Origin of the sequence: Litoribacter populi, from assembly GCF_007483685.1 — a bacterium.
In the GTDB taxonomy this organism is placed as follows: Bacteria; Bacteroidota; Bacteroidia; order Cytophagales; family Cyclobacteriaceae; genus Litoribacter; species Litoribacter populi.
Window position 1 is genome coordinate 41,924 of sequence record NZ_VMKN01000002.1, and the last position, 103,928, is coordinate 145,851.

The window sequence follows — 103,928 nt, forward strand, 5'->3', positions numbered from 1 at the left end:
GGGTTTTTTCCGGACAAACATGGGTGAAAATAAGGAAAAAGAAGGCTGGGACACCCATTGTCAACCACTAAAAATTATGATTTAATTGAAAATCAATTATTTAATCAAAAATGGGACTGACGACTGTCGAAAACAGGAAAAAGAGGCCCCCACTTATTACTAAATGGAAGCCTCGGGCCTGGTCATTTTAATTGATCATTTTTTCCTCGCCATTATTGTAATTACAGCGGAAATGATTGCAGCTGTAGTACCTATTTTGATGGCTAATCTTTCAGGTTTAAGTCGCCACTCTGCTTTCCACCCCTTTTCTGCAAAAATATTTGGGATATATCCATTTTTTAAATCATCAACAATTCCCTCATACTCATTAACTCTATCGGCAAAAATCAAAGTAAGCCAGTGGGTATAAGTATTTTCGCTAAATTGGAAAGCAAATCTTCGGAGCTTGCCGCTTAAACCGGTAGGAGGCATGGATGTCCCAAATACTGCCGAAATATTCGGCCTTTCTATAGACCTTAACACTTCCATATTTACAAGTTGCTGTTTAGGCCGCTCCCAATTATAGCCTTTGTGTTCTTCATTGGTGCGATTCTTCAAGGGGTAAGTGGGGTCATTTTTTGGGTCTGCATCAATCCCCCAACCTTTTATATGCGAATAATCTTTTGGTGTATTTTCCATAACATTTATCTTTATCTATTTGCAGATGGTGGAATAAGTACCGGTTTGATACAATTATCTAGCTTCTCGGAGAAAATATGGTATGCATCCGAAATCTCCTCCAATGGAACCCTATGGGTGATCAAACCTTTTGGATCCAAAACGCCATTTTGAACATGTTCAATCATTTTGGGCAAAAGCCTTTTTACGGAGGCCTGGTTGGCGCGGATAGTTATTCCTTTATTGACCACATCGCCAATCGGTATCAAATTATCGGTAGGCCCATATACACCCACTATAGAGACGATCCCTCCTTTCTTCACACTATTGATGGCCCAATGGAGAGCAGTAGCAGAACCTGCTTGCAATATTAGCTTTCTCCCTGTGATAGTCTGCATCACATCGCCCGCTGCTTCGGCTCCTACTGCATCGATGCATACATCAGCACCCATCCAGTCGGTTTCCTTTTTGATGAAAAGAACTGGGTCGTCCATTGACTTGAAATTATAGGCCTCACATTGGGCATAATTTCGAGCAAATTCCAACCGGTATTCAATATGGTCAATCACAATCACACGCCCAGCTCCAAAAAGCCAAGAACATTTAGCAGCCATGATACCAATGGGTCCAGCTCCAAAGATCACTACGGTATCTCCTTTTTGTATGCCCCCCATTTCGGCCGCTTGGTAGCCCGTAGGCACCACATCAGTCAGCAATACCGCATCATCCGGGTCCATTCCTTCCGGTATCACGGTTGGGCCGACATTCGCATATGGCACACGGACATATTCGGCTTGCCCTCCATCGTATCCACCAGCTGTATGGGAATATCCAAATATCCCCCCAACAGCCGTAGCCTGGGAATTGGCCTCGTGGCAATTTCCAAAAAGCCCCTGCTTACAGAAAGCACATTTGCCGCAGGCTATATTGAACGGAACTAATACTTTGTCCCCGACTTTGACATTGGTGACTTCACTTCCTATTTCTTCCACCACGCCTACAAACTCGTGGCCGAAAGTGGAACCTACCCTGGTATCGGGCACCAGCCCATTATAAAGGTGCAGATCGGAACCACAGATACAGGATCTCGTCACCCGTACAATGGCATCTTCGGGGTGCAATATGGTCGGTTCCGGTTTTTGGTCTATACGGACCCGTTTAGGGCCTCGGTAGTTCATTGCTAACATAGCGGTTGGTTTTGTGGTTGTGAAAAATTGCACGCCTTATACGGCAAACATCAGCCGTCAAGACCACTTGATGTAAAGCAAAACCATGCCACCTCAATTCATAAAAATGTTCAAATCATATTTTCAAACTGGTTTAAATCCAACAAATTCAACTCGCAACCTCCACATAATCAGATAATAGGTGACTAGCATGTAAAAGCAATTTTAGACCCTACCAAATTATCTTTTTCCTACTCCATTATTGTGCTCTTAAAAAATAACTTTAGCTTAGCATACTTAATTTAATTACCGCCCTTATGATGTATTCGTTTATTTATAAGTCAGCCACCGAGTTGGCTACTCTCATTCGTGAGCAAAAAGCCAGTAGTGAGGAAATTGTCAAAGAACACCTAGACTATATAAAATCTACCAATAATAAATTTAACGCCCTGATAAGTATTTTTGAGGAAGAGGCTTTGGAAACGGCCAAAACCCGTGACATTGAGGCGAAAAATGGACAGTTTTTAGGACCACTCCACGGTGTGCCCGTCACTATTAAGGAACAGTTTTGGATCAAGGGAAAAAGCAGTACGGCCAATTTCAAAATGCTCAAGGATTTTATTGGGCCCGAGGATGCTGTTGTGGTCCAAAGGATTAAAGCGAGCGGGGCGGTCATTCTTGGACAGACCAATGTACCTCAAAACCTGTTGGATTTTCAAGTTTGGGGTGATCTTTATCCTGAAGGAAAAAATCCGTACAATTCAGACCACACTCCGGGCGGAAGCACAGGAGGTGGGGCAGCAGCCTTGGCGGCAGGCTTTACCCCATTGGAGCTGGGAACGGACTTTGGCGGATCAGTAAGGATTCCGGCTAGTTTCTGTGGCCTTTATGGCTTAAAGCCAACGGATAAAACTGTACCCCTACACGGAAACCTACCGCTTCCAAAAGGCGCAAATACATTTTTAATCCACATGGCTCAGGCAGGCCCGCTAGGGCGAAATCTGGAGGACGTGGAAACCCTCTGGAAGGTCATCAAAGGGCCACATGAAAGTGACCGGAACATCCCACAAATAGATTGGAAAGAACCTGTGGACAAACCGCTGTCCGAATTTAAAATCGCTTGGACGGACGCATGGCCTGGTTATGAAGCCAGCAACGAAGTTTCTTCAAAGCTCAAAGAGCTTATAGACAAGCTTGACGCCGAAGGCACCAAAACCCATAAGCAAACCCCATCGGACAACCTGCATGAGGATAGCTTAAAGCTTTTTATGAGCCTTTTTCCCTACGTGATAAGCAACGGCACACCATGGTTTGTTAGAGCGATTATCAAGTTCCAATTGAAGAAAGGGTTGCTCAAAGGAAGCCCGCGATACTGGGAAGTGCTGAACAAAGCTTTCAAACTTCATATCAACCATTATGCGGAGGTCATGCTCACCAAAAGCCAGATCACTCAGAAATGGGAAGAGTATTTCAGAGAATATGATTTCCTGATCTGTCCGGTATCATTTGGTCCAGCTTACAAAAGGTGCAAATTGGGAAGCAAACTCACTTACGAAGGAAAAGAGCTAAAATACTTAGACTATGTATTTCCTTACTTAGCCTGCTTCAATGCCTCGGGCAATCCAGCGGTGACCATTCCGCTAGGATTGAGCAAGGAAGGGCTACCGGTCGGTGTGCAAATTGTAGGCCCCCATTGGAGTGAGCCCCAACTCTTGGCATTTGCCAAAAAAGTAGCGGCGCTGACCCCTGGTTTTGTCCGACCTGAGGGACTTTTGTAATGAGAAACAATTGGCTAGCAATCCCGTGTTAAGGGATTGACTAACCTTGAATAAGCTACATGCAATCCATAGATATAAAGGCCACTGACGGCTTTCTGATCAAAGCCAACTGGTTTGCCCCCACCACCCCAAATGAGCGGGTGGTGGTCATTTCTGCAGCTACGGGGGTTAGGCAGGAATTTTACGGCCCTTTCGCAGCACATCTGGCCAGTCTGGGCTACACGGTTTACACTTACGATTACAGAGGGATCGGAAAGAGTAGCCCGCCAAAGCTCAGAGGTTTTAAGGCAACCATGAGGGATTGGGCAACAAAAGATTTCAAAGGTGTCACCGATTACATACAAACCCGACACCCATCCTTCAGCAAATTCATGGTTGGCCATAGCGTAGGTGGGATTTTCATGGGCTTAAGTGATGCTCATCAGGCCTATGACGGCCTCATTACCGTGGCGGCCCAACATGGATATTGGAAACATTTCCATCTTCATTACAAGCCCCTAGTCCTTTCGCTTTTCCATGTAATACTGCCCACCTTCAATAATCTTTATGGCTACTTCCCATCCCATTATGTTAACCTTGGGGAGCCGCTACCTTATGGTGTAGCCAAGGATTGGCGCACCCTGATCACCCACCCTAATTCCATCATGAAACTGGCAGCCATGTCCGAAAATCATTACGCTGATATAAGCCAGCCCGTTCTTTCCATCAGCATTGACGACGACCTTATGGCTCCCAAAAAGGCCGTTGACCGCTTTGCCCAATCCATCCTAATTAATGCCCCTGTGAAAAGGGTTCATATCCTACCTGCGGATCATGATGTGAAATCCATTGGGCATATCAATTTCTTTAGGAAAAAATTCAGTGAGAGTTTATGGAAAATCCCGCTGGAATGGCTGGAAGATTTCCCAAAGTGATTAGTGTCACCAAGAGTCCACAATATTTCCCCTAATTTTGAAGATTAATATATTTACGTATAAATGGATTGGAAGAAAGAGTTTAAAAGCTGGGGAATAATACTGGCGGTCTTTGCCTTATTATATTTTACGGGCTTGATCACTCCAATTGTGGGCGGACTTCAATCCGTGATGCTTTCCACAGGATTGCTAAAACCAAACGTACTGCTTGAAAACAAAGAGCACCAAAACTTTGATTACAGGGGCCGACTCACTGATATGGAAGGGAACGTGGTGGATCTGAAGGATTTTAAAGGTAAAACTTTATTTATCAACCTTTGGGCGACATGGTGCCCTCCTTGTCGAGCAGAAATGCCGCATATCGCAGAATTATACAAAAAAGTCAATCATAAAGAGGACATAGCATTTTTGATGATTGCGCTGGATGATGACTTTCAAAAGAGTAAAAACTTTCTTGCCAAGAAAACATGGAAGTTTCCCGTATACCACGCCAGTCATGGTTTAAACGGCTCCCTACAAAGCCAATCCATCCCCACCACCCTCGTAGTTAACCCTGCCGGAGAAATTGTTTTCTATCATGAAGGCATGAGTAATTTTAATACGAAAGACTTTGAGGAATTTTTATTAAATCAGTCAAATCTTTAAAAGACTTGCCTTTTTTCCCCAAAAAAAATTGACTCATAACTAAATATAATTTAATTTTAAAAAACCATTAGTTATGAATAAAGTTCTATACATTCCCATTTTGTTCCTTCTGCTAGCTTGTGGCTCAAAAGTAGAAAAAAACTCTTCTAACCCCACCTCCTATGTTCTTGAGAAAGTGGATTCCTTTCTGGTGGACCACCTGACCCATGTTCGTATCATGGACTATAGCCCTGAAGAGGACATATTCTTGGCTTTTTCTGAAGGGGACGACAATTTTATGGAGTTGGATCTCAGCGGAAAAATTCTTAAAACCGTCAACAGAAAAGGAGAAGGACCCGATACTTATGGCGCACGCAACCCTGTAGCTCTAAGCTTTGGTCCGTATGGAGACCGGATGGTCCAAACCTCTTTTCAATTAATCAGCTATGACAAGGATTACCGCCAAACCCATAAAAGCGGTATCCGAAATATGTTGCCAGTAAGAGCCAATGTACCTCTGGGGAAAAATCAATATTTTAAACTGGATGGAGAGTATCATTACCTTGTCGGCCCAACTACCTATCTATCAAGTCACGCTCTCATCCATAATGAAGAAGGAAGGGATACGCTTCAGAATTTTTTGGTTCTAAATTTTGAAACTGGGGCATTAAAAAGCGCCGTACCTTATGGCCCTGAAGGTGTGTATAAAGAAACGGACCAAATTTTTTATAACCTTATGGGAAAATCATATTTTATCCAAGGTGATGAATTGTTTGTAGCCCAGAATTTAGGCAGTTCAATCCAGGTTTATGATCTCCAAAACGACTTTGAGCTTTCCCGCCAAATACCAATTTCGCATAAAACCTGGAAAAAGGCCTCTCCACTGCCTCTTGGCAGCAATACTGATAATGAAAAGGTAAATGCCATCTTTCACACTTCAGGTCGAAATAAATCTTTATACCCCATCAATGAAAACACCTTCTTATTGAGCTATTATACGGGTATATCTCAAAGTAAATATGAAACCTTCCAATCGGAAGGCACTTCTTTTATGCCCAAGAATCTATTGGAAGAAAACAAACTGCTAGTTTTTCACGACGGAAAACAACTTGAGGGTGAAATCGACCTCCCTCCTGGCACCATTTTATTCCCCCTTCCTGATGACCGACTATTGGTCCTTGATGAGGTCAGCGAAGAAGTGGAAGAAGAGTTTACAAAGTATAGTATATACCAGTTGAAACAAAGTAATTGAGGATTTTAAAAAAGGCTTAATACTAAGCCTTTTTTTTACCCCCGCTGTTATCATATCGCTTTCCCTCATCCTTTCAATAATTTGTTTAATTTTGCAACCTATCTCAAAACCGTAAACAATTCGCTGATAATGGCTGAATATAATTTTCAAGAAGTAGAAAAAAAATGGCAGGCATACTGGGAGCAAAACCAGATTTTCAATGCCCAACCGGACACTTCCAAACCTAAGTTTTATTCCCTGGATATGTTTCCCTACCCCTCCGGCGCAGGGCTACATGTTGGCCATCCACTGGGTTATATTGCATCCGACATTGTGACCAGATTCAAAAGGTCAAAAGGTTTCAATGTGCTCCACCCAATGGGTTACGATTCTTTCGGCCTCCCGGCAGAGCAATATGCCATCCAAACCGGTCAACACCCCGCTCTTACCACTGAGGAAAATATTGCCCGCTACACCCAGCAGTTAAAGAACATCGGTTTTGCATTTGATTGGTCCAAAGAGGTGAGAACTTCGGACCCAAGCTACTACAAGTGGACCCAGTGGATCTTCATGCAGATTTTTAATTCCTATTATGACAATAAGGAAAGAAAGGCCAAAAGCATAGCATCACTGATTCAAATTTTCAACGAAGAAGGAAACCTGAACGTTGACGCCGCTTGCGATGAGGATACACCATTCTTTACCGCTCATGAATGGAATGACTTTACTGAAAAGCAGCAGCAGGAAATGTTGCTTAAATACCGCTTGACTTTTTTAGCGGAAACCACGGTGAACTGGTGTTCTGCTCTGGGAACCGTCCTTTCCAACGATGAAGTGAAGGATGGCTATTCCGAAAGAGGGGGACATCCAGTGGAAAGAAAGAAAATGATGCAATGGAGCATGCGAATCACCGCTTATGCCGAAAGATTGCTGCAAGATCTTGAAACTGTAGAATGGGCCGAGCCGATCAAAGAAATGCAACGCAACTGGATAGGAAAATCCATAGGTGCGGAAATGACCTTTAGGGTAATCGGAAAAGCTGAAAAAATTAAAGTTTTCACCACCCGCATTGACACTATATACGGAGTGACTTATTTGGCTTTGGCTCCGGAAAGCGAACTTGTGGACAGTCTTGTGACGCCTGAGCAAGCTGAAGAGGTAAAAGCCTACGTGGAAGTGGCCAAAAACCGCTCCGAAAGAGACCGAATGACTGATGTGAAACACATCACAGGGGTCTTCACCGGTTCTTATGGAGTAAATCCTTTTAATGGAGAAAAGTTGCCTATCTGGGTGGCGGATTATGTACTTGCCGGATATGGAACTGGAGCAGTGATGGCCGTTCCGGCTCATGATGATAGAGATTATGCTTTTGCAAAGCACTTTGGACTAGACATTCGCCAAGTGGTGGAAGGTAGTATGGAGGACGGCGCTTTTTCCGCCAAGGAGGGCAAAATCATCAACTCTGACTTCCTCGACGGGCTCACCGTACAGGAAGCCTTGAAAAAAGGCATTGAACACCTAGAGGACAAAAAACTAGGCAAGGCTAAAATTCAATACAGAATGCGTGACGCTATTTTCACGCGTCAGCGATATTGGGGGGAGCCACTTCCTGTGTATTTCAAGGATGGCTTGCCTTATTTGATCGAAGAAAAAGATCTGCCACTGGTGTTGCCTGAAGTCGATAAATACTTACCAACTGAGGATGGAGAGCCGCCATTGGGAAGAGCCACGGATTGGACTTACAAAACTTCTGAAGGGGAGTTTCCTTTAGAAAAAAGCACCATGCCTGGATGGGCTGGGTCAAGCTGGTATTTCTTCCGCTACATGGATCCCAAAAATGATGATGTTTTTGCTGCTAAGGACAAACTTGATTATTGGGGAAATGTGGATTTATATATCGGCGGGGCGGAGCATGCTACAGGGCACTTGCTTTACAGCCGTTTCTGGACCAAATTCCTTTATGATTTAGGGTTGGTAAAGGTAAAAGAGCCTTTCCAGAAGATGATCAATCAAGGTATGATCCAAGGGAGATCTAATTTTGTCTATAGAATTAAAGGCACCAACACATTTGTCAGCTATGGTTTGAAAGACCAACATGACACTTCTGCCATGCATGTGGATGTCAACATTGTTTATAATGATCAACTGAATTTAGAGAAATTCAAGACTTGGAGACCGGACTTGAAGGATGCTGAATTTATTTTGGAGGACGGCAAATACATCTGCGGTTCAGAAGTGGAAAAAATGTCCAAATCCAAATACAACGTGGTGAATCCTGATGATATCATCGCCAGGTATGGAGCAGACACATTAAGGTTATATGAAATGTTCCTTGGCCCATTAGAACAGTTTAAGCCATGGAACACCAACGGAATTGATGGGGTTTTCAAGTTTTTAAGAAAGCTCTGGAACCTATATCATGACAACAATGGGAATCTGGCCATTTCGGAAGAAAAGGCAAGCCCCGAAGAATTGAAGTCACTTCATAAAACTATCAAGAAGGCTGAGGATGACATGAAGAATTATTCTTTCAACACTTCTGTATCGAGTTTTATGATCTGCGTCAATGAGCTGACGGCCTTGAAGTGTAACAAGAGAGAAATTTTGGAGCCTTTGGCAATAGTAGTTGCGCCATATGCCCCGCATATTGCAGAAGAGCTTTATTCAAGACTTGGACACACAACTTCTGTGGTAGAAGCCAGCTATCCTGAGTTTAAGGAAGAGCATTTGGTGGAAAACAGCCATGAATATCCGGTTTCCATCAATGGCAAAATGAGAACAAAGCTTGCGTTACCCTTGAGCCTCACCAAGGCTGAAATTGAGGAAGCTGCCATGCAGAATGAGGTGGTGCAAAAATGGCTTGACGGCAATCAGCCGAAGAAGGTCATCGTGGTGCCAGGGAAAATCATTAATGTAGTGGTGTAATTTAAAAAGGCCAGGCAGGATTTTTAAAACCTGCCTGGCCTTTTTTTAAAAGAATTCAAAGAAAGGTCCCTGATCGTTGATCTTGTCGGTAGTCCTTTCACTTCTTTTGATTCTCCCTTCCTTCATCCAAGTACTGAAGTCGGTATTCACTTCCTGTTCAGATCTTTTGGACCGTATGGAATAATCCTTGGCGGAAAATACTTCGCCTTTTTTGTAATATTTATCCAAGTCGTAAGGCATAACTATTTGGTTGTTTAGGGTTTAAAATAAATCACATAGGCATCTTTTTCTAAGTAAAGCCTTTAATTATTTTAACAGTCAAAGAAATGAATTGTTATGTCGAACGAATGGTGTTAGTCTGAGGTTATTCTATATACACTTGACTACAAACCTTAATGTATCTTGAGGACAACTATAGTTCTCCCTTAAAACCAATCTTTATGAAAATCACAGAAAAAACCATCGTGGGCCTAACTTATGAACTCAAAGTCACTAAAGAGGGAGAGGAATCCGCTCCATTTAGCGTGGAAGTTAGAGATCAAGAAGACCCATTCTACTTTGTCTTCGGATTGAGTGGGCTGCCAGAAAAATTCGAAACCCTGTTAGAAAATAAACAACAAGGTGATACTTTCCAGTTTACCTTAAAGTCTGAGGAGGCATATGGACAAGCTGATGATGAGATGATCATGTCCATACCTAAGGAACAATTTACCACCCAAAACGGCTTTACCCCTGAAATGCTAGAGGAAGGAAACTTCCTTCCATTAGCTGATGAGGATGGGAATACCATGCAGGCTAAAGTGGTGAAAGATCTTGGCGAAGAAGTTTTACTTGACTTCAACCATCCTTTGGTAGGATTCGACCTTCATTTCGATGGAGAAGTGCAGGAAGTAAGAGAAGCATCTGAAGAGGAAATTGCCCATGGGCATGTGCATGGTGAGCACGGACACCAGCATTGATAAGTACGAAGTACGAAGAAGAGGAAGAAGAATACATTAAGCCAAGGCTGCGCATGCGTCTTGGCTTTTTTTATTGATATTCAAATGGATATGTAGTAAATTCAGTTTATGAAGGAAGAGGAAACCAAAGACCAGACCCAAGAACCATTCACCGAATATGGTCGCTATACCTATGCCGATTATCTGACTTGGCAGATGGATGAGATGGTGGAGTTGATAAAAGGAAGGGTTTTCCGGAATGCTGCTGCTCCAAGGAGGATCCATCAGGAAATTTCTGGCAAAATTTACACAAAAATCTTCACTTTTCTTGAAAGCCACCCTTGCAAAGTTTATAATGCTCCATTCGATGTACGTCTTCCTGTTAAGTCCAATAGGAATGAAGAAATTGACACCGTAGTCCAGCCAGACATTTGCGTAGTCTGTGACAAAAGTAAATTGGATGAAATGGGTTGCATTGGGGCTCCTGATCTGATTATCGAAATCCTTTCACCTGGAAGTAACAAAAAAGAGCTTAAGCCCAAATACGAGGTGTACGAGGAGTCCGGTGTGCAGGAATATTGGGTCATTCACCCAAGCGAGCAGACCGCTCTTGCCTACACTCTTGTAAATGGCCAATACCAACCATCCAAACTTTTTACTTCAGGCGATTTTCTTGAATCCAAAAGTATTCCTGGATTTAAACTTGACTTGGAGTATGTCTTCAGAGACTTGGAATAGCACAGTTTAAGGCCTAAAACCCTCATTCGTGGCATTTAAGCCAATACATTTTCCCCAGACTTTTCGAAGGAAATAATATTATCCTCCAAAAAAGAAAGCTGAATCACATCCCCTTTTTTGTAAAGCCTTTCTTGATCCTCTATTTTCCAAACAACCCCCGATTCTTCTAACCGGACGGTAAGCTGTGTGTAATGTATTAGGTATTGGGCTGTAATGATTTCAGCTTTCAAAAGCCCGCTTTCTTCAATTTTCACATCTGACGGTCGAAGGTATGCCCCCTCGTTTTGAGGCAGTGGATTTAGATGGCTAAAAAGCTGTGCTGTATACAGGTTTTTGGGATTTCTGAAAATCTCTTTCGGGGAACCATGCTGGACCAGTTCTCCACTTTTAAGAATAAATAATTTCTTACTCATCAAAAGCGCATCATCCAGATCATGTGTAACAAAAACGACGGTCATCTCTGAATCCACAAAAATATGTCGTAATTCCTCTATCAAAACTCTTTTTTGGATAGTATCTAAGCTACTGAATGGCTCATCCAACAATAGCACCTCAGGCTCTATACTTAATGCACGTCCGATTGCCACTTTCTGTTGTTGCCCGCCAGAAAGTTGCTTAGGGTATTTGTGTCGAAAATCTGAAAGATTAAGCATCTCCAAAATTTCCTCCACCCTTTCCTTGCGGTACTCTTTATCGTAAAGCAAAAGTGGTCTACCGATATTTTCTTCAACTGTAGAATTGAGGTAAAGCTTATACTGCTGGTGAATCAACTTTATCTCATCATAACCGGCAACAAGTTTCTCTGAAGGGTTTAATATTTTCTCATCTGCCAAAAACACCCTGCCTTCATCCTGAGTCTCCAGCCCTGCGATAATCTTCAACAAGGTGCTTTTCCCAGAACCACTTTCCCCCAGCACAGAGACTACCTCCCCTTTCCCAAGCGAAAAGCCCACTTGTTTTAAGGCAATATTCTTTTCATCATACTGCTTGGATAAATTCTCTATATTGAGGTAACTCATTTGATTATTTCAGCTTGTGTCTTTTTGGGAAGGCTTTTGAGAACTAGGTCATAAGAATGATCCGTGAGCTCTAGTATTAGCTTTTGAGATATGGATCCATCGCAGGATACCGTATTCCAGTGTTTTTTGTTCATATGATACCCAGGAAGTATTCCTGTGTACAACTCCCTTAACTCCACAGCCTTTTCCGGATTGCATTTAAGGTTAATGCTCTCAAAAGATGTAATATCGGTAATGGCAAAAATCTTACCCCCAACCCTAAAACATAGGGTGTCTTCATCAAAAGGTGTATCCTCTGTTACCCCGGGGAGTCCAAGGCAATAGTCCCTAAAAATCTCGATATCCATTTCTACTTAAAACATTAACGCAGAGATAAACTATACCTCTGCGCTTTAAATATCAACAATTACATTAACCTCCGGATGATCCAAAATATAACCGCAAACAGAAACACTAGAATGGAAATCTTATTGATTCCGTGCATCATTCTTAGGTTAAAATTGCTTTTTTGGTTGGGGTCAGGTTTCCTGAAAACTCTGAAGAAGTAATTCCCAACTTCACCTAGCTGGAAAAACTCCTGAAATCTATTTTTTGCCATAATACCTTCCAATTTACCTATTAACCCAACTGCTCGATTTCGGGTTCAATCCACTGCCCATCTTTTCGGATAATGTTAATCAGCTCATCCACGGCTTTTTCTGAAGGCACAGACCGCTTCATCACCTCTTTTCCTTTGTATAGGGTAATTTTTCCTTTTCCCGAACCTACATACCCGTAATCCGCATCAGCCATTTCTCCTGGCCCATTTACAATACAGCCCATGATGCCTATCTTCACGCCTTTCAGATGGTCAGTACGCTTGCGAATCATAGCCGTGGTCTCTTGCAGATCAAACAAAGTTCGGCCGCAGGAAGGGCAACTAATGTACTCAGTTTTGGACATTCTGGTTCGAGCAGCCTGCAACACACCAAAGCTAACCGAGTTGTGAAGCTTCACTTGAGCGAAAGCCTCCTCACGGTCATTCAATTCGCTACCGGCCAAGCCCATCATCACTCCATCACCCAGGCCATCAATTAGCAAACCGCCAACATCCGTAGCTGCATAGAGCATAGTTTGATCATTGTCCAGGCCTTTGTAATCAGTTTTGATTATCACCGGAGCCTTTATCTTTTGATCCATAATATTCACCATAGCCCTTCTTAACGCGGGCAGCTGGTGGCTATTTCTGGAGAAAAGAATCAGCACGACATTGGTCTTTTCAGCAATATCACTTGGTAGATTATCGGCCTCCTTATCTTCTAAAAGCACAAAGTTCAATGCCGTATGCAGATTTTCGGCAGCTTCGAATTCCTCCAAAGAGAAAACAGGAAACTTGTTGGCAACATCGCTACTTTTTTCCCAAATGCTAAAGTCTTGAATTTCTTTCAACCCATTGGGCAGCATAAAGGGAATAGAGTTTTTGTAGGTAAACACAAAATCAGCCCCTTGGTCATTCATTTTCCATTTATCTAACTCGGGAAGATAAAAATGGCCTATATTTTTCAGCTCCTTAGGAGTGATTTCCGAAAAAGATGAAAGGTCCGCCAAAACCCGCGGGACATTGCTTCCTCCCAAATTGAAAACCTCCTGAGTCGCTCTTCGACTGTATTCGAATGGATTCAAAGGATAGTCCTTAATATCCTGGATGGGTTCATGACCAATTCTTTTTTTATATCTATCGATCAAGGCCTGAGCTACCGGAGCTTCAAATTCCGGATCTTCGGTCAGGGAAACCCTCACTGTATCGCCCAGCCCATCTTCCAATAATGTACCAATGCCGACCGCCGATTTCACACGACCATCCTCGCCATCCCCGGCCTCAGTGACACCAAGGTGCAATGGATACGGTTTGAATTCACCTTCCTCCAGTTTCTGCACCAATAGTCTGTAAGCCTGCACCATGACTTGGGTATTGGAGGACTTCATGGAAATGACAATATTATAGAATTGCTCATCTTCACAGATGCGCAAAAACTCCAAAGCTGACTCCACCATTCCAAGTGGCGTATCCCCATAACGACTCATAATCCTGTCGGACAATGACCCGTGATTGGTTCCAATTCGCATGGCAGTGCCGTGCTCCTTGCAGATTTTCACCAACGGCAAAAAACGCTCTCTGATCCTATCAAGCTCTTCTTGATAGCTCTCATCTGTGTATTCAAGAACCTCAAATTTCTTCTTATCAGCGTAATTTCCAGGGTTGATTCGGACTTTCTCTACAATTTTGGCTGCTATTTCAGCTGCATTTGGGGTAAAGTGAATGTCCGCCACCAATGGCACTTGATAACCTCTCTGGGCAAGACCATCCTTGATGTTTTGAAGATTTTCCGCCTCCTTCATACTTGGTGCAGTGATTCTGATCAGCTCACAGCCGCTTTGAATCATCCGGATGCATTGCTCGATAGACCCCTCGGTATCCATGGTATCCACGGTGGTCATGGATTGCACCACAATTGGATTGTCCCCTCCAATTATCACATCTCCTACTCTTACAGGGATAGTCTTTCTTCTAGAGTACGAGGTAAGACTATTACAATATTTGACCTTATCGATTATATTCTTAGTATCCATTTTATCTTAGATATCACCCAACTGGGGTCTGATCACAATTTCTTCCACTACTGATTGGGGCGACATGCTATAGGCTGACCATACCGCCTCGGCCACATCGCTAGCCTTCATAAATCTCTCTTCAGGTATACCAGCACCTTCCCAACTTGCGGTAAAGGTCGCCCCCGGCATGATAGAAGTCACTTTGACATTATGCTCCAGCATCTCTTGTCTCAAACACTTGGTAAAGCCCAATAGTGCCCATTTGGAAATGGCATAAGTTCCACCATTGCCATATGCTGTCATGCCGGCAATAGATCCCATGCTAAAAATATGACCACTTTTTCTTTCGACCATAGCCTGCGTAAAAGCTCTAGTCAGGTAGTAGACGGAAAAAAGATTAGTGTGCATCATCAACTCAAAATTACCTTCAGGCTCCTCATGAATTGACCCAGGTAGAAAAACCCCTGCATTGTTGATCAAAACATCAGGCACGGTGTGTCCCTTCACCCATTGGGCAAAAGCCTCCACTTCTTCTTTCTTGCTCAAATCTGCAGTTTTGGCAAAATAGCCAATACCTGGGTATTCAACTTTCAATTCTTCTCCTAAGGAATCCAAATCCTGTTGAGTTCTGGAGCAGGTGTAAATATCAAAGCCGGCAGCGGCAAACTTAAAAATGATGGCTCTGCCAATCCCTTTGGTACCACCGGTAACCAGTATGCTTTTGGACATTTTGTTGTTGTTTTAACTGTTAGTACACTAACTATCTGCAGCTGGCAAAGTTATCATTTTTGAGGGAATTGTCAGAGAGCAAACGGTTTTTTATTGAGGCAAACGGGAATCATGCCCTCGAAAACAAACTCCGTGAAACTCAAATTATAACTCGGTGAAATACTGAGGCCTTTTGCTTCTAGCCTCTAAAACAACGCCGACACCTGCATCCTCCCCACATGAATAATTCGCCCCAAGCCTTCAGAATTTCTGCCTTCATAAACCATGTTCAGCTGTAATCCCTCTCCAATTTTCTGAAGCCAATTCAAATTCCAGATGAAATTGTTGCCCGGGGTCAAGGCCTGCAGCATTTCATAACCCACGGGAGAATTGGTCTCTCCGTTATAGTTAATGTACGTGTAGTTAAAGTTGGCGTTCAAAGTTGTTTTGATTGCCCGTGCAAAACGAACATCAAACGACATTTGATGAAGGGAGGCTATTTCCTCAAACTCCACATTCTCCAAGTTCCTTTTTCCGGTAAAAGTGTAATTGGCGGTGGTACGGAAAACCGAGGAAGGTTGGAAGGCCAATTCAGGTCCATAACCATGCTGAGCGATGGTATAATTGCGGTTGTCCAAAAAATCAGAAGCCGCAGCCCGCTGCCCACGATTGGCCATCACCCTTAAGTTGACTAGTGAATTCACCTGATAGCGGGAATTTAGCCTCAAATCATGTTGAGCCACATCTTCAAATCCTCCGGAAAGCAACTGCTTGAACTGGCTATTAAATAAAGAGAGGTCAAAACCATACTTAGTAACGGCCCTATTGAAAAACATAGAAGACCTGATGGATTGTCTAATACTGACAAGATCCTCATCGGCGATACCATTCGCAAGTGGAAGTACCCTACTTCTAAAGTCATTGGCGGTTACTTTTTTGTCCACGTTCCAGCTATTATTGTTGGAAAAACGCGAAAGAAACTTTCTTATGCCCGCTGATTTTCGCCAAGCATCGGGAAACTTTGCATTTAGCCTATAATTGAAAATGGTGTTGTAAGCCTGAATGTATTCATCCGTGGGCACAAAGATTTTTACATAGTTTTTTTCCTCCGGATTGATGGCTATATAAAATTCATTGAGCTGCTGAATGCCATCCCCATTGTCGTCCCGCCAAGTGTGAGTCCCTTCCCCCGGAGGCACCGGAACGAACACAAATTCCCGCCTCAATTCCCTTCCGTTTCCAATTGCATAACTTAATTCATTGCGCAGATTGTGGGCAAAAGCACTTCCCAAGTAGTCCAACCGACCCATTATAGTTGTCTCCATAGGCAGGTCCCGACTCACATATTCCATCTGTCTATAGGTAAAAGTACCTTTCAGGTCATGTACACCAAATTTCCGTTGCAAACCGTATTGGGTGGTAAAAGCCTTGGTATCCGGCAACATTTCTCCCTGAATAGGGAAGTAATCCTCACGCCAAGATGCATCCGCAAAAAATGAATACGGAAGGGTATCATTGCTTTTGATGAAAAACTTATGCTCCTCAAAGTTCATGGCGGTACTCACTACACTATCGCTCTCAATTGCCGAAACGGCATTTCTATCCACATGAAAACTATAGCCGGGAACGAACACTTTACTCCTATAGGAAATATCCCCCCTATATCGAATCCAATCGGATTGAAATTGCTGAATCTGACTGTTTAGGTTGAAAAATTCGTTTCGTAGAAATACCCTCTCTCCTATCTGCTGATTGAATTGAGCCAAATGTTGGTAACCATTCAACACTTCCCCTCTATTTCGAAGATTTAATCTATAGGATAGCAAGTTGTCGGCATCCTTCACTGCTTCTGCTTGGGCTGAAAACAGCTTTTCCGATGCGGCAAATATCAAATCCTCCTGCTGCAAACTCCAGTCTCGATCAAATTCAATGTACCTCACTCGGTCGATGAAGGAGAAATTGACAGAATTGTATTCCACTTCTGCCTGCCCTTTGAAGGCATAATCTGGAAGCCATCCTATTTTCCTGTTTTGAGAACGAACTCCGGACTTGAATGCGTAGCCTTTATTTTCATTGTTATCTATTTCAGAAAATAGATTCTGGTCATTGGTGGAAAGCGCCACTTCGGAATATAGCTGCTCGTAAAGCCCAAGTTTGATCACAGTCCCAGCCGTCACCATTTCCTTTTTGCTTGGGGCAGGCAATGGTGCCTGAATAGAATAGTCGCCTTGCCTGACTCCATTTATGGGCTCCACAAATTCATACACCACTCCATTGGCAAGTTGCTGGCGTCTCACATAATCCCCGTTGCCTCGTCCTACCTGCAGAAAACTCGGGATGAACCTTGCCTCTTCAGCCTCGGTGCTGTAAACGTAGAACGATTCTCCACTCTCCCTAAATTGCCGCATATACATCACCCTGTTAGCATCAAATGCCGCGCTGTCCACACGAGGAATGACAGCTTGGTCGATATTATTGCCGACTGATGACAGCAATTGTTTATCCTGGTCCGAAAATTCAAAAAACAAAGGCCTGTTTCGGTTATCCTCCTCTTTGTAGTAATTCAAATAAAACTTCACATGTTTGTTTTCCTGAATATGGTTGGCCGACAAAATAGAACGTTGAAAATTCCTTTCCGCATATTCAAAATCAATTCTTACCCTTGAATATTGGGTGATCAGCACGTTGGTGGTAAAGGTTATTTCCCCTTGGTTGTAATCAATGACATAATCATAATTGAAGCCCCGCTTCAATTGCCTGCCATCCAAAAACACCTTTTCAGAATTAGCCATGATGATGACAAAGCGTTCGTTTTGGGGACCACGAATGCGGTAAGGCCCCAACACACCCTCAAGAATGGGGATCTCACTGGATGCAAATTTCCCTTTGGCAAAGGATGCCGCCACTTGCGTGGAAGCCTTCCAGTTTTCGCCCATTTCGTAACCGGTGGTGAATTGTAACCCTTGTACGTTCTTGTAATACCTCAAAAACTCGGATGTCCTGTTTTGCAAGACCACATCCCCGGCCGCCAGACTCATTTTGTCATTGTAAAGCTCTATCAATACGTTATCAAAATCCTGTAACTGCTGAGTGTTGCCTTCAGGCTGAAATGGTACATTTTGATCGGTAATGCTGGCACGCACGTACAAGTTATCGGCCAGTTGCCCATCCATCTGCAAATTCAAGGCGCTGTTTACAAACACGTTTTGAGTATTCCCGAATGATATTCCCCGGGTTAGGTTTCCGGATTTTTGCAAGTTGGATGTAGGAAATATTTCTTCACGAAAATCAAAAACCTCGGAGGCCTTCACCCGATTATCTTTAAAAAGTGCAGCTGAGTCATAATGCTCGGCAAGCGTCCTATGGGCAAATTTTTTCCCCAAGTCAAAAGGAAGGGTCTGAAAGCAAACCTCCAAGGAGTCAAAGGTCAAAGGACCTTCTAACTTCAAAATGCCAGTATTGATATTAAATGAATGGACAAAATCAGCGGTATCAGGGCTTTGAAAGACTATGCTTTCGGGCACCACTGTCAGGGAGTCCAGTCGCACTCCTTTCAAGAGGTCATCTTTTCCCAACCACCTACAAGAGATATCCTGGGCTGCCGCCGAAAAAACCACCAATAGCAGAAGCACACTACTTTTTAAAAAATGCCTTGCCCAGATCATATCACAACACTAACTTCCGCTAATGTAGTAATTTCATGGATATTTTAGGGAATGATAAGTAAAAAGAAGTTCCTACGCCCATTTCTGTTTCAAACCAAATTTTGCCACCGGCCGTATCCACACCCCTTCGGGCAATAGCCAAACCTAGCCCTGAGCCTTCTGATTTGGTACTGAAGTTAGGAACAAATATTTTATCCTTCAACTCTTCAGGAATACCCTTACCATTATCCCTGATTTCAAGTCTGACATAACTGTTTTTAGAAGAAAGATGAACACAGATCTCTGGTACCCTATCATCAGGCACAGCTTGAATACCGTTAATGATCAAGTTGGAAATGATCCTGCTGAACAGCTTCTCATCTCCAATGATGGAAATGATTTTCTCCGTGGTGTCATCTTGGAAGGTAACCTTACCCTTTTCATTGTTTTTGAAAAGCTCCACGGCCTCATGCACCACAAACTTGAAGTCTATCGGCTCACTTTGCGGTAAAGGCATTTTAGCGAAAGTACTGAAGGAGGTTGCAATATCGCTCAAGGTGTCCACCTGAAGGATCAAAGATTCTACTGGTTTCACGATCTGGGTAGGGTCCTCTATTTTTCCAGCAGCCTGAAGCCTTAGCATATGCTGCAAAGTTAACTTCATGGGAGTAAGCGGATTTTTGATCTCATGAGCCACCTGCTTAGCCATTTCCCTCCATGCAGATTCCTTCTCTGTACTCGCCAGCACTTTTTTACTGGACTCTAACTTGTAAAGCATGTTATTGTACTCATTTACCAATAGTCCAATCTCATCTTTACCTGGCCAGTACATTGGTTCGTTACTTTCCAAGTTGGTTGTCTTCAGCTTTTCGGTCAAGAGGCGGAATGGGAAGATCAACTGTTTGGAAACGAAGAAGGATACCACCAAGAATATCACAAATATGACTACGAAAATATTGAGGATGTTGCTGAACACATCAGCAATCACCATGTTGAGTTCACTTTCTGACTCGAAGAATGGAATAGAAATGATTCCCAAAATCCTTTGTCGCTCATTGTCCCTTAAAGCCAGATAGACGGTCTTGTAATTTAGATTCCCTACCTGTTCATCCAGAATCAGACGGTTATTCTGAGTTTCCAATATTTCACCCACGGCCAAAGGATGTAGGTAATCCGTAAGTACTTTTTTCTCAAAAATACTCGGTTGATTGGTAGCCATCAGTCGGCCATTAGGCATATATACATTGATATCTGTCCCTGTGGTGCCCGCAAGTCGGTGGACTTCCTCTAGAAATTGCTCCCTGTCCATGGCCCCTTTGGTCTGCTCTTCTAAGTAAGATGCGAGGTTGTTCCGGATGATGGTAGCCTTGTTGAAATATTGACGGTGAAGGTCATCGGTATAGCTATTTGTCAATAGACCAATAGAAATGATACTGATGATCAACATCGGGAAGAAAAAGGCAAAGTTGATGTAGAACTGGAGCTGTGTAGTGTAGTTGAATTGCAATCGGCCAAATCCTTGGAATAGCGAATACCCAAGAATACACACTAAGGTGAAAAGTAAATAAGCCACAAAGAACAAGGACACATCTGCAAGCACATAATTGGACGGGTAGATCGGTGATGTCACTATTATGGTTTTGGTCGGACCTTTTACACCAAAATGGTGGTGATTGTTCTTATAAACCCCTGTGGTGTATAAAGTTGGGTTATCAATCAGGTTTTCATTCTCTGGATTTCTATAATTATAGATACCCAAACTCATTTTGAATATTCCATCCTCATACACCGCATAGTCATACTTCTCAGAATAAAGGTTATTGGCATATTCCTGATCTAACAGCAATTTTGGAAATACACTGGAAGGCTGCACGCTTCTCTGCACCAGTTCCAACATGATCGTGCCCAAGAACTGGTCATCATTGTATAGACTGACGAAAGAGTAAAACTTATTCCCACCCGTTTCGGCTGTATTTCGGATAAAATAGAGATTACGAAATGGCGTTGCATAATCGCTCTTCATATGCTGGAAGCGATAATCTTCGAGTGTCTCCTCGGTTTCGCGCTGTGAGATCAGTTCACCCCGAGGGTTAAAGATTTTGACACTAAGATCATACTGATCAAAGTAATTGCTCATGAACACTCGACGGATCTTTTGCTCTATAGGGTCTTTAGACTGCAGAGGGTCGCTCATTCGGGATTTGATGAAGTAATCCTCCTCTATATTTTTCATGGCCTCAGACAGCAGGAATTCGGCCATGACGTCATTTTCAACCATCAGCTGGTTGGCGTATTTTATCTTGGACTGAATTTCCTTTTTGCGGTTATCCTGATATGCACCCGCACCGGTGATAATAGCCCCAATTAGGCATCCATAGAAAAAGGTCAGAAAAGTATTGAAGTCAAGTTTGAAAACATTCTTGTGTAGTTCAAAAGTGATAATGGACACCAACAAGATTAGATGAGCTAGATAAACTACAAGCAGTGTAAGATTATCATACCCTAAATACGCCACAATCGGTACCGAAAAAATCATCAAATGGGTCAAGACCGTTCTTCTACTGGTCTTATTCTTATACAACACCATCGTAATAGCTATCAATGTAAATAGCAAATAGGCTGCACCTCCTAAGAAAATTATGAATAGACTTATCCCCTGGAAATACGTGAAGGTGGGTACTGTCAAAATGTTAAGTTCCCATTGAGAGTTGTTAACTATATTGGTAAACAACCTGAAGAACAACATCAGCAGGATGGTGGAAAGCAGAAAGCTAAGATAATGGAAGAACCACTCTTTGTATTGTCTCTTGAATTTAAAGAATAGCACTAAGTATACCTTTCTGCTAAGCATAGCTATCAGTAAGAAAAGCAGAATGGCCGCTGTCAAAACATTTAAAAGCAAATCCCCCAAGCTCGGATTGATCAGCGAAGAGGCGTACTTGGAAGGATTGAAAAGTTGTGTATCAAAGTATTCTTGGGGGAAATGAAAGAAAATCATAATTGCCCTGATACTTATAAGAATCACTGTAGTATAACTGATGGCTAAACTTTTCTTACCTTTCTTCCATAATGTTCTTACAAAATCACTCCCCAATATTATCACCAACCCCATGATGGAAAAGAAAAACACCAAAAGCACGGTGCCGCTTTGATAACCTACTTGCTGGTAACCCGTCCTAAAAAGTACCGAGAAATAATATTCCCCATTATCCTTGAAGAGGTCCTGGAACCCTTCTTTGGGAGAAGATGAAAGAATAAACCTATCATTTCCAAATATGTCAGGGTTTTCCCCCTTATCAAGATACTCGTTATTAATGTCGATTTTATCATACAGGGTATAAACCTGGACCATCCAGAACAGCTGCCCCAATCGATTGATTTTTCGAAGCTTAATAAAATAAATACCCTTTTGATTTTCCAGCAATTGGTATTTCCGGGTGGTATCTAGATCCTCAAACTCAGGAATCATAGTGATGGATGACCAATAAAGCAATCCACCATTCACCGTAAAGAGATAAAAAGGGTGCTTGGTGTCTATATTCAGCGTTCTAAAGGAAACCTGCTTATCTGGCCGGTTATTCATCAACAATGTGATGTAGTCATCGTCAAATTCATCAACCACCCGGTCCATTTGGTCATTGACAAATTCAGCCTGTTCTTCATCAGTCCGGATGGTTGTTGTAAAAAAATTTACTCCCAGTAAAACAGCCAGGGAGGCGATGGCTATAAATAAGATTAAACGTCTTTTCTTTAGCATAATTTCGCTAAAAGTAAAAAAGCAAAGTTGATTTTCAAACTTTGCTTTTCAATTTTATCTAGGAATTTTGAAATTTCGATGTTTGCAGCTTCCTCTTTTTAGAATTTTTATACCAAAAGTACCCAACTATCATCGCCAAAACATATGGTGCGGCAAATAGGTACATAATCCCATAATTGAGGCCTGCACCCACTGAGGTCTCTCCTGAACTCACATTGTTTTCGACTGTGGCCCTACACATTGCACATTGGGCAAGGGCAACATTTGCCTTACCCATCATGAGGATTAGGAACCCGGACAATATCGATATTTTTTTATTGAGTTTAGCTAACATGGAATCTTTTGGTAAGACATTAGTAAAACGCCAGATTTTTGAATTTAGTTTACCCGCCGTAATATGGGCTAATCATTAGGTACACAATTACACCACTGATGGTCACATATAGCCAAATAGGATAAGCATACTTTACCACTTTTCTATGTCGCACATAATTACCAACCAATCCAAAGTAGTATGCTAGCAAAATCGGGAAAAGTGCAATCGCAGCAAATAGAATATGAGTGATCAGGATGACATAGTAAATGGTTTTGATTAATCCTTCTCCACCAAAAGTAGTGCTTGGCGCACTAGCATGATAGATCACATAAGAAACAAGGAATACAGCACCTAAACCAAAGGCTGTGGTCATGGATGCTTTATGTGCTCCAATATTTTTCTGCTTGATAAAATATAAGCCCACCAGCAAGGCTACTGTTGAAGCACTATTTAACACTGCATTCAAATGTGGTAGAAAATAAACCCAATCTTGCGCCAAATTAAGCTTTGCAGGCATAAACAATAAAATGGCCACTACAATAGGAATGGCGATAGAGATGGCCACAATCCAACCATACACTTTTTTTTCTCCCACAGGAGAAGTAACATTATTTGCTTCCATTTAACAAAATCTTTGTTTCTAAAATCAATTCATCCACTTGCTCACGGGTAGTACCGCTATAATAGCCGCGTATTCTCCCCTGACCATCTATCAGTACAAATTTATCGCTATGGACAAAATCATCAGGCTCACCCATTCCGTCAATGGTCGGCAAAATAAATCCGCATTTGGCAAGCTCATATACCTCATCTTTTTCGCCATGGAGAAAATGCCATTTACCCGGGCGGGCTTCATGCCTTTCAGCATATTCGGCCAAAACTTCAGGTTGATCATACTCGGGATCAATACTTATAGAATAGATCTGAACTCCCTCCTCATCTCTGAAGGCATCCTGCACCCTAGTCATCTCATCGCTCATTGCTGGGCAAATACTCGGGCAACTTGTAAAGAAGAAATCCACAATGGTGATCTTATCATCCATTTCTGTTCTACCTACAGCCTCCCCCAGGTGGGATGTGAAAGTAAATTCGGGAATGTAATGTTGCTGATCAGAGACAGGGCACTCCGCATAGGCATTGTCCACGCCATCTTCGAAGTATATTGGAATCTCGTAAGTATTGCTGCCAAAAGCCCTGAGAAAAACGATGATCAACACCGGTATCATAAGGATACACAACAACACCATAAATTGTATTACTCGTAACGGTTTCATTTCAATCCTGTACTTCAGTTTGTTTAATCCTTTAACAAAAAAGAAGGTTGAAGATTCCCCTCCAACCTAACTTTCGTAAATCTCTATAGAAAACGGTAGTCTACCATCTCATCAAGAAGATGTCTGTACCTTCTCTCAGCAATGCGATGATCAACCAAACCAAAAATATCAATGGCAACATGATAGACCAAACCAAAACCTTAGCTTCATCTTTAAGGTGCATGAATTCCATCATGATATATCCAGCTTTAACCAATGTAAGCCCGATAAATATCGAATAAAGCAATACGCCTCTTTCCATATTAAAGGCAAATACGTATTCTATCAAAGTTACGATCAATAGAATGGCCGCAATCTTCCAGATTTTTTTGATCTTCTCCGCGTTACGTGGAGCTACTTCCAAAGTGCTTTTGTTATCTTGAATATCCATAGTCTTCTAATATTTTAAAGTTAGATAAGGTAAAAGAAGGTAAATACGAATACCCATACCAAATCAACAAAGTGCCAGTACAATCCAATTTTTTCTACCATTTCATAGTGGCCTCTTCTTTCATACACACCTACAGCAGCCTGATAAAAAGCAAGGAATAACAAGAAAACACCAATAGTAACGTGAAATCCGTGGAATCCTGTGATGAAGAAAAACAGTTGTGCAAATGCCGCAGGACCGTATTCATTCACGCTCAAGTTGGCGCCAAAGACGGTTTCAGAAACCATATTGCCAAAATTGCCGATGAAAGTAATGGTAGCACCACCGTCAGTTCCATGAATAAAGTGTCCCCACTCCCATGCCTGACAGCCTAAGAAAGTAAGACCACCTACAAGCGTCCAAAGCAACCATTTAGTTACATCTTTTCTGTCATTTCTATGTCCAGCTTCTACAGCCAATACCATAGTCACGGAGCTCATGATGAGGATAAAGGTCATAAGACCTACGAATACAAGCGGGGCATGGATACCGTGTACGAATGGAATGGCGTCAAACACCATCTCAGGCACCGGCCAGTATTCATTTGATCCTACGAAAGAATCAGCCGGTCCACCGTATGGAGGATAACTTACCCTAATCGCGCCATAAGCCACCAAAAATGCAGCAAAGGTAAAAATATCAGAAAGCAGGAAAAACCACATCATCAGTTTCCCGTAACTTGCATTAAGTGGTTCGTTTCCACCACCCCAAATTCCTCTCTTGGAACTCAAATTAATCGATGTTGTCGCTGTAGACATAAATTTTAAAATTAACTAAAATTATATTTTAATGATTCAATAACAAGAACATGAACAAGTAAACCCACAAACCTCCAAGAAAATGCCAATATGTGGCACACATCTCCATTCGGGTCATACTTTTGGAGTGGATTTTATAATTAAAGGACGAAATTAACACAATAATCAGAAAAATCACACCACTAATCAAGTGTAATGCATGCAGACCTGTAAAAACATACAGAAATGAGCCGGCAGGATTTCCTACAAAGTACACATCTCTATCCACTAAAGCCACCCAGCTATACCACTGACCAATCAAGAAGGCTACTCCGAGAATAGATGTAAGCACCATTCCAAGCTTTAGACTTTTCATATCGTCACGTTGCGCGGCAGAGTAAGCCCAGTGCATAGTACCACTGCTCAATACGATGATCGCTGAAGTCCAATAGAAAACCGATGGCAAGTTGAATTCCAACCAGTTCCCTTCAGCCTGACGTACAATATAAGCACTCGTCAAAGCAGCAAACACCATCACAGTACTCACGATGAACAACCACAATGCAAACTTTTTAGGATGCATAGATATGGGTTGTTCCGCCCCCTCAATATATTCTAATCTCTCTTCCATTATGGTATTTTATCTAGCATGTATGCAATCTGAACTATCGGCAAATAAAGGAATGAGCCAAACATGATCTTCAAAGCTGACTTTCTAGAACAGTCCTTCATCAATGAAAAGGTCTGAGCAAGAAATAAAGCCCCGCAGACGGTGGCAACAATACCTGAATTCAACCCTGTCAAGCCAAAGTAAGTAGGCAATAAGCCCAATGGCAACAAAAACAGGGTATAAATCATAATCTGAATTGCTGTATTAAGGTCTTTTTTTCCACCGCTTGGAAGCAATTTGAACCCAGCCTTCTTGTAATCCTCATCACTTACCCAGGCAATGGCCCAGAAATGCGGGAATTGCCAGATAAACTGTATACCAAAAAGGATCATGGCCTCATAACCGATGGTCCCAGTTGCAGCAGTCCATCCTAACAATGGAGGCATAGCCCCAGGAAGAGCACCAACAAAAACCGCAATTGGTCCTACTCTTTTCAAAGGAGTATAAACCAACACATATAGTATCATGCTGAGAATTCCCAAACCAGTGGTAAGTGGGTTGGTGTACATCCAAAGGATCCACACCCCTAGTATGGCGATTATGCTAGAAAACCAAATGGCTTCCTTAAGGGATATACTGTTTAGAGGGAGAGGTCGGTTCTGAGTTCTCTTCATCAGTTTATCGTAATCCCTTTCGAGGATTTCGTTGAAGGCACCGGAGGCACCGCTGATAAGGAACCCTCCTAGCACCAACGCGAAGAAGGCAGACCAGGAAAAGATAGAACCCTTGTCACCTAGGAAGAACCCAAAGCCGGCAGAAAAGGTGACCACTGCCGAGAGTCTGAATTTGATTAGATCGTAATAAGCCTTGCTTCTAGAAGTAATTAAATCTAAAAGCAGGTTTTCACTAAGATTTACTGTTCTCATGAATTAGCGCTTTCTACTATTTTCTTTTGGTCATTCAATAAGAGTAAGATCACAAACTGTAGCCCCACAATCAACGAACCGAGCAACAAATGGAATGGCTGCAAGAAAGCAGGTATTCCAAAATATGCTAAACCCACACCTGTGATTATCACAAATAAAATGAGCAAAATTAAAATTTGGGACCATTTAAAGATGCTCGCAGACCTTACGGAATATTTGTAAATCTTATAAATGAACACCAAATGAATTCCCAACAACACCAGAGAAAAGGACCGATGTATTAGGAAATTAATACCTAGGTGATCAACCCACTCAGATCTGAACAGGTTCCCAAACCTAAAGGCAATTGCATCTATTTCCTCCCTCACTTGAGTCCCCAACACAATTTGGATGATCATCAGGGTAAACCCCACTCCAAGCAGGTAAAACAGCCTGTTAGGTTTCTCTGTCTTAAACACTATTGGGTAAGCCAATCGGTAGGCCCGGTAGTGTATGTAAAGAAGCAGACAAACGATAACCAATGCCAGTACCATGTGAAGGGATATCATCCACTCCAAAAGGTTTGTTGAAACCACAATGGAACCGATCCAGCCTTGGAAGATAACCAAGAGCAGGTTGGCGAAGGATAAAATAGGCAATGTTATATCAGTGCTCCATAGAGGGATAGAATAAAGGAAAGTGGCAATTACCAACAATCCAATTACCGCCCCAATGAGCCTGTTCACATATTCGATCCAGGTCTTGGTGGCGTTAAACTCCTCCTCGATTAGGATTGATTTGTCATTTTTAATCTCTTCGGCTTTTCTATCAAAACCTAGTGAGGAAAGCATCCCTACAAACTTCTTGTTTTTAACAAGACGCTTTTCAAGATAAATGTCCTGATAATTTTTTGGGAGCTGATCCACACTTGTGGGTGGAACCCAGCTCCCAAAACATTTTGGCCAATCAGGGCAGCCCATACCGGAACCGGTACTTCTGACAACCCCTCCTACCAATATTAGGAAATAAACAGCTATCACGGATATCAAGGATATCTTGCGAAAGCTGCTTATCTGTTTATTTCTTTGATTCATTTGCTACCAAAACTTGCCCTTCTTCCGCCATGATTTGCTTTTCCAATTTCACCAACTCCTCTTCATGAGGAAGATTGGATTCCGGAGTAGCAGACAATGGAACAGTTTGAGGGATAAAGTCCTCCGCAGAACCTGGCTTAGAATAATCATATGGCCATCTATATACGGAAGGAATCTCACCTGGCCAGTTACCGTGACCTGGGTTGATAGGCGTAGTCCACTCAAGGGTATTAGATCTCCAAGGGTTGTGAGGAGCCTTTCTTCCTTTGTACATGCTATAGAAGAAATTGAACAAGAAGATAAACTGTGATACGAAAGTTACGATAGCAGCAATCGATACAAACATGTTCAAATCAGTGTACATGTTGGCAAAATCGAAGTTTGTCCAGCTGTAGTATCTTCTTGGGAAGCCTGCAATACCAATGTAGTGCATCGGGAAGAACACCATGTAAACCCCTATGAAAGTTAACCAGAAGTGGATATAACCAAGCTTACTGTCCATCATTCTACCAAACATCTTAGGGAACCAGTGGTAAACACCAGCCATAAGTCCAAAGAATGAAGCTGAACCCATTACCAAGTGGAAGTGAGCCACAACGAAGTACGTATCGTGAAGTTGAATATCAATAGCAGAGTTACCAAGGAAGATACCTGTCAAACCACCAGAGATAAAGAACGATACTAGGCCTATTGAGAAAAGCATCGCTGGAGTAAATATCAAGTTACCTCTCCAAAGCGTAGTCAAGTAGTTGAATACTTTCACCGCAGATGGAACCGCAATGATCAAGGTCAAGAACATGAACACTGATCCCAAGAATGGATTCATTCCCGAAACGAACATGTGGTGAGCCCATACTACGAAAGATAGGATGGTGATACCCAACATGGAAATGATCATGGCCTTGTAACCAAAGATTGGCTTTCTGGAATTTGTAGCGATTACCTCAGAAGTGATACCCAATGCTGGAAGCAATACGATATAAACTTCAGGGTGACCTAGGAACCAGAACAAATGCTGATAAAGAACCGGGCTACCACCTGTGTGAGGAAGTGCCTCCCCACCGATATAAATATCGGCTAGGTAGAAAGATGTACCAAAACTTCTGTCAAATACCAACAATAACGCAGCAGCAAACAATACTGGGAATGAAAGCAAACCGATTACGGCAGTAAGGAAGAATGACCAAATAGTCAAAGGAAGCCTGGCAAAAGTCATCCCCTTAGTTCTAAGGTTGATGATAGTTGTGATATAGTTAATACCTCCCAAAAGTGTTGAAGCAATGAAAAACACCATGGCGATCAACCAAAGGGTCATACCCATACCGGATCCAGGTATAGCTTGTTCCAATGCTGACAATGGAGGATAAACTACCCAACCACCCCCGGCAGGACCTTTTTCCAAGAAAAGGGAAGCAAACATGATCAAACCGGAAACAAAGAAGAACCAGTAAGAAAGCATGTTCATAAATCCGGAAGCCATATCACGAGCACCAATCTGCAACGGAATAAGGAAGTTGGAGAAGGTACCACTCAAGCCTGCTGTCAACACAAAGAATACCATGATGGTACCATGCATTGTCACCAAGGCCAGGAAGAAGTTTCTATCTAATTCACCGGATTCATCAATCCAACCACCAAGAATAGGTTTTAGGAAAGACATATCCATATCAGGGAAACCAAGCTGAAGCCTAAATAAAATAGAAAGAAAACCTCCTATTAGTGCCCAAAAGATACCGGTAACCAAAAATTGCTTACCGATCATTTTATGGTCTGTGGTGAAGATATACTTCGTAATGAAGCTATCGTGATGCTCATCATGAACTTCATGAGCATGAGAGTCACCCGTTGCTGTATTAACTACTGCCATAATCTGTATATTATCTTAATTACTTATTTTCTTCAATCATGATTTCAGCAACCTTTTTCAAATCTGCAGGAAGGTTAGCCACTAAATCAGGATTCTGAACAATAAAAGGCTTCTGCTCAGCTAGCCATTTTTGGTACTCCTCAGGAGTAACTACTTCAATTACCTTTCTCATGGAAAAGTGACCGCTACCGCAAACCTCTGTACAGGCAATTTCATATTCAAACTCAGGATTACCCGTCTCCTCTCTCATCTCAGCAGTGGTCTTGGTGGGTGTAAACCAGAATCTGGTTGGCATACCTGGAACCGCATCCATTTTAAGTCTCATATGAGGGGCAAACACCGAGTGTAATACATCTCGGGCACGGATTCTGAATAGAACCGGCTCGCCTTTAGGAATTACCACTATATTAGATTCAAAATCATCAAGTGCCTTTTCGTCAGTGAAGTCAACACCTCTAGAGTTGGTAGCATTGGTCAATCTGAAATCATGTCTTCCAAGCTGGTTGTCCTGTCCGGCATATCGGATATCCCAGGCAAACTGGTAACCCAATAGTTCAATAACGTGGGCATTTTCAGGAGCAGGGGAAGTGATATCCTTCCATGCTTGCCATCCAGAGATTACCAACACGGTAAGAACCAAAGCAGGAACCAACGTCCAGATGATTTCCAATTTATTGTTGTCAGGATAGTAAGCAGCTCTCTTGTCCTCTTCGTATTGATATCTATAAGAGAACCAAAACAACAAGATATGTGTAAGGATAAAGATGAAACCGGTAACAGCCATAGTAATCCAGAAAAGATTATCTGTGATCTGTCCGTGTTCAGAGGCAATCGGCAACTGGTAATTGTCAAATTCCTTGACCGAATACCAAGCCATTAGAACAAAAGTACCTACCAGGAAGACCATGAACATAGCAGCGTTCACCTTATTGCTTCCTGAAGCTCTTTTCTTGTCGGAACCTTTCATCACAGACACTAAAGTCTGCACTCTGTACACCATCCAAATGATGGAGACTAATAATAAAAGGCCAAGTGCTATAAGAAATCCGTACATAATTTTACTTTTTTCGGATAAATTTTAAATATGATGATGATAACTCTCTTCCAACATTGGGTTGTTTTTGGCTACCAGATTATGCTTAGCTAGGCCAGTAAAGACTACAAATGTAACGGCTGCACCAAAAACCAAGAACATGCCTATTTCCATGAATCCAACACCACCATTATGTCCCAGAGTTCCAGGCTGAACCATCAGAAAGTGGTCAATCCAATGACCTACAATAATTAGAGTACAAACGACTTTCAAGAAGATAGAATGACGCTTAGAATCTCTAGTCATCAATACAAAGAACGGAAGCACAAAGTTAAAGATCAAGTTGGCAAACAACCATGGGCTGTAGATATCGCTTTCAAGTCTTTCAACAAAGTAAACCGCTTCTTCAGGAATGTTAGCGTAATAGATCAACAAGAACTGAGAGAACCAAAGGTACGTCCAGAAGATCGAGAACGCAAATACGAATTTACCCATGTCATGAATATGGTTTTCATTAACCATAGTCAAGTAACCTCTTTCTCTTAAGAAAATAGCGATCAAAGTCATTGCAGAAAGTCCGGCAACAAACCAGGATGAGAACACATACCATCCAAATAGAGTAGAGAACCAGTGGGTGTCAATTGACATAATCCAATCCCAAGCACTAATTGAAGATGATACTGCGAAAACTACCAAGAAGATAGCAGACCATTTTCTGATAGCAAACCAGTTGTGAGTTCCATCTCTAAGGTCTTCATCATAACTCAACGTTCTAAGTTTGTTGAAGAAGAAGATCCAAAGACCTAGGAAGGCAACCATTCTGACGATAAAGAAAATCGGGAATGAGCCTTTTTCCATTGGCCAGAAGAAAAATGAGCCTTTTCCATCGATGATTCGGTCGTAATGAGGATCATTTACATCGAATAGATAAGAGTGAGTCCAGTGGAAGATGTCGTGATTTACAACAAAGAAAGAAACGATCATCAATACAGCACCGATTGGCAACCAGTAGCCGAACGAAATCATAATCCTAAGCAAACCTGCTGACCATCCTGCCTGAGCGGCATATTGGATGGCAAAGAAGAACACTCCAATAACGGCAATACCAATGAAGTAAACATTGTTAATCCATAGGTTTGCAAACAGCCTCTGCGTCCAGTGGAATGCATGACCGGCGTCATCGCCATGGCCATGGTCTCCGCCCATAGCGGCGAAGATGATACCCAAGATTAAAAGTACAGCGCCGATTCCACCCACGATGAAGATTGCCTTCTTGGTGGCGGCTGTAAAATCAAATCTCTGATCTAGATTATAGTTAGTTTGATGCGCCATTATTATTAGTTCTGAATTTCTTGTTTAACATAGTGAACAATCTTCCATCTTCTGTCGATAGAAATCTGAGAACCGTGAGGAAGCATTCTTCCTTTACCATGAGTAATCACATGGAAAATATGTCCTTCAGACAGCTCCAGGTATGCACCACCTTTTAGGTTGGCAACACCACCGACCACTTCGCCGGCAAGCCCGTCACCTTCACCACCCGGTCCATGACAAGTAGAGCAATACTGGGTGTAAAGCTGTCTACCTTCAGCGATCACTTGATCAGTTGGTTCAAGAGGATTGGTGATTTCATTGGATGCCTCGATATCGTCGACACCTAATCTGTATGGCAAAAATCCGTCTTTGTTTCTCGGAACGGTATTAGGAGCTGGCTCCCTCATGTTCATTCCGTGTGGGTTATTAGGGTTACTGTTGTGGAATTCCCCTATTTCATCTTCTCTGTTTGACAACCAGTTGCCCTGATCAGTATCCCTGATCTGAGTCAATGGCTCATAGGCTACCGAGTGATACATCTGAGGGGCATATTCAGTCCCTGGATTGTCACCTGAGGCACTACATGAGGCCAACCCGTAGGATACCCCCATTACAGCTAATAAATATATTGATTTAGTAAATTTCATATCTACAAGGATTACCTATTCAAAACTTTTGTTATTCACCTCTGTAGCACCAGAAGCTTTCAATACTTCCACGATTCTTTCACGCTCAAGGTGGGAATTGTTTACCAGGTCGATAGCCATGACATGCTTATCATCGGTGCTTCTGATATCAAATATCCTAGGTTGGCCCCATGGTTTAAGATTGCTGCTCACCATGAACACTCCTACCATACCGAAAGCCGCAAGTAGTACGGTCAATTCGAAAGTAACCGGAATAAAGGCAGGGAAGGATGCGTGGTCCTTACCACCGATGATCATTGGCCAGTCAAATTTCATCATGTAAAACTGCATGGTCAAAGCCAAGGTAGTACCCAATAATCCGAAAAGAAAAGCGGCAATAGGCAATCTACTTCTTCTGTAACCAAGGTTGTGCTCCAATCCGTGTACCGGGTAAGGAGAGAAAACCTCGTGGATTTTCACACCACTCTGTCTAATCTGGGTTACTGCGTTCAACAACACATCCTCATCATCATAAATACCGAGGACAAAATTCTTATCTCTTTCCATTTTATCTTTTTACTTTTTCAGATGAAGACTTTAATACAGATTTCACCTCTGCCATGTTGATTACCGGGAAGAATTTGGCAAACAAAAGGAAACAAGTGAAGAACAATCCAAAGGTGAACAAGTAAACCCCAACATCAGAAAGCGTAGGATAAAACATCACCCATGAAGAAGGAAGGAAATCTCTGTGTAGAGAAGTCACAATAATTACAAATCGCTCAAACCACATCCCGATGTTCACTACAATTGAAAGAATGAAAGTAGCTACAATTGAAGTCCTGATTTTCTTGAACCAGAATAGTTGTGGGGAGATCACGTTACAAGTCATCATTGACCAATATGCCCACCAGTAAGGTCCAAACATACGGTTGACGAAAGCGTACTGCTCAGCTTCTACTCCTGAGTACCAAGCGATGAAGAACTCAGTGATATAAGCTATACCTACGATAGAACCTGTGATGATAATTACAATGTTCATCAATTCAATGTGAACGATGGTGATGTAATCTTCAAGCTTGAACACCTTTCTGGTGATAATCATCAAGGTCAAAACCATGGCGAAACCGGAGAAGATCGCACCTGCCACAAAGTATGGAGGGAAAATCGTGGTATGCCATCCTGGTATTACAGAGGTTGCAAAGTCAAAAGATACAATAGTGTGTACAGAAAGTACGAGTGGAGTAGCTAGACCGGCAAGGATCAAAGATACTGCTTCGTATCTCATCCAAGTCTTTGCAGCGCCATCCCATCCAAAGCTCAAGGCTCCGTAGATTGTCTTTCTAATGCCTGTAGCTCTATCTCTAATAGTGGCAAAATCTGGGATCAAACCGATGTACCAGAATACTAAGGATACAGAGAAGTAAGTAGAAATCGCAAACACATCCCAAAGTAGCGGTGAGTTAAAGTTCACCCAAAGAGAACCAAATGTGTTGGGTAAGGGAAGAGCCCAATAAGCACCCAACCAAGGTCTACCCATGTGTATAACCGGGAACATGGCCGCACAGATTACTGCGAAAATGGTCATCGCTTCTGCTGCTCGGTTAATGGAGGTTCTCCATTTCTGCCTGAAAAGCAGCAATACCGCTGAAATCAATGTACCAGCGTGACCGATACCTACCCACCATACGAAGTTGGTGATATCCCAGGCCCAGCCTACGGTTTTATTTAACCCCCACATACCGATACCTTCCCAAAGGGTCGCTACCAGTGCAATGCTTCCTAATAAAAGTGCTCCAAGTGAAACGGCCATTCCAAGTAGCCAGCCAACGGTCGGCTTGCCTTCCACTTGGCGGGACACGTCACTGGTGACGTCTTTGTAAGTTTTACCGCCCGTAACTAACGGTTCTCGCACGGATGAAGTAACCTGCATATCTTATAAAATTATTTATTTACGCTTCGTTTTTGTCCTTATTTCTGATCTTGGTGAAGTACCATACGTTAGGGCTCACGTTGATTTCCTCCAACACGTGGTAGGCTCTCTCTTCGTTTACCTCTTTTACCGCTTCGATAGATTCTTCTATCTTGAGTACTTGAGACACCTTGCTATTCGGATCGTTCATGTCTCCAAATACTAGCGCATCTGTAGGACAAGCCACGGCACATGCCACGTTGATCTCTCCGTCTTCGATTTTTCTGTTTTCACGCTTGGCAGAAAGTTTACCGGCCTGGATTCTTTGCACACACATAGTACATTTCTCCATTACACCTCTAGATCTTACCGTCACGTCTGGGTTAAGTACCATCTTACCAAGGTCAGAGTTTTGCGCTACGTTCACAGCTGCAAAGTCCTTGTTGTCATGGTATTTGAACCAGTTAAACCTTCTCACTTTATATGGACAGTTGTTAGCACAATATCTAGTACCAATACATCTGTTATAAGTCATTTGGTTAAGACCTTCTGAAGAGTGCGTTGTTGCCACCACAGGACATACTGTCTCACATGGAGCATTGTTACAATGCTGACACATCATCGGCTGGAATACAACCTCAGGGTTGGCAGCAGCACGCTCAAGATCTTGGTAGGAATCCGCTCCAGCCTCAGAGCTGTAGTAACGGTCGATCCGGATCCAAGCCATTTCTCTTCTGTTCAACACCTCTTGCTTACCTACAACAGCCACATTGTTCTCTACCTGACAGGCAACCGTACAGGCACCACAACCGATACAAGAGTTCATATCGATGGCAAGACCCCAGTGGTGTTGGCTGTATTTGTGACCTTTCCATAAAGAAATCTTGGAAGGCTTCACAAATTCACCCTCAGCATATACCTGTGGCTTGTATCTACCAGCTGAAGCGTCTTCTCTATATTCTCCTAAAGTTGCTTCCTGCACTACAAATTGACGGCCCATATAGGTGTTGGCTGTCTGAGTTTGAGGCAACTTATAGTTGTCATTTACAAGTTCAAGAGTTACACCCTCGGTGATTTCAAAGTTGTTGTATCCTCTAGATAAGTCAACCAATTCATAGGCATTAATACCAATTCCGTCAGCTACTCTTCCAGCTTTGGTTCTACCATATCCAACAGCCAAACCTACAGTTCCAACTGCTTGACCTGGCTGAACCACTACGGGAAGGGTATAGGTCTTGTTACCAACCGTGATGCGACCCATTTTGGTGTTGCCTTCGCTCATCTTAAAGTTGTTTTCGGCAGCCCAGTTTTGGGAAACAGTCAGGTAGTTGTCCCAAGTCACTTTGGTGATCGGATCAGGCATTTCCTGCAACCAAGGGTTGTTGGAGTGATAACCGTTCCCGATACCTACTTTTTGGTAGATTACTAATTCAACATTTGCGTTGTCAGCAGAATAAGTTCTTCCGATTTCAGAAGCGGCACCACTTACATTGCCAGTTCCGCTTACTGATGCAGAACCTGCGTTTTCCGAAGTGAACACACCGTTGTACAAAGCTCTGTCCCAGAACTCCTGGAAATTGCCGATCTCATTTTGACCTGAGAAAAGACCATTTGACCAGCTAGTCTGAAGGTAATCGTAATATGATGTATTGTTTCCAGACCAAGCAAGGAAAGACTCCTGTGCCTGTCTAGTATTGAATAGCGGAGTGATGGTAGGCTGTGACAAGCTATACTCGCCAGCCTTAGGATTGAAGTCATTCCAAGACTCCAAGTAGTGATGATCTGGAGCTACAATCTGCACCAAAGAAGCAGTCTCGTTCAACGTTTCGTTGGTAGAGATGGAAACTCCGGCCTTTTCGATTCCTTCAGCGATTTCAGCTCCTCTTGCGTGATCGTATACTGGGTTACAGTTGAAGAAGACAACTCCTCCTACTCTCCCAGCATTAAGATCAGTCACAAACTGGTTCATTTGCTCATCATTGCCTTTTCTGAAATATGCAGGCTTAGAGAAATCAACAGTTTCGCCACTGTTACCTAAAAGATCGTTGATTGCATTGATTACCACCTGAACATTTGGATCATTTGATCCAGCTACCACGATAGAGCGGCCTCTGTTTGCCCAAAGTTCTTCGGCAGCTTTCTCAAGATGAGGAATCTCTACAGCGGCAGCATTCACCGCAGCAGCTCCGCCTCTTCTTGCCAAAAGGTTGTATAACGCCAACACAGCTAGCCCATTTTGGGAAGCCTTGATTGGTGTTCTGTAGTCAGCGTTAGCGCCAGTAAGAGACATGTTAGACTCAAAGTGGAAGTGACGCGACATGTTAGGGTTTTCCTTGGAGATCTTTCTGCCTTTGCTGTATTGCTTGGCAAATTCGATAGGGGAAATCCAGGTACCCAAGAAATCCGCTCCGAAGCTGACAATCACATCAGCTTTGTCAAATCTATAGCTTGGCAAAGCACCGCCTGCCTTGATGATACCATAGTTAGAAACCGGATCGTATGTAACCACTTCAGCACCGAATGAACCTGCAAATTCCTGCAAGGCGCTCTCAGTGGAAGGAGAAATCAAAGTATTGGTCACAACGCGAACGTTTCCGGCATTTCTCAAACGAAAAACCACCTCAGAGTCAACTGTTGGCCAGTCAGACTGTTGTCCGTCCACCATTGGACCGGTCAAACGTTGCTTGTCATATAATGAAAGGACTGAAGCTTCCACGACGGCACTTACCCCACCTTGAGTGATGGCAGAAAGCTTATTGCCTTCGATTTTGATCGGTCTACCTTCTCTAGTTTTTACAACTATTGAAGCGTAGTCACCACCAGAAGCAAAAGTAGATGCATAGTAATTAGGCACAGATGGGTTGATGTCCACCGGCTTGTTTACATAAGGGATTGCTTTTCTGACAGGAGCCTCACAAGCTGCCAAAGAAGCTGCCGCCAAGCTGAATCCCATCACTTTAAGGAAATCTCTTCTGGAAGAGCCGCCTTCAGAAGCTCCGTTTGTTGGAAGCTCCTCTGGGAATTCTCTTTCCGCTTTTTTTACAAACTCAGGATCGTTGGTCAATTGCTCGAATCCGTTCCAGTATGTTTTATTATTTTCTTTCATGAGAATATTATCTACTTTTCATTTTTCCCAAAGCCCGATCTGATTGCTGATCAGACTCTTGCAAAGAAAAGATGTCTGTTCTTAAAGATTAAATTAATAGTGACACTTAGCACATTCCAACCCTCCGATATCCTTCACTCTTAAGGACTCTTTTGTGTCTGAATGCAATTGAACCAACTTGTCATAGTACTCATTGCCGGCAGTGACGATCTCGGTCTGTCTGTGACAGTCGATACACCATCCCATAGTCAAAGAGCTGTGCTGCGAAACAACTTCCATCTCTTCAATCGGGCCATGACAAGTTTGACACTCAATGCCACCAACTTTTACGTGCTGGGAGTGATCAAAATAAGCCAGATCCGGAAGGTTGTGAACCCTTACCCATTCGATAGGCTGATCATTTTCGATAGCTGCATAGATTTTTGCAATCTCTGGAGACATGCCATCCTGCCCATCCACATTTTGGATGTGCGTGTGACAGTTCATACAGATATTAGCTGAAGGAATATTGGCAGATCTTCCTATCTCTACGCCGGTGTGACAGTACTGACATGGAATTTCATACTGGCCAGCATGAAGTTCGTGCGAGTAAGCGATAGGCTGCTTAGGCGCATATCCTTGCTGAACACCCACACTATATAATCCGTCCAAGGCGGTCTTAACCACAAAGGCCAAAATTAAAGTAGTAAAGATTAAAATGAATGCGTCACTCTTGAATACACCTTTCCAATCAGTCTTTTGTGAAATAAACTCTCTGTCATCCTCTTCTAGTGGTTGCTTTTCCAAGTATTTGGAAAGAACAGATACGATAAGGCCTAAAACAACCAAGATAAGCAACAACACCAATACCAATACACCAAGGATGATAGTTAGGTATTCGCTTGGCACTCCACCTGTGGCAACTTCGCCGTCGACACCCTCTGCACCTGCAGCAGCGCTGGTATCAGCAGTATCGCCGTACTCAACATATGCCAAAAGGTTCATTAAGTCATCGTCGCTCAAGAAGTTATGAGCAGGCATCACCGTGTTGTTGTACTCTTTGAACAACGCAACAGCAGTCTGATCACCCGCTTGGATCAGTGCCTGAGAGTTAAGGATAAACTGCTTGGTCCATTCCAAGTCTCTTCTTTCAGTCACACCTCTTAGGGCCGGACCTACACTTTTCGAATCAAGCCTGTGACAGGCTTTACAGTTCGCATTAAACAAGGATCTACCCGCTGTAATAGCCTCGTCACTGTCCGGCACACTTGGATCAGCAGCGAACGCTTGTACCCCCACAAAAAGGAAAAATACCAACGCCAGATTACTTAATCTTAACGGAACACTTAATAATGAGCGTTTGATTGACATATTTATTACTCTTTAATCAGTTTATTTCACGGTTTTCAATAATCCCCACAAATGTACTATCGAACTTCTTATTTTCAAACTTGTATAAATTCAGGCCATAGCAACCCACTTTAAGCCATATCGTTATTTAATCAGTTGATAATAAGTAACTTAACAGTTGTTTACATTTGACCACACTTATTTAGAACCCTTATAAATAACTTTATTTTTAAAAATGGCAAAACACCATTCTTATACGAGTGAAAATTTTTATTTTTCCTAATAATCACATCAAATATTCCGAACTCAAATCTGGCATTATGTTGCATAAATTTCTGAGCTAAACTTTGCACAAACAGAGAATATCTTTACATTTGCATTCCAATTACGAAATGGTCGCGTGGCCGAGTGGCTAGGCAGAGGTCTGCAAAACCTTGTACAGCGGTTCGAATCCGCTCGCGACCTCCAAACAGGCAGCATAGATCTTATGCTGCTTTTTTTATTCCTATTCTACCCTGATTGATTGGACTGATTTTTGAGCCTAATTTGTTTAAATTTTTCATTTATGAAGGCAGTGACTAGGGCAAGCCTCTTCTTTTTTTTGTTCATACCTCTATTCTCCTTCGGCCAAGAAGAGCTTAGGGAAACCAATGAACTGGAGCAAGGAGGACTCTACTGGATCCGATATTATATAGAGTGGGAGCTTTCTGATAAGCTGCAACTAGATGTGGAAGCTGAAAACAGGAGGTTTTTCAGCCCTTCAAGGCAATATCAATTTATCACCCGCGGCACACTCTATTACCTTCAATCGGACGCATGGAATTTTGGTATAGGCATGGCTTACTCGCAGATGCACAGCCTCTGGACCCCTCTTGTAGAACCAGAAATCCGACCACATCAGGAAACGAATTACACCCATGAGGCTGGAAGATGGAACTTCAACCATCGGCTTAGGATTGAACAGCGATTTAGAGGTGACACCACAAGGACTTTCGTATCACCCGAGGAAGTGGAAGAGGAACTGGAATCTACTTATTCCTTTAATATGAGGTACAGGTATGAGTTCACTACCGATTTTGACATTATCGACAAAGGCAGAAAAAAGGGGCATCTACATGCCCAGGGTTTTGCGGCCATCATGGTGAGAACTGACGAAGATGATATATTCGATACTTTTAGATATTACGGAGGTCTCCGGTATTATTTAACAGATAATCTAAGGCTAGAACTTGGCTATCTGAGGCATTTGGAGAAAGAGCATACCTATGACTTCCAATACAGCTATAGTACGCTGAGGTTTACTGTAAGACATAAGCTTTGAGAGAGGCCGGGACTTAGGGATTATCATTCACCTATCCATGAAGAATCTAAGGGAAAGCCAGACCTAGATGTGCATTTGATAGGTTGGGCAAGTTTTGGGGAAGGGAAATTGAAAATGAAGGGAATATAATGAATGATGGACGCTGAATGATGAATGATGAAGTATTAAAAAAGCCTCCCTTTTGCAAGGGAGGCTTCATATTTAGAATGGGATCAAGAATTACTTCTTGTCTCCACCGTCCATTTTCTCTTTCAAAGCAGTCAATGCGTCCAAGTCACCAAGGGTAGACTTTTCTTGCGGCTGCTCAGATGCTTTCTTCTTAGGTGCAGCGGCTTTCTTAGCTTTTGGAGCTTCGACAGCAGCTTCCTTGAAGGTAGCAGTGTGAGAAAGAACAATTCTCTTGTCATCTTTAGAGAATTCAGTTACTTTGAAATCTTCAGAGTCACCAACTTCTACTTGAGATCCGTCTTCTTTTTCCAAGTTTTTGATGGTAGCAAAACCTTCAAGTCCGTAAGGAAGCTCAAGGACTGCACCTTTGTCATTCTTAGAGTTGACAGTACACTTGTGAACAGAACCTACTGGGAACACGTTCTCGAAAGTATCCCATGGGTTTTCTTCCAACTGCTTATGACCTAGGGCCAATCTTCTGTTGTCAACGTCAAGTTCAAGAACTACAACTTCAAGCTCATCTCCTACTTTAACGTACTCAGATGGATGCTTGATTTTCTTAGTCCATGAAAGGTCAGATACGTGAACCAAACCGTCGATACCTTCCTCTAGCTCAAGGAATAGACCGAAGTTAGTCAAGTTTCTTACCACACCTTTGTGCTTAGTACCCACTGCATACTTAGCAGACATGTCGCCTTTAGTCCAAGGATCTTCAGTAAGTTGTTTGATACCAAGAGACATTTTTCTGTCGTCTTTGTCCAAAGTCAATACTACTGCGTCGATCTCGTCACCAACTTTAACGAAGTCAGCAGGGTTTCTCAAGTGCTGTGACCAGCTCATTTCAGAAACGTGGATCAAACCTTCAACGCCTGGAGCCAACTCAAGGAATGCACCATAGTCAGCAACGTTAACGATCTTACCTTTAACCTTAGAACCGATTTCAAGCTCAGCAGAAAGTGAATCCCATGGATGAGCAGTAAGTTGCTTCATACCCAAAGAAATTCTCTTCTTATCATCATCAAAGTCAAGAACCACAATCTGAACTTTGTCGTCAAGATTAAGTACTTCTTCCGGATGATTGATTCTGCCCCAAGAGATGTCTGTAATGTGAAGTAGACCATCCACACCACCAAGGTCGATGAATACACCGAAGTTGGTCATGTTCTTAATCACACCTTCCAATACTTGACCTTTCTCAAGGTTGTTAAGGATTTCAGCTTTTTGCTTCTCAAGATCTTTCTCGATCAAGACTTTATGAGAAACTACTACGTTATCGTTAGCGTGGTTGATTTTAACCACTTTCACTTCCATTTTCTTCCCTACATAGACATCAAAGTCTCTGATAGGCTTCACGTCAATCTGAGAACCTGGCAAGAAGGCTTCCACACCGTAGATATCCACGATAAGACCACCTTTAGTTCTTCTCTTCACAAGACCTTCGATCACATTGTCAAACTCCAATGCATCTTCGATATCCTGCCAAGCACGTACCATTTTGGCTTTCTTTCTAGAAAGAACCAATTGGCCAAGAGAGTTTTCTTGCTCTTCAATGAAAAGTTCAACCTCATCACCGATTGTAAGATCCGGTAGATCTCTGAATTCGGTTCTAGGCACCAATCCGTCTGATTTGAAACCAATGTTGATGATCACATCCTTATCATTGATACCTACTACAGTACCTTTGATTACTTCCTTCTCAGTGATCTCATTCAAGGTGTTGTCATAAAGCTTCTCCATTTCGGCTCTCTCAGCCTTAGTGTAGCCTTCGCCAAAACCTTTGGTCTCAAACTTTTCCCAGTTAAAATCTTCTTTATTAGACATATTATTTAATGACTCTGACTTTCAACAGCCCTAGAGTCCTCAGGCTGAGGTTTTTAGTTTGTTTTTACCCAGATACCTGGGCCCATTCACTCGAACGGATTGCAAAGGTACAAATAATAACAGGAACGAGTCAAAGATATCCGAAGAAATTATCCTGTCTACTTACACTTGGAAGCCTTGTCAGCTTGCTAATTATGAGCATTTTACGAAATACCTGCTTCTTTTTATTTTAAAAAGTTTTCTTAAAAACCGATGATCCTGATAAACTTTATTAACTTAATCTTCAGTCGAGGCTTTTTTCACCAACCACGTGACAAACGTTATCTAAATCATGGAATTCAAAACGAACCGAAACAACTGGCTTGCAATAACCTGGATTGCCCTGCCTCTAATTTTACTTGCGGCGATGATATGGCATTTTGAGGAGTTAATAGCAAAACCCTACCTAATAATCAGTTGGGTAAATATAGGATTGCCTCTTTGGTTGTATTTTGACAACTACTATAAAATTGACGATGAATACCTACACTACCGCTTTGGCTACAACAAAGGGAAAATCCGGATTAACTCCATCTGCGAGATTAAGAAAAGTAGAATTATGAGACAAGGCCAACAAAATGCCGGCATTGCTTCCCACGGACTCTCACTTCAATACAATAAATTTGATGAGATTTTCATCTGTCCCAAAAAAGAGCAGGAATTCATAGAGGCTTTGGTGGGAGTTAATCCTGAAATTGAGGTTTCAGTGGAAATGGAAAATACTGATATAAGGAAATAGAGATAAGAAATATTTTATAACTGGAAATAAAAGCATTGGACAATACTCAACAAAAAAAAAGGAGGCTCCCACCTCCTTTTACGTTTAACTTGTCAATTGTTGCATTCTCTCAATGCGTCCCTCTCACTCTCATCTCTAAGGTATAGACAGAACCCATTGCGGTGATGAAAAGAGTTCTTCGCTCCGGTCCTCCGAATACTACATTGGTTGTCAACTCCTCATCAATCGGAATTAGACCTACTTCTTCACCTTTTCGGTTTATAATAGTAACACCTTCCTTACCGGTAAGGTAAAGGTTTCCCCGGTTATCCAAGGTCATACCGTCAGAGCCTTTTTCGGTAAACAGTCGACGATTGATCAAATAACCATCCTCCTCAACATCATATACATAAGTCTTATCGTCTCCGATATCGGCCACGTATAACTGCTTTCCATCCTGCGAGCCTATAATCCCGTTAGGTTTAACTAAGTTCTCATCCACTCGGATAAACTGCACATGGTCAGGGGCAAGATAGTAGAGATGTTCTCCATCTTGCTGCATCTCCGGGTCTCTTTTCCAATAATCTCTTTTATAATGTGGGTCTGTCATATAAATGCCCCCATTTGGCGCCACCCACACATCGTTTGGCCCGTTCAACCTTTTACCTCTAAAGCTTTCAATAAGCACTTTCTTCTCACCTTTCGGAGTGATTGACCAAAGTTGGTTTTCCATATCGGCACATGCGATCATCACATCTCTGCGATTGTCATAAAACAACCCATTAGAACGGCCGGCATCTTCCATAAACACAGTGATCTCACCAGTGTTAAAAGCCCATTTGTGAATCTTGTTATTTGGTTGGTCGGTAAAATAAACATGGCCCTCGCGGTTAACGGCCGGTCCTTCAGTAAAAGCAAAGCCTTCACCTACTTTTTCAAGTTTGGCTCCTTTTGAAGCTAAAGATTTCTTGCCTTCAATTTGCGCCTGCCCTTTAAAAACAAATGCAATGGACAGCAAACAGATAAGGCTTAATGTCTTTTTCATACTCTTAAATAAATAATGTGAATCGAACAGACAAACTTGTGCCTGCCACAATGAGGCTCGAAGATAATAAAAAATACTACTTAGCCCATTTCTTTCACTCCCAAAAAGGGCATCCACTCTTCCGCATTCTTTTCGGCGTACTCTGCCAGAAATCTTTTGAGGGTTGGGCGGCAAGGTGGTTGCTGTAGGCGAAACCCAACTTGCTCCACCGTCCTGTCTCCCTTTTGGGTGTTACAGCGGTGACAAGCGGTGACCAGGTTTTTCCATTCGGTCTTCCCTCCTTTAGATCTAGGGACTACGTGATCTATCGTAAGGTGCTTAGATGAACCGCAATATTGGCATTCATTTCGGTCCCGGCGAAAAAGATTGTGACGGCTAAGCATCACTCCTCGGTAAGGAACATTTTTATATTCTCTAAGCCGAATCACAGCTGGATACACAAACTCACGGTCAACCGTGCGGATAGATAGGTAGGAATAAGTGGCTAAAGGGGAAGCTTTATCAAGAATCGTAAGCACTATTGCCTTTTGGACTGTGACGATTGCCACTGGGGTATGGTCCAAATTTAACACTAGCACTTTCTTTTCCATGACGCTTCAAATTAATAATCTGACTTCTTGAACGTTAGGAAAGCCGGAAATGTTTTTTTGACCAGATTTAGGCATAAAGCTTATCTGCTCAATCCGAACCTTCCCTCTCATATGAATAATACGTTCTCCTCCGATATATAAGCCCATATGCTCAGGTAGCTGCATCTCATTGTAAAATATCAACAAGTCCCCTGGCTGTGCTTCACTGGGTTCGATTCTTTTGCCGAAAACCATCAGTTGGCTCAAAAATTTTGGCACCTTATATCCAGCTATCTTATAAACAAGCTGAATAAAACTACCTGCACCTAAGCCAAAAAAACTCCTTCCACCGGATAAATAAGGTACATTCACAAACATCTTGGCAATCTCCATCAACTCCTCTCTATCCGCCTTTTGAAACCTAGGTCTGGAACTTCCACTGAATTGCAGAGATTGGCTAAGGTCAAAAAGCTCATTTTGGGCGACATGAAGATGGCTGCCTGGCAAAATATAGATCTTTTGATTTTTAAACGTAATATGAGAGACAGGAGAAGTGGTCAACTGATAATCGGACTCGTTAAAGGCCTCAAATTCCTCTGGCTCTATTGATTGATGCTGGGTAGCCAAAAGCCAGCCTTGAATCTTATTCTGATTACACTCGATCCGAAGGTATCTTTTGCGGGGATCAATTTCAAGCACACGGTATGTTTCCCCAAAAAGTAATTGGGTAATCAGCCCAGCACCTGGACGTGCTTCCTGATAAACAGTCGCCACGGAAAGCCGGCAAACGCCGTACCCCAAGTCAATAGGCCATTCTGTCGAGGTCTCTTTTTGCATCTTTGTTTTTAATATCTTGACGTTTATCGTGTATTTTCTTGCCTCTACCTAGAGCAATTTCTAGTTTGGCCAATCCTTTTTCATTGACAAATAGACGCACTGGTATAATAGTCAGCCCTTTTTCCTGAAACTTGCTTTCCAGCTTGTCTAATTCTTTCTTATTGAGCAATAATTTCCGTTCCCTCACCGGGTCATGATTATAGGATGCTGCAAAGGAATAGGGGGCAATGTGCATCTGTCGGATAAAAAGCTCTCCGTTGCGGAAAAAGCAGAATGCCTCTGTAAGAGAGGCCTTTCCTTCTCGCAGGGATTTGATCTCAGTTCCTTTTAAAACCAAGCCGGCCACATATTTATCTATGAATTCAAATTCAAAACTGGCCTTTTTGTTTTTGATGTTGACTTTTTTCTGGAATTTACTGGTTTTCGCCATAGGTTAGTTTCCGATTTTCATTTTGGCCAAAGGACTGGTGTCCAGGCCGCAAAAAGAATTGCTTAAAAATTTATAATGGGCTGCCATGGCGATCATAGCAGCATTGTCGGTACAGTACTCGAACTTAGGAATATAAACGTTCCAATTCAAATCCGCTGCCAATCTGTTTAGTTCCTCCCTCAGTCCGGAGTTGGCACTCACTCCACCTGCTATGGCAATATCCTTCACTCGGTGTAGTTTGGCAGCCTTTTTCAGTTTCTGAGTTAGCATCTTGATTAGAGTGAATTGAACCGATGCAGAAATATCGGCAAGGTTTTCTTCGATAAACTGAGGGTTTTCTTTGATTTTGTCCCTGAGGAAATAAAGAACCGCCGTTTTTATCCCGCTGAAGGAATAATTCAGTTCTGGCATATCCGAAACAGGAAATGGAAACGCTTTTGGGTTTCCCTCTTTCGCGTATTTGTCTATGAGTGGCCCACCTGGATAAGGCAAGCCCATAAGTTTGGCAGTCTTGTCAAAGGCCTCCCCTACCGCATCATCCAGCGTTTCACCGATCACTTCCATTTGCAAGTAGTCCTTCACTAACACTAACTGGGTGTGTCCACCGCTAACCGTCAAACAGATGAAGGGAAACTTGGGTTTTGGATCATCTATGAAATGGGCCAAAATATGTGCCTCCATATGATTTACTTCAATCAGTGGAATGCTTAAAGAGTAAGCAAAAGCTTTGGCAAATGACACTCCAACCATCAGGGACCCCATCAACCCAGGACCTCTGGTGAATGCCACAGCAGAAAGCTCATTTTTGTCGATTCCTGATGTTTCAATGGCCTCATGTATCACTGGCACGAGGTGTTGCTGGTGTGCTCGTGAAGCCAACTCAGGCACTACACCACCATATTTTTCGTGTACAGATTGCGTGGCCACAATATTATTAAGTATTTTGCCATCAGAAATCACCGATGCCGACGTTTCATCACAGGAAGACTCGATAGCCAGAATATTAATTTTCATCTCATTCATTGGAAAAGAACCCGAAAGTTACGCAAATTTTAGCGAAAGCACTCATGGTGCTCTTGCGGGTAACTTTATTTCTTGTTCTATTGCTGGCCTTGGTGGCTGCGCTTCTGCAGGTCCCATCGGTACAAACCCGCCTGACAAAAGTCCTCACCACTTACATCACAGATAATACAGGCTTCAAAACCAGCATTTCCAAAGTAAACATCCGATGGTGGGATGCCGTCAGCCTTTCAGATGTGGTTGTATATGACCACAACGATAGTCTTATGGCCAATCTCGAAGAGGTCTACATCGATTTCTCCCTTCAAGGATTACTTAACAGCGACAACCCATCTATAGACGAAGTACAACTCAACCAAGGTCAGGTGCGACTCCTCACCCACCCCGATGAGAATGACATCAATATCACGGTCTTTGTGGCTAGAATAAATGCCTTGCTCAGCCCAACAGTTTCCAGGCAGGAAAAAAGACCGGTGAAATTCTCAATAACCGAACTTTCACTGAAAAACACTTCACTGGATATCTTAGATTATACCCTGCCAGTGTTTGAGACGGGGTTTGATTATGGGAAATTAAGGTTTAGAAACTTGGTGGCCAAAGGTGAGGATTTCTATGCCAAATCTGACACCATTGCAGTCTCGGTAGAAAGCCTGAGAGGATTGGAGTCTACCTCCGGGCTTGAAGTCCAGCAGCTGCGAACCGACTTTCTGTATTCCAATACGGGCATGGTATTCGACAATCTGTATTTACGCAGCAATGAGACTATTGTCAAAAACTACCTCGAGTTTTCCTACGATGAGGTCAGGGACCTAAGCGATTTTAACAATGCGGTCAATATCAAAGCAAGACTGAGTGAGGCAGTTTTGGATATTAAGGACCTAAAATATTTCGCAGAGCAAATCCCTGATTTTGATGACAAGGTCTATCTCAGTGGGGAAATTGTTGGGAAAATAAGCGACTTATCCTCCGAACAGCTTTTGATAAGGTTTGGCGCCAGAAGTGCCATGTTTGGGAAATTTGACATTGAGGGACTTCCTAATGTGGAAGAAACCTTTTTCAGACTTTCTTTGATGAATTCAACCCTGACGAGTGCAGATTTGGCACCTTACCTTTCCGAGGAGGCACGCAGGCAGGTCAATAAATTTCGGGATATTCGCTTTGATGGGGATTTCACAGGGTATTTTGAGAATTTCACGGCAAGTGGAAGCTTCAGAACCGGTATAGGCAACATGATTGGAAGGCTTAATTACAGGCGAGCGCGAAATGTACCAACATACAGCGGGTCTGTAGAGCTGCAGAACTTGAACATCGGACTTATCCTTGACCAACCGGAACTCTTTCAAAGAGTGACCATGAAGGGCCAACTTAAAGGCACAGGTCTAACCGCAGAAACAGCCATTCTTTCTCTTGATGCGGACATCAAAACCATCGGCATTAATAAATATAATTATGCCAACATCCGCACAAATGCCACTTATGGAAAGGACCTTTTCAGCGGAAAGCTCAATATCCGGGACCCAAACCTAAAAATGCAGCTTGCCGGAAAAATGGACCTTAGAGCTCAAAAAGACAGCATACGTCTGGAAGCAAAGATTGACACTGCTTTCCTCAATAATTTGAACCTAATTGAAGAGGATATTTTCATCAGCGGTAAGTTCGATTTGGACACCAAGGGTGTAGAAATCGATGATATCGAAGGGGCTGCCAGGTTTGAAGACATGCTGTTCAGTTATGAAGGGAGAGACCTGCATGTGGACCAATTTATCTTTCAATCCCTTTTCACCCCAGAAGGCCGGGTGATTGCACTTAATTCCGACCTGTTGGTAGCTGGAATCACCGGCAATTATAAGCTGAAGGAATTGGGAAATGACCTGACTACGTTGGGACGGGAATATTTTGCCCTGATTACCAGCCAGCCGGAGACAGCACCAGCCTTGACTGAAAATGACCTAAAAGGTTCCTATAATTTTGATATAAACATTAATCTGATTGACCCTAATCCTGTAATCAATTTATTGGACCCTTCACTTTCAATATCAGATAATACCATCATTGAGGGAGCCTTTTATCAAACTCCGGAAAACACCATACTAAACTTGTTTACGGATATCGACACCGTATATTTCAACGGCCATTATTTCCTTGATAATAATATTGATTTCAATACATCCAAACTTCGGGGAGATCCAGATGTATTAGCTTCTTTCTATATTAATAGCAAACAACAGCAACTATCGTCCGGTATCAATTTCAATGATTTTTCCCTTGAAGCACTTTGGGACCAATCAGCGATTGACTTAAGTATAAACTTCTCCCAGGTAGAAACTGATAGTTATGCGAGAATCAAAAGTAATATTGAGGTAGGTCCAGAAGAAATACACATGGTGTTTCAACCCTCTGAATTTAAGGTTTTGGATAGATTTTGGGAAATAGAGTCGGACAACCAGCTGGTATATACTCTGAGAAGTCTGGAGATCATCAACCTCAAACTTGTGGAAAATGGGCAATTCCTTGCTCTCAACGGCAAAATTTCCAAAGACCCGGAAGAGGTGCTCAGTATGGAAATGCATCAAGTGGATATGAGCTTGCTCAACACATGGGATATCAAAGAGTTTGAAGGAACTGCCAACGGTCTATTCGCTATATCCAACATCCTTGAAAATCCCGTGGTCATGGGTAACCTTACCGTGGACGATTTTCACATCAACAATTTTCTGATTGGCAATCTGGAGGCCACCACTTATTTTGATAATGATAACGACAGGATCCACCTTGACCTTACCAATAATAGGCTTGGTAAGAAAATCATAGCCGTAGAGGGCTTTCTTGGCACAAAAGAGGATCAACTTGACCTAGTTGCCAAATTTGAAGAAGCAAACTTGTCCATAGCAGAACCTTTCCTTTCAGACTATATCACAAATCTCGGAGGTACGCTTACCGGTGAACTCGATATTCGCGGCAGGATGTATAATCCTGAAATCACCGGCTCAGGCAGGCTTACCTCTGGTAACCTTCGCATTAATTACCTAAACACAACTTACACGGTAGATGGGAGGGTAAATTTCTCCCCAAGTGAAATCAGTTTTCGAGGTCTGGAGCTTACCGACGTCAGAGGCAATAAAGCAAATATGCGCGGGGGGATCAGCCATGACGGATTCAGTAACTTTATCCTAGATATAAGCTCAGACCTCAATAATTTCCAGGTACTTAACACCACCATCCGCGACAATGACCTGTTCTACGGAACCGCATATGCCTCGGGTAAGCTCGAAATATTCGGAGCGGCAAACAACCTGGACATCAATGCCCAGGCAACCAGCCAGCCAAATACCAGGATATATATCCCAATCGGCTCCTCGGATGGGCAGTTTAAGGAAGATTTCATTAATATCATCAATGTAAGAGACACCACCCAACTACGAGCCTCTGTGGATGAAGTGGAGAAACTTGCCCTACAAAACGTTCGGATGAATTTCAACCTGGACATCACACCCGATGCCTTTGCCGAAATCATCATTGACCCTCGAACAGGTGAATCTATTCAAGGAAGGGGACGGGGTAATCTGAATCTGGGAATTGATACTCAAGGGAATTTCACTATGAGCGGTATTTATGAAATCGTAGATGCCCGCTATAATTTCTCCCTTTATAACATCATCAACAAGGAATTCACAATTCAACCTGGGGGAAGGATTTCATGGTTTGGGGATCCGTATGAGGGTATTCTCAACATCAAGGCCATCTATGAGGAAAATGTTTCTCTCTTAAGTCTGCAGCCAAACCAGACAGCAGGCACTAGTGATATGATGGATTCCCAGCTTAGAAGGCGTTATCCAGTAAAAGTCATGATGGGCTTACAAGGCCCATTACTTGCTCCGGATATCAATTTCGATTTTGATTTTAGCGGTTTTCCTGAAGGAGAAATACAAACATATATTTCTGCCTTTAGAAACCGAATCTCTAATGATGAGCAGGAGAAAAATCGGCAAGTCTTTTCTCTCATCATGCTGAGGAGGTTTTCGCCGGAGGGCCAGTTTAGTGGCGCGGGGATTGGCTTTAGTAACCTCAGCCAGCTTATCTCCTCCCAGCTCAATGCCTTAGTGGCACAAGTAGACCAAAATCTAGAAATTGACTTTGACCTTGCCTCCTTAGACCAAACAGCTTTAGAATCATTCCAATTGAGGGTGGCCTATACTTTTCTCGACGGGCGCTTACGGGTGATGCGGGATGGCGGTTTCACGGATATGCAGGGGAATACTGATTTAAATACCATCGCTGGGGATTGGCAGGCTGAATACCTCCTTACTGAGGATGGGCGCTACCGATTGCGGGTTTACAACCGTAACAACTTCAATAATGCCTTCACTTCTCTGAATCTTTCTGCAAATGTCATCACTTATGGCGTTTCGGTTTCCCAAACGCTTTCCTTCAGCTCGTTTCAGGAACTTCTAGAAAATATTGGAAAAAAGCGTAGACAGAGGTTGCTGATTAATGATATAGATGATTTCCTTAGATATGATATGGAAGAGAGTCTTCTAATTCCTGATGAAGAAGAAAATCAGGCCCCAATCAAGATAATCGACAGACCATTGGATTTAAAGCCGGAGGAAGAGGAATTGCCTAAGTCCCAATAAAGAGAAATTGATCTAGACTTTTTCACGAATAGTCTCAAAGCTTTTGAACAAAAGTGCTTCTGGTTATTTTTAATAGGCACAACAAAACCATACATATTAATAATGGATAAAGTTTCTATTTACTGGATGAGGCGCGATCTACGCTTGAATGACAACACAGCGCTTACTGAAGCATTAAAATCCGACTATCCAGTCTTACCGATTTTCATTTTTGACAAAAATATATTGAGTGAACTTCCTGAAGATGATGCAAGAGTTACTTTTCTTCACAATAGACTTGAAGACCTTAATGAAGCCTTGGCAAAAGATTACGACAGCTCCATTAATATATTTTATGACACTCCCAAGCAAGCTTTCGACGCGCTACTGAAAGAATATGATGTGCAGGCAGTTTTCACTAATCGTGATTACGAACCCTATGCCAAGGAGCGTGATGAGATGACAAAGGAAATGCTTGAGGAGAAAAACATAGAGTTTATAGACTTCAAGGATCAAGTGATTTTTGAGAAAGACGAGATAAAAACTGGCAGCGGAGATGTCTATAAAGTTTTTACTCCTTATAGCAGAAATTGGCTGGACAAACTTACCAAAACAAAGAACGCACTTTCCAAGAGTAAGCTTCAAAGTAATTTTTACACTTATACCTCAAAGGCCATCCCATCTTTGGAAGATATGGGTTTCAAAGTATCCTCTACGGAATTTCCTTCCATGCACATTAACGAAAGCCTAATTAAGGAATACCAAGACAATCGTGACTATCCAGCTAAGGATGCCACTTCCAGGCTCGGTATGCATCTTCGATTTGGTACGATAAGTATTCGATATTTGGTTAAAAAGGCCATGGAGTTGGATAAAACGTTTTTAAATGAGTTAATTTGGAGAGAATTTTACATGATGATTCTCGATGCTTTTCCAGAAGTGGTGGATAAGGCTTTCAAATCCAAGTATGATAACATCAACTGGAGAAATGACGAGAAGGAGTTTAAAGCTTGGTGTGAGGGCAAAACCGGCTATCCGCTAGTGGATGCTGGGATGCGTCAATTGAACGCAATCGGTTTTATGCATAATCGGGTGCGGATGGTTACGGCAAGCTTCTTGACCAAGCATCTGTTGATCGATTGGCGTTGGGGAGAAGCCTATTTTGCGGAAAAGCTTCTTGATTACGAGCTTTCTTCCAATAATGGCGGCTGGCAATGGGCGGCAGGTTCGGGTACGGATGCTCAGCCATATTTCCGGATTTTCAATCCGGAATCCCAATTAAAAAAGTTTGACAAGGATCATGAGTATGTAAAGAAATGGGTCCCAGAATTTGAAACCGAAGATTATCCCAAACCGATTGTGGAACATAAATTTGCAAGGGAAAGGGCATTGGAAGAATTTAAAAAGGCAGTAAAAAAATGAATATAGGCGACAAAGTACGCTTGCTACACGGCAATGAAGAAGGCACCATCACCAAAATCTCCTCCGGTGGAAGGATTGAAATTGAAATCGAGGATGGTTTTCGCATTCCGGCCATGAAAAGTGAAGTGGTGATAATCGATTCTGCTGAAAGGCAATATTTCGGTGACGGGGTGGTCGAGGAAAAACCAACCATTTCTACAAAAAACGTAGTCAAGTCCGCCGAGGGCGTTTTCCTTTGCTATTTGCCATTAAATGACCGAGATCATAGCGTGTACCTCAGTAACAATGCCGGCAAAAATTACCTTTATATGGTTTCCGAGGTATTTGGTGACAACAGTCGGACCGTGTCAGCTGGAACCCTAAACAGTGGCTCCTATGTCAAGTTGGACGAAAAAAGTATCGCCAACTTTGAGGATTGGCCCGCTCTTCACCTTCAGATGATTCCCATCAACCTGAGGACAGAAAAAACTCAAACCCCTTTCGAGAAAAAGATCAAATTCAAAGCTTCCGCTTTCTTCAAAAGCAAGGGAAAAGCGCCTTTATTAAACAAGGACGGCTATATTTTTAACCTTACCCTTACCACCAAGGACCTAGACATAAAAGCACTTAATGAAGACCTCACTGGTGACAAAAAGCCAAAAGAAAAGCCTCACCAGTTTGAAAGACCTGCTCAATCAGTCGATTTGCATATTGAAAAACTGACCAAAGACCACCAGTTTATGAGTAACAGCGAAATGCTGAAGCTTCAGTTGGACACCTTTGAGAAAAGCCTGGATGCGGCAATAGCCACTGGTATGGATGAGATTTCCTTTGTCCATGGGATCGGGAATGGGGTTTTAAGGAAAGAGATTCACAAGACCCTTTCTCAAATGAAAAACATCAAGTATTTTCAGGACAGTCAACAAAGCAGGTTCGGCTATGGCGCCACCCTGGTGAGAATCAAATAAGCGATGAATCCAGAAAAAACATCCCCGGTATTTCAGCTTTTCGCCCAGCAATACGACGAAGGGCACCGTCTGTTCGAGGAACTTAGCAAGATGGTGAAAACTAAAAAAGCTATTATTCTGGAGGAAAAACTGATTTTTATTGAAATCTACTTGCAGCTTTTGGGCAAAATCCATTTTGAAGATGAAAACCTAAAATTTAAGCTGTTTAAACCGTTTTCCCAATTATTTAAATGCCTGAAAAAAATTCTTCACCTGAGGTTGATTAGAGAAGAATTTCAGGCTAAAGCTGGTGATAATACCTACAACTCCTTCAGCCTATTTCTGGAAAAAGAGAAAAAGGAACTTTACACGGAGGTCTTCGACATGCTTCAGAGGTTTCCGCACAATGCTTGGGAAGAACTTTATGACAAGGTATTAAAGCGGAGTAAAGGTCTTAAACCTTTGATGATAAACACTGCGACTACCAAAATCATTAACGAGGAGGTAGAGTATTCGCATTTTGATAGCCTTCATGAGATGGACGCTTTATCTATAAAAGATATCTACGAGTCCTTACAGACCATTATTGCCGTGGAGAATTTCCGGATTGTTTCTGGGCTCAATCCGGTTTTCACAAGCTCCATCCACGATGACCTTAACAAATTGAGTCAATTGTTACTCAAATGGTACCAAAATCACCTTCTTTTTCAGCAACTTACCTTTTTCTTTTCAGAGCGAGAAAGCATAAGCGAAAAATACAAGAACCTACTGGACGGCATCAAAAAGGATAAAAAAAAGCTGACCACCAAAGTAGTCAGCCAAAGTAAAATATTATTTACAGAACGCCTGAGTTAGATTTTATCCATGGCCCTTGCAAGATCTTCTTTCAGATCCTCAGCATCCTCTACCCCAACACTCAATCTGATAAGAGAGTCCGACAGGCCAATTTTCTCTCTGTCCTCTTTCGGAATGCTGGCGTGAGTCATCGTAGCTGGGTGTCCGCACAGGGACTCTACACCCCCCAACGATTCCGCCAAAGCAAAGTAATGCAGGTTTTCTAACACAGTGGTAGCATCCTCGATACGGTTGTCCTTTAAAGTAAAAGAAATCATACCGCCAAAGTCTCTCATTTGCTTTTTGGCAATGGCATGGTTTGGATGGTCTTCAAAACCTGGCCAGAAAACTTTCTCCACCTTAGGATGCGTTCTCAGGTAAGCAGCAATTGTTTTCCCGTTCTGGCAATGTCTTTCCATTCTCAAATGTAAGGTTTTGATGCCTCTTAAAACCAAAAAGCAATCCTGGGGTCCTGGAATGGCTCCACAGCTATTTTGAATGAAGGCTAACCTTTCTGCAAGTTCATCATCATTTACAATCAACGCTCCCATGACCACATCAGAGTGCCCGCCCAAATACTTGGTGACGGAATGCATCACAAGGTCTGCTCCAAAGTCAAGAGGATTCTGCAGATACGGCGTGGCGAAGGTATTGTCCACGCCCAGCATGACATGGTGTTTTTTGGCAATTTTAGCTATAGCCTCCACATCAATGATATTCATCATTGGGTTGGTTGGCGTTTCGGTCCATATCAGCCTGGTTCTTTCATTGATATAGGGTTCGATGGAAGCAGGGTCATCCATGGAAACAAAGTGAAACTTGATGCCATATTTGGTAAAAATCTTGGTAAAGATTCTATATGAACCACCATACAAATCATTGGTGCTAATCACCTCGTCACCCGGGGAGAGAAGCTTAATTACAGCATCTATAGCACCAAGGCCTGAGGAAAAACAAAGCCCATGCTTCCCATTCTCTAAAGCGGCCAAACTATCCTGCAAGGCTGTTCTAGTGGGGTTATGTGCCCTGGAATATTCATAGCCTAGGTGATCACCTGGAGACTTCTGCACATAAGTAGACGTCTGATAGATAGGCGTCATGATAGCACCTGTGGAAGGGTCTGGTTTTACACCTGCGTGTATGGCTTTAGTTCCAAATTTCATATTGGGTCTAATTATTTAAGGTGAAAAGAGGTGTGATTTTAAAAAACACTTAGATTTGCCCCAAAGATGGGTAAAAAAGATTCTATTTTCAAGCGATTAAAAATTATACTCATGGCCAACCCGGTGATTATATGGGCTATGGCTTGGGTGAGTTTCATGCCTTCGATTGGAAGCTTCTTTTTCATCAATCACCTTTACAGCAACACCGAAAAATTCCGGATGTACCAAATTTTAGACATAGAGGTATTGCTGTCCTTTTTATTTGTTTCCGCATTGGTGATGGGATTGGCCCTGATGCCTACTACCCTAGTGGCCATTATCTCCGGTTTTCTTTTTGGTTGGGAAGCCTTGCCTGTCCTAGCCGCTGCCTACTTATTGGCTACCTGCATAGGCTTCCTTTTGGGGAAAAAATTAGACCAAAACAGCCTTGCAATCCTTATGGAAAAATACCCCAAAACCAGAAAGGTAATAGCCGAAAAGAAGGACGAAATGTCCCAGTTAATATTCTTTGTCAGAATCAGCCCCATCATCCCTTTTGCCCTTTCCAATTTGTTGTTTGCTTTGCTAAAGGCAGATTTGAAGAAGGTGGTCTGGATTGGATTTTTGGGTATGTTACCACGAACCTTACTCGCCTTTACTTCCGGCATTATGGCCAAGTCCCTTCTGCAAGCATTTCGCGAAGGCAACAATCTATATCAGATGCTCCTCTTTTTTGTCCTTCTCCTAGTCAGCATATGGGGTATTACTAAAGTCGTCCTTAATTTCGCCAAAGCCAGTAAGTAAAAAGGCCGCTTTAATGATGCAGCCGTTATGATTAATTCTTGTTGAGTTCCGTTTGTATAAACTCATTGAGCTTTTGCTGATATTTGGTGTTATCATAAGTTGGAGTAAAGCCTTTCTTTTCAGGGAAGGTTTCCATATGCAAGGTCTGGGTAGGAAACGCAAACCTTACTCCTATCTTGTCGGCCAATTTCACTGTTTGTATTAATAAGTCATGTCTTCCTTGAAGTTCCTCCTGCCAAGTACCTACTTCAAAAAACACATAAAACATTACGTCTAGACTATAGGCCGAAAGATTATTAAAATAGATGTTATAGTAATCTTTTCTGGTGGAGGGATGTTTGATTACCATCTCTCGCAATCCTTGCACAAACATATCTACCAGTTCTGGAGGCGTATCGTAAGTAATGGTAAGGGTGGTGTAAAACCTCCTATATTTTCTTAACCCATGATTATCAATAGTCATGTCTGCAAGCTTTCCATTTGGAATATACACAAGCGAGTTGCGAAATGTACGTACCCTTGTGGAGCGGAAACCCACTTCTTCTACTGTACCATCAATATCTCCACTGCTTATCCAATCGCCCACTTGAAAAGGTTTGTCAATGAAAATCATCACCGACCCAAAAAAGTTTTTGATTGTATCCTGAGCTGCCAATGCAAAAGCTAAACCACCAATGGACAAGCCCGTCAGGAATGGAACGATATCCACCTGCAGTCCGTCTTTGAGGATAAAGAGTACCCCGACCACAACCACAAATGCTTTCATGGTTTTTCTCACCAGAGGCACCAGCTGGTCGTCCAATGTGGATTCGGTCTTCAAAGCCAACTTTTCCAAATACAGGGAAAGTATATCAACCAATTTGTAGAAAATGATGGTTACAATAAATGGCTTGACCGCATTCAGAAGCAATACAACCCATGACACTACCTCGATAGGAAGCTGTAGTACTCTGATGAAAATAGCCAGCAACACCACGATCAAATAAATACTCACCAACCGATCTACTGGAAGTAAGTATTTTTCCGCAACGCCACCATAACCAAACTTTTGTAAAGCAAAGAATAGAACCCTATCTACTATAAAAGTAAAAGCTTTGTGCGCTGTAAAAATCAACAGAATCAACAAAAACATTCCTATTAATTGCCACAGCTGGAATCCCACATACTGACGCTCGCCTAATTGGGGAAGGACTCTCAATAGGGTAGCAGCACCTAAAGGGTAAGTTTCAGCATGCATTTCCTCGATATGTTCTACAGTAAAGCGGGAGAATTTCCATTCACCATTTATTTTTTCCAGAAATACCCTAGGCAATCTATGCGTATCGAAAAAGAATTTAGATTCCTGATTGTGCAAGCTGTCTATAAAATCTGCATGAGTCGGAATCTCCTCCATCCGGACCAGCACCCCATTTCCATCGAAGATTTGTTTCAACTTGACAGCAAGCTCCTGAGCATCCTTGTGCGGGACACTTCCGGTCTCCAAAGTCTTGGCTGCAATTTCAGGACGAAAAGTATCCTGCTGGAGATTGTATAAAAATGTGAGTGTTGTATTGTATGGAGTGGACAAGTTGTCGTATTCCGCGGGATCTACTGGCAACATGGACTGATCTGTAAAAACCTGTCCTTCTCCTTGATGCACAATAAGAACTGATGCAAGCAAGCTGAAAAGTAAACACTTTAATAATCTCATTATTTTATCACTTTTTGACATCCGCCTCAATAAGGCATTTGAAATTCAAAGAAAGTCTTTTCGTGGATATTATAAATTCTGTATTCATTACGGCTGGAGGAAAAACGAATATCCACAGGCCTATTTCCGCTCAATGGCTTGGTATTTAAAAGCTCACCTTTCAAGTTATAGAGATAGATAAACTCTTGATTTGCATCAATCACCACAAAGACATTCTTATCTCCCCCGAAAGAAAACAGCTGAAACTTTAACTCAGGGGAAGAAAGGTTCTTCTCAAACATCACATTGGTCTCTGAGTCCATTACTGTCACTTTATTATAGTCATGAACAACAAACAAATAACGGTCGGCTGCTTGGTCTTTTACCAAATGGAAAACACTACTTCTGTCGGGCCTAAAGAGCTGCTTTCTATCCGTAAATTCTCCTTTAAAATTAACCCGTATGACCTCTCCCTCATCGGTGATTGTCACCAGCTGATTTTCGGAAGTCTTGCCTCTCTGCTGAAGTACGTAATCAGTTTTGACTCCAGACCCAAGCTGCAGGGGATCTCCAATCTGATTTTCCCCCTTTCTATTGAACATGTGCAATTGGCCATTTTGGTTGAGGGCTACCATAAAATCTCCCGTACCTGGAATAATATGATGAGCGGGCTTACTGGCTAATGGACCCGAGGTGCTTTTAGGTGTCCAGCCTTCCAGAAGCTCTCCATGTTTGTCAAATAGATAAAGTTCTCCGGATATAGAGGCGGCAAATATCCTATAATCTCGGGTATTCTCATAGTCCACGAGGTTTACATATTGTATTAGCTGTCCATCAGGAAGTTCAAAAGGGAAATTAGGTAAGGGGTTGCCTAAGCGATCAATGCCATATATGTACCGATCGGTGGCAAAAACCATCTGTAGTTTACCATTTCTATAATAATCCATTTGGAAAATTTCAGTTCTTATCGGCCCCTCAAGCCGCTGACTGAACACTAAATCACCATCATGAGTCACTAGGTGCACCCTGTTCAAGTCGTCTTGCAAAAGAAATTCGGGGTTGCCGTCGGTAAAATTACGCTGTACCTTAGGTCCATATACCAAGTCTGCATTGAAGGTCACTGAAAGGTTTTCCTCCAAGAATATATCTTTACTGGTTTTGATGGGATTTAAACCATATCCGAGTTGAATATGAATGTCCTGATTTTTACCCTTGTCTTCCAACTTCACTGAGATGACATCAAAGGCTTTAATGTGAGGAGCGTATTTCTGCAGCGTAGACGACCAAGTAGGCGAAGCATGATGAAGCAAGCTGTTCCATACCCTATGAACATTGGCCACGAAATTATAGCCAGAACCCTTATCCACCGCTTCCATGATTTTTCTTTGTGACAAAGTTTTGCCCCAGGTGTTGTCATTCTCCAAATCATCTAAAAATCTGCGCACCGCCTGAATGTTGTTTCCCCACACCAAAACATCCTCATGGGAGGTCACAAATGTGTTGGGAAAACCTACAAATTGCCCTTCGAAAAGATGTGCAGGAAATTCTTCATCTCGGATAGCAAAGATTTCTTTATCTCGATGATAATCATATATCCGACTTACCGAATTGGTGGCAGAAAAATCCTTCAACCCTTGTAGCTGTGAGGCTACATCCTCAGTTTTTAATAATAAAATCTTGTCACCTGCACCCGCACCAGTTTCTTCCATATGAAGGAAGGCCACATCTCCAGTCAGTTTCTGAAAGAATTTTTCTTTTGAAAAACTTTTGTCTATGTCTCCAGCAAGTGTACTTTTTGCATCAAAGGCCTTGTTAGACATGTCATGAATCAGACGGGGATCCTTGACTTTGTATTGGGTAAAAAGGGCCGTACGATTTGGAGTAATTGAACCAAAAACATGCTGTCGACCACTATTGAGGCGAGGGAACTTCACTTGATTGCCACCTTGATATATGGAGACCCCGTGAAGGTTAATTGAACCATCGCTGAAGCTAAGATGCAAGTTGGCGGACATCTTATTCTTTTGAAAAGTCTCTACTACTCCAAGGCTGCTCTCCCGATTTACCGCCTGTATCAGTCTTGCCAATCCTGGTGTACCCACACGGATAAGGCCTGCCTCGGTGGTGCTGATTTTGCCATCATACAGCTCACTAAATTCTTCCTTGAAACTTTTTTGCTCATTTGAGCGGGCCCGACGGATAGCATCTTCTACCAAAAAAGAGGTATAACTAGCAAGAAGTGTATTATTTATAAAAGCTAGGGAAATAGTCCTATCATCTTCCATCCTGTGCTCAAAAATCCGAACCCCACTATAGGCACGGGAATTTTTAGTAATATTTTCCAAAAAGTCATTTTCAAGGTTTGAAAGAAACCTCTCGCGCTCGCTGGTATTTTTAAAGGCCAGACCAAACAACACGTCCAAATCCTCTCTTCCCACAGAATGCAAGGAAAGTCCTAACTGATTTCCTTTCAGGGAACGGTCCAATTGCCCACCCCCACCAAGAAGGCTGTCGAGTGAAACCAATTGAGATTCTAGGTTTTTCAAAGTAGGTATCTTGGAGAACCTTTCCCAAATAGGCTGGTCCACTAGCTGATTCCAAGCATAAATGGGGTCAGAGGTCTCGTATAGTAGAATGGCATCGGAAGGCACGAGGTCCTCAAAACGATACTGCTTTTTCTGTGGGGAAAACACCAAATAATAAACACCACCGGCAACGATGATCAATAGGCAAAAAGCAAGCAGCAACTTGGCAGTTCTCACTGATAGGTAAGGTTATGATTCTGTGAAAATAAAACTGGGAAAACCCCTTGAAATTATACCCAGATGCAAATAAATAAAAATTCCCGACCTTATCGGCCGGGAATCCTTTAAATATTCTAAGAATTTGGACTTATTTGTTGCCCAAATTATCCAATACTTCCATTACTTCTTTCACGTGAGTTCTAGAAGTTTCCAAAAGCGCTTTCTCATCTTCATTCAGGTCAAGTTCGATAACTTTCTCGATACCGTTTTTACCCAAGATTACCGGTACACCAAGGTAGCAATCGTCGATTCCGTACTCGCCGTCAAGCTTGATACAAACCGGGAATACTCTCTTCTGGTTTTTCACGATAGACTCCACCATCTGTGCAGCTGCTGAACCTGGCGCATACCATGCAGAAGTCCCCATCAATTTAACTAATTCACCACCACCAAACTTGGTTCTTTCGATGATAGCGTCCAATTTATCTTTAGAGATCAATTCAGTCACAGGGATACCTGCTACAGTAGTGTATCTTGGAAGCGGAACCATGGTATCACCATGTCCACCCATTAGGATAGCCTGAATTTCTTTTGGAGAAATATTCAACTCTTCAGCAATGAAAGCTCTGTAACGGGCCGTATCAAGGATGCCAGCCATACCCATCACTTTTGTTCTAGGCATTTTTGAAGTGATGTGTGCCTGATAAGTCATTACGTCCAAAGGATTGGACACTACGATAATGATGGCGTCAGGAGAATGTTTGATCACATTCTCAGTTACAGACTTCACGATACCAGCATTGGTTTCGATTAAGTCATCTCTGGTCATCCCTGGTTTTCTCGGAAGGCCTGAAGTGATTACCACCACGTCAGAGTTAGCAGTTTTGCTGTAATCATTGGTGCTACCAACAGTTCTGCTGTCATATACATTGATCGGTGCTTTTTGCCAAATGTCCAAAGCCTTGCCCTCAGCAACGCCTTCTTTGATATCTACCAAAACGATCTCTTCGGCAATTTCTCTATAAGCCAATACGTCAGCGCAAGTCGCTCCAACATTACCAGCTCCAACTACGGTTACTTTAGTCATATTATATATTATGGATTAATTTGTTAAAAATTTGAAAAGCTCCGCTAAGATATTAAAGAATGCCTGTTTTTTAAAGTTTTCAGAAGAATAGTTGGCTGATAAGTGCCTCACTTTTAAAAGAAAAAATTTCTCATTAATAGATGCGGAAAAATTACTCAAACATTTGGGAAAGGTTGAAAAAGCCGAATGAAGATTTGTAGGACTTGAACATCCTCAAGTTGTTGTCATTATAATACTCAGCAAGCGCGGTGATCATTTTTGATTTTATCTGGGGACTGTTGGCAAAAATTTCATGAATAGCGTAGCTCGGAAATACCATCAGTTCCACCTCCTCGGAAGCGATGATAGCGGTATAAAGCCGTTTTTTATCTTCCAGCAGAGCGTTCTCTCCAAAACAGCCGAATTCCTCCAGAGTAATAATTGTCTCAAAATCATCCTTAATATCAATAGTCAACTTTACCTGACCATGCTTGACGATATAAATGGCCCCGCTGGGATCATTGCTAAAAAACACTACCTCATCCCGAACATATTTTCTATAATGAATTGCAGGCAGAAAGCGCTCCATCTCGCTATGGCTCAACCCTTCGAAATATCGCACGCTGGATAAAAAGTCAAAAAGTTCCAATTCTGATTCTGTATATTTTTTATTAAAAGGGTTCAGCATGATTATTTCTTTTCAGTTTTCTTGATATGCAATACGGTTTGGGTCCCCTTCTCCACTTTGAAGCGGTCATCTACTCGATAACCAACCACCCAAATTACCTCCCCCTGGGAACACAACACTTTCACCTGGCTTTTGTAAATCAAGGGAACTTTCAAATCTATTAAAAAATCACTGATTTTCTTAAAATTCTTCATTCCCAAAGGCCGAAACCGCTCCCCTTCCCTCCAATTTCTCAATTCCAGGGGAAAAGTCACCTTCTCCAAATTAAACATTCCGCTAGAGGATTTGGTGTCGAGTTGAGAAAAAGGTGTCATCGACATTTCGAACTCCTCCCCGTTTACCTCAAAGCTATTATCAGAAACCTGGATAAAGTGCGTACCTGTTTGACCATGGAGCCTTTTTCCTAAGATCAAGTATTCCCTGTCAATATTCAAAACTGCTTCCGGCGTATTGAAACTACCACCGGTATTCCTGTTCCTGATTGCCTGGGCCATATCATCCACTTGAAAATAATTAAACCCAAAATCTCTTAACCAGTAGAAAAGTACGCTTTTAAACCCTGGCACCTTGAGCAAATCCAATATTGGGAGCTTTTGAAACGCTCCCTCCTTTTCCAAATGTTCTTTGAGCCATGCTTCCTGAAAATGGAAATAAGCCTTTCCGGTATCCTTCACTCTGCCAAAGCTTCTGATCAGCACCTCCATTGCTGAAGGGTCATCTTGAGTTAAGAGAGGTAGAACTTTATTTCTAAGAAAATTCCTTTTATAGTCACTTTCCAAATTGGAACTATCCTCGCGCCAGGTGAGCCCTTCCTGTTGGGCAAAACTTAACAATTGCTGTTTGGTAAATGGCAGTAAAGGCCTTATCAATTCCCCTTTTACCTCGGCCATGCCATACAGTCCTTCAATTCCCGTCCCCCTTAGCAGATTTAACATGATGGTTTCCACTTGATCATCCAAATGATGAGCAGCCACGGTTCCCGCGAGATTCTGCTCTTCTACCAAAACATTGAACCAGGCATACCGTAGTTCTCTAGCTGCCATTTGCGTAGAAACCCCTTTTTCGGAAGCATATTCTTTTGTCTCAAATCGAATGACATGAATTTCTTTCCCAAGGTTGTCCGCAAAACCCCTTACAAACTGCTCATCGCTGTCACTTTCATTTCCCCGAAGCCCAAAATTACAATGTGCCAAAATGAATTTTATTTGGGCTAATTGCATTAGGTAGGTTAAAACTACGGAATCCAGTCCACCGCTGATCGCAACAAGGTAGGTTTTATTGGAATCCAAAAGGTTTTTTTTCCGTATATGACGGATAAAATGGTCAAGCATAAATCAAAAATACCATTTTCTATTAATTTTGGCGTTTAGTCTTAAGAAATGATCATAAAGAAAATAATTACATGCTGTGTTTTCATTCTTGCCGCCCTACCCCAAGCCTGGGCTCAAGGCAGCAACCAGCTTGAAATTCTCAATGCCGAAAACCTCTATGGAGGCAAAGGGGTCGAAAGATTGCTCGGGGATGTGAGGATGAAGCATCAAAATTCCTTAATCTACTGTGACTCTGCCCACTTTTATAGCCAAGACAATTTTGCCAGGCTTTATGGAAAAGTTCGCATTGTAGACCAGCAGGACCCCGTAACGACCACCAGCCGCTATGCCGAATACGATGGCAACACCCGGATCGCCAAGCTTAGGGATAATGTGGTTTTTAAAAATGAAGAAACTACTCTTTACACAGATTACCTAGACTATGACCGCTCTACCGGGGTGGCCAATTATTTCAATTTTGGCCGGGTGATCGATGATATGAACGTACTCACCAGCGACAAGGGCGTGTACGAAACCCAGATAGAAAAAATTACTTTTACTGATGATGTGGAATTGGTAAACCCTGATTACACCCTAAGATCCAACATCCTTTTTTACTACACTATCCCCAAAACTGCCGAAACTGTTGACATCACCAACATTGTATCTGCTGAAGGTGACAAGCTCAACGCACAAAAAGGTAGTTTCTATGACACCCAAAACAAGAAATTCCGCTTCTATGAAGGGGATGTGGAAAACGAGACGAGTATTATTTACGGGGATGTGCTCTATTTTGACGAAGCAGAGCAATATTACGAGGCTCAGCGCAACGTGAGCATCTTCAATAAGGAAAGAAAGATGGAGGTCTTCGGTGAGGAAGGCAAATACTGGGAAGAACGAAAATATTCGAAGGTTTATGGAAATGCCCTGGTCATGAAATACTTTGAAGCAGACACCATGTACCTAATCGCCGATACACTTATCACCCAGGACAGTGAGATTGACACAGAGCGCTACATGACGGCTTTTAATAACGTCAGACTCATCAAAGGAGAACTTTCCGGAAGGTCTGATTCTTTAGCTTACATTTATTCAGACTCGACAATCTACCTTTATGATGACCCTTTGCTTTGGAACGACAAAAGTCAGATCAAAGCCGATAGTATCCACTTCACCATAGCCAATGAAAACATAGACCGGGCTTACTTGCGCAGAAATACATTTGCCATCACTAAAGACACTCTTTCCAATTTCAACCAGATCAAAGGCCGCAAGATGACCGGATTTTTCCTCGATGGTGAAATGCATAAACTCGATGTGGAAGGCAATGGCCAGTCCCTCTATTATGCCTTGGAAAAGGACACTGTACTGAAAGGACTGAATAACCTACTTTGCGGTAGGATCATGATGCATTTTCAACAAGGCCAGATACAGCGCATCAATCACGCTGGAAAACCTGAAGCGAATTTCAAACCGCCCCACCTATTCAAAGAAGAAGACGAGCGTTTGGAAGGTTTCGTATGGAGGGAAGAAGAGAGACCGACCATGGACATGATGATGGCTTGGAGAACGCCAGTATTTAGAAACAGGGAGGACGAATATAACTTCTTTGATGTGCTTGATATCAGACTTCCTTACCCCACTGATGACATCATACAACCCTACCTTATCCAACAAATGCCTATTAATATCCCTATCAGGAAGGATGAATAAGCCTATTTCGCCCTAACGAGTCTATTGTAAAAAAATTTCATAATGGTTAACGAAATTTAACCGATAATGCTTTAAAAGTACAAACCTTATCAGTAGTTTTATAGTATATTATACTTAGTAACACTATTGATTACCAGGCTTATCGATTAAACTTTACATGAACCGTGTCTTTCTACTCTTCTGCATGCTTATTATGCTTGTGCAGTATCCTGCCGAAGCGAGACAGGTACGTATGCTCAATGATGCCCTTGAGTTTGTAGGTCCAATAAATACCACCCAACGAAAATCCCTCATCCTCCAAAACGAAGCTAGTACAGATAAAACCTATACCCTGAAATTTCTACGTGGAAATATAGGCTCAAGTCAAAACCTCAAACTCTGCATCGGCGACAATTGCTACAACCTTAAAAAGGACTTAGGGAAAATTAATTTGAACTTAAAAGCCGGCGAGTTGATTACTGACCTATACTTGGAATTTGATATGGGCATTACTGAAACTAAAGGCACTTTTGACCTGCACTTCAGCAACATCGACAATCCTCGTGACGTGTTCATTCTTGAATCGGTCTATAACGTCACCAATGGGGATAGCGGCAACGAAGTACAACATAAGGATATTGCTATAGGCGCTGCTTACCCAAATCCGAGCAACAACATAGCTCAGATAGATTATGAATTAAAAAACCCGAATGCACATGCTCGCATTGTGGTCAACAGCTTTATTGGAAATCCAGTCTATGACTTTTTGCTGGACCCTAGACAAAGCAGTCTTGTCATCAATGTGTCCGACCTCAACCCAGGGGTATATTTCTATACCTTAATCGTGGACAACAAAAATATTGTCACCAAAAAGCTCGTTGTAAAAAAATAGGAACAGACAAGCACCTGCTTAGAAATTTGATACAGAATTAAAATCCGCTATATTTGCAGTTTAAATTATGATGAAAAGAGTATCTTTATATATAATCGCTTTACTTATTACCGCAACCGTGAGTTCCTGTGGGAAATTCTACAAATTGGAGAAAAGCACCGATTGGGACAAACTATATAGTGCAGCTAATGAGTACTATGAAAAAGGTGATTATAATAAAGCAATCATCCTTTACGACAAGGTGTTGCCAGTAATCAGAGGGAGTGAGAGGTCAGAGTTGGCAGAGTTTAATTACGCTTACTCCCACTTCAGGATCAAGCGCTACATTGAGGCTGCAGGATATTTTAAAAGCTTCTACGACACTTACAACCGAAGCCCGATGGCTGAAGAAGCTTTATTTATGAATTCTTATGCACTCTTTCTCGATGCTCCTGATTTCAACCTAGACCAGAGAAGTAGCCGGGACGCGGTAAATGCCATTCAGCTTTTCATTAATCGATTCCCACAGTCTGACTCATACGAGCGGGCCATGACAATGATTGATGATTTGCAGAAGAGATTTGAGGAAAAAGCTTATCAGGAATCCAAGATGTATTATAGACTTACCGAAGGACTTTTCCCGGGTGAGTTTTACAGAGCATGCATCATCAATTTCCAAAACTTTGCAAAAAGCTACCCTGACAGTAAGTATAATGAAGAGCTTGCGTACAAACTAGTTGAAGTAAGTGCGGCATATGCGGAAAGAAGTGTATTCAATAAGAAAGAGGAAAGGCTTAATCAATCAATTAATTTTGCCGACACCTTTCACAGAAGATATCCGAACAGTGAATTCCTGAAGAAAGTGGAAAACCTCTCCACCAAAACCCAGGCGGAATTGATGGCCCATCAAAAACTCAAAAAGGAGTATGATGAGCGCACGACTGCTGCCAAGGAAGCCGCTGAAGAGGAAAAGAGAAACAAAGAGGCTACAGAAGCCCTTAGAAACGCAGATAATCAAGGAAATTAACAAAACATATAATATGGCCATTAATCCTTCAATCATTACCAGAGATCTAGAGACTATCGCAGAAAAGTCCGGTAATCTTTACGAATCTCTTCACGTGGTGTCTCAAAGAGCTAAGCAGATATCTTCCTTACAGAAGGAAGAGCTTAACAACAAACTTTCAGAATTTGCTTCTACTGTGGATAACCTTGAAGAAGTGTTTGAAAACAAAGAGCAGATTGAAATCTCCAAGTTCTACGAAAGGATGCCAAAGCCAACCACCTTGGCAATGGAGGAATTTATGGAAGGAAAAGTATATTTCAGAAAGGTAGAAACTCCTGAAGAATAAGCATGCAATTGCAAGGTAAAAGGATTCTATTGGGCGTGACTGGTAGCATAGCTGCTTACAAGGCCGCCCATCTTACCAGGTTATTAGTAAAAGAAGGGGCAGAAGTACAAATCATCATGAGTACTTCTGCTCTTGACTTTATTACCCCCCTAACTTTGGCCACCCTGTCAAAAAAACCCGTATTGGAGGCATTCTACGATCGCAAAAGCGGTGATTGGAGCAACCATGTGGATCTTGGACTTTGGGCCGACCTTTTCCTTGTAGCACCTTTAAGTGCCAATACCCTCAGTAAATTTGCCAACGGCGGTTGTGACAACCTGCTCACGGCAACCTATCTCTCGGCAAGATGTCCCGTGATGGTGGCTCCGGCCATGGACTTGGACATGTACCAACACCCATCCGTCAAAGCCAACCTTGATAGACTTGCTTCTTTCGGCAACATTATACTCGAAGCAGAAAGCGGTGAACTTGCCAGTGGCCTGATGGGTCAAGGCCGGTTAATGGAACCTGAGCATATTGTGAAGCGAATCCACGAGCATTTTAGCGCCCAGCAAGATTTCAAAGGTAAAACTGTACTGATAACAGCAGGTCCAACCCATGAGGCTATTGACCCCGTCAGATTTATCGGCAACCATAGCAGCGGAAAAATGGGTATAGCCTTGGCCAACGCACTTGCTCAGCATGGGGCTGATGTGAAGTTAGTCTTGGGGCCGAGTAGCCTATCCCCTTCCCACAGCAATGTTTCTACTTTCCGGGTGAAAAGTGCAGATGAGATGTTTGAGATTTGCAAAAAGCATCATTCAAAGGCCGATTTCTGTATTTTTGCAGCAGCGGTGGCTGACTACACCCCTGAGGAAGTGGCTACCCAGAAAATTAAAAAGAACGATGACGACATGGTCATCCGCCTAAAAAAAAATGTAGATATTGCCGCAACTCTGGGGAAAAAGAAAAAGGCTTATCAAGTACATATCGGTTTTGCGCTAGAAACAAATCAGGAAGAGGAAAATGCCTTGGGGAAGCTAAACCGAAAGAATTTTGACATGGTCGTTCTCAATAGCATGAATGACAATGGCGCCGGATTTCAGCATGACACCAACAAAGTGACATTCTATTTTAAGGATGGCCATAAAGAGCCTCTAACCCTGTTACCTAAAACAGAAGTGGCTACTCAGATTATACAGGCGATAAAAAAGATCAGTTCAAAAAATTGATTTGATCATATTTCGTTATCTTTAATGAGATTTGAGCCGCCATTGGCTCCTGTTCGCTGGCATTCATGAAACACACCTTTCTCATATTGATCTTCTTTGTCTTGGCAAACCAATTGTTTGCTCAAGAGCTCAACTTCACCGTCACCATCAACAGTGATCGGGCAAGGACGCAGGAAAGGGAGATTTTTGAGACCATGAAAAACACCTTCGAGCAATTCCTCAACGGCCGAAACTGGACCGATGATGAGTTTAGGCCTGCCGAAAGGATCAAAGGCAACATGCTCATCACTATCAACGACATGCCTCAGGTTGGACTTTTCAACGCGACCGTACAGGTGCAGACAGTTAGGCCAATCTACGGCACGAATTACGAAAGCCTGATTTTCAACTTTGCCGACAGGAGCTGGACTTTCGAATTCCTGGATTCCCAACCTTTGGAATTCAACAGGAACACCTTTCTTAACAATATCACTTCCCTCTTGGCCTACTATGCCTATGTGGCTATCGGAGTGGATTACGATTCCTTTTCCCCAAGAGGTGGCGACCCCTATTTTGAAATCGCTGCCAATATTGTCTCAAATGCTCAGCAATCACCACGCCCGGGATGGAATCAAAGTCCAAGCGACCGAAGAAACCGCTATTGGCTTTCCGACCAACTTTACACCTCCCAGGTGATGGTTCCTGTGAGGGATGCTTACTATTTATATCATCGCAAAGGCTTGGATATTTTAGGCAACAATCCCGAGGAGGCATACAAAAACATGTTGGAAGCCATCAAAAAAGTGGCCGCAGCCAATGATGCCCAGCCTAACAGTATTCTAGCCATCACCTTTATGGACGCCAAAGCAGATGAGATCAGCAAGATTTTCAAAAACGCTTCCATGGACATCCGCAAGGAGGCCGTGGACGTTTTGCTAAAGGTGGACCCAAACAATTCAAGAAAGTACAACGATATTTTAAAAGGATAGTCACTGCATGCTTACAAATCTTAGCATTTCCAATTACGCCCTTATTGAATCCTTAGAAATGACGCCTGACCCTAGGCTCAACATGATAACCGGGGAGACCGGTGCGGGTAAATCGATCATGCTCGGGGCAGTGGGACTTTTGCTTGGCAATCGGGCGGATGTCAAATCCTTATTTGATGAGGAAAGGAAATGTGTGATCGAGGGGCAGTTTTATATTGAAGAATATGGCTTGAAAGACTTCTTTGAGTCTAGCGATTTGGACTACGAGCGGCAATGCATCATCCGTCGGGAGATAGCCCCATCCGGCAAATCACGCGCATTTATCAATGATACCCCGGTAAAACTAGAAGCTTTAAAAACTTTAGGCAAGGCGCTGATGGATGTACACTCCCAGCACGACACCTTATTGCTAGGAGCTAATGAATATCAGCTTTCGCTGGTGGATGCTTTTGCACAAAATCAGGAAATAAAAACACAATATAACCAGGCATTTAAGTCTTTCCAAAAGGCTAAAAAGTCTTACGAATCCATTTCTTCTCAGGCTTTTGAACTTAAGAAAGAGGCGGAATTCAATAAATTCTTGTTGGAGGAGCTTTCTGCTTTACAGCTGAAGGAAAATGAGCAGCAGGAACTGGAGGAGGAGCAGGAAATCCTTGACAATGCCGAAGACATCAAATCAAAAATCCACGAATCCCTGCAAGTGTTCAACGGGGAAGAACTGGGTCTCCAAATACTGATTAGCCAAGTGCAGCAACAATTCAACCAGCTTTCAAAGTATGGGCATCGCTTTGCTGAGCTGAAAGAGAGGTTTCAGAGTGTGGCCATTGAAGCAATTGACATTGCTGCTACATTGGAGGACGAAGACGGCAAGATAGAAGTAGACTTTGAGAAACTGGAAGCCATCCGAGAAAGACTGAGCAAAATCTATCATTTACAGCAAAAACATGGTGTAGAATCTGTTGAGGCATTAATGGCAATCGAAAGTAACTTAGCTGACAAAGTGCTTAAGGTTGAAAATCTGGACGATGAGCTTGAAAAATTAAAGGCCGACCTTCAAAAGGCTAAAGAACAACTTTTGACCCAAGGAGAAAAACTCAGTAAATCCAGAGAAACAGTTTTCCAACCATTTGCCGTGCAGGTAACCGGCTTACTTGCGGGACTGGGTATGGAAAATGCCAAAATTGAGGTTAACCAAAAAAACATTGAACCATCAAATTCAGGTATGAATGAGGTGGAGATCCTTTTTTCGGCCAACAAAGGCGTAAAACCACAGCCAATCAGGCAAGTTGCCTCCGGGGGTGAATTTAGCAGGTTGATGTTTGCCATTAAATATATAATGGCCGACAAGATGGCTTTACCAACCCTGATTTTTGATGAAATCGATACCGGGATTTCTGGTGAGGTGGCCCTCCAGATGGTGAAAATAATGCAGGATATTGCGCAAAAGCACCAGGTGATCTGCATTAGCCATTTGCCGCAAGTTGCTGCAAAAGGAGAAAAACATTATTTCGTCTACAAAGATAACAGTACAAACCGCACCATAAGTAAAATCCGACTTTTGGAAAATGAGGAAAGAATCCAAGAAATCGCCAAAATGATTGCTGGGTCCAACCCATCAGCCACTGCTTTTGAAAATGCGAAAGAATTGTTGAGTCAATAAGTTAGAAATCATATAACTACCTTATTCTCAGTTTTATTTTGCCATTTTCTGGTGACTTACCACTACTTTGTTATCGCTAGAATGGTGGGTTTAAGTTAAAATTATTTAATTTTGCCCTTCATTCAACCACCAAATTTAGATATACAATGTCTATGAATTTATTAGAAGGAAAAAGAGGAATCATCACTGGCGCATTGGACGAAAACTCTATCGCTTGGAAGACTGCCCTTAAAGCCAAAGAGCAAGGTGCAAAGTTCGTCTTGACCAATGCCCCTATTGCCATGAGAATGGGAGCTATCCAAGACTTGGCTAAGGAATGTGACACCATTGTGGTGCCAGCGGATGCCACCTCTGTTGAAGATATTGAAAAGCTTTATGCAGAAGCTAAGGAGTTTTTGGGCGGAAACTTTGACTTCATCCTGCACTCTATCGGCATGTCACCCAACGTAAGAAAAGGAAGAGAGTACGGTGACCTCAATTATGATTGGGTCCAGAAATCTTGGGATGTGTCGGCACTTTCATTCCATAAGATGATGCAGGTGGCCGAAAAGCAGGACGTGATGAACGAATGGGGATCTATCATAGGTCTTTCCTACATCGCCGCACAGCGTGTATATCCTTTCTATAGCGACATGGCGGAAGCAAAAGCCATCCTGGAAAGCATTGCCAGAAGCTACGGCTACAGATTCGGCAAGCTTAAAAACGTAAGAGTCAACACCATTTCCCAGTCTCCTACAAAAACCACTGCAGGAACGGGCATCGGTGGATTTGACGCTTTCTACAACTATGCAGAAGCTCTTTCCCCACTAGGAAATGCCCCTTCTGAAGCCTGTGCTGACTATATCATCGCCATGTTCTCCGACCTCACCCGTTATGTCAACATGCAGAACCTTTTCCACGACGGTGGCTATTCCTGCACCGGAATCACCGAAGCAATCGTCGACAAATTCAGCGATAAATAAACTCTAGGACAAAAAAAATCACTAGGTCGAAGAAGTTTTAAAGAAGTCGCACAAAGTAAAATGATGTACTTTGTGCGACTTTTTTTTTAAAACTTAGTGCGACTTGGTGATCAATTTTAACTAGTAGTACTTGGTGACCCATTTAGAGCCAATTTAAAAACCACTTCATGCATCACCAGACCCTGCGCTGGTACTGAGTAGCTCAGCGGGGACACCTCTTGGCTCTGCAATGCCTCCCGGATGTCCTCCAAGGTCAATTTCCCAATTCCCAACTCCACCAATGCCCCCATCATCTGTCTTATCTGATGGGTGAGAAATCCTGTCCCCTTGACTTTATAGTAATACACCTGCTCGGGAGCAAAATATCCCATAGGCTCTTCAAGTTTGAGGATAGATGACTCCAGGATGAGCCTACGGTAATTTTCCACCTTTTTGCGGACGCAAAACCTACGAAAATCTCGCTCACCCACAAAAAGTTTAGCCCCTTCTGCCATCAGGTTCACATCCAGACCTCCATCAAAATTTACAATATGTGCCGCATTGAATGGATGGTATTTGGCACCGGAGGAAAAGTAATAGCGGTATTCCTTATACTGTACATCCTGAATGACATTAAAGGTCAGAGGCACGGGTTCTATATCTAAGATCCGGATATCAAGGGGGAGGTATTCATTTAGTATTATAAGGAATGATTCAAGATCAATAGGTTTCACCGTAAAAAGTTCAAAAGCACCCCTCTGACAGGAAACCCCCGCATCGGTACGACCGGCCGGCAGAATTGTGAAATCATCATGTCCCAAAGTCTTACCTAAAACCCTCTCCACCTGTCCCTGAAGGGTTTTTACCCCATTTTGCTTCTGCCAGCCGTGATACTTGAATCCAAGATATTGAATCCAACATAGGTAGGTGTGGGGGCGTCTTTGCATGGGATAAAGGTACCATAAAAAAAAATAAAATATAAAGAGGGAGCTAGTAACCCTCTCTTTATATTAATCTTCATCAAACCCCCTCCTTTTCCAAAACCTTTGCCGCAAGCCAATCCCCCACTGCTGAGGTGCTATGCGATTTACCGCTTTCCGCAATATCCTCCGTCATCACTCCTTCTTCCAAAGAAGCATTCACCGCATCACTAATGGCTTTAGCTTCATCTTTCAGCCCAAAGGCATATTCAAACATCATCGCCGCTGATAATACCATCGCTAATGGATTAGCTATATTTTTGCCAGCTGCTTGTGGGTAGGAACCATGAATGGGCTCGAAGAGCTTGTTTTCCGTCCCCAGTGAAGCTGATGGCATCAGCCCCATCGATCCGCTGATCACGGAAGCCTCATCGGTGAGGATATCGCCAAACAGGTTTTCGGTGATGAGAACATCATAAGCTTTTGGCCATTGGACCAGCCGCATGGCCACAGCGTCCACAAATTCATATTCCACCTTGACGTCAGGATATTCTGGGGCCAAACGCTGTACGGTCTCCCTCCACAATCTGGAAGTAGCCAGAACATTTGCTTTATCCACGCAGGTAAGCAGCTTACGCCTTTTCTGGGCAAATTCAAACCCCATTCTTGCAAGCCTCTCAATTTCCTCCACTGAATACACGCAGCTATCGAATGCCACCGTCCCCTGCTCGTTCCTTCCTCTGGGTTCACCGAAATATATCCCTCCGGTAAGCTCTCTCAAAAACACCAAGTCTGTCCCCTCAATCCTTTCCTGTTTCAATGGGGACTTATAAAGAAGGGAAGGAAATGTAAATGTTGGCCGCACATTGGAAAACAGTCCCAGTTTTTTTCTCATCAACAACAACCCCTGCTCAGGTCTTACCTTTGCCTTTGGGTCATTATCATATTTTGGGTCACCAATAGCACCAAATAGAATTGCGTCGGCATCTAGACATACCTGATGGGTTTCTTCAGGGTAAGGCAGGCCAGTGGCATCAATGGCCGCAGCTCCCACTTTAGCCTCCTGATAAGTAATCTTATGGCCAAACCTCTCGGCAACTGCATTGACAACTTTAACTGCTTGGTCCATCACCTCTGGACCTATGCCATCACCTGGCAATAAGGCTATTTTCAATTCCATCTTTAATGTCGTTTTTATGGTTGTCGGGTCCCAACTGTTCTATTATGTTCAGCATCTTTTCGGTTGCTTTCATAGCAGCCACGGTTTGGTCACCGTCCAGTCCTTTTGTTTTAAATATTTTATGCGTCTGCCAAGTGATGACAGTTTCCACCAAGGCATCAGTTTTCCCCCCTGGAGGGATGGTAACATGAAAATCGGTCAGTCTTGGCAGTTCCTTGCCCAGAGTTTTATATATTTTCTTAAGAGCCTTCATAAAGGAATCATATTGACCTATTCCGGAAGCATAGCTTTCATAAGACTTTCCGTAAATGTTCAATTTAAGTTGTACAGTCGGTTTCAGATCCTTTGAATGCGTCATATGATAGCCCTCAATCTTGATATCATGCCGAATCGATTCCTGCTGCAACACATCCGAAATAATATAGGGCAGATCCTCTTGGGTAACTTTTTCCTTCTGATCACCAAGCTCTATCACCTTTTGAGTAACTTTCTTCAGCTCTACAGCATTTAACGAAATTCCAAGCTCGCTGATGTTTTTTAGGATATTGGCCTTTCCAGACGTCTTTCCAAGTGCATACTTTCTGGTTCGCCCAAACCTTTCCGGCATCAGATCACTGAAATATAAATTCTTCTTTTGATCCCCATCAGCATGAATTCCGGCCGTTTGGGTAAACACATTTTCTCCTACCACAGGTTTATTTACCGAAATGCGTAAGCCTGCAAACTGTTCTACTAGTTTACTGACCCTGAAAATCTTCTTTTCATCAATAGAAAGAGGCTGCTTGCAGAAATCATTTAATGCTGCTACGATGCTCTCCAATGGTACATTCCCGGCCCTTTCCCCCAATCCGTTGACAGTAGTATGAATACCTCTAGCACCAAATTTTACTGCATCCAAGGTATTGGCTACAGCCAAATCATAATCATTATGGGCATGAAAGTCGAAATGCACCTCAGGATATTTCCGAGTCAAATGACCCATAAAAGTTCTTACCTCCTTCGGCTCCAACAAACCAAGTGTATCAGGAAGCATGATGCGCTTAACAGGAAGTTTATGAAGAAAATCAATCAACCCCAGAGTATAACTCTTAGAATTTCTCATCCCATTACTCCAGTCTTCCAGGTAAACATTCACTTCCAGCCCATGCTGGGTGGCATAGTCGACAGCTTGTCTAATTTCTTCAAAATGCACAGTTGGAGATTTTTTCAACTGAAATTGTAAGTGGTTTAAAGAACCTTTTGTTAGCAGATTAATCACCTTCCCTCCAGCCGCCATAATCCAGTCGACTGACACAGGAGTATCCACAAAACCCAGCACCTCCACTTTTCCCAAGCAACCTTTATCTGCTGCCCAGGAGGTGATTTTTTTCACCCCTTCCAGTTCCCCATCAGAAACACGAGCAGAAGCGACTTCTATCCTATCCACGTGCAATTCTTCCAGCAGCAGCTTAGCTATCTGAAGCTTTTCAGCCGGAAGAAAGGACACCCCCGAGGTCTGCTCTCCATCCCTCAGTGTCGTATCCATGATCTCTATTTTCTTATTCACTTTCATAGTTGAATAACTGCAGAACTTGTCTCGAAGAGCGAAGCAAATCGGAAGCCCCAGAGAGCGAAGAGCAAATTCCATCATCCTGATAAACTAAAACTCTGTGCCCTTTGCATTTCTGTGGTCATCTTTTTACCTACTTTTTTCAAACTTCACTATCTTTTCCTTCAAGTGGAGTAGGTAATCAATATCATCAAAGCCGTTCTGCATATTATCTTTCTTATAGGGATTGATATCAAATGATTCACTTCTTTCGGTTTCCTGAAGGGTAATAGTCTGCATTTCAAGATCTACTTTAAGGGTAGTTGCTGGGTCTTTTTCGACTGATTCGAAGATTTCTTCCAAAAACTCCGGGGTTACCGTGACCGGCAAAATGCCCACATTTAGTGCATTGTTTTTAAATATGTCGGCAAAGAAACTAGAAACCACACACCTGAATCCATAATCGTAAATCGCCCAGGCAGCATGTTCTCTACTAGAACCGGATCCGAAATTTTTTCCAGCTACCAAAATCCTGCCCTCATAAGTGGGGTCATTTAATATAAAATCCTTTTTGGGTTGTCCCTGTGAGTCATACCTCCAATCTCGAAAAAGATTGTCGCCAAAGCCCTCCCTTTCGGTCGCTTTTAGAAATCGCGCAGGAATAATCTGGTCAGTATCCACATTTTCTGCAGGCAGGGGGACTACCCTGCTAGTAAGCACATTAAATTTATCGTAAGCCATTATTTCTGTTTTTCAAAAATCCTCAAACATCAAACTCCTGCATAATCTACCACCGGCAACTCTCTAGGGTCGGTAATCACTCCGGTGATAGCAACTGCCGCCACAGTCAAGGGGCTCGCCAAAAGTGTCCTGGCCCCCGGTCCTTGTCTACCTTCAAAATTGCGGTTTGAAGTGGAAACCGCATATTTTCCTGCGGGAATCTTATCATCATTCATAGCCAGACAAGCTGAACAGCCAGGTTGGCGAAGCTCAAAACCGGCAGCTTCGAGAATATCGACCAAACCTTCCTCATGAGCGAGTTTTTCAACTTCTTTTGAACCCGGTACGATCCAGGCGGTAATGTTTTCTGCTTTTTGCTTACCCTTGACGTATTGAGCTACCGCCCTGATGTCCTCAATCCGGCCATTGGTACAGCTACCTACAAAGACATAATCCACTTTCTTACCTTTGATAGGTTCTCCTGCTTGAAAACCCATGTAGTCTAAGGCTTGTTGATAAGATTTTTTATTGCTTCCCAATAAGTCAGCTCCTGCCGGAATGTTGTCTTTTATCTTGATACCCATTCCAGGGTTGGTACCGTAGGTTATCATTGGCTCTATGTCCCCGGCATCAAAATGGTGTTCTACATCAAAACCAGCGCCCTCATCTGTTTTCAGGGTCTGCCAGTACGCTACCGCATCATTCCATTCTTTTCCCGCAGGTGAATACTTCTTCCCTTTCAGGTATTTATATGTAGTTTCATCCGGAGCAATTAATCCTCCTCTAGCCCCCATTTCAATACTCATGTTACAGATGGTCATCCGCGCTTCCATGCTCAGGGAAGTAATGGCCGAACCCGCGTATTCAAGAAAATACCCTGTACCGCCACTGGCTGAGATTTTTGAAATCACGTATAAAATGATGTCTTTGGACGTCACCCCCTCGCCAAGTTCCCCATCAATGGTTATTCTCATTTTCTTAGGTTTAGACTGCATGATGCATTGGCTGGCAAAAACCATCTCCACTTCACTGGTACCAATCCCAAAAGCAATGGCCCCGAAAGCACCATGAGTTGAGGTATGGCTATCCCCACACACAATGGTCATCCCAGGTTGGGTCACTCCTAATTCTGGACCTATGACATGTACAATCCCATGATGCTCTGTCCCTAAATCGTGGAGTTCAATGTCGTATTTCTTACAGTTTTCACGGAGCCTTTCAACCTGCATTCTTGAAAGCTTGTCCTTAATGGTTTTATCTTGCCCTTCGGTGGGCACATTATGATCAGGTGTGGCAATAGTCCTATTGGGAAAAAGTACCGTATTACCCCTTTTTTCCAAATTTAGGAAGGCCACCGGACTGGTAACTTCGTGTATAAAGTGCTTGTCGATAAAAAGGACGTCTGGACCTTTCTCAACAGACTTAACCACATGGGCTTCCCATATTTTATCGAACAATGTTTTCTTTTCCATAATTTAAAGGGTCACTTGTTGTTTGATGGGTAATTTATTTAAGGCATCCACAAAGGCTTGGGCGGAAGCTACAACTATATCGGTATGGCAAGCGAATCCATGATAGGGTTTCTTGTCGCACATCAGGCGCATGTGCACCTTGCACACATCATCACTTCCTTTGGCCATAGACTGTATTAGAAATTCATCAAGTTCTATTTCTTGATCCACATGCTTTTGAATAGCCTTTAGCACTGCATCTACTGGACCGTTGCCTTCAGCTGTTGCCACATTGGTTTTTTCTCCAACTTTCAATTCCACTTCAGACCGAACAGTGTCGCCATATTCATATCGAACTTTTCCAAGTTCGACAAAACCGCTTTCATCCACATACTCACCCAAAAGCTGAAAAAGATCTTTTCTTCCAATATCCCTTTTGACATCGGCCAACTGAAGGAAATCCTTATAGATTTTTTCCAGCTTTTTTCCTTCACAGGTAAAACCCAACAGCTCAAGATGATGTTTCAAGGCAGCCCTTCCACTTCTTGCTGTCAGCACAATAGAGGATTCCTCTACACCCACTTCCTGGGGGTCCATGATTTCATAGTTTTCTCTATGTTTCAAAACTCCATCCTGATGAATCCCAGAAGAATGGGCAAAAGCATTCCTCCCTACAATGGCCTTGTTTGGTTGCACGGGCATGTTCATGAGTTTGGAAACCAAACGACTCGTTTCATAGATTTTGGTAGTTTGGATACTGGTCTGCACCGGAATATCCTTGTGACACTTGATAGCCATCACCACTTCCTCCAAACTGGTATTTCCAGCACGCTCCCCAATACCGTTCATGGTAACTTCGACCTGCCGGGCACCATGTTGCACACCGGCTATGGTATTGGCAGTGGCCATTCCCAGATCGTTGTGGCAATGGGTGGCAATGATGGCTTGATCAATATTTCGTACATTTTCCTTCAAAAACCTAATCTTGTCCGCATACTGTTCGGGCAAACAATAACCAGTCGTATCGGGGATGTTGATCACGGTGGCGCCGGCCTTAATGGCTGCTTCCACGATACGGGCCAGGTATTCATTTTCTGACCTTCCGGCATCTTCGGCATAAAACTCTACATCCTCCACATACCGCTTAGCAAGCTTCACGGCCTGCACAGCCCTTTCAATTACAGCCTCCGGAGTAGAGCGCAACTTATGATGGATATGGTAAGTCGAGACTCCAATTCCAGTATGAATTCTTCCCTTTTTGGCATATTTCAAGGCATCTGCGGCCACTTCAATATCCTTTTCCACTGCCCTAGAAAGGGCACAAATCACAGGATTACTTACTGCTTTGGAAATCTCCACAACAGAATTGAAATCCCCAGGGCTAGAAATGGGAAAACCAGCTTCAATTACATCCACCCCCAATGATTCCAGTGCCTGTGCCACCAAGATTTTCTCTCGGGTATTTAACTGGCATCCGGGAACCTGCTCCCCGTCTCTTAAGGTGGTGTCAAAAATCCATAATTTCTCCATGGTCTTAGTTGTTTTCAGGTCTTAACTTACGGACGACAGCTCCAGCTTGCCACATCTCCGACTCCCTCAATTCTTGAAGCTCTCCTTCCAATTTACTTCTATAATCGTCTTTACTGTTTGAGTCAATCGACTTCACAGCCTCTTTTCCTTCCTTTACACTACTATATAATTCTTCAAAAACAGGTTTTGTGGCATCTCTGAACGGCTTCCACCAATCCAAAGCACCCCTTTGCGCCGTAGTGGAACAGTTAGCGTACATCCAGTCCATCCCATTTTCGGCCACCAGCGGCATCAAACTCTGGGTCAGCTCCTCCACAGTTTCATTAAAGGCTTCAGATGGGGTATGGCCGTTGGCTCGCAGTACCTCATACTGGGCGGCAAATATGCCTTGGATAGCTCCCATCAAGGTTCCTCTTTCACCAGTTAAGTCAGAAGTTACTTCCTTGTAAAAGTCCGTTTCAAACAGGTAACCTGAACCTACACCTATTCCCAAGGCAGTAACTCTTTCCTTGGCTTTTCCTGTAGCATCCTGATAGATGGCATAAGAGGAATTTAAGCCCCTTCCCTCTACAAACATTCTTCTGAGGGAAGTCCCCGACCCTTTTGGTGCCACCAGGATCACATCTACATCTTTGGGCGGTACTATGCCGGTTTTATCTTTGTAGGTCACACCAAATCCATGGGAAAAATATAAAGCTTTACCAGGTGTCAAATGTTTCTTCACGGTAGGCCACAAAGCAATCTGCCCAGCGTCTGATAGTAAATATTGCAGGATTGTGCCTTTTTGGGCTGCTTCCTCCAGTTCAAAAAGTGTCACTCCGGGCACCCAGCCGTCATCTACTGCCTTGTCCCAGGTTTTGGAATTCTTCCTTTGACCAACAATTACATTAAAACCATTATCCTTTAGATTCAATGCCTGTCCAGGCCCTTGCACTCCGTAGCCCAATACGGCGATTACTTCATCTTTGAGCACCTCTTTCGCTTTCTCCAGAGAAAATTCCTCTCTGGTTACTACATTTTCTTCGACTGTTCCGAATTTAAGCTTCATAGTTTTGATGGTTTGATTATTGTAAATATTGATCTAAAGTTTGCATGGGTTTGGACACCGCCACCCTTCCGGAGCGGGCAAATTCCATGATGTTGAATTTCTTTAATATGCTCAGCAACTCCTGGGTATCTTCTTTGTGGCCGGTCATTTCGATAACTACAAAGTCTTTTTCGGCCGAAATGATCCGAGCACTGTATTGGCGGATCACTTTCTCCAAACCCGGATCTAAACTGCTTACGGGCAATTTGTATAGGGCTATTTCCTGAAACACCACCTGATCATCCTCATAATAGAAGGCCTTGATCACATCAATGATCCTCTCCAGCTGATTGACTAACTGCACGATCTGTTCATCAGTCGTGGTCACCTCAATGGTAAGCCTGTAGATACCATCCTCCCTACTTTCCGAAGCCGTGATCCCACTTATATTGATTCCCCTTCGGGTAAAGATGATCGTGATCCGATTAAGTATCCCGATGAAATTTTCCGTGAATACTGATATAGTGAATTTTTTCATATGCTTAGCTTAACCTGATTTCATCCACCGAACAGCCCGTGGTGATCATTGGGAATACATTATCTTCCTTTGCCACAACCACTTCGAGAAAATAGGGTCCATCATGCAAGAGCATATCGGCAACAGCCTCACTCAAATCCTCTCTTTGCTCTACTTTGCTGCTTTTTATTTTATAGGCCTCTGCAATTTTGATGAAATCGGGATTTTCGAGTTCTGTAAAACTGTATCTTTTGTCAAAAAACATCTGCTGCCACTGCCGGACCATGCCTAGAAAATTATTGTTAAGAAGTATGATTTTTACAGGCGCTTTGGTTTGCATGATAGTCCCTAATTCCTGCACGGTCATCTGAATCCCACCATCACCCACCACACAAATCACCTGACGAGAAAGGTCGTGCAACTGTGCCCCGAGAGCTGCTGGAAGACCAAAACCCATTGTACCAAGCCCTCCAGAGGTGACTTGGGTTCGACTGCTTTTAAAGGCAAAATACCGCCAGGCAATCATCTGGTGTTGCCCTACATCTGTCACCAAAACAGCATCATCATCCTTGAATTCATTCACGTAGCGGACCACCTCGCCCATGGTCAAGCCTGTCTTAGTCGGAGTAAGGTCTCGCGAAACTACAGCCGCTTTCTCTTCATTTTCAAGTTGGAGAAACTCATCAAGCCATTCCTGATGGGAATTAGGTTGGACCTTTTCTATCAAAAGAGAGAGACTTTCCTTGCAATCACCCAGTACAGGCACATCTGCTTTTACATTTTTGTTAATTTCAACTGGGTCAAGTTCAAGGTGGATAACTTTGGCTTGCCGGGCGTACCTAGATAAATCGCCCGTCACCCTGTCATCGAAACGCATCCCCACTGCTATGAGCACATCACATTGATTAGTCAGTATATTGGGAGCAAAATTGCCGTGCATCCCTAATTTACCCACATACAAAGAGTGGTCTTCGGAAAGTGAGCCGGAACCTAGCAAGGTGCAAGCTGCCGGAGTACCTGTCTTCTCCAAAAATGCTTTCAGCTCTTCCTCTGCCTGGGCCATCAACACCCCTTGACCGTAAAGGACAAATGGTTTTTTAGCTGAGTTTATCAGCTCAGCTGCCTTGGCTACCATACTATGGCTAACTTGCGGAAATGGTTTATAAGACCGGACTTTGAATGTGGGGGTATAGTTAAATTCACCTAAAGCAAATTGCGCATCCTTGGTGATGTCTATCAAAACAGGGCCCGGCCTACCTGACCTGGCTATATAAAAACCTTTACTGATGGCCGGAGCGATATCCTCCACCCGCCTGACCTGTATGTTCCATTTTGTGCCTGGCATAGAAAACCCCACCACATCAGTTTCCTGAAAGGCATCTGTGCCCAGCAAGTGAGAAGCTACCTGGCCAGTGATGCAAACTAGCGGTGTGCTGTCGATCAGGGCATCGGCTAAGCCAGTAATCAAATTAGTGGCACCTGGCCCCGAAGTCACCATGCACACCCCAACCTTACCGGAAACTCTAGCAAACCCTTGGGCGGCATGGATTGCCCCTTGTTCATGTCGGGTAAGCACATGATTCACCTGATCAATATAGTCGTAAAGGGCATCATAAACCGGCATGATTGCCCCGCCTGGGTAGCCAAACAAGGTTGTCACTTTTTCTGCCACCAAGGATTTGATTACAATTTCCGCTCCTCTGATTTTAGTATCGTTCATAGCTTATGGATGTGGGTGAGTTAGTTTATCGGTCTGTCACACAACCTTCGGAGGCTGAGGACACTAAGGATTGATATTTTTTCAAGGTGCCCTGCAACTGCTTTTTGCTTGGGGCAACCCAAGCTTTTTTTCGTCTTTCAAGCTCTCCGGAGGAAAGCTCGACTTCTATCGAATGGGTCGCTGCATCAATGGTGATTTTGTCCCCATCTTTCAAAAGCCCAATCGGACCACCTTCATAAGCTTCCGGAGTAACATGGCCTACTACGAAGCCATGTGTACCACCTGAGAATCTTCCATCTGTAATTAGTGCCACCTCAGCACCTAAACCGGCTCCGATAATCATGGAAGTAGGTTTGAGCATTTCCGGCATACCTGGCCCACCTTTTGGCCCTACATAGCGAATGACGACGACATTACCTTTTACAACATTTCCATTCTTTATGGCATGATTAGCCTCTGTTTCACTATTAAAAACTTTTGCAGTGCCGGAAAATGAACTGCCCTCTTTGCCCGAAATTTTGGCCACTGAGCCCTCTGGTGCAAGATTACCTTTGAGGATGCAAAGATGTCCGTTGGGTTGCAGGGGTTGGCTTAATGGATGAATGACATTTATCTTTGAGGCCACGATCGGGGCTACATTCGCAAGGTTTTCTTCCAGCGTTTTTCCCGTCACGGTAAGACAGCCTCCATGGAGTAAACCTTCATTAAGCAAGTACTTCATGAATGCCGGTAAACCGCCTTGCTCGTGCAGATCTTCCATTAAGAAATTTCCGCTTGGTTTGAAGTCCCCCACCACTGGCGTGGCATCATTAATCCGCTTGAAATCCTCTAGCCCGAACTCTACGCCTGCTGTTTTGGCAATAGCCAAAAGGTGAAGCACCGCATTGGTACTCCCACCCAAGGCCACCACAACTCGTACTGCATTATCAAGGCTTTTTCTAGTGATGATTTTCTTTGGTGTGAGATCTTTCTCTAGGAGAGTGGCAATGTATTCGGCTGCCTGTTGGCATTCAATGGCCTTTTCGGGGGATTTGGCAGGATTGCTGGCACTGTATGGAAGCGACATCCCCATAGCCTCTATGGCAGATGACATGGTATTGGCCGTATACATTCCTCCGCAAGCCCCGGCTCCTGGACATGAACTCTTGATAACCCCCATGTAATCCTCATCAGTCAAAAGACCTTTAACCCTTTTCCCGTAGGCTTCAAAAGCACTGACCACATTTAGCTTTTCCCCCAAATAATTTCCGGAACTGATGGTACCCCCATAAACTAGAATGGCCGGCCGGTCAACTCTCAACATTCCCATGATGGCACCTGGCATGTTTTTATCGCAACCGGCAACAGCGACCAACGCGTCAAAGGAGTGACCCAATATAAAAGACTCTATGGAATCTGCGATGATCTCGCGGGAAGGCAGGCTGTAATGCATCCCTGAAGTACCCATGGAAATACCGTCACTAATCCCGATAGTATTGAACTTCAATCCGGTGAGTTTCTGCTTATTCATTCCGGCCTTGATTTGTTCTGCAAAACCATCTAAATGCATGTTGCAGGGGTTGCTTTCATAGCCGCAACTAGCCACGCCCACAAAGGGTTGCTTCATTTTCTCAGCCGAAAGACCTGTTGCATAAAGCATCGCCATTCCTGCCGGATGCTCCATATTATCACTTACTTCCCAACTGTGTTTTTTAAGCTTATTCATAGGTTTGGTTGATAGAAGGGTATAAAAAAAAGTGCCTTATGGATGAGGCACTTCATTTAACATTCAGGAATGGGGTGGCCTCATCTGCTATTGAAATAGAGAATAATAAAAATAAAGAGACCGAAAAGAGATTTCACTAGAGACATCATCTGTGTTTTTACGTTTGACATTACAATCTTAAACATCATTTCGGAAACAACCAATATTAAATTCTTAATTAATCCAATTTATCAAAATATATTATTTTAAGGATTTTTAATTTACCTAAAATATTTTAGCAATGATCAATTTTAGCAAAACTTCTCTCAGAGAAACTTTAAAAAATGAATAGTCTTCCAAAATTTTCTTCTTATTTAAGTATTTGTAAAAAAATAATTTTATTCAATGAATTGTTCTAATAAGAGAGGTCTTTATTTGCCTAAAAAGTAATTTTGATAGCCGATTTATAAATTCTCTCACAAGACCTATTCTCCGATAATTGTCTTAATTTTAACATTTCAGGATAAAATCAACAGAAGAATGCTCAGTTTCCCCAACGCCAAAATCAATTTAGGACTATATGTGACCAGTAAACGTAAAGACGGCTACCATGAAATTGAAACCTGTATGGTGCCGATTCCTTTATTTGACGCTTTGGAAATTATCCCTGGCAAGAAAACTGAGTTTACCACTACTGGACTTTCGATTCCTGGCAAAGAGGGAGACAACCTAATTTTAAAAGGGCTTAAATTGATGAGAAAAGACTTCAATGAACTGCCTCATGTGCATGTCCACCTGCATAAAAACATTCCAATGGGTGCTGGTCTAGGCGGGGGATCGGCTGATGGGGCTTTTGCGCTGAACACATTCAACACACTTTTTGATCTGCATTTGGAAAGTTGGTTTTTGGAAGACTACGCTGCCCAACTTGGAAGCGACTGTCCCTTCTTCATTGAAAACACACCAAAAATTGCAACCGGAAGAGGAGAAATCTTGGAACCTATTGAAATAGACCTGAAGGGCAAATGGATCCTTTTGATCAACCCAAACATCCACATCGGAACCAAGGAAGCCTATCAAGGCTTGACTCCTAAGAAACCAGCCAAACCACTTAAAGAAGTTCTTGGCAACACTTCTCTGTGGAAGGATGATTTGGTTAATGATTTTGAAACAAGTGTTTTTGCACAACATCCCCAAATCCAGGAAATTAAAGATAGTCTTTATGAAGAAGGGGCTTACTATGCTTCAATGTCGGGCTCGGGTGCTACGGTTTATGGTTTGTTTGATAAGGAACCCACTGTCGGAGATTGGCCTGAAGAATATTTTACCTTCAAGGCGCAATTGTAATTACTGTAGTCTCAAAAGTTGCTTGGCTTTTCTTCTTTTGTAGAAATAATTGAAGATCGGGTAAAGACACACAGAAAGCAAAATGATGCCGGTACCTACGTAAAAACCAATGGTCATCTTCTCACTTTCTCCAAAGATCATAAAAGCAAGAATAATCCCATATACCGGTTCCAAATTAACCGTCAGGTTTATGGCGTAAGCAGTCAGCCTTTTCATCAGCTCAACTGAAGCTGAAAAAGCGTACACAGTACACACGCCAGCCATAAGGATCAACCAAAGCCAATCATAGCCTTGCCAACAAAGTTGCAAGCCATTGTCGGTGAGAAAAGTCGTATAAATAGGGAATAGCAGGACGGTAAACAGACAGGCACCACCCATTTCGTAAAATGTCAGGACATAAGGGCTATGAGTTTTGGTAAACTTGCTGTTGATGATCATAAACACAGCGCCTAAAAATCCAGACCCTACAGCCATTGTTAGGCCTACCCAATAGCCAAACTCAAATCTAAAAATCACATAAAGCCCAACTATCACCATTAGGCCAAGTATCATTTCATACCATTTAATTTTGGACCTATTTACCAATGGTTCCAGAAAGGCCGTCCACAGGCTACAGGTAGCAAAACCCGCCAAGGCTACAGAAACATTGGAAATCCGAGCCGCCCAAAAGAAAAGAATCCAATGGAGAGAAATGATAAAACCTGTGCTGACAATTGACATCAAGGTCTTGGGAGGTAATCTAAATTGGTTTTGTTTAAACCATAAAATCGCACCCATGATCAGACATGAAAACAGGGTTCGGTAAAAAACAATCTCCACTGCCGGAAAGGAGAGTAACACACCCAGAATGGCCGTAAACCCCCAAATTAACACCACAAAGTGGAGTTTAAGGTAATCCTTTACAGAGGCGTCCATTATCGTGGAACCGTTTTATACATCACAAAGCCGGTAACCATAAAGACCAGGTTGGGGAGCCATACCGTCAATAGCGGGAATTGCGAACCAGATTCCGCAAAAGTCCTAGAAAGCAGAAATAGAATAATATACACGAAGGCCAATCCAAAGCCCATGGCAATCTTAAACCCTGACCCTCCTCTGGTCTTTTTAGATGATACGATCACACCAATGAATGTCAAAATCACCGCGGCAAAGGGAGACATAAAGCGTACGTATCGCTCAATACGGTAAAAATTCACATTATCGGCTCCCCTTTCCTCTAAAATGACAATCTGTTTCGAGAGTTCAGGAAGAATAAGTGTCTCGTGGTGGTTTTTGGGCAGGTCAAAGTCTTTTGGGGTAATGGAAAGCACCGTATCCATATTTTCCCCCACGGAATATACCTCTTTCATTTCCTGCAATTCTCGAATTCTCCAATTCTTCACTGTCCAAGCCCTCTTGGCAGTATCCCAGACGATTCGGTCAGCAGAAAGCTTTTTAAGAAGCTGTCCTTCCTCGATCTGCTCCATGGTAAAGGTATAGCCGATATTCCCTGAAGTGTAGTACCTTGAGAGGTAAGCGTAGGTATCTGGAGCTATTTTGATATGAATATTTTGCTTGTCAAAAGTCCGGTTATCTTCCAAGTACTCAGCCTTAAAGTTATATACTCCGGCAGTAGCAATAGGAAGTACCCAGCCATTCAGCAGAAAGCTGGCAACGCCTATAAGAATCGCAGAGGCCAGAAACGGCACCAACACCCTGGTAAAACTCACTCCCGAGCTCAAAATGGCGATGATCTCTGTTCTACCTGCCATCTTGGAGGTAATAAAAATCACGGAAATGAAGACAGTGATTGGAGTCAAAAGGTTGTTGAGGTAAAGCCCATAGTTGAGCATATACTTCAATATCTCGTTGCCTGGAACATTGTGTCGGATAAACGCATCATTCTTCTCGGTAAAATCCAGTACCAAGACGATCAAAATCAACATCAAAACTACAAAGAAGTAGGTTTTGAGGAAGTCCTTGATGATTAATTTATCGATTAATTTCATTCAGTTAAGTTAATCACTTTAATTCATTGCATTTATCACAAAAGCAAACACTTTTGAAATCAATGCTTAAATTCCAATATTAGTTTCAAGTCCCTACAACCTCCTACTTACTTTCTCCACCATCACATTTTTCCAACTAGCAAATTCTCCCGACTTAATCTTCTCCCTTGCCTGGCCAACCAACCAAAGATAAAAGCTTAAATTATGTATACTCGCAATCTGAGCAGCAAGGATTTCTTTGCTTACGGTCAGGTGACGCAAGTAAGCCTTGGTATAGAAATTACTTACATAACTGTTGAAACCGCTGTCAATAGGAGAGAAATCATCCTTCCACTTTTCGTTTCGCATATTGATGATGCCCTCGGTGGTAAAGAGCATGCCGTTTCGCGCATTACGGGTCGGCATGACACAATCAAACATGTCCACACCCAAGGCAATCCCCTCCAAAATATTGGTCGGAGTACCTACTCCCATCAGATAACGTGGTTTATCACTTGGCAAGATATCGGTTACCAGTTCGGTCATTTCGTACATCATTTCGGCAGGTTCACCTACCGAAAGTCCGCCAATCGCATTCCCCTCCTGATTGCAGGATGCAATAAATTCCGCCGACTGCTTTCTTAAATCTTTATAAACACTCCCCTGAACAATCGGGAATAAAGTTTGGCTGAAACCATACTTGCCCTCTGTACTATCAAAGCGGTCAATACACCTTTTCAACCATCTGTGCGTCATTTCCATGGAATTCCGTGCATAACCAAACTCACATGGATATGGTGTACACTCGTCAAAGGCCATGATAATGTCCGCCCCAATGCTCCTTTGAATATCCATCACACCCTCAGGGGTGAAGTTATGCTTGGAACCATCGATATGGGATTTGAACATTACTCCTTTCTCGGTAATTTTTCTTGTGCCCGATAGTGAAAAAACCTGATACCCTCCACTGTCTGTCAAGATTGGCTTAGACCAGCCGTTAAATTTATGCAACCCTCCTGACTTTTCAAGGATATCCAACCCTGGACGCAGGTAAAGGTGGTAGGTATTTCCCAAAATAATCTGGGCTTTCACGTCATAGGTAAGTTCCCGCTGATGTACGGCCTTGACAGAGCCAGCCGTACCCACAGGCATGAAAATAGGTGTTTCTATATCTCCATGATCCGTTTTCACCACACCGGCTCTCGCCTTGCTTTTCGGATCCGTATTTTCAAGTATAAATTTCATAATCTTTTTTTACCAAATCGCCCCGCCTTCAATGTCCTAGATGATAAATTGTTGGGCAGGTTTCTATTCCACACAGATTTGTGAGCCACAAAAATATAAGCTTATACTTAAAAGAGTTGTGGAAATTGATTTTATATTTACGGTTTATCAAATAATAACATGATCTTTCTGGTTTTGGGGTTACTTTTCCTAACCGCACTTTTATTTCAGTTAATCTACCTGGTCTGTATATATGGACGTTTGGCCTTCTTTTTCCGTCCTGTAAAGGAGAATACGAATAAGGACTTTAATACCGAAGCCGTCACCATGCTAATTGTAGCCAGAAATGAATTTGACAATCTTCAAAAGCTGATTCCTGAATTAGCAAGGCAAGACTATTTCAAATTTGAGATCATGGTGGTCAATGATCAGTCCAGTGACCAAACAGCAGAACTGCTAGAGGAGTACATGGAAATCTATCCCAATCTTAGAACGGTCACTATTAATTATACCCCATCACACGTAACCCCTAAAAAATACGCCCTGACATTAGGCATAAAAGTGGCCAAATATGACGTGATTCTGCTCACTGATGCAGACTGCAGACCAGCCTCAAAAAATTGGACTAGGCTGATGACTGCACCCGTAAGGTTGGAAAACAAGACTTTTGCCATCGGCTATGGCGCCTACCGCAAGGGCAAGGGCTTTCTTAATTGGCTCATCCAGTACGAAACAGTATTCACCGCTTTGCAATATTTCTCTTTTGGCCTTTGGAAATCGCCTTATATGGCGGTGGGAAGAAATCTTTGCTATCGCAAAAGCTTCTTTTTAGAGAAAAAAGCATTTAAGAATTTTTGGCATGTATTGGGAGGTGACGATGATCTTTTCGTCAACCAATACGCCAACAGTTCCAACACCAGCATGGTAATCGACCCTGAAAGCATCACGGTTTCGGAACCTAAAAGGACATTTAGTTCTTATAATACACAGAAGAAGAGACATTTCCAGGCAGGGAAATTTTATAAGACTCTTGATAAACTCAAAATCGGCCTATTTGCATTCAGTCATCTGTTGTTTTGGACAACGGGTGTTGCACTGATGGCCGTTTCAAAAGACCCGATAATCATTGCCAGCATCGGGGGCGTGTTCCTGATCAGGACAGCCATCGCCTATGGAGTTTTCCGTGGCGCCTATCGAAAATTTGAGGGCCAGACCAAAGTGTTTTGGACTATATTTTTCGATTTGATCTATTTGGGTTATTTTTGGGTCATGGGTACCAAAGGATACCTATCAAAAACAGTTAAATGGAAATAAACGAAAGAGGTTTCTCAGATAAAGCGCTTGAAGATTTTGAACTGATCGACAGGGCCGTTGGGCATAAAGACCAGCAGGCTTTTGCAACTCTGATGAAAAGGTACAAAAAAGCAGTTTACTTCATGATCCTCAAAATGATCAGGGATGCCGACGACGCCGATGACCTGACCATGGAGGCTTTTGCAAAGGCATTTAAAAACCTGCATAAATTCAAAAAAGACTACACTTTCAGTACTTGGCTTTTCCGGATTGCCACCAACAACACAATTGACTTTATCCGGAAAAAGAAACTGAAGACCATGAGTCTCAACAACACCCTGACCGACGATGGAGGCAATAGTGTAAACATTGACGTAGAAGACGACGAAAACAACCCTCAGGATGAGTTTATCAAATCCCAAAGAATTGAAATGGTCAGGATATTTGTGGATAAGCTTCCAGCAAAATACCGAAAACTAGTTCAACTACGATATTTCGACGAGTTATCCTATGATGAGATTGCAGCGGAACTGGATAAACCCTTGGGAACCGTCAAAGCCCAACTGCATAGGTCCAGGGAGCTTCTATTCGAAATCGCTCAGGGTAAAAATAAGCACATTTAAATAAAATATTAATAACCGCAGAGGAGCTGAGGACGCAGAGAAAATTTCTTCCTCTGTGATCTTTATGCTTCTGCGGTTTCTTTTTTCTCTCCATGAATTCGCAATTAGAAACCATATTCAAATACTTCCCCAACCTTACAGATAAGCAAAAACAACAGTTTGAACAGCTTGAGGCGCTATATGAGGATTGGAACAGCAAGATCAACGTAATCAGCCGTAAGGATTTTGAAAACTTTTATACCAAGCACGTGCTGCATTCCTTGGGCATTGCAAAAGTGATGGAGTTTCAGCCAGGCACCAAGATTCTAGACATCGGTACGGGCGGAGGCTTTCCAGGGATTCCTTTGGCCATCATGTTTCCTGACACCCATTTTCACTTAGTGGACTCAATTGGTAAAAAAATCACTGTGGTCAAGGACGTGGTCAAGCAATTAGGCCTGCAAAACGTGGAAGCCCAGCAAACCCGCGCCGAAGACCTTGTCAGAAGGTATGACTTCATAGTCAGCCGGGCGGTCACTCGGTTTACTAACTTCTACCCATGGGTGAAGGGCAAATTCAAAAAAGAAGACTTCAACGAATACCAAAACGGCATCTTTTACCTCAAAGGGGGCGATGTGGACGAAGAGATGGAAGAGGTGCACGTTTCGTACGTTTCCTATCATTTGGATGACTACTTTGAGGATGAGTTTTTTGAGACTAAGAAAGTTGTTTATGTGCCTTGGGAGGGAAAAAGGTAGTTTTGGTTACAATGGACAAAGTACAATGTACTAAGTGCAGCAGGTGTCACGATTTCTTACTTATTGGTGAGCTAGATGAATGACATGTTGTCCCGAGGGCTTGCCTCGGGACCTTAAATATTAAGGCTTTCCTTATTTTTAACCCTATTTTTCCCAGCTTTTTTGTATTTTAGATATCTAATCTAATTTTTATCCTCATGCTATTATAACTGCTTCAATCTGCCATTTTTATTTTCATCCCCGCATATGGAAAACCCAAATCAAAAAGAATTAACATCAGGGTTGCATAAAAGTCACTACGGGGATATCTATTTTGAAATTCTGCCGGAAGATGAAAAACCCATGGTGATTTTTATTCATGGTGTAGGAATGGACCACAGCACCTTCGATGTGCAGCTCAAAGCACTCAGATCAAACTATGGCTTGCTAGTTTGGGATTTGCCAGGGCACGGCCGTTCTACTTTAATAAATTACAATAAGCGATTTACGGAATTGTCCGCGGAATGTCTGAGTGGTCTGATGGAGGAGCTTCAAATAAGAAAGGTAATTTTAGTCGGGCAGTCTTTGGGCAGCATGATTGTAAAGCAATTTCAGATCAAGTTTCCGGGAAAAACAATTGCCACCATCCATATACCCGGCATCAAGTTGAAATCTCATGTGGGATCTTGGGAAAAAAAACTTGTACCCCCGCTTATGTTTATGTTCAAGCTTATACCTTCTAAAATATTCTATTCTGCATTTGGGAAACACCGGTCTGAGAAGAAAAATGTTCAGAATTATTTGTCTGAAACCATGAAGAGAACAGGCAAAAAACTAGCATTGAACATTACCGATGACATGGTATATGACTTGATTGATCACTCCCCCGCTCCAGAAAGTTCCCCTTCCCTAATCGCCTATGGCCAAAAGGATCTTATTTTCATTAGAAACGCAGCTCGACAATGGCATAAAGAAGAGCCTGGCAGCAGATGTGTTGAGATCTCAAATGCTAATCATATTGCCAATTAAGACAATCCTGAAGAGTTCAATAAGGCCTTAGTAGATTTTTTAAAAGAGGTATCAACACTTTGCTAATGAAACTAAAACTACCTATTTTGTAAGGTATTTCCCCATAACGACACCTAAAATGAAAAGAAAACTTTTTATGATTATCACACTGGCCCTTTTAAGCCAGATTGGTTTTGCCCAGGAATTTGACAAAGAAAAGTTAGACCAATATTTTGAGGCCCTCGAGAAAAACGACAAGTTTATGGGGAGTGTGGCAGTGTCACAAAACGGGGAAATCATATATACTAAAACGCTCGGATATTGCGATTTAGAAAACAATTTGAAACCAGACGAAAACTCCAAATACCGTATCGGCTCCATATCCAAAACATTTACGGCAGTTTTGACCCTCTTGGCTGTAGAACAGGATAAGCTGAAACTGGAACAAACTTTAGATGAGTTTTTCCCCACGATACCAAACTCAGACCGGATAACCATCAAAAATCTGCTAAACCATAGAAGCGGCATCCATAATTTCACCAATGACCCGGAATACCCCACCTGGCTCACTGAAGCCAAAACAGAAGAGCAAATGGTAGATATCATCACCAAGGCCGGAAGCGATTTTGAACCCGACAAGCAGACTGCTTATAGCAACTCAAATTATGTGCTGCTCTCCTATATTCTAGAGCGGGTTTTCAATCAGACTTATGCTACCTCATTGAGGGAATTTATTACCCAGCCATTTGATTTGGAAAACACTTTTTTGGGCCGAGAGATCAATACCCAAAACAATGAATGCAATTCCTACCGCTTTGCCAACAGTTGGAAAATTGAGCCCGAAACGGATATTTCTATTCCTCTGGGTGCAGGTGGGATAGTTTCTTCTCCAAGCGATTTAGTGAAGGTCAGTGATGCATTGTTTGGAGGCGAAATTCTCAAACAGGAAAGCCTTGAGAAAATGAAAACTATCCAGGACAACTTTGGTCTGGGCCTTTACCAGATGCCATTTAATGGCAGAGCTGGCCTAGGACATAGCGGGGGAATAGACGGGTTTTCCTCCTCATTTATTCATTTCACTGATGGGGAAATTTCCTACGCCATGATTTCCAATGGTTCAAATTACAACAATAATAACATCTCCATTGCAGTGTTGAGTGCAGCATATGGAAGACCAATTACTATCCCAGAATTTAAGTCGTATGATGTCAGCGATGAAGAACTCGACCAGTATTTGGGTGTATATGCCTCTTCCCAATTCCCAATGAAGATCACCATTACCAAAGAAAACGGCACCCTGAAAGGCCAAGCCACCGGCCAATCAGCCTTCCCTCTTAAGGCAACCGATAAAGACAAGTTTGAATTTGATCAGGCGGGATTGGTTTTGAAATTTAATCCTAAAGAGGAAACAATGGTGTTGAAGCAAGGTGGGGGAGAATTTGACTTTAAAAAGGAAAAGCAATAAGCAGAATTTGGCCTCAATTCCAATTTCGAAGCCTATGGTGACCAGGTCACAAAATTAAAGATGGAAATTGAAATCAAAATTTTAACCCAAGATGACCTGGAGACTTTCCAAGAGCTTTTGGATGTGTTCGACCATGTGTTTGAGTACAAGCCTTACACCCGACCGGACATCAACTACCTCGCAGAGGTACTCAGGAAAGATGGCTTTATGGCAGTTGTAGCCACTGTTGATAACCAAACCGTAGCCGGACTGACCGCCTACATACTTACTCAATACCATACCACTAAGCCATTATTATACATCCATGACCTGGCGGTGTTTCAGCCTTTTCAGAGAAAGGGAATAGGCAGCAGGTTGTTGAAATTTGTAAAGAAGCATTGCCGTAGCAACGGCTTTCAGGAAATTTACCTTCAGGCTGAATTGGAGGATGGTTACGCGCTTGATTTCTACCGCAGCACCCTCCCCAGTGAAGAAATCCAGGCCGTGAATTTTAATTACAAGACATCAAAAGACTAGACACTCTTCAAGTTTAGACCTTATACCAGCCTTCCCCCTTCCCCTTATGTCTATGTCCACTCCTTTTCATTTCAGACATTTGGCAGAGGCATAGGCCATGGAGTATAGGGAGGGTTTGGCAATTTGGCAAAAGCCATCAACTCTGATTGGGAGTACCATTATATTCCGGACGTATGGGATCTGGCTTCATCGGACTTTACTTAATATCCATGGGGGTGGTCATGAAAATAATCGACAAATTCTTTTCATTTCGAGTGACAAACTTGGATATTTAAATCAAGTCCGAAAGAATTTAATACTTTATGATAACATACATTTCCATATTGAGAGGAATAAATGTAAGCGGAAAGAAACCCATAAAGATGGATGCTTTGAGGGAAATGTATGAAAACCTGGGATATATGGATGTCATATCCTACGTGCAGAGTGGAAATATCATTTTTTCAAGTGACGAAATAGACCCCAAAATTCTGGAACAAAAAATATCCGGCCAAATAGAAACTGATTTTGGATTTGAAGTGCCTGTAATCGTATTGACCGTTGACAAACTGAAAAAAATCATTGAATCCAGTCCTTTTGTAAATGACAAAAACAAAGACCCTGCATTTTTGCATGTCACTTTTCTTGCTTCACCACCTACCACTTTTGATCAAAGGGTAATTGAAAGCAAAAAACAAAACGGGGAAGAAGTAAGCTTCTCAAATACTGCCGTTTATCTCTATTGCCCAAATGGCTACGGAAGAACCAAACTCACCAACAATTTTTTGGAAGCAAAGTTGAAAGTTGGAGCCACCACCAGGAATTGGAAGACAACAAGAGAGCTATTGAGAATTGCAGAGCAAAGTTAAAACCGTTCCAGCTGGATGTGAAGTTGGGATGACACATGACTCCACTTGGATAAAGTAAAGGGCACTTCTACCTTGATATCCTTTTCTTGTTCCTTCATTTTTCCCAGATAAATTATTCTACTTTCCTAAAAATATCCTCCAAATCCAACTCAAAACCAGCTATACAGGTAGACTTCACCACATCACCATGAGTAAATAATCTGGAGGGAACAAATTTCCCATTTTTCAAAATGTAAACCAGCAAAAACTCTCCCTCGGGCTGAAATATCCAATATTCCTTAACCCCACTTTCCTCATAAACTTCGTATTTGCTTTGAAGCTCTTTTCTATTATTTCCGGGAGACAGGATTTCCACCACCAGGTCAGGAGCTCCAATACAGCCTGCTTCATCTATTTTCTTAGGGTCACATATTACGCAAATATCCGGCTGGACCACGGTAGTAATATCCTCATCTTACTTAGAATTAACTGGTAGCCGTACATCAAACGGGGCTGCGAAAACGCTGCAGGTCTTCTTTTCTAGAAAATAAAACAACTTACTCGTTACATTTGCAGAGATTGCCTGATGTCTCATTTTCGGCGCTGAAGCTTGCTTGAAGACCCTCCTTTTATCAGCTCCACCATCCCATCTATCTCCCAGGTCAGATAATCGGCATAAGAGTACCTCCCATATTCTGTAAAAGGCTCCTCCAATTGACTATTTTTGTTTTCATCTTCCATTATTCCTTTCTATTCTATTGGAATACTAAAATAATCAAAATTCAGACAAATCCCTCGGACCAATAAACCATAACCCACTTAATATCAGTACCTATGAACCAAAACACACATTATTCCCGGACAATTTCCGTCACACCTCTAGCACTTGAAAAGTTTAAGGGTTAATTTAGAATCCCCAAATCAAAGCAAGCTGCATGTACTTAATTTTTGATACCGAAACCACAGGTTTACCCAGAGACTACAATGCCCCCATCACCGACCTGGACAACTGGCCCCGGCTGGTTCAGCTAGCCTGGCAATTGCATGATGAGCGAGGCAATCTGATTTCCAACAACAATTTTATTGTCAAACCGGAGGGTTTTACCATTCCCTATAATGCAGAGAAGGTTCACGGGATCTCCACCGACCGCGCACTGAAGGAAGGGCATGATCTAGAAAAGGTATTGAAAATTTTCCATGAGGATGTGGAAAAGGCCAAATACCTGGTCGGCCACAATATCGGCTTTGACATCAATGTCTGCGGATCGGAATACCTTAGGAAGGAAGTACCGATGCAGCTGGTGGACATGGAGGAGTTGGACACCAAGGATATTTCCACCGAATTTTGCGCCATTCCAGGAGGAAAGGGAGGCAAATTCAAGTGGCCTACCCTGACCGAACTTCACCACAAACTTTTTAATATTGGCTTTGAGGATGCCCACGATGCAGCTTATGATGTGGACGCTACGGCCAAGTGTTTCTTTGGCTTAATCACCCAAGAGGTGTTGGCTCCCGAGCCGGGTATTTCTCCAGATGAAGTCATCTATGAGGCTCCAAAACTCGACATTGCCAATTTTGCCAATGCCAAAGATGCTACTAAACAGGCTGCAAAAGATGTCCTGAAAGCAGCAGGCAAGGCAGATATCAGCGACCTGGTGGATGTGCCGTTTACACACCTGCACGTACACACGCAGTTTTCAGTCCTCCAGGCTACCTCTGAAATTCCTGCACTGATCAACAGGGCAAAGGAATTGGGAATGCCGGCCATTGCCATGACCGACCATGGCAATATGATGGGGGCTTTCAACTTTGTGAAAGAAGCTTTAAATGCAAACCTTACCCCAATCCTCGGCTGTGAGTTTAACGTGTGCCGTGACCGTAAAAACAAGTCCCAAAAAGACAATGGATATCAAACTGTCTTGCTTGCCAAAAATAAAGCAGGATATCATAATTTAGCCAAATTAGCTTCTTACGCCAATATTGAAGGGTTTTATTACGTCCCCCGGATTGACAAGGAAGTTTTGGTTCAATATAAAGGGGATCTGATCGCTACTACAGGAGGATTATTTGGAGAGATCCCATTCTTGATCCTCAACGTGGGGGAAACCCAAGCGGAAGAAGCCTTTGTCTGGTGGAAAGAGCAGTTTGGAGATGACTTTTATGTAGAGTTAAACCGACACGGGATCCCGGAAGAAGAAAAAGTAAATGAAGTTTTACTTCGCTTTGCCCATAAATATGGCGTAAAATATTTCGCTGCAAATAATACATATTATAACCAAAAGGCAGATGCCAACGCCCATGACATCCTACTTTGCGTCAAGGATGGGGAGAAAACCGATGGACCGGATAGAAAAGAGAAAAGATACGTAGGTAAAATGGGCCGGGAATTCAGATTCGGATTTCCCAATGAGGAATTCTACCTCAAGAGCCCTGAGGAGATGAAAAAGCTCTTTGTCGATCTTCCCGAAGCTATCATCACTACCAATGAGATCCTCGGCAAAATCGAGCGATATAAGCTGGCCAGGGAAGTCCTACTTCCCAAATTCGACATTCCGCAGGAGTTTGTTGACCCACAGGACGATGTAGATGGAGGCAAACGGGGAGAAAACGCTTTCCTCCGTCACCTAACCTATGTAGGCGCCGAAAAGCGTTATGGTGAAATTACGGATGTTATCCGCGAAAGGCTGGATTTTGAATTGGCCACCATTGCCAACACCGGTTATCCGGGTTACTTCCTTATTGTACAGGATTTTACCACGGCGGCGCGGGAAATGGGCGTTTCGGTGGGTCCCGGAAGGGGTTCGGCGGCGGGCTCTGCAGTAGCTTACTGTGTCGGAATTACAAATGTGGACCCGATCAAGTATGATCTCCTTTTTGAGAGATTCCTGAATCCGGATAGGGTTTCCCTTCCCGATATTGATATTGATTTTGACGACGAAGGCCGTCAAAGTGTAATTGATTATGTAATCAAAAAATACGGTGCCAACCAAGTGGCCCAGATCATCACCTATGGTACCATGGCAGCGAAATCTGCTATCAGGGATACCGCAAGGGTATTGAACCTCCCTTTAAGTGAAGCTGATAAACTGGCCAAATTGGTACCGGATATCAAATTAAAGGCTCTTTTTGACTTAGCCAATGACAGGGCTAAGCTAGTAAACAAGCTAAAAAACAATTCTGAAAGTGTAGCCCAGGCAGAAGAGTTGATCAGGATCTCCAAAGGAAGAGATGAGACGGCCAGAACCATAAACCAAGCGACCGTACTGGAAGGCTCGGTGCGTAACCTAGGAATTCACGCCTGTGGGGTAATTATTACCCCGAGTGACATCACCAATTTTGTTCCTGTGGCTTTGGCCAAGGACTCGGATATGTTCTGTACGCAGTTTGACAATGCCGTGGTGGAGAGTGCTGGCTTGTTGAAGATGGACTTTTTGGGGCTAAAAACCCTGACTCTGATCAAGGATGCCGTGAAAATTGTAAATGAGCGTCACGGAATTGACCTTGATCCAGAAGCTTTCCCCATTGATGATGAGAAGACATACGAGCTTTTCCAGCGTGGTGAAACAGTAGGGATCTTCCAGTATGAATCCGCTGGTATGCAAAAATACATGCGGGAGCTCAAGCCTACTGTGTTTGCGGATTTGATTGCTATGAACGCCCTGTACCGCCCGGGGCCTTTAGAGTATATACCAAGCTTTATTAAAAGAAAGCACGGTACGGAGCCAATTGCCTATGATCTTGACGACATGAAGGAGTACCTTGAGGAAACTTATGGTATTACTGTCTATCAGGAACAAGTGATGCTCTTGTCTCAGAAGCTGGCCGACTTTACCAAAGGTGAGGCCGACGTCTTACGTAAGGCTATGGGTAAGAAGCAAAAGGACGTACTGGACAAGATGAAGCCCAAGTTTGTGGACCAAGCTGCTGCCAAGGGCCACGATAAAAAGAAACTGGAGAAAATCTGGAAGGACTGGGAAGCTTTTGCCTCCTACGCTTTCAACAAGTCCCACTCCACCTGTTACGCCTGGATAGCGTATCAGACAGCCTACTTGAAGGCCCACTACCCTGCCGAGTACATGGCTTCCGTGCTTTCCAACAACATGAACGATATCACCCAAGTGACATTCTTTATGGAGGAATGTAAGCGAATGGGCATTGAGGTTTTGGGGCCTGATGTGAACGAATCCAAGCGGGGATTTACCGTAAACCAAGAAGGACAGGTACGGTTCGGTTTGGCAGCCATCAAGGGTGCTGGCGGTGCTGCCGTGGAATCGGTGATAGTGGAAAGAATAGAAAAAGGACCATACAAGAATATATTTGATTTCACCAAAAGGGTGAATCTAAAAGCTGTCAATAAAAAAACCTTAGAAGCTTTGGCTATGGCCGGGGGCTTTGATTGCTTCAAAGACTATCATAGGCGATTATTCTTAGAGGCTCCCGAAGGCGAGGTTACCCTGCTGGAAAAGGCGGTTAAGTATGCACAGAAAGTGGCAGCTGAAGCTGACAGTTCTCAGGTAAGTTTGTTTGGAGGAGCCAGCGGAATGGAAGTTCCTATGCCGAGTATTCCACAGATGGAGCCATTCAGCCAGCTGCAGCAGCTAAACATTGAGAAGGAAGTAGTAGGGCTTTATATCTCTGGCCACCCATTGGACCAATTTAGGGTGGAATTTGACTCATTTACAAATACGCCGCTTACTGAGCTAAATAACATCGAGGCACTAAGAGCCAAAGGTGATGTTAAAGCCGCGGGGATGGTGACTTCTTTTGCCCATAGGACTACCAAAACAGGAAAGCCATTTGGCACCTTGACCTTGGAGGATTATCATGGAGGGCATACCTTCTTTATTTTCGGAGAAGACTATATCAAGTTTAAGGAGTACTTCATGACAGGTTGGTTTATCTACCTAACTGGGTCTGTTCATCCAAACAAGTGGAAGGAAAATGAATTTGAATTCAAGATCAACACAATGTCTCTGCTTGACGAGCTCAGGGGCAAAATGGTAAAGGGGCTTCGAGTTAACATAGATTTGGATGACCTAACTTTGGACCTTATGGATAAGCTGGAAGGCATTACCCAAAAATATAAAGGTGATGCAAAACTCCATATTAATGTCACTGACCGAAAGGAAAACATTACTTTGGACCTGATGTCGACTAAATACACCATTGACCCTACTAATGAGATGATAGAGGAGTTAAAGACTATGCCGGAAGTGATGTATAAGATTATTTGATGGATCTGGGTGATGTCCGATTTTGGATGACCGATAGGGGTTAAGACTGGAGAGGGTGGCTATTTAATAAGCTTATTACTTAAATAAATATGTTTTTTCTGAGGAAAAATTTGAACTTATTCCCTCCTAAAAGCCTTTTCTATTATATTTGAAAAAATGAATCTAATAAACACAACCAATAAATAATATGGCTAAAGCAATCGAAATCACAGACGCTAATTTTGAGGAAATAATCAAATCCGAACAACCTATCTTGGTTGATTTTTGGGCTGAATGGTGTGGACCATGTAAAATGATCGGACCTGTAGTTGAAGAAATAGCGGGTGAGTATGAAGGCAAAGCAGTAGTAGGTAAAGTTGATGTAGACTCCAATCCTGCAGTTGCTCAAAAATTTGGTATCAGAAGTATCCCTACTTTATTGTTCTTCAAGAACGGTGAGATTGTAGACAAGCAAGTTGGCGCTGTCCCAAAGACGGTGTTGGCACAGAAGCTTGATGCTCAGATATAAATTAGTGAAGATTATTAAAGAGCCTGGCGGTGTAAAACTGCCAGGTTTTTTTTATGAAATTTTTAACCCAAAGTATTCCTGAAACCCATAGGGATGAAAAAGTCCTGTTTTCAGCGCTGGGACACCCAAGGCTAAAAACCGAATAAATCAGCCAATTTTCTTTGACTTTCGTTCAGGATTATTGTTTTAGAAACGGTCTGCTGGCTCGAAGGAATGGTTACTCTTACCGTGTAGATGCCTTTTGCTATGTCAATGGCCTTTTCTGGACTCAGTTCCGACTGCTTTTCCTTCAACAGCCTTTCCAGCTCCTTGTACACTTTGTAGGCCACGAATGCTATACATATATGGGCTTCTATTCTTCTTTGGGCCCTATGATATACCGGCCTTATTTTTAGGTCACTTTTGGCTATCCTGAACGCCTTTTCTATTTTCCACAGATTGTTGTAGTTTTCTATTATTTGGTCTTTCCCCAGTCGTGTATTGGTGATATAGCCTTTCAGGCCGTCCCACCTGGAATCCTGTTCAAATCTTGCCCGGTCGATCTCAATTTTGATTTCGCCCTCCATTTTTAGGTACTTGTTGTAGCCCCTGTTGTTGATGTGCGATTTATTGAGCTTTCCCGACCTGAGCTGCTTCTCCAGCTTCTTCAGGCCCCTTTCCCTGTTGGACCGGTCTTTTCTGGCCCGCTTCTCAGAATAGCTGACAACCATTTTGAGCCCTTCTTCCCAATCCAGGATGGTGCTCTCCCCGTTGCACAGCTCAAGTGAAAGAACCTTTGATTTTTGGCCCTTACCGCCGGTCTTCAGCCTGGCTCCCAAAATGAACTCATATCCCTTTTCAACGAGGTCTTCAATATTCTTTTTTGAAAGCAGGCCCGAATCAGCTATGATGACGGGGGCGGGCAGGTTATATTTAGTCTTGAACTTCTCAATAACCGGGATCATCGTGTGGCCTTCAAACTTGTTTCCCTCGAAAATTTCATAGGCCAACGGATATCCCTCCAGCCCGACAAGAAGGCCCAGTACGATCTGTGGATTCTGATGTTTTCCCTCTTTCGAAAAACCTGTTTTTCTAAGGTCATCTTCCTGGTCTATTTCAAAATAGAGAGTGGTCACATCATAAAACACGACATTGATCGATCCCCCGAGTATTTTCCTGGTATGCTCAAAGCTGATCAGCTGGACGGTTTCTTTATAATTGTTGTACAGCTTGTCCATATACCTGTACAGGGCATGGACCTCGATGGAAAGCCCATGGAAATTGAAGAGGTACTCAGTGGTCTTGAGTTTACTGCCCGGAAAACACAGCCTTGAAAAAACCAGCCACCTGAATAGTTCATCCTTGACAGCGTTAAAGCCAATCATGTCAAAAATTTTCCCCAATAAAAGCTCTGTTCCGGTTACCGTAATTCCCGCAATATTGTCGAGAACGTTTTGAACAGCCTGCTTTTCGTTGTTGAATGGGAGCTCCAGTAGCCCACGTTGGGACTTAATCCACTGTTCTCCTTCCTTGACAAGTCTTTCTACTGTGTCCAAATCCGGGCTGCTGCCGACGGTTTTGACGACTTTATATTTACCAGATTTTTTCTCGATTACCTGGACACTGATTTTCCCGCTTTTATTGGGTTTTTTCCGGACAAACATGGGTGAAAATAAGGAAAAAGAAGGCTGGGACACCCATTGTCAACCACTAAAAATTATGATTTAATTGAAAATCAATTATTTAATCAAAAATGGGACTGACGACTGTCGAAAACAGG

General features: G+C 42.7%; 84 protein-coding genes, 1 tRNA gene and 1 pseudogene. 33 read left to right on the top strand and 53 right to left on the bottom strand.

The features are described 5' to 3' along the window. Positions 1-195: 195 nt before the first annotated feature. The gene (locus FPL27_RS15955) at positions 196-678 is read right to left on the bottom strand and encodes a hypothetical protein (protein ID WP_143962238.1); all 483 of its coding nucleotides are present in this window, start codon (positions 676-678) and stop codon (positions 196-198) included. A gap of 11 nt (positions 679-689) precedes the next feature. Beyond that, positions 690-1,844: a zinc-dependent alcohol dehydrogenase gene (locus tag FPL27_RS15960; RefSeq protein ID WP_143962239.1), complete on the bottom strand. Its 1,155-nt coding sequence runs from the start codon at positions 1,842-1,844 to the stop codon at positions 690-692. Between the two features lie 296 nt (positions 1,845-2,140). Between FPL27_RS15960 and FPL27_RS15965 the strand changes: the two genes are divergently transcribed. From FPL27_RS15965 to leuS, 5 genes are all read left to right on the top strand, one after another. Further along, positions 2,141-3,601, top strand: a complete 1,461-nt coding sequence (locus FPL27_RS15965) for an amidase (RefSeq protein WP_143962240.1) — start codon at positions 2,141-2,143, stop codon at positions 3,599-3,601. Between the two features lie 59 nt (positions 3,602-3,660). After that, on the top strand, positions 3,661-4,515 hold the full coding sequence (locus FPL27_RS15970; protein WP_143962241.1) for an alpha/beta hydrolase family protein: 855 nt from the start codon (positions 3,661-3,663) through the stop codon (positions 4,513-4,515). Between the two features lie 63 nt (positions 4,516-4,578). Then, on the top strand, positions 4,579-5,160 hold the full coding sequence (locus tag FPL27_RS15975) for a TlpA family protein disulfide reductase (RefSeq protein WP_143962242.1): 582 nt from the start codon (positions 4,579-4,581) through the stop codon (positions 5,158-5,160). Positions 5,161-5,233: 73 nt separating this feature from the next. Continuing rightward, positions 5,234-6,391: a hypothetical protein gene (locus FPL27_RS15980; RefSeq protein WP_143962243.1), complete on the top strand. Its 1,158-nt coding sequence runs from the start codon at positions 5,234-5,236 to the stop codon at positions 6,389-6,391. 129 nt (positions 6,392-6,520) lie between these two features. Next, positions 6,521-9,295, top strand: a complete 2,775-nt coding sequence (gene leuS, locus FPL27_RS15985) for a leucine--tRNA ligase (protein WP_143962244.1) — start codon at positions 6,521-6,523, stop codon at positions 9,293-9,295. A gap of 45 nt (positions 9,296-9,340) precedes the next feature. On the opposite strand, the gene FPL27_RS15990 is transcribed toward leuS, so the two are convergent. Further along, a complete protein-coding gene (locus FPL27_RS15990) occupies positions 9,341-9,535 on the bottom strand; it encodes a hypothetical protein (protein WP_143962245.1) in 195 nt (64 codons plus the stop codon). Positions 9,536-9,735: 200 nt separating this feature from the next. Between FPL27_RS15990 and FPL27_RS15995 the strand changes: the two genes are divergently transcribed. After that, positions 9,736-10,254, top strand: coding sequence for an FKBP-type peptidyl-prolyl cis-trans isomerase (locus FPL27_RS15995; RefSeq protein WP_143962246.1), 519 nt, complete (start codon positions 9,736-9,738; stop codon positions 10,252-10,254). A gap of 108 nt (positions 10,255-10,362) precedes the next feature. After that, positions 10,363-10,971, top strand: coding sequence for a Uma2 family endonuclease (locus FPL27_RS16000; RefSeq protein ID WP_143962247.1), 609 nt, complete (start codon positions 10,363-10,365; stop codon positions 10,969-10,971). Positions 10,972-11,006: 35 nt separating this feature from the next. On the opposite strand, the gene FPL27_RS16005 is transcribed toward FPL27_RS16000, so the two are convergent. The 23 genes from FPL27_RS16005 to FPL27_RS16115 all read right to left on the bottom strand — a co-directional run bounded on the left by FPL27_RS16005 (position 11,007) and on the right by FPL27_RS16115 (position 39,304). After that, the gene (locus FPL27_RS16005; protein ID WP_143962248.1) at positions 11,007-11,990 is read right to left on the bottom strand and encodes an ABC transporter ATP-binding protein; all 984 of its coding nucleotides are present in this window, start codon (positions 11,988-11,990) and stop codon (positions 11,007-11,009) included. Further along, complete coding sequence (locus FPL27_RS16010) at positions 11,987-12,337, bottom strand: MmcQ/YjbR family DNA-binding protein (RefSeq protein ID WP_143962249.1); 351 nt, start codon at positions 12,335-12,337, stop codon at positions 11,987-11,989. The genes FPL27_RS16005 and FPL27_RS16010 overlap by 4 nt, the downstream gene beginning before the upstream one ends. Before the next feature lie 59 nt (positions 12,338-12,396). Then, a complete protein-coding gene (locus tag FPL27_RS16015) occupies positions 12,397-12,588 on the bottom strand; it encodes a DUF6728 family protein (protein ID WP_143962250.1) in 192 nt (63 codons plus the stop codon). Positions 12,589-12,608: 20 nt separating this feature from the next. Further along, positions 12,609-14,600 (bottom strand): (E)-4-hydroxy-3-methylbut-2-enyl-diphosphate synthase, encoded by a 1,992-nt coding sequence (ispG, locus tag FPL27_RS16020; RefSeq protein WP_143962251.1) that lies wholly within the window; start codon positions 14,598-14,600, stop codon positions 12,609-12,611. Positions 14,601-14,606: 6 nt separating this feature from the next. Further along, positions 14,607-15,311 carry an SDR family oxidoreductase gene (locus tag FPL27_RS16025; RefSeq protein ID WP_143962252.1) on the bottom strand — a complete coding sequence of 235 codons (705 nt, stop codon included), beginning with the start codon at positions 15,309-15,311 and terminating at the stop codon, positions 14,607-14,609. A gap of 185 nt (positions 15,312-15,496) precedes the next feature. Then, on the bottom strand, positions 15,497-18,955 hold the full coding sequence (locus tag FPL27_RS16030) for a hypothetical protein (RefSeq protein ID WP_143962253.1): 3,459 nt from the start codon (positions 18,953-18,955) through the stop codon (positions 15,497-15,499). A 19-nt stretch (positions 18,956-18,974) separates the two neighbouring features. After that, entirely contained in the window at positions 18,975-22,691 is a 3,717-nt protein-coding gene (locus FPL27_RS16035) for an ATP-binding protein (protein WP_143962254.1), read from the bottom strand. Between the two features lie 58 nt (positions 22,692-22,749). Beyond that, positions 22,750-22,971 carry a hypothetical protein gene (locus tag FPL27_RS16040; RefSeq protein ID WP_143962756.1) on the bottom strand — a complete coding sequence of 74 codons (222 nt, stop codon included), beginning with the start codon at positions 22,969-22,971 and terminating at the stop codon, positions 22,750-22,752. 103 nt (positions 22,972-23,074) lie between these two features. Next, the gene (locus FPL27_RS16045; RefSeq protein ID WP_143962255.1) at positions 23,075-23,629 is read right to left on the bottom strand and encodes a DUF420 domain-containing protein; all 555 of its coding nucleotides are present in this window, start codon (positions 23,627-23,629) and stop codon (positions 23,075-23,077) included. Next, positions 23,616-24,281 carry an SCO family protein gene (locus FPL27_RS16050; RefSeq protein WP_143962256.1) on the bottom strand — a complete coding sequence of 222 codons (666 nt, stop codon included), beginning with the start codon at positions 24,279-24,281 and terminating at the stop codon, positions 23,616-23,618. Before FPL27_RS16050 ends, FPL27_RS16045 begins: the two co-directional genes overlap by 14 nt. Before the next feature lie 100 nt (positions 24,282-24,381). Further along, the gene (locus FPL27_RS16055) at positions 24,382-24,711 is read right to left on the bottom strand and encodes a cytochrome C oxidase subunit IV family protein (protein ID WP_143962257.1); all 330 of its coding nucleotides are present in this window, start codon (positions 24,709-24,711) and stop codon (positions 24,382-24,384) included. A 20-nt stretch (positions 24,712-24,731) separates the two neighbouring features. Then, the gene (locus FPL27_RS16060) at positions 24,732-25,508 is read right to left on the bottom strand and encodes a cytochrome c oxidase subunit 3 (protein WP_143962258.1); all 777 of its coding nucleotides are present in this window, start codon (positions 25,506-25,508) and stop codon (positions 24,732-24,734) included. A gap of 28 nt (positions 25,509-25,536) precedes the next feature. After that, on the bottom strand, positions 25,537-26,118 hold the full coding sequence (locus tag FPL27_RS16065) for a cytochrome c oxidase subunit 3 (RefSeq protein ID WP_143962259.1): 582 nt from the start codon (positions 26,116-26,118) through the stop codon (positions 25,537-25,539). Next, positions 26,118-27,023, bottom strand: a complete 906-nt coding sequence (gene cyoE / locus FPL27_RS16070; protein WP_143962260.1) for a heme o synthase — start codon at positions 27,021-27,023, stop codon at positions 26,118-26,120. Before cyoE ends, FPL27_RS16065 begins: the two co-directional genes overlap by 1 nt. Then, positions 27,020-28,096: a COX15/CtaA family protein gene (locus tag FPL27_RS16075; RefSeq protein WP_143962261.1), complete on the bottom strand. Its 1,077-nt coding sequence runs from the start codon at positions 28,094-28,096 to the stop codon at positions 27,020-27,022. Before FPL27_RS16075 ends, cyoE begins: the two co-directional genes overlap by 4 nt. After that, the gene (locus FPL27_RS16080) at positions 28,080-29,963 is read right to left on the bottom strand and encodes a cytochrome c oxidase subunit I (protein WP_143962262.1); all 1,884 of its coding nucleotides are present in this window, start codon (positions 29,961-29,963) and stop codon (positions 28,080-28,082) included. The genes FPL27_RS16075 and FPL27_RS16080 overlap by 17 nt, the downstream gene beginning before the upstream one ends. A gap of 19 nt (positions 29,964-29,982) precedes the next feature. Further along, a complete protein-coding gene (locus tag FPL27_RS16085) occupies positions 29,983-31,017 on the bottom strand; it encodes a cytochrome c oxidase subunit II (protein WP_143962263.1) in 1,035 nt (344 codons plus the stop codon). A 24-nt stretch (positions 31,018-31,041) separates the two neighbouring features. Further along, a complete protein-coding gene (locus FPL27_RS16090; protein ID WP_143962264.1) occupies positions 31,042-32,328 on the bottom strand; it encodes a quinol:cytochrome C oxidoreductase in 1,287 nt (428 codons plus the stop codon). Between the two features lie 5 nt (positions 32,329-32,333). Then, complete coding sequence (locus tag FPL27_RS16095) at positions 32,334-32,957, bottom strand: c-type cytochrome (protein WP_143962265.1); 624 nt, start codon at positions 32,955-32,957, stop codon at positions 32,334-32,336. 15 nt (positions 32,958-32,972) lie between these two features. Further along, a complete protein-coding gene (locus FPL27_RS16100) occupies positions 32,973-33,503 on the bottom strand; it encodes a DUF3341 domain-containing protein (protein ID WP_143962266.1) in 531 nt (176 codons plus the stop codon). Position 33,504: 1 nt separating this feature from the next. Then, the gene (nrfD, locus tag FPL27_RS16105; RefSeq protein WP_143962267.1) at positions 33,505-34,869 is read right to left on the bottom strand and encodes an NrfD/PsrC family molybdoenzyme membrane anchor subunit; all 1,365 of its coding nucleotides are present in this window, start codon (positions 34,867-34,869) and stop codon (positions 33,505-33,507) included. Between the two features lie 19 nt (positions 34,870-34,888). After that, the gene (locus FPL27_RS16110) at positions 34,889-37,954 is read right to left on the bottom strand and encodes a TAT-variant-translocated molybdopterin oxidoreductase (RefSeq protein WP_143962268.1); all 3,066 of its coding nucleotides are present in this window, start codon (positions 37,952-37,954) and stop codon (positions 34,889-34,891) included. 93 nt (positions 37,955-38,047) lie between these two features. After that, on the bottom strand, positions 38,048-39,304 hold the full coding sequence (locus tag FPL27_RS16115; RefSeq protein ID WP_143962269.1) for a c-type cytochrome: 1,257 nt from the start codon (positions 39,302-39,304) through the stop codon (positions 38,048-38,050). A gap of 373 nt (positions 39,305-39,677) precedes the next feature. On the opposite strand from FPL27_RS16115, the gene FPL27_RS16120 reads away from it, so the two are divergent. Both FPL27_RS16120 and FPL27_RS16125 read left to right on the top strand, forming a co-directional pair. Beyond that, positions 39,678-39,751 (top strand) — tRNA-Cys (locus FPL27_RS16120). Between the two features lie 97 nt (positions 39,752-39,848). Then, on the top strand, positions 39,849-40,604 hold the full coding sequence (locus FPL27_RS16125) for a DUF2490 domain-containing protein (protein WP_143962270.1): 756 nt from the start codon (positions 39,849-39,851) through the stop codon (positions 40,602-40,604). Between the two features lie 219 nt (positions 40,605-40,823). Here the strand turns inward: FPL27_RS16125 and rpsA are convergent, their stop codons facing one another. Further along, on the bottom strand, positions 40,824-42,593 hold the full coding sequence (gene rpsA / locus FPL27_RS16130; protein WP_143962271.1) for a 30S ribosomal protein S1: 1,770 nt from the start codon (positions 42,591-42,593) through the stop codon (positions 40,824-40,826). A 331-nt stretch (positions 42,594-42,924) separates the two neighbouring features. On the opposite strand from rpsA, the gene FPL27_RS16135 reads away from it, so the two are divergent. Further along, positions 42,925-43,371, top strand: a complete 447-nt coding sequence (locus FPL27_RS16135) for a PH domain-containing protein (protein ID WP_143962272.1) — start codon at positions 42,925-42,927, stop codon at positions 43,369-43,371. A gap of 109 nt (positions 43,372-43,480) precedes the next feature. Here the strand turns inward: FPL27_RS16135 and FPL27_RS16140 are convergent, their stop codons facing one another. From FPL27_RS16140 to tsaD, 5 genes are all read right to left on the bottom strand, one after another. Further along, the gene (locus FPL27_RS16140; RefSeq protein WP_143962273.1) at positions 43,481-44,395 is read right to left on the bottom strand and encodes an SMP-30/gluconolactonase/LRE family protein; all 915 of its coding nucleotides are present in this window, start codon (positions 44,393-44,395) and stop codon (positions 43,481-43,483) included. A gap of 80 nt (positions 44,396-44,475) precedes the next feature. Further along, positions 44,476-44,985, bottom strand: coding sequence for an HNH endonuclease (locus FPL27_RS16145; RefSeq protein WP_143962274.1), 510 nt, complete (start codon positions 44,983-44,985; stop codon positions 44,476-44,478). Between the two features lie 6 nt (positions 44,986-44,991). Then, the gene (locus tag FPL27_RS16150) at positions 44,992-45,801 is read right to left on the bottom strand and encodes a C40 family peptidase (RefSeq protein ID WP_143962275.1); all 810 of its coding nucleotides are present in this window, start codon (positions 45,799-45,801) and stop codon (positions 44,992-44,994) included. Beyond that, the gene (gene smpB / locus FPL27_RS16155) at positions 45,767-46,231 is read right to left on the bottom strand and encodes an SsrA-binding protein SmpB (protein WP_143962276.1); all 465 of its coding nucleotides are present in this window, start codon (positions 46,229-46,231) and stop codon (positions 45,767-45,769) included. The genes FPL27_RS16150 and smpB overlap by 35 nt, the downstream gene beginning before the upstream one ends. A gap of 3 nt (positions 46,232-46,234) precedes the next feature. Further along, positions 46,235-47,245 carry a tRNA (adenosine(37)-N6)-threonylcarbamoyltransferase complex transferase subunit TsaD gene (gene tsaD, locus FPL27_RS16160; RefSeq protein WP_143962277.1) on the bottom strand — a complete coding sequence of 337 codons (1,011 nt, stop codon included), beginning with the start codon at positions 47,243-47,245 and terminating at the stop codon, positions 46,235-46,237. An 8-nt stretch (positions 47,246-47,253) separates the two neighbouring features. Between tsaD and FPL27_RS16165 the strand changes: the two genes are divergently transcribed. The 4 genes from FPL27_RS16165 (at position 47,254) to FPL27_RS16180 (ending at position 55,067) form a co-directional block, all read left to right on the top strand. Beyond that, the gene (locus FPL27_RS16165) at positions 47,254-51,885 is read left to right on the top strand and encodes a translocation/assembly module TamB domain-containing protein (protein WP_235893481.1); all 4,632 of its coding nucleotides are present in this window, start codon (positions 47,254-47,256) and stop codon (positions 51,883-51,885) included. A 102-nt stretch (positions 51,886-51,987) separates the two neighbouring features. Further along, complete coding sequence (locus FPL27_RS16170) at positions 51,988-53,286, top strand: cryptochrome/photolyase family protein (protein WP_143962278.1); 1,299 nt, start codon at positions 51,988-51,990, stop codon at positions 53,284-53,286. After that, a complete protein-coding gene (locus FPL27_RS16175; RefSeq protein ID WP_143962279.1) occupies positions 53,283-54,233 on the top strand; it encodes a Smr/MutS family protein in 951 nt (316 codons plus the stop codon). Before FPL27_RS16170 ends, FPL27_RS16175 begins: the two co-directional genes overlap by 4 nt. Before the next feature lie 3 nt (positions 54,234-54,236). Continuing rightward, positions 54,237-55,067 (top strand): hypothetical protein, encoded by an 831-nt coding sequence (locus FPL27_RS16180; RefSeq protein WP_235893482.1) that lies wholly within the window; start codon positions 54,237-54,239, stop codon positions 55,065-55,067. On the opposite strand, the gene FPL27_RS16185 is transcribed toward FPL27_RS16180, so the two are convergent. Further along, a complete protein-coding gene (locus FPL27_RS16185) occupies positions 55,064-56,209 on the bottom strand; it encodes a cystathionine gamma-synthase (protein ID WP_143962280.1) in 1,146 nt (381 codons plus the stop codon). The two genes, FPL27_RS16180 and FPL27_RS16185, sit on opposite strands and share 4 nt — an antisense overlap. Before the next feature lie 66 nt (positions 56,210-56,275). Between FPL27_RS16185 and FPL27_RS16190 the strand changes: the two genes are divergently transcribed. Next, complete coding sequence (locus tag FPL27_RS16190) at positions 56,276-56,992, top strand: TVP38/TMEM64 family protein (RefSeq protein WP_235893483.1); 717 nt, start codon at positions 56,276-56,278, stop codon at positions 56,990-56,992. A gap of 31 nt (positions 56,993-57,023) precedes the next feature. On the opposite strand, the gene FPL27_RS16195 is transcribed toward FPL27_RS16190, so the two are convergent. From FPL27_RS16195 to tilS, 5 genes are all read right to left on the bottom strand, one after another. Further along, positions 57,024-58,682 carry a mechanosensitive ion channel family protein gene (locus tag FPL27_RS16195; RefSeq protein WP_143962281.1) on the bottom strand — a complete coding sequence of 553 codons (1,659 nt, stop codon included), beginning with the start codon at positions 58,680-58,682 and terminating at the stop codon, positions 57,024-57,026. Positions 58,683-58,708: 26 nt separating this feature from the next. Beyond that, positions 58,709-61,423 carry a hypothetical protein gene (locus FPL27_RS16200; RefSeq protein ID WP_143962282.1) on the bottom strand — a complete coding sequence of 905 codons (2,715 nt, stop codon included), beginning with the start codon at positions 61,421-61,423 and terminating at the stop codon, positions 58,709-58,711. A 130-nt stretch (positions 61,424-61,553) separates the two neighbouring features. After that, a complete protein-coding gene (mdh, locus tag FPL27_RS16205; RefSeq protein ID WP_143962283.1) occupies positions 61,554-62,492 on the bottom strand; it encodes a malate dehydrogenase in 939 nt (312 codons plus the stop codon). Positions 62,493-62,643: 151 nt separating this feature from the next. Further along, on the bottom strand, positions 62,644-63,159 hold the full coding sequence (locus FPL27_RS16210) for a Crp/Fnr family transcriptional regulator (RefSeq protein WP_143962284.1): 516 nt from the start codon (positions 63,157-63,159) through the stop codon (positions 62,644-62,646). Positions 63,160-63,161: 2 nt separating this feature from the next. Continuing rightward, positions 63,162-64,490 (bottom strand): tRNA lysidine(34) synthetase TilS, encoded by a 1,329-nt coding sequence (gene tilS, locus FPL27_RS16215; protein ID WP_143962285.1) that lies wholly within the window; start codon positions 64,488-64,490, stop codon positions 63,162-63,164. A gap of 48 nt (positions 64,491-64,538) precedes the next feature. Here tilS and FPL27_RS16220 point away from each other — a divergent pair, with 48 nt between their 5' ends. The 8 genes from FPL27_RS16220 (at position 64,539) to FPL27_RS16255 (ending at position 73,185) form a co-directional block, all read left to right on the top strand. Next, positions 64,539-66,182, top strand: coding sequence for an OstA-like protein (locus FPL27_RS16220; protein ID WP_143962286.1), 1,644 nt, complete (start codon positions 64,539-64,541; stop codon positions 66,180-66,182). 157 nt (positions 66,183-66,339) lie between these two features. Further along, positions 66,340-67,053: a T9SS type A sorting domain-containing protein gene (locus FPL27_RS16225; protein ID WP_143962287.1), complete on the top strand. Its 714-nt coding sequence runs from the start codon at positions 66,340-66,342 to the stop codon at positions 67,051-67,053. A 70-nt stretch (positions 67,054-67,123) separates the two neighbouring features. Continuing rightward, on the top strand, positions 67,124-68,059 hold the full coding sequence (locus tag FPL27_RS16230; RefSeq protein WP_143962760.1) for an outer membrane protein assembly factor BamD: 936 nt from the start codon (positions 67,124-67,126) through the stop codon (positions 68,057-68,059). Between the two features lie 13 nt (positions 68,060-68,072). Then, the gene (locus FPL27_RS16235) at positions 68,073-68,384 is read left to right on the top strand and encodes a DNA-directed RNA polymerase subunit omega (RefSeq protein ID WP_143962288.1); all 312 of its coding nucleotides are present in this window, start codon (positions 68,073-68,075) and stop codon (positions 68,382-68,384) included. A gap of 2 nt (positions 68,385-68,386) precedes the next feature. Further along, positions 68,387-69,595 carry a bifunctional phosphopantothenoylcysteine decarboxylase/phosphopantothenate--cysteine ligase CoaBC gene (gene coaBC / locus FPL27_RS16240; RefSeq protein ID WP_143962289.1) on the top strand — a complete coding sequence of 403 codons (1,209 nt, stop codon included), beginning with the start codon at positions 68,387-68,389 and terminating at the stop codon, positions 69,593-69,595. 65 nt (positions 69,596-69,660) lie between these two features. Continuing rightward, positions 69,661-70,563, top strand: coding sequence for a type IX secretion system protein PorD (gene porD / locus FPL27_RS16245; protein WP_143962290.1), 903 nt, complete (start codon positions 69,661-69,663; stop codon positions 70,561-70,563). A 7-nt stretch (positions 70,564-70,570) separates the two neighbouring features. After that, a complete protein-coding gene (gene recN / locus FPL27_RS16250; protein WP_143962291.1) occupies positions 70,571-72,223 on the top strand; it encodes a DNA repair protein RecN in 1,653 nt (550 codons plus the stop codon). A 146-nt stretch (positions 72,224-72,369) separates the two neighbouring features. Then, on the top strand, positions 72,370-73,185 hold the full coding sequence (locus FPL27_RS16255; protein WP_143962292.1) for an enoyl-ACP reductase FabI: 816 nt from the start codon (positions 72,370-72,372) through the stop codon (positions 73,183-73,185). Between the two features lie 116 nt (positions 73,186-73,301). On the opposite strand, the gene truA is transcribed toward FPL27_RS16255, so the two are convergent. From truA to ilvD, 10 genes are all read right to left on the bottom strand, one after another. Next, the gene (gene truA / locus FPL27_RS16260; RefSeq protein ID WP_143962293.1) at positions 73,302-74,111 is read right to left on the bottom strand and encodes a tRNA pseudouridine(38-40) synthase TruA; all 810 of its coding nucleotides are present in this window, start codon (positions 74,109-74,111) and stop codon (positions 73,302-73,304) included. Between the two features lie 73 nt (positions 74,112-74,184). After that, a complete protein-coding gene (gene leuB / locus FPL27_RS16265) occupies positions 74,185-75,264 on the bottom strand; it encodes a 3-isopropylmalate dehydrogenase (RefSeq protein ID WP_143962294.1) in 1,080 nt (359 codons plus the stop codon). Further along, the gene (locus FPL27_RS16270) at positions 75,233-76,816 is read right to left on the bottom strand and encodes an alpha-isopropylmalate synthase regulatory domain-containing protein (RefSeq protein WP_143962295.1); all 1,584 of its coding nucleotides are present in this window, start codon (positions 76,814-76,816) and stop codon (positions 75,233-75,235) included. Before FPL27_RS16270 ends, leuB begins: the two co-directional genes overlap by 32 nt. Before the next feature lie 126 nt (positions 76,817-76,942). Then, complete coding sequence (gene leuD, locus FPL27_RS16275; RefSeq protein WP_143962296.1) at positions 76,943-77,533, bottom strand: 3-isopropylmalate dehydratase small subunit; 591 nt, start codon at positions 77,531-77,533, stop codon at positions 76,943-76,945. A 29-nt stretch (positions 77,534-77,562) separates the two neighbouring features. After that, complete coding sequence (leuC, locus tag FPL27_RS16280) at positions 77,563-78,984, bottom strand: 3-isopropylmalate dehydratase large subunit (RefSeq protein WP_143962297.1); 1,422 nt, start codon at positions 78,982-78,984, stop codon at positions 77,563-77,565. A gap of 3 nt (positions 78,985-78,987) precedes the next feature. Further along, a complete protein-coding gene (locus FPL27_RS16285; protein WP_143962298.1) occupies positions 78,988-80,493 on the bottom strand; it encodes a 2-isopropylmalate synthase in 1,506 nt (501 codons plus the stop codon). 4 nt (positions 80,494-80,497) lie between these two features. Next, positions 80,498-81,541 carry a ketol-acid reductoisomerase gene (gene ilvC, locus FPL27_RS16290; RefSeq protein ID WP_143962299.1) on the bottom strand — a complete coding sequence of 348 codons (1,044 nt, stop codon included), beginning with the start codon at positions 81,539-81,541 and terminating at the stop codon, positions 80,498-80,500. A 16-nt stretch (positions 81,542-81,557) separates the two neighbouring features. After that, positions 81,558-82,058 (bottom strand): acetolactate synthase small subunit, encoded by a 501-nt coding sequence (gene ilvN / locus FPL27_RS16295; protein ID WP_143962300.1) that lies wholly within the window; start codon positions 82,056-82,058, stop codon positions 81,558-81,560. A gap of 4 nt (positions 82,059-82,062) precedes the next feature. Next, positions 82,063-83,757, bottom strand: a complete 1,695-nt coding sequence (gene ilvB, locus FPL27_RS16300; protein WP_143962301.1) for a biosynthetic-type acetolactate synthase large subunit — start codon at positions 83,755-83,757, stop codon at positions 82,063-82,065. Between the two features lie 25 nt (positions 83,758-83,782). After that, the gene (ilvD, locus tag FPL27_RS16305; RefSeq protein WP_143962302.1) at positions 83,783-85,462 is read right to left on the bottom strand and encodes a dihydroxy-acid dehydratase; all 1,680 of its coding nucleotides are present in this window, start codon (positions 85,460-85,462) and stop codon (positions 83,783-83,785) included. Between the two features lie 519 nt (positions 85,463-85,981). On the opposite strand from ilvD, the gene ispE reads away from it, so the two are divergent. Beyond that, positions 85,982-86,788, top strand: a complete 807-nt coding sequence (gene ispE / locus FPL27_RS16310) for a 4-(cytidine 5'-diphospho)-2-C-methyl-D-erythritol kinase (protein ID WP_143962303.1) — start codon at positions 85,982-85,984, stop codon at positions 86,786-86,788. Here the strand turns inward: ispE and FPL27_RS16315 are convergent, their stop codons facing one another. The 3 genes from FPL27_RS16315 to tgt all read right to left on the bottom strand — a co-directional run bounded on the left by FPL27_RS16315 (position 86,789) and on the right by tgt (position 90,000). Then, entirely contained in the window at positions 86,789-87,703 is a 915-nt protein-coding gene (locus FPL27_RS16315) for a DMT family transporter (protein ID WP_143962304.1), read from the bottom strand. It abuts the gene before it with no gap. After that, positions 87,703-88,776 (bottom strand): LptF/LptG family permease, encoded by a 1,074-nt coding sequence (locus tag FPL27_RS16320; protein ID WP_143962305.1) that lies wholly within the window; start codon positions 88,774-88,776, stop codon positions 87,703-87,705. The genes FPL27_RS16315 and FPL27_RS16320 overlap by 1 nt, the downstream gene beginning before the upstream one ends. Before the next feature lie 93 nt (positions 88,777-88,869). Next, positions 88,870-90,000 carry a tRNA guanosine(34) transglycosylase Tgt gene (gene tgt / locus FPL27_RS16325; RefSeq protein WP_143962306.1) on the bottom strand — a complete coding sequence of 377 codons (1,131 nt, stop codon included), beginning with the start codon at positions 89,998-90,000 and terminating at the stop codon, positions 88,870-88,872. 159 nt (positions 90,001-90,159) lie between these two features. Here tgt and FPL27_RS16330 point away from each other — a divergent pair, with 159 nt between their 5' ends. The 7 genes from FPL27_RS16330 to FPL27_RS16360 all read left to right on the top strand — a co-directional run bounded on the left by FPL27_RS16330 (position 90,160) and on the right by FPL27_RS16360 (position 96,448). Next, positions 90,160-91,293: a glycosyltransferase gene (locus tag FPL27_RS16330; RefSeq protein WP_143962307.1), complete on the top strand. Its 1,134-nt coding sequence runs from the start codon at positions 90,160-90,162 to the stop codon at positions 91,291-91,293. Continuing rightward, a complete protein-coding gene (locus FPL27_RS16335; RefSeq protein WP_143962308.1) occupies positions 91,284-91,895 on the top strand; it encodes an RNA polymerase sigma factor in 612 nt (203 codons plus the stop codon). Before FPL27_RS16330 ends, FPL27_RS16335 begins: the two co-directional genes overlap by 10 nt. Before the next feature lie 92 nt (positions 91,896-91,987). Next, the gene (rsmG, locus tag FPL27_RS16340) at positions 91,988-92,632 is read left to right on the top strand and encodes a 16S rRNA (guanine(527)-N(7))-methyltransferase RsmG (RefSeq protein ID WP_143962309.1); all 645 of its coding nucleotides are present in this window, start codon (positions 91,988-91,990) and stop codon (positions 92,630-92,632) included. Between the two features lie 246 nt (positions 92,633-92,878). Further along, entirely contained in the window at positions 92,879-93,640 is a 762-nt protein-coding gene (locus FPL27_RS16345; RefSeq protein ID WP_143962310.1) for an alpha/beta fold hydrolase, read from the top strand. 118 nt (positions 93,641-93,758) lie between these two features. After that, complete coding sequence (locus tag FPL27_RS16350; RefSeq protein WP_143962311.1) at positions 93,759-95,084, top strand: serine hydrolase domain-containing protein; 1,326 nt, start codon at positions 93,759-93,761, stop codon at positions 95,082-95,084. Between the two features lie 60 nt (positions 95,085-95,144). Next, positions 95,145-95,600 (top strand): GNAT family N-acetyltransferase, encoded by a 456-nt coding sequence (locus tag FPL27_RS16355; RefSeq protein WP_235893484.1) that lies wholly within the window; start codon positions 95,145-95,147, stop codon positions 95,598-95,600. A 302-nt stretch (positions 95,601-95,902) separates the two neighbouring features. Then, complete coding sequence (locus tag FPL27_RS16360; protein WP_143962312.1) at positions 95,903-96,448, top strand: DUF1697 domain-containing protein; 546 nt, start codon at positions 95,903-95,905, stop codon at positions 96,446-96,448. A 112-nt stretch (positions 96,449-96,560) separates the two neighbouring features. On the opposite strand, the pseudogene FPL27_RS16365 reads toward FPL27_RS16360, so the two are convergent. Further along, a pseudogene (locus FPL27_RS16365) lies at positions 96,561-97,168 on the bottom strand (Uma2 family endonuclease). Between the two features lie 194 nt (positions 97,169-97,362). Between FPL27_RS16365 and dnaE the strand changes: the two are divergent. Next, positions 97,363-101,661 (top strand): DNA polymerase III subunit alpha, encoded by a 4,299-nt coding sequence (dnaE, locus tag FPL27_RS16370; RefSeq protein WP_143962313.1) that lies wholly within the window; start codon positions 97,363-97,365, stop codon positions 101,659-101,661. Between the two features lie 187 nt (positions 101,662-101,848). After that, on the top strand, positions 101,849-102,169 hold the full coding sequence (gene trxA, locus FPL27_RS16375) for a thioredoxin (RefSeq protein ID WP_143962314.1): 321 nt from the start codon (positions 101,849-101,851) through the stop codon (positions 102,167-102,169). A 131-nt stretch (positions 102,170-102,300) separates the two neighbouring features. Here the strand turns inward: trxA and FPL27_RS16380 are convergent, their stop codons facing one another. Next, on the bottom strand, positions 102,301-103,812 hold the full coding sequence (locus FPL27_RS16380; RefSeq protein WP_143962237.1) for an IS1634 family transposase: 1,512 nt from the start codon (positions 103,810-103,812) through the stop codon (positions 102,301-102,303). Positions 103,813-103,928 lie beyond the last annotated feature (116 nt).

Excerpts from the sequence above, each read along its gene's own strand:
- FPL27_RS15955 (WP_143962238.1), bottom strand. The coding sequence starts at position 678 with ATGGAAAATACACCAAAAGATTATTCGCATATAAAAGGTTGGGGGATT.
- FPL27_RS15960 (WP_143962239.1), bottom strand. The coding sequence starts at position 1,844 with ATGTTAGCAATGAACTACCGAGGCCCTAAACGGGTCCGTATAGACCAA.
- FPL27_RS15965 (WP_143962240.1), top strand. The coding sequence starts at position 2,141 with ATGATGTATTCGTTTATTTATAAGTCAGCCACCGAGTTGGCTACTCTC.
- FPL27_RS15970 (WP_143962241.1), top strand. The coding sequence starts at position 3,661 with ATGCAATCCATAGATATAAAGGCCACTGACGGCTTTCTGATCAAAGCC.
- FPL27_RS15975 (WP_143962242.1), top strand. The coding sequence starts at position 4,579 with ATGGATTGGAAGAAAGAGTTTAAAAGCTGGGGAATAATACTGGCGGTC.
- FPL27_RS15980 (WP_143962243.1), top strand. The coding sequence starts at position 5,234 with ATGAATAAAGTTCTATACATTCCCATTTTGTTCCTTCTGCTAGCTTGT.
- leuS (WP_143962244.1), top strand. The coding sequence starts at position 6,521 with ATGGCTGAATATAATTTTCAAGAAGTAGAAAAAAAATGGCAGGCATAC.
- FPL27_RS15990 (WP_143962245.1), bottom strand. The coding sequence starts at position 9,535 with ATGCCTTACGACTTGGATAAATATTACAAAAAAGGCGAAGTATTTTCC.
- FPL27_RS15995 (WP_143962246.1), top strand. The coding sequence starts at position 9,736 with ATGAAAATCACAGAAAAAACCATCGTGGGCCTAACTTATGAACTCAAA.
- FPL27_RS16000 (WP_143962247.1), top strand. The coding sequence starts at position 10,363 with ATGAAGGAAGAGGAAACCAAAGACCAGACCCAAGAACCATTCACCGAA.
- FPL27_RS16005 (WP_143962248.1), bottom strand. The coding sequence starts at position 11,990 with ATGAGTTACCTCAATATAGAGAATTTATCCAAGCAGTATGATGAAAAG.
- FPL27_RS16010 (WP_143962249.1), bottom strand. The coding sequence starts at position 12,337 with ATGGATATCGAGATTTTTAGGGACTATTGCCTTGGACTCCCCGGGGTA.
- FPL27_RS16015 (WP_143962250.1), bottom strand. The coding sequence starts at position 12,588 with ATGGCAAAAAATAGATTTCAGGAGTTTTTCCAGCTAGGTGAAGTTGGG.
- ispG (WP_143962251.1), bottom strand. The coding sequence starts at position 14,600 with ATGGATACTAAGAATATAATCGATAAGGTCAAATATTGTAATAGTCTT.
- FPL27_RS16025 (WP_143962252.1), bottom strand. The coding sequence starts at position 15,311 with ATGTCCAAAAGCATACTGGTTACCGGTGGTACCAAAGGGATTGGCAGA.
- FPL27_RS16030 (WP_143962253.1), bottom strand. The coding sequence starts at position 18,955 with ATGATCTGGGCAAGGCATTTTTTAAAAAGTAGTGTGCTTCTGCTATTG.
- FPL27_RS16035 (WP_143962254.1), bottom strand. The coding sequence starts at position 22,691 with ATGCTAAAGAAAAGACGTTTAATCTTATTTATAGCCATCGCCTCCCTG.
- FPL27_RS16040 (WP_143962756.1), bottom strand. The coding sequence starts at position 22,971 with ATGATGGGTAAGGCAAATGTTGCCCTTGCCCAATGTGCAATGTGTAGG.
- FPL27_RS16045 (WP_143962255.1), bottom strand. The coding sequence starts at position 23,629 with ATGGAAGCAAATAATGTTACTTCTCCTGTGGGAGAAAAAAAAGTGTAT.
- FPL27_RS16050 (WP_143962256.1), bottom strand. The coding sequence starts at position 24,281 with ATGAAACCGTTACGAGTAATACAATTTATGGTGTTGTTGTGTATCCTT.
- FPL27_RS16055 (WP_143962257.1), bottom strand. The coding sequence starts at position 24,711 with ATGGATATTCAAGATAACAAAAGCACTTTGGAAGTAGCTCCACGTAAC.
- FPL27_RS16060 (WP_143962258.1), bottom strand. The coding sequence starts at position 25,508 with ATGTCTACAGCGACAACATCGATTAATTTGAGTTCCAAGAGAGGAATT.
- FPL27_RS16065 (WP_143962259.1), bottom strand. The coding sequence starts at position 26,118 with ATGGAAGAGAGATTAGAATATATTGAGGGGGCGGAACAACCCATATCT.
- cyoE (WP_143962260.1), bottom strand. The coding sequence starts at position 27,023 with ATGAGAACAGTAAATCTTAGTGAAAACCTGCTTTTAGATTTAATTACT.
- FPL27_RS16075 (WP_143962261.1), bottom strand. The coding sequence starts at position 28,096 with ATGAATCAAAGAAATAAACAGATAAGCAGCTTTCGCAAGATATCCTTG.
- FPL27_RS16080 (WP_143962262.1), bottom strand. The coding sequence starts at position 29,963 with ATGGCAGTAGTTAATACAGCAACGGGTGACTCTCATGCTCATGAAGTT.
- FPL27_RS16085 (WP_143962263.1), bottom strand. The coding sequence starts at position 31,017 with ATGTACGGATTTCTTATAGCACTTGGCCTTTTATTATTAGTCTCCATC.
- FPL27_RS16090 (WP_143962264.1), bottom strand. The coding sequence starts at position 32,328 with ATGGCGCATCAAACTAACTATAATCTAGATCAGAGATTTGATTTTACA.
- FPL27_RS16095 (WP_143962265.1), bottom strand. The coding sequence starts at position 32,957 with ATGAAATTTACTAAATCAATATATTTATTAGCTGTAATGGGGGTATCC.
- FPL27_RS16100 (WP_143962266.1), bottom strand. The coding sequence starts at position 33,503 with ATGGAAAGAGATAAGAATTTTGTCCTCGGTATTTATGATGATGAGGAT.
- nrfD (WP_143962267.1), bottom strand. The coding sequence starts at position 34,869 with ATGCAGGTTACTTCATCCGTGCGAGAACCGTTAGTTACGGGCGGTAAA.
- FPL27_RS16110 (WP_143962268.1), bottom strand. The coding sequence starts at position 37,954 with ATGAAAGAAAATAATAAAACATACTGGAACGGATTCGAGCAATTGACC.
- FPL27_RS16115 (WP_143962269.1), bottom strand. The coding sequence starts at position 39,304 with ATGTCAATCAAACGCTCATTATTAAGTGTTCCGTTAAGATTAAGTAAT.
- FPL27_RS16125 (WP_143962270.1), top strand. The coding sequence starts at position 39,849 with ATGAAGGCAGTGACTAGGGCAAGCCTCTTCTTTTTTTTGTTCATACCT.
- rpsA (WP_143962271.1), bottom strand. The coding sequence starts at position 42,593 with ATGTCTAATAAAGAAGATTTTAACTGGGAAAAGTTTGAGACCAAAGGT.
- FPL27_RS16135 (WP_143962272.1), top strand. The coding sequence starts at position 42,925 with ATGGAATTCAAAACGAACCGAAACAACTGGCTTGCAATAACCTGGATT.
- FPL27_RS16140 (WP_143962273.1), bottom strand. The coding sequence starts at position 44,395 with ATGAAAAAGACATTAAGCCTTATCTGTTTGCTGTCCATTGCATTTGTT.
- FPL27_RS16145 (WP_143962274.1), bottom strand. The coding sequence starts at position 44,985 with ATGGAAAAGAAAGTGCTAGTGTTAAATTTGGACCATACCCCAGTGGCA.
- FPL27_RS16150 (WP_143962275.1), bottom strand. The coding sequence starts at position 45,801 with ATGCAAAAAGAGACCTCGACAGAATGGCCTATTGACTTGGGGTACGGC.
- smpB (WP_143962276.1), bottom strand. The coding sequence starts at position 46,231 with ATGGCGAAAACCAGTAAATTCCAGAAAAAAGTCAACATCAAAAACAAA.
- tsaD (WP_143962277.1), bottom strand. The coding sequence starts at position 47,245 with ATGAAAATTAATATTCTGGCTATCGAGTCTTCCTGTGATGAAACGTCG.
- FPL27_RS16170 (WP_143962278.1), top strand. The coding sequence starts at position 51,988 with ATGGATAAAGTTTCTATTTACTGGATGAGGCGCGATCTACGCTTGAAT.
- FPL27_RS16175 (WP_143962279.1), top strand. The coding sequence starts at position 53,283 with ATGAATATAGGCGACAAAGTACGCTTGCTACACGGCAATGAAGAAGGC.
- FPL27_RS16180 (WP_235893482.1), top strand. The coding sequence starts at position 54,237 with ATGAATCCAGAAAAAACATCCCCGGTATTTCAGCTTTTCGCCCAGCAA.
- FPL27_RS16185 (WP_143962280.1), bottom strand. The coding sequence starts at position 56,209 with ATGAAATTTGGAACTAAAGCCATACACGCAGGTGTAAAACCAGACCCT.
- FPL27_RS16190 (WP_235893483.1), top strand. The coding sequence starts at position 56,276 with ATGGGTAAAAAAGATTCTATTTTCAAGCGATTAAAAATTATACTCATG.
- FPL27_RS16195 (WP_143962281.1), bottom strand. The coding sequence starts at position 58,682 with ATGAGATTATTAAAGTGTTTACTTTTCAGCTTGCTTGCATCAGTTCTT.
- mdh (WP_143962283.1), bottom strand. The coding sequence starts at position 62,492 with ATGACTAAAGTAACCGTAGTTGGAGCTGGTAATGTTGGAGCGACTTGC.
- FPL27_RS16210 (WP_143962284.1), bottom strand. The coding sequence starts at position 63,159 with ATGCTGAACCCTTTTAATAAAAAATATACAGAATCAGAATTGGAACTT.
- tilS (WP_143962285.1), bottom strand. The coding sequence starts at position 64,490 with ATGCTTGACCATTTTATCCGTCATATACGGAAAAAAAACCTTTTGGAT.
- FPL27_RS16220 (WP_143962286.1), top strand. The coding sequence starts at position 64,539 with ATGATCATAAAGAAAATAATTACATGCTGTGTTTTCATTCTTGCCGCC.
- FPL27_RS16225 (WP_143962287.1), top strand. The coding sequence starts at position 66,340 with ATGAACCGTGTCTTTCTACTCTTCTGCATGCTTATTATGCTTGTGCAG.
- FPL27_RS16230 (WP_143962760.1), top strand. The coding sequence starts at position 67,124 with ATGAAAAGAGTATCTTTATATATAATCGCTTTACTTATTACCGCAACC.
- FPL27_RS16235 (WP_143962288.1), top strand. The coding sequence starts at position 68,073 with ATGGCCATTAATCCTTCAATCATTACCAGAGATCTAGAGACTATCGCA.
- coaBC (WP_143962289.1), top strand. The coding sequence starts at position 68,387 with ATGCAATTGCAAGGTAAAAGGATTCTATTGGGCGTGACTGGTAGCATA.
- porD (WP_143962290.1), top strand. The coding sequence starts at position 69,661 with ATGAAACACACCTTTCTCATATTGATCTTCTTTGTCTTGGCAAACCAA.
- recN (WP_143962291.1), top strand. The coding sequence starts at position 70,571 with ATGCTTACAAATCTTAGCATTTCCAATTACGCCCTTATTGAATCCTTA.
- FPL27_RS16255 (WP_143962292.1), top strand. The coding sequence starts at position 72,370 with ATGTCTATGAATTTATTAGAAGGAAAAAGAGGAATCATCACTGGCGCA.
- truA (WP_143962293.1), bottom strand. The coding sequence starts at position 74,111 with ATGCAAAGACGCCCCCACACCTACCTATGTTGGATTCAATATCTTGGA.
- leuB (WP_143962294.1), bottom strand. The coding sequence starts at position 75,264 with ATGGAATTGAAAATAGCCTTATTGCCAGGTGATGGCATAGGTCCAGAG.
- FPL27_RS16270 (WP_143962295.1), bottom strand. The coding sequence starts at position 76,816 with ATGAAAGTGAATAAGAAAATAGAGATCATGGATACGACACTGAGGGAT.
- leuD (WP_143962296.1), bottom strand. The coding sequence starts at position 77,533 with ATGGCTTACGATAAATTTAATGTGCTTACTAGCAGGGTAGTCCCCCTG.
- leuC (WP_143962297.1), bottom strand. The coding sequence starts at position 78,984 with ATGGAAAAGAAAACATTGTTCGATAAAATATGGGAAGCCCATGTGGTT.
- FPL27_RS16285 (WP_143962298.1), bottom strand. The coding sequence starts at position 80,493 with ATGGAGAAATTATGGATTTTTGACACCACCTTAAGAGACGGGGAGCAG.
- ilvC (WP_143962299.1), bottom strand. The coding sequence starts at position 81,541 with ATGAAGCTTAAATTCGGAACAGTCGAAGAAAATGTAGTAACCAGAGAG.
- ilvN (WP_143962300.1), bottom strand. The coding sequence starts at position 82,058 with ATGAAAAAATTCACTATATCAGTATTCACGGAAAATTTCATCGGGATA.
- ilvB (WP_143962301.1), bottom strand. The coding sequence starts at position 83,757 with ATGAACGATACTAAAATCAGAGGAGCGGAAATTGTAATCAAATCCTTG.
- ilvD (WP_143962302.1), bottom strand. The coding sequence starts at position 85,462 with ATGAATAAGCTTAAAAAACACAGTTGGGAAGTAAGTGATAATATGGAG.
- ispE (WP_143962303.1), top strand. The coding sequence starts at position 85,982 with ATGCTCAGTTTCCCCAACGCCAAAATCAATTTAGGACTATATGTGACC.
- FPL27_RS16315 (WP_143962304.1), bottom strand. The coding sequence starts at position 87,703 with ATGGACGCCTCTGTAAAGGATTACCTTAAACTCCACTTTGTGGTGTTA.
- FPL27_RS16320 (WP_143962305.1), bottom strand. The coding sequence starts at position 88,776 with ATGAAATTAATCGATAAATTAATCATCAAGGACTTCCTCAAAACCTAC.
- tgt (WP_143962306.1), bottom strand. The coding sequence starts at position 90,000 with ATGAAATTTATACTTGAAAATACGGATCCGAAAAGCAAGGCGAGAGCC.
- FPL27_RS16330 (WP_143962307.1), top strand. The coding sequence starts at position 90,160 with ATGATCTTTCTGGTTTTGGGGTTACTTTTCCTAACCGCACTTTTATTT.
- FPL27_RS16335 (WP_143962308.1), top strand. The coding sequence starts at position 91,284 with ATGGAAATAAACGAAAGAGGTTTCTCAGATAAAGCGCTTGAAGATTTT.
- rsmG (WP_143962309.1), top strand. The coding sequence starts at position 91,988 with ATGAATTCGCAATTAGAAACCATATTCAAATACTTCCCCAACCTTACA.
- FPL27_RS16345 (WP_143962310.1), top strand. The coding sequence starts at position 92,879 with ATGGAAAACCCAAATCAAAAAGAATTAACATCAGGGTTGCATAAAAGT.
- FPL27_RS16350 (WP_143962311.1), top strand. The coding sequence starts at position 93,759 with ATGAAAAGAAAACTTTTTATGATTATCACACTGGCCCTTTTAAGCCAG.
- FPL27_RS16355 (WP_235893484.1), top strand. The coding sequence starts at position 95,145 with ATGGAAATTGAAATCAAAATTTTAACCCAAGATGACCTGGAGACTTTC.
- FPL27_RS16360 (WP_143962312.1), top strand. The coding sequence starts at position 95,903 with ATGATAACATACATTTCCATATTGAGAGGAATAAATGTAAGCGGAAAG.
- dnaE (WP_143962313.1), top strand. The coding sequence starts at position 97,363 with ATGTACTTAATTTTTGATACCGAAACCACAGGTTTACCCAGAGACTAC.
- trxA (WP_143962314.1), top strand. The coding sequence starts at position 101,849 with ATGGCTAAAGCAATCGAAATCACAGACGCTAATTTTGAGGAAATAATC.
- FPL27_RS16380 (WP_143962237.1), bottom strand. The coding sequence starts at position 103,812 with ATGTTTGTCCGGAAAAAACCCAATAAAAGCGGGAAAATCAGTGTCCAG.